Genomic DNA, 104,319 nt, shown 5'->3' with positions numbered 1-104,319 from the left:
GCTCGACGCAGAGACTCGGCACCACCTGCAGCGCGTCCGCGACGCACACACACGGACGCGTAGCCTGAGGAAACTACAGTCGCACTGAGAGAAGGGACGCATCATGCCGGCTCGTTTGGGACGCGGGCGGCTTCGTGCTGACGTACAAGCGACTGGAGAAGGGCCGCTTCAAGGTGCCAACCATCGGCGAGGAGTTGCTCGGCGCCCAGCTCGATGCCACCCAGCTGTCGATGCTGCTGGACGGCCTGGACGTCACGCACGTCCGCAGGCCAGCCAGGTGGGCGCCTCCAGAGAGCGTCGAGAAGGTCTCCACCGGGCAGCTTGTTTCCCCGGAGCGATGGCAGAAGAGCCCCAGGAGGCGCACCGGTGCGACTGGCGAGAGAGCGCCGAGCGGCTCGAGGCTCAGAACGCCCACCTCCGGGAGCGTGTCGCCCGACTCGAAGCCCAGCTTGCTCAGCTCCAGCGTGCCCTTTTCGGCAAGCGGAGCGAGAAGATGGCGAGCATCCAGGACGAGCTCCGGCTCGCGTCAGGTGACTGCGCCGGGGCGCGGGCCGCGACGCTGAAGCTGCGCGAGCAGCGGCGCCAGGCGCGCGCCTCCCTTCCCGAGCGCATCGTCCACCATCGAGTCCCTGCCGCCGAGCGTCGCTGCCCGGCGTGTGGCGGCACGGACTTCAGGCGCCTGGGCCCCGGCAAGCGGACGGGCGTCCTCGAGTACGTCCCGGCGCGCCTCGAGCGACAGGTGCACGTGCAGGAGACGCTCGTATGCCGGTGTGGGCAGGGCATTGTCACGGCCATGGCGCCCAAGGCCCTCGAGCAGGGCCACTACGGCCCCGGGCTGCTGGCCCACCTGGTGACTGCGAAGGTGTGCGACGCGATTCCCCTCTACCGCCAGGCGAAGGCGCTCGCACGCGCGGGTGCCCCTATTGCGCGCACGACGCTGTGTGACCTCTTTCATGCCGTTGCAGCTGCCACCGCGCCGCTGTCGGCGCGACTGCTCGCCCTGGTGCGCCAGGCCCCCTTGGTGCGCGCGGACGAGACGCCGCAGCGCGTGCTCGATGAGGGCAAGACGCGCCGGGCTTACGTCTGGACCTTCCGGACCGAGCGCCTCATCGCCTACGTGCACAGTCCCAGTCGCAGCGGTGCGACGCCCCAGGCCGTCCTGGGCGGCACGCGCGGCTACCTGCTCGTCGACGGCTACACGGGTTACAACCGCGTCACCCTGCCCGAGGGCCGCACGCGCGTGGCGTGCTGGGCGCACGTGCGCCGCAAATTCTTCGACGCGCAAGCCACCGCGCCCGAGGCCAGGCACGCGCTCGACTTCATCCTGGCCCTCTACCGCGTCGAGCACGAGGCCATGCAGCGCGGCGTGCTGGGAGGGCCCGAGCACCTGGCGCTGCGTCGTGAGCGCAGTGCGCTGGTACTCGAAGCCTTCGCCGCGTGGCTCGCGGAGCAACTGCCGCGGCACCCGCCGCGGGGGCCAATGGGGCTCGCACTGCGCTACACCCAAGGCCAGTGGGCGGCCCTCTCACGCTTCCTCGAGGACGCCTCGCTGCCGCTCGACAACAACGCCTCCGCGCGGGCCCTGCGGGCGATGGCCTTGGGCCGCAAGAACTACCTCTTCGTCGGCAGCGACGAGGCTGGCCAGCACCTCGCGGGGCTCGCGTCTCTCGTCGCCACGTGCGAGGCCAACGGCGTCAACCCCGAGGCGTACCTGGCTGATGTGCTGCTGCGGCTCGGCTCGCATCCAGCCTCCCGCCTGGACGAACTGCTTCCGCACCGCTGGTCACCGGCGCCAGCCGACTCATCCTGAATGGCCGCCTGCGTCTGGTGCTCGCAGACATCGCTCAAGTCGGCGCGGCGACCAGGGCCATGGGCCACCGCGAGGGGCGGTGGTGTGCCCCCAGAACGCCCGCCGTCGGTCGGTTAGTGCCGTTCTCAGCACTGCTGGGCAAAATCCCTTGGAGTTCAGGGGCTTAAGCACGAAGGCCCCGCGATGTCATCGCGAGGCCCGTGTTAAACAAAAAAGGCCCTACCGGTTGGTAGGGCCTTTCAAGTAGCTCCCGCGACCGGCTCGCACGCGAGGCCGCAGAACGGGCACGCGGTGGACGCGCATCGGATGTGACGTTGGCAACCAGCACAGGTGCGAAGGCCCATGGACCGAGGCTACCGGTGAACCGTGGTGGTTGTCATCGAGCCGCCGACGTCAGGCGCGAACGACGCGGCCTCGGTACACGCCCAGCATGCTCAAGTCGTCGGGGGCGCGCGGCGGGCGGTCCTCGAGCGCCCATGCGTTGTCGAGCAAGAGGCCGTCCACGCTGGATGCGACGGTGCTCGTGTCTTTCAGCGGGCCGCCGATGGCCCGCGAGGCCACCGCGAGCGCCTCCGGCTCCCAATCTTCTGCTCCTGAGAATCCCCACACCCACCGATTGGCGTCGACCTGAACATAGAGGTTCCAGAATGGGCGCATCGCCGCGCCGAGGGTGCACACGACGATGGCGTCGCCGACCCCCAGCGCCCCCACGTGGACCGCGCACTCTCGGCTCCACCCGCCGATCCGCATCAGCGCCCCCTGCTGTCGAACCGGCTTGCTCTCCCAGGTGCGCAGTGCGCGGGCCACGAGTGCCGCGAGCGAGGGCGCCCAAATGGGGCGCGAGGCGTCGTCGTGTCGGTACTCGACCAGCGGGCCGGCCTCGGTTCCCGACAGCACATACGCGACGTGGTCGCCGTTGCCCTTCGTGAGCACGGGAACCCAATGTTCGGAGAACCGCGCACCGTCACTGTCGGGCCCGAGGAGAAACCGACGGGTCGAGATCGCCTCGACGCAGCCCATCATCGAGTAAACGCTCGAGCCATCGAACGACACCCGCGCGGTCCCATCGTGCCAGCTGAACAGGGCGCGAAGGTCGCCTGGCAGCGCCGTCCCGATCTCGGCCTCGAGCCCGGCCAGCTGCTCGGGCGCAGCCGGCGGTAGGAACGAGGCGTGCCCCCCGGGGTCGGCGCGGCGGATGGCCACATCGAGGCGTTCGAGAGCGCGGGCGAGATCCTCGGGAGGCTGCGGCATCGAACGACGTCACCACCGGAGGGACGCCGCGTCAACGATCTCCGCGAACCAGACGCGAAAGCCCGCGGCGACCTCTCGATCACCGCGGGCCTTCGGGTGTGCAGGCGGCTCAGCGCTCGGGGTCGTCGAGCGCTCTGGCCGCCATCGCGGGGCCGAGCGCCATGAGCGCGGCGGCGATCCGCTTGCCCGTGGGCGTCACCGGGAACGTCCGGTCGTAGCCGACCGAGAGACACGTCGAGCAGAAGACGAGGGCGTCGTCGAGGGTCTCGACCTTCTCGTTGTGGCCCTTCTCCGCCGCGTAGAACAACGCGGCGGAGGCGGCTGGATCAGAAGCCTCCTTAAGACGCCCTCACTTCGAGTATGGGTCTGGAGGGTCCCTGCTGGCCTTGCGTCACCCTCTCGGGGACCAGCAAAACAGGTAAGAGATGAAACCTGAAAGCAGAGAGACGCCTTCCCAGAAACCTGAAAGCGGAAGGAGAGGATCTCCAGGAGAATGTTGTTAACCGCATCCCCAATGGTTAACAGCACCTGTTAACTACTCTCGGCCTCTCTCTCCCCAAAACGGGTGAAAGAGCGCTCCAGAGAGCCCAATCGGCGGCTGAGGAGCGCGGGTATCTCGCTCTGCGGGGTAGAGGGCCGAGAGCGCCCGCTTCAGACCCGCGAGGAAAAATCCCTTGGGATTCAGGGGCTTAAACACGAAGACCCCACGATGTCATCGCGAGGCCCGTGTTAAACAAAAAAGGCACTACCGGTTGGTAGGGCCTTTCAAGTAGCTCCCCAGGAGGGACTCGAACCCTCAACTTCGCGGTTAACAGCCGCGCGCTCTGCCATTGAGCTACCGGGGAATGCGCTGCGTGAAGAGAGAACCGGAGGCAGGAATTGCACCTGCACCTGCGGAGTCAGAGTCCGCCATCCTCGCTCATTAGACGACTCCGGTATGAAAGTGACACATGTGAAGCGGGCGACGGGATTCGAACCCGTGTCGACGGTATGGGAAACCGCCATCCTGCCGCTGGACGACACCCGCGTTGCTACCGCTGCTTCGAGTACCTCCGGAGGGATTCGAACCCTCGCCGTCCGCTTAAGAGGCGGATGCTCTTCCAATGAGCTACGGAGGCATATTGCCGCCACCCCCATGCGAGCAGGCGGCGTGCATTCACCACGACGATTCAGTTGTCAGGGAGCTGGAACTGTCAGGTTGACCGGAGGGATTCGAACCCTCTTCCCCGGGGTCACATCCCGGTGGCTCACCATTCGCCTTCGGCCAACATGGAGTCGGGGTACCCGGAGTCGAACCGGGATCACTCGCTTATCAAGCGAGTGCTCTGCCTTTGAGCTATACCCCTGAAAGATGTCTGGGTTTGGGTGAGGCGGACCCTGCTCGTGTGGAGCATGGGGACGCTGGGAGTTGAACCCAGCAGGCCCTGTCGGGCTCGGGCTCTACAGGCCCGCGCGTCTGCCGTAACGCTCTACGTCCCCTGGAGGAGCGGAGGCCCGAAAGCCGAAAGGCCGGGTCCCCTGGATGGGAGCCCGGCCTCTGCGTGGCTTGGCGCGTCGATGACGAAGCGCGAGCGTCAGCAGGGTACGGGCGGATGGCCGTGAAGGTGGCCGAATCCCACGTTGCGAATCGAGCCGGTGCTCGAGAAGGAGCAGGAGGCGGCGTCGAACTGGGGCCAGAGGTTGTTTCGATAGCTGTGCTTCGCCTTGCTCGACTGCCTCGTCACCGTCTTCATGGTCACCGCTCCTTTCTGGGGGAATCTACGGCGGTTGATTTTCAGCCCTGACAAGCGCCGCGATTGTTTTTTGTCGCGGCGCCGATTCCCACGAGCGTCTGGAAGAAGCGCTCGGAGTCCAGGGCCACCGAGATGAACGTATGGGTACCCTGCGCAAGCTCGGCTCCCCACTCTCCGCGCTGGCGCACCATCTCCACTTCCGCCCAGGTGATGATTTCGGGGTCGATGGCCGCGCATGCGGCGATGGGGTCGTGCAGGAGTTTGCCTTCGGGGCGCTGCGCCAGGTAGCGCTCCATGGCCTCGAAGATGAGCCCGAGCCCCGGTGTCGTCGAGGCATAAGGCCGCATGCGCTCGTGAAAGGGGCCGTCGTAGGCCAGGCCATGGGTGACGTTCTTGGACACGAGTTCGCGTCGGCCCACGCGGTCCGAGGACAGGGCCAGCAGTGCGCCCTTGGGGTCTCCGTTGAAGTTGAAGGTCGGACAGGTTCGCCGGCCCTCGAACTTGGGCAGCCGGTGCTCGGGTGGAACCACGTTGTCGCCAGCGAAGCCGCCCTGCGCCACCCACCGGTGCAGCTTGATGTCCGGGTGAAGCTCCAGCAGCAATCGCAGATTCTGGAGCGGCGCACCCGTGAGCAGTGTTGCCTCGGGGAACCGCCCGAGCACGAGCGCCAGCACCTCGTGCGCCAGGGCATCCGGAGTGGAGGGAGGTAGTTGCCCCAGCCATTGGGTGTGGAAGGCCGAAAGGCTCTCCTTCTCCGCCGCCGGATTGCGCGCGCCCACGGGCACATCACTCCTGCCGGCACGTGCGAGCAGGTGTCGCACCATCCCCACCTGTGCCAGCGTGCCGGGTGTCACGGTCACCGCGCGCAGCGCGACGGCGGGATGTGTGGCCAACAGGCAGAGCGTGAGCGCGTCGTCCGGATCGCTCGTTTCCATGTCGAAGAGAATGTCCTGGGCCATTGGCGTCCCTGAGTAGAGAGAGGCGGGGTGTCCCCGTCAAATCGGGGTCAGTGGTGGGTGGTGGGGACGACGGAGGAGAGATTCACCAACGCGTCCCGCTTCACTCCTTGCTTGATGAAGTCCTGCACGGAGCGGGCGAGCGTGGCGGCCAGCAAGCCCAGGAGGGGCAGGTGCGCGCCCCCCTCGCAGGTGGCCTGGCCCGCGGTGTCCTCCGCGTCCGGGACGAAGCGCTCGTCCCAGCGGACCAGACCGAACGTCCCGTCAGCGCTCACCGCGCCGTGCACCAGGGGCTTGCCTGCTCCTCGGGCGAAGTCGCTGAGGAGCTGGCGGCTGTCCTGGTTGTCGAAGCAGTCCACCAGCAGGTCCGCGCCACCACACAACGCCGCCACGTTGTCGCGGGTGACGCGCACGCCGAAGGACTCCGTCTTCACGCCGTGCAGGTTGAGGAGTTGGAGCTTGAGGGCCTCGGCCTTGTTCTTTCCCACGGAGGGCTTCACGTGGGCCTGGGCGAGCAGGTTCTTGGACTCCACCCGGTCGAAGTCGACGAAGACCAGGGTGGCCTCCAGGTTGCGGCACAGGAGGGCCGCCTGGGAGCCGATGGCGCCCACGCCGCAGAAGAGGATGCGCATGGCGGCTCCTCAGCGGGCCCCGAAGGGCACCTTGGGGCGCAGGTAGATGCGCTCGTCGCCGCTCGCACCCCGGAACCGGTCCACGACGAAGTGCTGGAACGCGTCGTCGCGCAGGTGGGCCAGATGGAGGCCCGGCACTCCGCCCGCGCGAATCAGCTCCGCGGCGATGCGGCGCACGTCGGAGTCCGACACCGGCCGGTCCAGCTCCACCGGCACATCCGCGGACATGCCGTCATAGGTGATGTTCAGGGTCGCCATGGTCGTCTCGCGCCTCCTCGCGCGTGCCAGGGGCCGCGAAAAGGGCGGCCGGCCAGGCACCTCGCGGGACGGAGGCGCGCCAGGCGTCCTGACTCGGGATGGGCGCTGCGTGAAAAGACGAGGGCCGGGCTCCGTCGTGATGACGGAGTCCGGCCCTCGGGGGCCGCGAGGGGGAGGGGTCCTCGCGGCCGGACGCTTACTTCGAGGTTTCGCCGCTCACGGGTGCCGGCGTCGTCGCGGGCTCCGTGCTCACGGTGGGCAGCACCGGCACGGCGCCGATGAAGCCCGAGTAGGCCATGCGGTTGGGCGTGCACTCGCCGGGGCTGCGCACCTTGTCGAGCGTGGCGTTGTCGAACAGCGCGCTGGCGACGGTATCGGGCGTGGCATTGGGGTTCAGCTCCAGCCAGAGCGCGGCCACCCCCGTCACGTGGGGTGCGGACATGGAGGTGCCGCTCATCTCTCGCGACTCCCTGTCGCCGTAGTGCCAGGCGGAGGTGATTTTGTTGCCGGGGGCGAAGACGTCCACGCAGTCGCCGTAGTTGGAGAAGGACGTGCGCTTGTCGCTGGTGTCGGTGGCGGCGACGGTGATGGCCTCCGCCGTCCGCGCCGGGGAGTGCTTGCAGGCATCGCCGGACTCATTGCCCGCGGCGAGCACGTAGGTGACGCCCGAGGCGATGGAGCGGCGGACCGCTTCGTCGATGGCCGGGTCCGAGTCTCCGCCCAGGCTCATGTTCGCCACGGCCGGGGCCTGGTGGTTCTTCGTCACCCAGTCAATGCCCGCGATGACCTGGGCCGTGGAGCCCGAGCCGTTGCACGCGAGCACCCGGACGGAGTGCACGGTGGCGTTCTTGGCGAGCCCATACGTGCTGCCCGCCGCCGTGCCCGCTACGTGGGTTCCGTGGCCATGACAATCATTGCCCTTCATGCTGTCGCCAATGGCATCGAACCCGACAGACGCCCTGCCACCGAACTCGCGGTGCGAGAACCGCACGCCCGTGTCGAGGATGTACACGTGCACCCCCAGCCCCGTGGCGTTGTACATGTAGAGCTTGTCCAGCGGCAGCGTGCGCTGGTCCACGCGGTCGATGCCCCAGGTGGGGCTCGGCTGGCTCTCCCGGATGGACAGCACCCCGTTCTCCTGGACGTAGGCGACCGAGGGGTCCTCGGCGAGGGCGCGCGCCTGGTCCTCGCTCATCCGGCTGGCGAAGCCGCGCAGCGCGTGCTCGTACACCGCGAAAGCGGTGCCGCCGTACTTCTGCGTGAGGTTCAGAGTGGCCTGGGTGACGGCGAGCGCCTGCAGTCCCGGCTCGGGCGCCTTGAGCACCACCACGTACTCACCCGGCACGTTCTTGCGGACCGTGAGGAACTTCTCCGTCGGTGGCGCGAGGAGCGCGGCGGTGGCCGACGGGTCCTTGCATGCCGGCCGGCTGCTCGAGCAGGCGCCCAGCAGCGCCAGTCCACCCATGGCCAGGGTCAGCTTCGTCATCCGTCGATTCATGTCTCATCCCCTGCAATGGGTTACGCGGAATGATACGGATGGACTTTAAATTCGGCTTAATCCTGATTTAGCCCTCTGGGATGAGACAGCGGTTCGTCATTGAACGTCCTGGGTGTTCGCCGACATGCGGGCGCATTGCCTACCAGGGACGAGCGTTGGCTCCCCACCAATACAGCGCCGTCTCCAGCGGGTGTTTGTGTGGCTTTTCGAGCATGGGTCGGATGCCCATTTCTCGCGCGGTATTGAGCAGGTCCTGGTGCCAGGCGCGGTGTTCCGGGGAGAGGCGGGTGGCGGCGATGGCCAGGGCGCTGGCGCCCACGGAGTAGCCGCCGTGCAGGAGCGGTCCGCTCGCGGCGTCCTCGCGGCCCTTCACGCCCCGGGGCCATTCCCGGCAGGCGGCGAAGGGGAGCAGGTCTCCTCCGGGACGGTCGCAGTAGCCCTTCACCAGGGTGGTGGTGAAGGTGGACGCGGCGGGGTGTGAGCCCATGGCAAGGAAGGCGCCCGTCCACGCCAGCGTGGTGCCGCGCGGCGTGGACTCGACGAGCTTCCCCTTGGCGTTCACCCGGGTGGGAAACCCCGAGGGCAGGGCGGCGAGCTCCACCAGTCGGGCCGTGAGCCGCTCGCCCATGGCGAGAGACGCGGCGTTGCCGCGCAGTCGCCCATGCAGCAACAGGCCCGCGGCGGCGGGGGCGCTGTCACAAGGCCAGATGGACTTGCCGAACGAGGGCAGCAGGAGCTGCCGCGAGAGTGCCTCCACGAGCTTTTCGGCCAGGGTGTCGAAGAGTGCCGTCGACGCCGGGTCGGCCAGCCCCGCGCGCTCCATTCCCGCGAGCATCAACAGCACATAACCTCGGTAGAGCACGCTGTGGGGCAGGAGGTGTTCCTCCACGCGTGCACTGCCGTCGGAAAGGAAGGGCCCACGTCCTTTCGTCAGGGCATCGTCGAGCAGGGCCTTCACGCGTCGAGGTGTCTCTGGCAGGGGGGCGCCATCCAGCGACAGCTGGACGAGGATGAAGGACAGGTGCGCGGCACACAGGAGCTGGGCCTCGGAGAAGCGGCGGTTCGCATCGCCCAACAGCTTGGGCTCGCAGCCGAGCCCGAGGATTCGCTGCTCGAGGACTTCGAGTGCCTGGACCGAGGGGACGTCCAGGTCAGTCGAGGAAGGCGTCGTCGTGGCCGGTGGCGCGGCGGCGGAGTTGATGGTGCCGGTGCTCCACATCAGCAGGACCAGCAGTGGAGGCAGGGTACGGAGGAGGGCGCGAGGCATGGGCCGGAAGGACATCACGCCCTCCACGCCCGGGCCCCCGCGTGACGCTCAGTGGTCGCCAGCCAGGCGGGAGTGGTCGCTCCCGCCCAGTGGATGGAGCGTGCTCACGGTGTGTCGCGTTGGACCTTGAGGTCCTTGAAGCGTCCCTCTCGCTCCAGTCGCCAGAGGTCCTCGTCGGTGACGAAGGGCTGGCCGAGCAGCTCCCGTGCCCGCTTCACCTTCGCCAGCAGCAGCGGGTCCGTCACCGGGGTGCTGTTCTCCCGGGTGGGGCGGGGAGGGGGACGCATCACGGAGAAGGTTCCGCGCGCGGGGTGCCCGTCCGCGGTGGTGCCCTCCAGCAGGTAGGTGACTTGCGTCACGCCCGACTCGGACCGCGTGTCCAGGGAGACGGGGATGTCCACGCCCCGCCCTTCAGGGAGGGTGTCCACATCCAGATTCACCTCCTCGGTGTCCTCGGGCAGGGGCGGGGCATCGGGCTCCGGTGTGCGCGCGCGCAGCGCGGTGACGCGCTCCAGTCGCACGGGTCCCTTCCAGCGGTGGGACAGGCGGAAGCTCTGTCGGACCACGCCGTCCGCATCCTCCACGGGGAATCGTGGGGTCCCCACCGCCAGGATTGTGACGACGCCCTTCTTGTCGAAGTTCTCGAAGGTGCTGTCGAGGAGCTGAAGCGACGAGCGGCCCGTCACCTTCTTGCCCGTGGCATCGAACACGTCCACCCGGACGAGGTGCTGGATGTACATGGCGCGGGGACGCGTGACGTCGGGGCTCAACGTCTGGGTCACCATGGGCGTGCTCGTCGTCACCGTGTGTTGGTCGTCGAAGGTCCAGACGAACCGCACGGGCGTGAAAGAAGCCCGTGCGGCCTTGTCCCTTCGCGGTGGTTCGAGGATGCGCGCGAGGAACTCGAAGTCCTCCTCGGTGTTGGGGGCGCGCCGGGAGAAGACCTCGACCAGTCGCTCGGGCTCGCAGTCCTTCACGGTGTATCGGGGCACCTGCACGGTGGTGGCGACGTTGTCCTTGCCGAACACCGTCACGGTGGGCAGCTCGTACGTCCCATCCGGCTCGCGCCAGACACGCAGGGGAACGCGCATGCCAATGCCCGCGCCAATGGTGGTGTGGAGATAGGCGTCATTGCCGTCCGGCGAGTGCGCCCGGACGTTGATGAGGTTGTCCTCGCCGGAGCAGACCTCCTGCTTCTCCACCGTCACGCTGTCGATGATGGGGGCGGGCGCGGGTTTCGGTGCGGGGCGGACCACGGGTTCCACTTTCGTGGGCAGCACCGGAGCGGCGCTGGTGGGCGTGGGTGGAGGACGGTGGTCCGCCGCGGCGACAGGCGTGGCATCTGGCGGAGCGGGTGGCTCCAGGGAGAGCAACCCGCCGGCCACCAGCGCCGCGATTCCGAGACCGAGCATGAAAGTGAGTCTTCGGCGCCACCAGGGCGGTTCCGAGGGATTCATCCGGGGGCTCCTGTCGATTCAGTGGGGAAGAGCGCTTACTGCCAGCAGCCGTAGACGTTGCCGCCGGAGTTCCACTGGAGCTGGTGGGAGTAGTCGGAGGCCCACAGCGTGGTGGAGACGGGGTGCACGCTCCAGCCGCCGATGCGGTCCGGGCTGATGGAGGTGGCGGTGGCGTCGGGGTCGTCGCGCACGCCCTTCCAGATGACGCTGCTGCTCGTGTCGCAGCGATTGGCGGACATGCAGTTGGCCACCTGGTTGCCAGCGTTGGTGCATACGTTCCAGAAGACGGGGCAGATGACGGTCAGCGCGGCGTTCTCGAACCAGCCGAGCGACTCCTTGCACTGGCCATGCACGCCCCAGTGGATGGTATTGGAGGCGTTGGCGATGACCTCGTGCGGATAGGTGTGCGTGGTGACGAGGCCCCTGCCCGCGTAGTTGTGGGCGTAGGCGAGAAAACTCGAGCACATCATTCCGTTGTTGGCCGCGCCGCCGGGAATCTGGTGCGCCGACTCCACGTCCCTGTACTGGAACAACGAATACGGCACGCGCGCCCCGTTCCACAGGGGCCGGTCGATGAGCTGGCTGCCGTCGACGCGGGACACATCGCTGGCATACGGGTGGTTGAACCAGAGACTGTCCGCGATGCGCGCCGCGCCCGTTGCGTCTCCCAGTTGCCACGCGGTCCAGTCGGGGCCATGGCCATTCGCGTCGTACAGGTAATGGTAGATGCCGCCCTGGTTGATCTGCTCCAGCCCGGGGTAGCCGTCCCGGAGCTGGTTGATGTTGAGCGGTGTTCCGCAGACGGTGGGCCATGAGTTCTGGTCGGGGTCCCTCATGGTGGCGTGAGTCACGCCTCCCGTGGCGCCATGCGAGAGCATGGAGTGCGTGCGGAACTCGCCAATGGCATCAATCACATTGCGGATGGGACCTTCATCACTGCGACTGAACACCACCGCTCCGTTGGGGGCATTCCAGCCCGCCGCGGTGTAGCCGCACTCAGACGCGGCGGCGGGGAAGGTGGTTCCCAGCGCGGATACGGCCAGACAGCCTGCGAGGACTCGACGCATCAGATACTCCCGGACATGCGACGCTCCCGTGGGCCGGCCCCTCTGGCGACCCAGGCGTGACTCGGGGAGAGGTCCATGGGAGCGGGCTTCACCGATGCCTGGGAGCGAGCAGGGTACGCACGGTGTCTCGGCATTCCAGGCCGGACCCGGAGGGCAGTGTGACAGGGGACACGTGGTCAGCCCGCCGGGGCCGTGTGGACGTTGGATGGTTCACGCCGGAGGTGCTCGCGAGTGCCGTGGCGGGTTGCCGGAGCGGTGCGGGTTCGCAGACTTGGGGCACACGAGGAGGCGGACCCCGCATGGAGCTTCAGCCGGAGATGCATCGTTGGGATGTCACGCCGACGGAGGCGGTGGCGCTTCAGCGTCAGCTCAAGGAGCGCGTGGTGCTCCATCCGCCCGCGGGACTTCGGGTGGAGCGCATCGCGGGCGCCGATGTGTCCACGGAGAAGGGGAATGACACGGGGTTCGGCGGCATCGTGGTGCTGGACGCGGCCACGCTCTCTCCGGTGGCGCAGGCTGGCTCCGCGGTGACCCTCGGGTTTCCGTACGTGCCGGGCCTGTTGTCCTTCCGCGAGCTGCCCGTGGTGGCGGTCGCCTGGGAGCGGCTTACGGTGAAGCCCGACGTGCTCATCTTCGACGGGCACGGCATCGCTCATCCGCGCAGGCTGGGCATCGCGAGCCATGGCGGGTTGCTGTTCGGGATTCCCTCCATCGGCTGTGGCAAGTCCCTGCTGGTGGGGACGCACGGCAAGCTGGGGGAGGCGCGAGGTGCTACGTCACCCATCACCCACAAGGGCGAGGTCGTGGGGATGGCGGTCCGCACGCGCAAGGCGGTGCAGCCCGTCTATGTGTCACCGGGTCACCTGATGGACCTGCCCACGGCAGTGGAGCTGGTGCTGCGGGCCAGCCCGAAGTACCGCGAGCCGGAGACCACGCGCCAGGCACATCGGCTGGTGAATGCGCTGAGGCGCGCGGACGGTGAGGCCGCGGAGCTGGAGTGAGGCGACTCCCATTGATTTGACCGCCGGCCCATCCCCCTCTATGTCCGGAGTCCTCATGACGGGGTCGTGGTCCTGGCGCTGGGCTGCCCGGGCGGACGTCACCCCGGCCGCCTTCGCGGGAAGGAGTGCCAGGGCATTGGCACCGTACCCCGGAGGTGGTGAAGCGAGGGCGGGGGTCGCCATTGGGAGTGTCGATGCGGAGGCTGTCGTCACGGTGGAGTGAGCTGGAGTCCCATTACTCCGTGGTGGTCGTGGGGTCGGGCTATGGGGGTGCCATCACCGCCAGCCGGCTCGCACGCGCAGGTCGCCAGGTGTGTGTGCTGGAGCGCGGGCGCGAACTGCAGCCGGGCGACTACCCGCGCACGGAGGCGGACTTCGCCAAGGAATTCCAAGTCCACCTCGAGGCGGAGAGCGGCGTCGACCTGGGTCGCTCCACGGCCCTGTTCGAGCTGCACCGGGGTGGGGACGTGGCCGTCGTGACGGGCTGCGGTCTGGGCGGCACGTCGCTCATCAACGCCGGAGTCACGCTGCGGCCAGACCCTCGCGTGTTCCAGGATGCGCGCTGGCCCGAGGCGCTTCGCGCGGATGTGCCCGGCCGCCTCGAGGACGGCTTCACCTGGGCCGAGCGCATGTTGCGTCCCACGCCCTATCCCGAGTCCTCGCCGCCCCTGGCCTCGCTGGAGGCCATGGAGCGGGCCGCGCGCCACCTGGGGGGCACCTTCCGGCGTCCACCGCTGGCGGTCTCCTTCGAGGGCGGAGTGAATGAAGCGGGCGTGCGACAGGGCGCCTGCACGCTGTGCGGGGATTGCCTCACCGGGTGCAACCAGGGCTCGAAGAACTCCGTGCTGATGAACTACCTGCCGGATGCGCACCGCCACGGTGCGAAGCTCTTCACCGAGGTAGGGGTGCGCTACCTGGCGCGCGACGGCGGACGCTGGCGCATCTACTACCGGCCGATGAACAGCGGCCGTGAGCGCTTCGAGGCGCCGGACCCGTGGGTGACAGCGGACATGGTCGTGCTCGCCGCGGGGACCATGGGCACAGCGGAAATCCTGCTGCGCTCCCGAGCACTGGGCCTGCCGTTGTCGGGGATGCTGGGCCAACGCTTCAGCGCCAATGGCGATGTGATGGCCTTTGGCTACAACACGGACGTCCCCATCAATGGCGTGGGCCACGGGACGCATCCGGCGGAAGGTCGCGAGCCCGTGGGGCCGACCATCAGCGGCATCATCGACGCGCGTGCGACCTCCCGACAGGAGGACGGCATGGTCATCGAGAATGGCGCCATGCCGGGGGCGTTCGGAAGGCCGATGCTGGGGCTGCTCGCCGCCGCTGCCGCGGTGGGCGGGGAAGACACGGACGAGGGGCTGAAGGACAAGCTGGAGGAGCTTGCGCGCGTGGCGGAGAGCGCGGTGCGCGGGCCGTACCATGGGGCCATGCGGCACACGCAGACCTTCCTCGTCATGTCTCACGACGCGGGTATCGGTGAGCTGCGGCTGGAGGGCGACCGGGTTCGGGTGAACTGGCCGGACGTGGGCACGCAGCCGGAGCTTGCGCGGGTGGACAGTCGACTGCGCGAAGCCACGGCGGCCCTTGGCGGGACGTTCGTGCGCAACCCGCTGTGGAATCGGCTCACCGGACATGAGGTCCTCTGCACGCATCCGCTCGGTGGCTGTGTCATGGCCGAGGACGCCAGCGCGGGTGTCGTGGATCATGAAGGGCGTGTCTTCTCCCACGAGGAAGGCACCGAGGTTCATGACGGGCTCTATGTCAGTGACGGCTCGGTGATTCCGAGGCCGCTGGGGACCAACCCCCTCTTCACCCTCTCCGCCGTGGCCGAGCGTTGCGCCGCGCTGATGGCGAAGCGGTACGGGTGGACCATCGACTACACGCCCGCGACGGAGGAGCCGGACGTGGGAGCGCGGGTGCCAGTGGGCGTGCGCTTCACCGAGACGATGTACGGCTCCATCTCGGGCGCGGTGGAGGAGAACTCGCTCGTCGCCGGAGACCCGAAGCGCATCGACGCGACCCAGCTGCGCTTCATCGTCACGGTGGAGACGCAGGACCTGGAGCGGACGCTGGAAGACCCGCTGCATCCCCTGGGACTCTCTGGCGTGGTGGAGGCCTTGTCGTTGTCTCCTCGGCCCCTGACGGTGGAGCGAGGCGAGCTGCATCTGATGACGAGGGAGGCGGCGCGACCGGGCGGGCGGAGGATGCACTACCAGCTTCCTCTGGTGGCAGAGTCGGGCGAGCGCTTCTTCCTCGACGGCTATAAGGACGTCCACGACGACGCGGGCTTCGACCTCTGGGTGGACACCACACGGCTGCTCGTGTCGGTACACCGGGGGAATGACGCCTCGGGGCCCTGCATCGCGCGGGGGCTCTTGCGGTTGAACGCAAAGGACTTCGCCGTGCAGCTCTCCACGCTGCGCGTGCCGAGTGCCCGAGACACCTCGCGTCGGCTGTCGACGCTGCTGCGCTTCGGGCGGTTCTTCTTCGGCGCGCTCTACGACACCTACGTGCGTAAAGCCGCGTAGCGGGCAGGGAGGCGGCGGCCCGCCTTCCATGCAGGTCGAGTGATGCTCCTCCGGTGGGCCGTGGGCAACCTGATGCCCACGAAGGCACATCGGGAGGACAGGTCATGGCGGACAAGCGGGAGCAAGAGGGCCGGCGGGCTTCACGAGAAGGCGCGCGCGGCGAGCTGCCCATCGAGGCCCGTCGTGCCCGGCGAAGCGCCGCGCACGCGAGCCAGACCTACCGGGCCTTCATCAAGCACCTGTGCGAGCGCGGTGGCATGTCGCCCGCGGTGGCGGAGCAGGCCGCGGTGTCCGTGCTCTGCGCGGTGGAACAGCGCATCAACAGTGAAGAGACAGAGGACCTGGAGGCGCAACTCCCCAGCAAGCTGGCGGAACTGCTCCACCGGTGCGAGCGCCACGAGGACGAGTTGCCGGGGGGCTTCGGGCGTGAGGCGCTGCTCAAGCGCGTAGGGGAGGACCTGGCGCTCAACCCGGACGCGGTGGTGCCCGTGGTGCGCGCGGTCCTCAACGCCGTGAGAGATCAGATCAGCGAAGGGGAAGCCGAGGACGTCATGGACCAGCTCCCCGAGGACCTCAAGGAGCTGTGGCGCCGCCCGAGCTGAGCGGGCATCACGCGCGTGCCATGGGCGCGTGAGTCATGCCCGAGACTTCCCGCAGGGGCTCGGCCCACCAGGGCTCGTCGGAGACCCAGACATCGCGGCCCTCGACGCGGGCGACCATGCCGCCGGGGGCCACGACGGAGAAGCGCGGTGCGCGCCCGAGCGCCTCCGTCAGCGCGGTCATCGTTGTCTCATCCTCGGAGGAGAAGCCGAGGGGCCCCTCGGGATGACTGTGCGCCACCTCCACCAGTTCGTGACGCCAGTACCAGATGGCCTCCCACCGTGTGCGGGAGTCCGGCAGCAGGACGGGACTGTCGGAGGTCTCGCACCACAGCACCTCCTCGTCCTGGCCGATGAGCAGACAGACCTCTTGCGTCGACATGATTCTCCTCCTCTCCGCACGTCACGCGTGCCGGGTGATGACCAGGACATCCGTGTCGATGGCCTCGCGGATGACCGAGGGCAGGCTCTCCAGCGTCACCTCGCTGTCCGCTCCCGCCAGACACACGCCCGCGTCGACCACCTGGAGCGTGTTCGCGTCGACGACGGAGATGAAGCGCTCCCCCATGAAGGCAAACGTCACTTCCAGTTGATGTCCCCCCATCCGTCGATGGTTCAGCAACCGCGCCCCCGCGCCCTGGAGCGCGACCTCCGCGCGCGAGTGGTCGCCCACCGGCGCGCCTCGCCCGTGTCGAGCCCCCGTGAAATCGACCTGCCGCCGAGCCCGCTCCGCCAGCTCCACGGCCCGAGCCCGCGCAGCCTCCACTGTCTGCGCCGCCTGTGCTTGCACGCTCGCCGTGAGCACCCGTGCCGCGAGCGCGCGCCGATGAGCCTCTCGCTCCGCGACGAGGGCCCGCAGACAGGACTCCGCCTCGACCCGGCCCTGCTCGGCCACCATCAGTACCCGGCCCCGCGTCTCCGCTGGCGCGAAGCGGATGTCGAGCGTCCGCGACGCCGACTCCAGCAGCGCATAGCCATAGGCCGCCCGCAGCGGCGCGCTCACGCCCTTCACGGTGGAGAGCGGCTGGCCTTCCTCCAGGGCTCGACGTGCCTGGTCCTCCGCCTCGCCCTCGAAGTCCACGCCGTCGAACAGCAGCGAACCGTCATGCCAGCGCCGGGCACTCACGGGCGCGAGCACGGCGGGCTCTTCCTCCGGCATCAACTCCAGGGGCTCGGCCACCGCGCCCTCGCGCACCAGCCGAGCGCCCCACATGTGGCCTCGCACGCGCGGCAGCCTGTCCAGACCTTCGGGGCTGGCTGGCTCACGCGCCGTGGCCTCCCGCCCCTTCACCTCGAAGCGCCACCACCCCGGCGCCACGGGGGAGGTGACACGGAGGCGGCGCGAAGAGGTGTCCACGGTGCCGCCGCCCAGATACGGCAGCACCGCCGACTCCACCTTTCCGAGAAACTTCCGGTAGTCCACGCCGCCTCCTTGTCACCACGACTTCGGGTTCACGCCACCTTCAACAGCGGCGTGCGCATCACCCGCTCCACCCAGCCGGACTGGCTGGCACCAGTCTGCGTCGGCGCATCCAGCAGCGCCTTGAGCACCCGGGGGACCTGGTAGGGGTCCGCGAACTGGTCCACGTTCACCTCGCTGAAGGGCACCTTCATGAAGCTCGCGCACGTGCGAACCGTGTTGCCACGGCCCCCCGCCACGCTCACCAGCAACGCCAGCGCCGCCACCGTGTAGCCGCAGTCACGGAACGCCCGGGCGAACTGGTCGCCCGCCTCGCCCGCCTCGTCGCCCACGACGATGACCACCAGCTTCGCCCCCTCCGGCACCTTCACGCCGTCGCGGTGCAGGGCATGCACCCCGGCCGCGTGAGTCGTGCCGCCCGACGCCTTGAGCCGCTCGAGCATGTGCTGCACCGCCGTGCGGTTGGACGCCTTCGGCTTGAGGACGGTGCCCATCGTGTCGAACGCCGCGATGTGCAGCTTCTCCATCGGGAAGCCCGCGAGGATGCGCGCCAGCGCCTCCTTCGAGTTCTCGATGGCGCCCTCCATGGAGCCCGACTTGTCGATGAGGAACATCACCCTCACGTCGGTCTCCGCCGTCGCCTCCGCCACCGCCTGTCGTGCCGCGTTGTCGCTCGCCTCCTCCAGCTTCTGGCGCAGCACCTCGCTGCGCACGTTTTTCGCGATGTTCAGCGCGCGCTGGTCCGTCGCCGTCTGGACGGCCTGCTCCCAGCGCCCGCGCACGGAGGGCTCCGCCAGCAGCCCCAGCTCCTCGAGCGTCGGCGTCATCAGCCGCAAGTCCCTGTCCGACAACGAGGGCAGCAGCGCCGCCATGATGGCCGGAGTCATGCCCAGGTCCTTCGGCAGCCGGCCCACCACCTCCTTGTAGGAGAGGCGCTCCAGCTCGATCCACTCGCAGATCTCCGCCTCCGACAACCCGTCGAAGCGCTGGCTCTTCACGAGCGTCAGCCCGTTCAGGCCCACCGTGCGGTGCCCGCCCTCGGACTGCTTCTGCTTCCAGCCGAGCACCTCGAAGAAGCCCTGCGCGCGCGGCTTGTACCCCGCCTTGCGCGCCAGCTTCTTCAGCGTCTCCTTGTAGCCCGCCTTCACCAGGCCCTGGAGCATGGGCAGGTTGGCCTCACGCGCCGCCAGCCACCGGGACGCCACGCGCTTCCAGCGGCCCATGGGCGCCTTGCGGGACGCAGGGTCTCCGAAGCCCGCCTCGCGGTTGAGGCGCGCGATGTCCGGCAGCTCGAGCAGCTCCGCCACCCGCAGCACCGCCTTGGGCGTGAGCATGCGCGTGGACTTGCGCTCGTAGTGCAGCACCATGGCCTCGCCAATGGCGCGCCAGTCGTCGTCGTGGAACGCCACCTTCCCGTCCTCGCCGACCACGGGCTGACCCGCGTGCTCCTGCACCAGCATGAGCGCGCACGTGGCCACCTTCAGGTCACGCCAGTCCGTCTGCGTCAGCGCGTACGACGCGAAGTGCGCCATCAGCTCCGAGTTGAGTCGGTGGATGTCCAGGAGCTGCCGGTAGAGCCGCACCGCCGCGGGCACGAAGAGGCCCGGCTTCACGGGCTTGCCGAGCGTGCGCTGCGCCGGGGTGGCGTGCGCCGCGGCCACCCACGTGCCGTTCACGTCCAGCCCGGGCCGGTTGTGCCACAGGTGCGCGGAGCCGCTGAGCACCAGGTCCAGCAGGCGCTCGGCGGGGCCACGCTGCGTCTCGGGCAGCAGCGGGGTGTTCTGGTTCGCGGTCGTCATGGGGTGCCACCTTTCGGGACGTGCGGCGGGTCAGGCGCGGGGCGGACCCCAGGCGCAAAAGGGCGTGAGGGGAGTGCACCGCGCGTGGAACGCACGGGGGCCTTTCGTGCACCAGGCACGGCCACCCGCGCGAAGCTGGGATGAGAGGGAGAGAGGGTGCGCCCGAGTGACGAGGCCTGTGTTGCTGGATTGAGTGTCCAGTGTTCTGCCAGTTGAACTACGAGGCCTGACGGCCTCGGCGGGACTCGAACCCGCATCTCTCAGGCGTGTCTGGCCCCGTCGGCCGGGCGCGAAGCTGTATGCGCAACCGCCACCGGGTGGCGGTCAGGCGCGGGTGCTCAGGAGTAGACGCACACGTCGCCGTGGATGGGGAACCGCGCGACGTCCTTGCCACCCTTGTAGCTTCTCCGGGCAGGCACCGAGACGAGCTCCCACGTGGGCAACACCACCGCCGTCAGTGAGCGGCCATACACGCAGCCGGTGTCGATACCCACCGCGTGCTCGGTGACGAGCGGCTGGTCGAACACGGTGTGTCCGAAGATGACCCGCTCTGGCCCCGTCCAGTGATGGGTCCAGAACTTCCATCCCGCCGGTGCCTTGGACGGCCAGCAACTCTTCTTGCCGGGCGGCTGGATGCACTGGGCGTGGAGCAGGTGGTAGGGGTCCTGCTTCTCGACAGGCAGGTGGGGCAGCATGCCGGCGTGCACGACGATGGCGTTGTGCTCGGGCAACCGGAGGTAGTGGGGCAGCCCCGCCATCCAGTCGAAGTGCTCGGTGTCGAGCGCCTGGCGCGTCGCCAGGTGGTCCGGCAGCAGCCGGTCATCCTCGCGGTGGCGCTGCTGGAGGTGCTTCTCCTCGTGGTTGCCGAGGATGGCCTCGTGCCGCATCGCCAGCTCCACGCACTCGCGGGGCTTGGGGCCCCGGTCCACCAGGTCCCCGGCGAAGATGACCCGGTCGCTGGACGTGGCCCCCACCTTGGCGAGCAGCTCCAGGGCCTCGTCGTGGCAGCCGTGGAGATCTCCGATGACGATGGTGCGGGGGGACATGACACGGTTCCTTGAAAGAAGAGTGAGCGCCCGAGTCGAGAGGCCGGTGGGCTGAGTTTGGAGTTCAGTGCCGGACCGCCGGCGTCACCCACCGGGTGGCGGGTGCGTGGAGTCGAACCACTGCGTGTAGGGCCTCTCGGGCCGGGCGCTCGAAAGCGTTGCGGCCAGGGACGCGGCCTTTCCGGGTTCCTGACGAGGAAATTCCCGCTCCCCCACCCGCATTCTCTTGGGGGATATTTGTCAGGAAACCGGCGCCCCGCGGGTCGGGCCTCCCTGGGTGCTCCGTCTGTCCGGTCGTCCGGGTGGCCGGGGTCCTCTGCTCCACTCGGAGGCTGCCTGCGGATGCCAACGTGGTACCTTGCCGCGCCACATCCCTGTAACCCCATCTCCCGGGGCGGTTCTCCGGGCACAGCCCTCAGGTCCTTCCGGTGTTCGAGCAGCTCACGGATGACGAATTGTTCGCGGAGGTGGTCCGCCGCCGCGCCACGGGCGAGCCCATTGGAGGCCCGCTCGGTACGTTGGTTCAGCGATGGAACCGGCCTGCCCGGTACGTCATCAGCAAGATTCAGGCGAGCTACGGCCGTGGGTCCCCAGCGGACTCGGACGAGCTCTTCCAGGACGCGGTCGGTAAGTTCCTCGACCGCGGGTTGGATCAGTTCCGTGGCATCTCCCAGCAGATGCCGGGCCGGAGCGCGTCTCCCAAGACGTTCTTCCTGCGCATCGTCAAGCACGTGGCCATCGACTTCTACCGGAGGCACCGCGAGGAGCTCGCGGCGCCTTCGTCGGACCCCGATGACGCCATGGAAGAGTCGCCGTCCGAGCGGTCTCGCGCCGTGGAGATGGGCAGGAGGACCGAGGAGCGGGCGGACGCCCAGGAGCTGTACTGGGCCGCGTTCGCACGACTCCAGCAGGAGCACCCCAAGGAAGCCTCGGCATGGGAGCTGTATCACCACGAGGACGTGGAGGATCACGAGGAATGCGCGCGTCGCTTGAACATCACCGTGGTCAATTCCTACAAGCGCGTCAGTCGCGCCCAGGCCTACTTGAAGCTCTACCTGCTGGATCTCCAGCGCGAGTCGCCACGAGGGGAGGAAGCGTGAGCCTCCTTCCCGGTCACACCCCGGGGTATTCAGGAGGAATGAAGTCATGAAGACCGATGCCATGTCTCGCTACGCCGCCCGTCGTTCTGTTCTCACCGCCGGGTCCACCTCACCAGGAGTCGTCCTCGAAGCCGCGGGGGACTTGTTGAGGAGGGCGACCCGGCTGGGGACAGAAGGTGTGGAGGCCGCCCTTCGCGGCCTCGGTCGACCGGGGGTGGAGACCTGGCTCCAAGCGCAGAAACCGCAGGCGCTCCAGCCCGTGCTGTTGAGGGCCGCGGAAGAAGCGATGGAAGTGGCGCTGGACGGCGGGGACGAGGCGGAAGTGTGGCGGGCCTCGGCGCTGGAGGGACTTGCCGCTCGGGACAGGGCCGCCTCCGCCGCATTTGCGCTGGCCGCCTGGGAGGCCCTCCACGGTTCCTTGGACGGTGAGGCCGCGCGAAATCGAGACCGCTATCTGGAGTCGCTCGGGAGCCTGGATTCGTCGCTTCGTCCCAGAGCGCGTTGGTTCATTCCCCTCAACCCGCAGCGTCGGCAGGAGTTCGAACTCCTCGACTCGGCGGAGCAGGACAAGGCCTGGTGGTTCGCTTCCCGGGCCGGCTGCGATGACCTGGTGGCCACCTGGACAGGCGCGCCCCAATCGCCCACCCCCCACATCCAGGGCTGTGCCGAGTGCCGCGCGGACATCGCGGATGCGGCGCCCGTGGACGCGCCCCCGCGTCGCCATCTCACGCAAGATGACCTCTGGCGCTTCGACATGGGGATGATGTCCTCGGACGAGCGCGAGCGGATGGATGCGCACACCGCGCGCTGTGGCGAGTGCGCCCAGGCGGTGCTGGCCTTGGGCGAGGGTGACGACGCGATTGAGGAAGCCCTGGAGATGGAGGAGGGGGACGGGACGATGGCCCGCTCCGCGCGCTCCTCTCGCGAGTCGGTGTCGCAGCGCCCCTCCGCGGCGCGCCACCCGGAGCACCGTGAGATTCTGGAGGAGCGGCGGGAGTTCCGCGTGGTGCTGGTTCGCGAGCGTCAGCGCGTCAAGCTGCTCGTGCAGCCCCTGGCGGGCCGGACGGTGACGGCGGCGGTGTTCCTCAGTCCCGGCCGTCCCTCGCTCAAGCCCACGTCCGGGCCGGAGGGTCTGGCCTTCGACCTGTCCACGGCCTCTTCCACCGGCGCGCGCTCCGCCCACCTCACGGTGCAGGCTGGCGGCGAGACGCTGGAGCGCGACTTCGCCTTCTGACTTCGCGGGACGGGGCCCTCGCGGTGAGCGCGGGGCCCCACCGTTCCCGGGTTGCTACTGATTCGGAGTGCCGGTGCGCTGCGTGTCGAGCGCCTCCCGGCTGAGCACGGGCGGCTGCGGGATGGGGAAGTTGCGAGCCGGCGTGGAGCGGCGGAAGCCGTTGGCCAGGAAGGCCGTGACGAGCTGGGCCGGCGGAGGCCGGGTGCCCAGCGCCGCGCCGCACACGTCGATCTGGTCCATGATGCGCGGCCCTTCGTTGACCTGGTAGCGGTTGCAGGTGCTGTCTACCGCGGCGTTCTTGTCCCGCTGCAGCTCGCGCGTCAGCCGGCCCCACTTCATGGTGAGGGTGTCCGGAGAGAGCATGATGCTGACGGGCTCTCCGCCCCACGTGCCGTCGATGAGCGTCTTCGAGGTGCCGGCCCGTACCTTCAGGTCGAGCTGACGCTGGCCGAAGGTGCCCGTCACCTCGATGCCGTGCTCGTAGATCTCCTCGGAGAGGATGCTCACCCAGACGCCATCCGTGCGCCGGGTGTACGGCTTGTCCGCCGCGACGCGGCCATGGTTGAACCAGACGTCGCCCACGCGGCCCAGGGGGACCTGGTCGTTCTTCGCCACGGGCGCGACTTCGTCCAGCCCGGCGGGGCCGGTGGAGGCGACCACCGGGCGCGCGGCGAGCAGGTCCGTCACGGGCACCGTGTTGTCCACGATGTCGAAGCGCACGCCGTCCAGCCACGCTTGCCCCGTGCCGCTCATGATGAGGCCGGCCATGATGGTGGTGGCCTCCTTGGGGACGTCCAGCACCACCTCGTAGCGCTTGCAGCCACGGGTGCCGACCAGCGCGCGCGACTGCATGTTGTCGAAGGCGAGGGGCTGCTTCGGGTCCGGCCCCTCCACGCGCATCCACAAGCCGGCCCAGCCGTCCACGTCCTTCACGCGCGCGGCGGCGGAGAAGCGCAGCCGCTTGCCGCGGAAGTCCTGCGCGCCAAAGGCCTGCATGAAGGTGCCGTAGCCCGCCTCGTCGAGCGACAGCGAGCGCAGGTACGCGCTGCGAGCGCCCTCGCAGGGCGCGCTGTTGTCCACGCCGGCCTCGTAGCGCTTGGGTGCGCTCTCCGTGACGTACCAGCCGACTGGCAGCTTCGGGGCGCCGCCCGACGGCTGCGCCAGGGCCACCGGAGCGGCCAGGGCGAGCAGCAGGGCGACGAGTTTCTTCCGGAAGTCCATGGCGGGCGTCCTCACAGCGACACGGGCTGGCGCGCGCTCAGCGCGCCTTCGGGGAGGCCGGTGCGGGCCTCGTAGCGGGGGACCTCGGCGGTGCCCCCGGGATTCATGACCAGCAGGCCGCGCTCGGCGGCCTTGCGCCTGCAGAAGTCCTGCGTGGCCAGGTCCGGACAGGCGACGACGTTCGTCTTCGTCGGGGAGTCGCCGTCATCCAGGTCCACGGCCACCATGGGCGGCCGTGAATCGAGGCTGTCGGGCAGCGACGGATGGGGCGCCTTGTCGCCGGTCAGCAGCACCAGTGCGAGCGAAGCGGCGGCAGCGAGGGCCGCGATGGCCGCGCCCGTCACCGCGCGTCGCGCGTGCCACGCCGCGGGGCGGATGACGCGCTCTTCCTGGGGGAAGGTGCTGGCCGCCTCGGTGAGCTGTTCGGACAGGAGGGCCTCTTCCTGCAGCAGCACGGCGCAAGGCTCACACTCCAACGTGTGGGCCTCCAACGCCGCCGCCTTCTCCGGGGCCAACGCGCCCAGGATGTATTGCTCCGCGGAGTCGCGGGTCAGGTGGGGCTTAAGCATGGGTCTCCTCCTCGAGCGCGGTCCGCAGCTTCTTGCGGACCTCGCACAGGATCTGCCGCACGCGCTGGACGGAGAGACCGACCTTCGCGGCGACTTCGGCATGGGGAAGCTCCTGGCCGTCACAGGCCAGGAGAAACACGCTCCGCGCGCTCGGCGACACCTGGGCGAGCGCGGCATGGGCGCGGGACAGCTGCTCTTCGGAAAGCAGGCGACGCTCGGCGGACACGGAGGGGTCCACCGGGTGCTGGCGCTCGGGCAATTCCTCCACCGCCCCGGAGATGGACTCTCGCCGGACGCGGCGGGCATCGTCCGCGGCCAGGAAGGCCGCCTGGGTGAGGGCGAGGTTGGGCAGGCGCAGCTCCGTCAGCAGCCCTCGCTGCTGTTGTTGGATGAGCCGGGCCCACGTCTCCTGGGCCAGCTCGTGCGCCCGGTCCACCCGGACGCCTCGGGCCAGGAGCGATACCACGACGCGGCGGTGGTGGCGCGCAACCAGTGCGTCCCACGCGCCCCTGTCCCCGGCGAGGGCCTTGCGCGACAGGGACTCCTCGTCCGTCCCGCGCGACGCCTCCATCGGCTCCTCGGCTTCCCTCGGTAGTCGAACCGTCGTCATCCGCAGGCCCTGCACGGCTGCACTCATGCCGTCTTCCCGTCGCTCTGAAGCGTCTCCGGGACGTGGCCGCTCCCCGGTGCCCGGGTAACGTGTGTCCGAGGCGGACATATCGTCGGATGCCGGGAGGGTGTGCGGAGGGGTAGTCAAGGGTCAGTTGATGGCGGGGCTTTCCCCTGAGGACCAGGGGAGGTTGGAGAGGCGGACGACGCCCTGGCACCGCCCACACATCCGCCCCTGTTCGTCGTACACGCGGGCGGTGGCGAAGAGGAGGGTGAGGCCCTGGCTGTCGATTTCGGCCTCCACGCGAATGTGGTCGCCGGTGACGGGCCGCTCGAAGCTCATGGAGAGCTGCACGGTGGCGCAGCGGCGGCTGGGGTCCACCAGCGCGCCACAGGTACCGATGGCCAGGTCGAAGAGCGCGGCGAGGATGCCGCCGTTGACGGCGGCGGCGCTGCCCACGCCCCCTCGGTGCTCTGGCCGCAGCTCAAGTAGGGAGACGACGACCTTGCGGCCTTCGGGGAAGGACACGATGGCGCCGAAGTGACGCATCGTCAGGCTCTGGTTGAAGAGCTCTGCGTAGCGGTCCAGCGCGGCCTGGGTGGGCCGCGACGGAGGACCTGAGGGGGAGTCGGACATGGTGTTTCGCCCTTTATAGCCGAGGGCGAAAAGCCAGGGGACCGGCCGGGCGTCCGGGTGTGGTGGAAGGCCGCCCACCGGACGGAGAAAGACGTTAGAAGCACAGGCCCCCTCTTGAGTCCCACCGTGAACGCCCACGAATCCGCCCTCCTCGAAGACCTGAACCCTCCCCAGCGCGAGGCCGTGCTCCACCAGACGGGCCCTCTCCTAGTCCTGTCGGGCGCCGGCAGTGGCAAGACGCGCGTCATCACCCGCCGGGTGGCGCACCTGGTGAAGGTTCAAGAGGTCTTCCCGTGGCGCATCCTCGCCGTCACCTTCACCAACAAGGCGGCGCGGGAGATGCGCGAGCGCCTGGTGCAGTTGCTGGGGCGTCAGGCGAACGACCTGGTGGTGAGCACGTTCCACTCGGCCGCGGCGATGATTCTGCGGCGCGAGGCGGAGCACGTGGGGCTCACCCGCTCGTTCGTCATCTACGACGATGGGGATCAGCTCAACGTCGTGAAGCGGGCCATGCGGGAGGCGGGGCTGGAGCAGTCCATGCAACCGCGCGAAATCCTGAGCCGCATCGACCAGGAGAAGAACGCGGCCCGGCTGCCCGAGGACATGGAGGTGGCGCCCGGTGACGAGCGCGGCCAGCTGGTCCACAAGGTGTACCGCGCCTATCAGGACCGCCTGCGCGCGGCCAACGCCGTGGACTTCGGCGACCTGCTGCTCCTGCTGGTGACGCTGTTCCGCAAGCGGCCGGAGGTGCTGGAGAACTACCGGCGCCGCTTCCACCACGTGCTGGTGGACGAGTTCCAGGACACCAACCCCGTGCAGTACGCGCTCCTGCAGCAGTTGGCGCCGCCGCCGTCGGCGAACCTGGTGGTGGTGGGGGACGACGACCAGTCCATCTACCGCTGGCGCGGCGCGGACGTGGACAACATCCTCAACTTCCCCCGCGAGTACCCGGGCGCGAAGGTGGTGAAGCTGGAGCAGAACTACCGCTCGGACCGGAACATCCTGGACGCGGCCTACGAGGTCATCCGGAAGAACACGCGACGGATGGAGAAGAAGCTGTGGTCCGACCGGCCCGCGGGCCAGACGCTCCAGCTCATGCTCAACCGCGACGAGCGGATGGAAGCGCAGGAGGTCGCTCGCCAGATTCTGGCGCTCCAGCGCGAGGGCTTCATCAAGTACTCCAGCATGGCGGTCTTCTACCGCGTCAATGCGCAGAGCCGCGTGCTGGAAGAGGGACTGCGCCTGGCGCGCGTGCCGTACACGCTGGTGAGCGGACGCAGCTTCTATGACCGCGCGGAAGTGCGGGACGCCTCCGCGTATCTGCGGTTGATGGTGAACCCGCGCTCGGACGCGGACCTGCTGCGCATCATCAACACCCCGGCGCGCGGAATCGGTGACACCACGGTCGAACGGGTGACGGACCACGCCAACACCCAGGGGCAGAGCCTCTTCGAGGTCCTCGCCGAGCCGGAGCGCATCCCCGCGCTGAACTCCACGGCGGTGAAGCGGTTGCGCACGTTCCACGCGCTGCTGAAGTCGCTGAACGTCTATGCGCAGGGAACCACGGACGCGGCGAGCGCCGTGGACGAGATGCTGCGCGAGACGAAGCTGGTGGAGACGCTCGTCGCGGAGGGCAGCGACGAGGCGACGACACGCGCGGAGAACCTTCGCGAGTTCCTGGGCGCCGCGCAGGAGTTCGACCTGAACCGCGCGGCTGCCGCCGTGGCCGCCGCGGCCCATCCTCCTCCAGAGGTGCCGCCCGAGGTGGATGCCGCGCCCCTGTCGGCGGACACTCCGCCGCTCCAGGCGTTCCTCGAGCAGATTTCGCTGGTGGGTGACGCGGACGCGGAGGTCGGCGAGGGCCGGGTGGCGCTGATGACGCTGCACGCGGCGAAGGGCCTGGAGTTCGACGCGGTGTTCCTCACGGGTCTGGAAGACGGCGTCTTCCCGCACTCACGCGCGCTGAAGGGTGAGGACCCGGACAACGGGGAGGAGATGGCCGAGGAACGGCGCCTCTGCTACGTGGGTTTCACCCGAGCGCGCAAGCGGCTCTTCGTGAGCCTGGCGCAGTGCCGCTCGCTGTTCGGTGAGCTGCGCTACAACCCGCCCAGCCGCTTCCTGCGAGACGTGCCGCCCAAGTTGTTCGGCATCAGCGAGCAGGATGTGCCAGAGCCGCCTCGGCCCGCTCCCGTGGCCCCGCGCAAGCGGAGCTGGGACGAGGACGACGGGCCGCGCATCGACCGTTCCTATTCGCAGGCGTCGGACATGGACGCGGTGAGCGGAGACGTGCGCGGCATGCGCGTGCGACACGAGCAGTTCGGCGTGGGCCGCATCGTCGCCACGGATGGCTCGGGGCCGAACGCCAAGGTGACGGTGGAGTTCGGTGGCGCCGTGGGGCTCAAGCGCGTCATCGCCCGCTTCCTGATGCCAGGCTAGCGAGGGACGCGCGGGGTTTCTTCCGCGCCCGAGTGAGGAAGCCGTGAGGATGAACCGCCAGATGGAAATCTGGTGCCTTTGACCGCTTGGCTATCCCTCCTGTGACGGAGGGAGCTGGATTCGAACCAGCGAAGTCCGAGAGCGTGTAGGGCCTCTTCTGCCGGGCGCGGGAAGAGGACGCCCGTCCGCGGGGCCTCCTGACAACGTCGCGCCGGGAAACTTCACGGCCGGCGCTCAGGCTCCGGTGGGCGCAGCTTCCACGACAGCACCCGCCCATCCTGGCCGAGTACGAAGACCTGCTCACCCAGGACCACCGGCCGCGAGCGCAGCGCGGTGTCCGTGCGGAGGGAGAACGCGCGCTCCCACGTGGGTTGCTTCAAGGCCAGGAGCCGTCCCTGTCTTCCGTGGGTGGGCACCAGCAGCACGTCGCCGGGGGCCTCCGCTACGTGGGTGGTGAGCACATCCGGCAGTCCCACCCGCGCCACTTCCTTCCCGTCCTCGGGCGACAGCCCCACCAGCACCGGTGCATCCTCTACGCGCGCCCCCACCCACAGCAGGCCCAGGGCCAGGGAGGGAGGGCTGGTGAGGTCCTTCGCGGGGCTCTGCTCCCATAGCGGCGCGCCGTCCTGGGTCCGCAAGGCCCAGACGCGCTTGTCTCGCGTGCTGGCGAAGAGGGCCTCCCCCCTGACTTCCAGTCCCAAAACGCCCCGGACCTCCTGCCGCCAGACCCGGGCTCCATCCGCGGTGGACAGGGCCACCAGCCCCACGTCGCCGAGCGCCACCACGAGCCGCCCGTCCACGAGAACGGGGGAGGGGAGCCCGCGACCGGCGTCCAGGTGGGCCTCGTCGGGCTTGGGGGCGGGGGTCTTCCACCGGACCTTCCCGGTGTCCACCGCGAGGGAACGCACCGCGCCATCCGGGGCCACCACGTAGACCGACGCCCCGTCAGGGGCGGGGACCAGGGGGGTGAGGACCGGGGGCTCGCCGGTGAGGCGCCAGCGCTCCGCCCCGTCCGCGAGCGCCAGACGCACCAGGTCTCCAGCGACCGTTCCGACAATGACGCTGTCTCCGGCCACGACGGGCCGCGTCGCCACTTCCCGTCCGAGCGCCACCCTCCAGACCAGCGCCCCCGTCCTGTCCAACCGCACCACGGCGCCGGCCTCGTTCCCGGTGAGGACCCCGTCCGGAAGGGGCGTCAGCCCGGCGCGGGAGGATGCATCCGTCGAGTACCGGAAGACCGTTTCCGCGGGCTCCCGGCACCCCATGGCCGTCACCAGTGTCAGGGTGAGGGCGAGGGCGAGGTGCCTGCATGGACACGCGCGGGGCGACATGGTTTGGAGGATGGCGTAAGGAAGGAAATTCGACCATGCCTACGATTCGTGACGACGAGATTCCCAGCGCCACCGGCATCCCTTCTGGAGCCCGGCGGACGGACTTCGTCCCGCCCCCCACGCTGGCGGTGACCGAAGAGCTGCTGCACGCTTTGCCGAAGACGGACCTGCACTGCCACCTGGATGGCTCGATGCGGGTGAAGACCATTCTCGAGCTCGCCGAGCAGCAGAAGGTCAAGCTGCCCTCGGACACCGTGGACGGACTGGCCAAGGCCATCCACATGGGTGAGGTCTGCGAGAGCCTGGAGGAGTACCTCGTCGCGTTCGACGTGACGCTCTCCGTGCTCCAAACGGCGGATGCCCTCTACCGCGCGGCCTATGAGCTGGCGGTGGACGCGGCGGCGGAGAACGTGCGGTGGCTGGAGGTGCGCTATTCGCCCGCGCTGCACCTGCAGAAGGGCCTGAAGATGACCACCGTCATCGACTCGGTGCTCGAGGGCCTGAGGGTGGCCAAGCGCGAGACGGGCATCAAGTGCGGCGTCATCGTCTGCGGCATCCGCCACATCAATCCGCAGACGTCCATGCGGCTGGCGGAGCTGTCGGTGGCCTACAAGAACCGGGGCGTCATCGGCTTCGACCTCGCGGGCGCCGAGGCCAGCTTCCCGGCCAAGGACCACAAGGACGCCTTCCAGCTCATCCTGAAGAACAACGTCAACTGCACCGCCCACGCCGGCGAGGCGTACGGCCCCGAGTCCATCTCCCAGGCCATCCACAACCTGGGTTCGCACCGCATTGGCCACGGCACGCGGCTGCGCGAGGACGGGGACCTGCTCAACTACGTCAACGACCACCGGATTCCACTGGAGGTCTGTCCGACGTCGAACGTGCAGACGGGCGCGGTGTCGAGCCTCGCCGCGCACCCGTTGAAGTTCTACTTCGACTACGGCCTGCGGGTGACCATCAACACCGACAACCGCCTCATCACCGACACAACGGTGACGAAGGAGCTGTGGGTGGCGCACAAGGAACTCGGGCTGTCGCTCGATGACCTGGCCACCATCATCGTCTCCGGCTTCAAGAGCGCCTTCCTCCCGTTCCGCGAGAAGCAGGACATGCTGCGGTTGGTGAACGAGGAAATCGCCACCACGCTGGCCGCCTTCGACAAGAAGCGGCATGTGCCCGTGAAGCAGCCCGCGTGATGGCGTAGCCTCCGCTGTGTGCGCGGCGTCATCGGTCGCGCGCCGGTGTCCATGCCGGAGGCTCTCGCGAGCCTCCGGTGCCGTGGACCGCGAAGGAGGCGCACATGGACCTGGAGCTGGGTGGCAAGGTGGTGTTGGTGACGGGCGGCTCGGACGGGCTGGGGGCGGCGGTGGCCCGACGGCTCGTCCGGGAAGGGGCGCGAGTGGCCTTGTGTGCCCGGGGCGCGGAGCGGCTGGAGGCCACGGCCACGGCCCTGCGCGCGGAGGGCGGTGATGTCCTCGCGGTGCAGGCGGACGTGTCCAAGGCGTGGGAGGTCGAGCACTTCGTGGACGCGGCCCATGCGCGGTGGGGGCGGGTGGACGCGCTGGTGAACAACGCCGGCACCGCCTCGGCCCGTCCGTTCTCCTCGGTGACGGACGCGGAGTGGGAAACGGACCTCCAGCTCAAGTTGTTCGCGGCGGTGCGAGCGTCGCGGCACGTGCTGCCTCACCTGAGCGAGTCCGGGGGAGGGTCCATCGTCAACGTGCTTTCGATTGGCGCGAAGTCTCCGGGGGCGCAGTCCACGCCGTCCTCGGTTTCGCGCGCGGCGGGCATGGCGCTGACGAAGGCGCTGTCGAAGGAGCTGGGGGCGAAGAACATCCGTGTGAATGCCGTGCTCGTGGGCATCATCGAGAGTGGCCAGTGGGTGCGCCGGGCGCAGGAGCTGGGCAAGTCGGTGGAGTCGTTCCAGGCGGAGATGGCGCGCAACGCGGGCATCCCCCTGGGGCGGGTGGGCCGCGCGGAGGAGTTCGCGGACGTCGTCGCCTTCCTGCTGTCGCCTCGGGGCGGCTACATCAGTGGCGCGGCCATCAACGTCGACGGTGGCCTGTCCGGGGCGGTGTAGTCCCGACGGGGTGACGGCGACGTGCTGCTCGCGGCCGCACGGCTCTTCGTCGAGCGGGCACGGCCGTCCTGTGAATAGAGCCGAGACCTTGGATGAGTCGTGGCCGCTCCGGTGGACTGTTTCGTCAGTCCCCGGGGCGCCCTGCGTCCCTGCGCGGTGAGGATGGCTTTCGAGCCGTCCGGCGACCGCGGCTGCTGACCCAAGGTCCACCATCTCTCTTCGCCACGTCTCCCCGAGCCGCTCGCACGCGAGCACCGGGGCATTCCCTGAGTTGGGTCATGCAGCCGAAACTGAATCGGCTCCTGCGGGCGCTTGCCCGCGAGGGGCTCGAGGTGACCTATGACGGTCACCTCTACACCGTGCGCCTCCACGGTGACGCGAACGCGCCACCCGCCGAGGTGCTTCTTCCCCCGGACCTGCCCGTCGAGGGCAAGGCCTTCCAACAACTCGCACAGCTCGCGGCCCTGAAGCACCCGGGCGGTGGCGAGGTGCTGCGCGTGCGCGCCACTCCTGATTTTCACCCGGGCGACTCCGGTGTGGCCATCGGCTCGGTGCTGCACACGCGGGGTCTCGTCGTCCCGGGCGCCGTGGGCACCGACATCAACTGCGGCATGCGCTTGCACGTCGCGGACCTCTCCGTGGAGGACTTCCTGGCTCGACGCGACGACTTCGTCGAGCGCATGAAGGGCCACTACTTCTTCGGCACGAGGGACGTGGCGATGTCCTCGCGTGCGTCCACGGCCCTGCTGCGCGACGGCATCCCAGGCTGGCTCCTGGAGACGCTGGACGCACCGCTGGGCTGCGCGCGAACGGCGGACCTGGGGCAGCTCGACGCGGAGGTGGGCCGCATCCACCTGGGCGGCGCGCTGCGAGGAAACCCGAGCTGGGCACCGGACGCACTCACCCGTGAGGGCGTGGTGCGCGACGCGGGCCTGGGCACCATTGGCGGAGGCAACCACTTCGTCGAGGTGCAGCGCGTGGAGGCCGTCGAGGACCGGGCCCGAGCCTGGGAGTGGGGCGTGCGAGAGGGGCAGCTCGCGTTCATGATTCACACTGGCAGCCGCGACGTGGGCAAACACGTCGGGGTCGCCTGGCGTGAGCGCACCCGCAAGGCGTGGCCACAAGGGGCTCCCTTCCCGGAGAGCGGCATCCTCCCCCTGGCCGACGAGGCGCTCGTCTCCGGCTACCTGGAGGCGGAGGCCACGGCCGCCAACTACGCCTTCCTCAACCGCCTGCTGCTCGCGGAGCTTCTGCGACAGACGCTGCGCGAGCTGTTCGGAGATGTGGAGGCACCGCTCGTCTACGACGTACCGCACAACCTCACCCTCCCGTACGAGGGGGGCTGGTTGGCGCGCAAGGGGGCCTGCCCCGCGGGCGCCGAGCAGCCCGTCATCATTCCTGGCTCCATGGGCGCCACGTCCTTCCTCATGGTGGGGTGTGGCGATGCGCGGGCGCTGGAGTCCGCGTCGCATGGGGCCGGGCGGGCGCGCTCGCGCTTCTCCCTGTCTCGCGGTGGGGCGGACCAGAGCGAGGCGGCGCTGGGGCTCAAGGGCGTGGATTGCATCACCCTGCGCTCGGAGCGGCGGGTGGAGGAGGCTCCGGCCGCCTACAAGCCCATCCGTCCGGTGGTGGACTCGCAGGTGAAGGCGGGCATCGTCCGCGAGGTGGCGCGGCTGGCGCCCCTGCTCACCTTCAAGGCATGAGCATGACGACTGGGGGACGGTGCGGCGCCATTTCGCTTGGTGCCCGCACCGCCTCCTGGTTGGAATGCGCGCCGTCCCGGGCCGTGGGCCCGCGCACCCTTCACGTGTCATGGGAGCTGGAAACATGGAGAACGTATACGGAGCCCCCGCGGGAGACGGCTTCCCTGGCACGAACCCGAAAGAGGCCGTGTCCCTGCCGGCCATCCTCCTGATGGTCACCTCCGCGGTGACGTTCCTGTGGGCGCTCACGAACCTCGCGACGCCCGTGGGCCCGGAGCAGCTGGAGCAGCTCTACAACGACCCGAACCTGGCGCCGTACCGGGACATGCTGGAGCAGAACAAGGAAACCATCGACTGGCTTGTCTCCGTGGGAGGGCGGCTGGTGATGTTCGGCCCGGTGCTGCTCCTCAATGCGCTCACCTTCTTCGGCGCGCTGAAGATGCGGCAGCTCCAGAGCCGTGGACTGGCCATGGCGGGGGCCATCGCGTCGCTCGTGCCATGCTGTGGCACCTGTGGCTGTCTGGCCCTGCCCATCAGCATCTGGGCGTTGGTGGTGCTCGCCAAGCCCGAGGTCAAGGCCGCCTTCAGGTAGACGTCATCGCCCCGGCGCTCGGCTCGCGCCGCGAGGAGAGCATGGGCCTGCGCTTCTGCATCCGCACGCAGGCCAGCTGCACCCGTTGCGTCAACGGCCGTTTGGCCGGGTGCAGCGACACGTAGCCGCGGTGCCGGTAGAAGTCCTCCGCGTTGAGGCTGGCATCCAGGCCCAGCAGCGGCGTGCCGCCACCCCAGGCCACCGACTCCAGCGCGGCGAGCAGACGAGAGCCGACGCCGTGGCCCACCTCGTCCGGCACCACGTAGAGGGCCTCCAGCTCTCCGGCGCGGGAATCGAGCTGGCCAAAGCCCACCAGCCGGCGGCCTCGCTCCGCCACCAGCACCGTGCGAGGCCGGTCCGGCCGGAGGTAACCCTCTGGCCGCAGCAGGCTCACCCAGGTGTTCAGCTCATCGGGGGCATAGACACCCTGGCACAGCGTCTCCACCGCCTCGGTGTGGACACGCCACAGCGCGCGACGGTCCGAGTCGCGCGCTGGCCGCAGGTGAAGGCCCCCCGATGAGCCCATGGTCGCCTCACACCACTTTCATGCCCTTGGGAATCACGACGACGCCATCCGGTGTGACGTGGAAGCGCCGCTTGTCCTCCACCGGGTCGTAGCCAATGGTCGTCCCCGGCGGAATCTCCACGTTCTTGTCGATGATGGCCTTCCGGATGCGGCTGCGGCGGCCGATGGTGACGTTCTCGAAGAGGATGGACGCCTCCACTTCCGAGTACGAGTTGACGCGCACCTTCGGGGACAGCACGGAGCGATTCACGTGCCCGCCGGAGATGATGCAGCCCTCGGCCACCAGCGAGTCCGTGGCGTGGCCGACCCGCTGGTTGTCCTTGTCCGCGAAGACGAACTTGGCCGGCGGGTAGTTGTTGGACTGCGTGTGGATGGGCCAGCGGTCGTTGTACAGGTTGAAGACGGGGTCCACCTCCACCAGCTCCATGTTGGACTGGTAGTACACGTCGATGTTCCCCACGTCCCGCCAGTAGCCGCGCTCCTTGCCCTCCTGCCCGGCAATCTCGTTCTGCGCGAAGTCGTACACGTACACCGGCGCCGTCTTGTACATCTGGCTGATGATGGACTTGCCGAAGTCGTGAGCGCTGGTCTCGTTGGCCGCGTCGCGCACCACCTCCTGCACCAGCACCTCGGTGGTGAAGAGGTAGTTGCCCATGGAGGCCAGGCACATCTTCGGGTTGCCCGGCATGGGCGGCGGGTCCTTGGGCTTCTCCAGGAACGCGCGCATGCGCCCGTCGGGGCCCACGTCGATGATGCCGAACTCGCGCCCCTGCTCAATCGGGACGGGGATGGCCGCCACGGTGCACGCGGCCCGCTTGGACACGTGGAAGTCGAGCATCTGCCGCGTGTCCATCCGGTACACGTGGTCCGCGCCGAAGACGAAGATGAAGTCCGGCTCCTCGTCGGTGATGATGTTGAGGTTCTGGTAGATGGCGTCGGCGCTGCCTTTGTACCAGTCCACGCCGGTGCGCATCTGCGCGGGCACCGCCTCCACGTAGTGACCCAGGAAGGCGGACATCCGCCAGGCGCGGGACAGGTGGTTGTTGAGCGAGTCGCTCTTGTATTGGGTGAGCACCTTGACCCGGTAGACACCCGAGTTGGTGAAGTTGGAGAGGGCGAAATCGATGATGCGGTAGCGTCCCCCGAAGGGGACGGCGGGCTTGGCCCGCTCACGGGTGAGGGGCTCCAGGCGCGTACCCGCGCCGCCCGCCAGAATCATCGCCAGGACTTTGGACATAGTTGGGCCGGACGTTAGTCCGCCCCCCTCGGGCGACAAGGCCGCCGAGGCCTGCTCGGTTGCCTTCGTTGAGTGCCCAACCGCCCGCCCACGTCCTCCTCACCGGGCCGGACTCCCCAGATGTGGGACATCGTCGCCGTCGGGGCCTTCCTGGGAGCGCCGGGAAGCACGGTTCCCGCAGGGGTTACTTGGCTTCCGAAAAGGGGGTCGTGCTAGCCTTGGCGGCGATGTCAGGCGACGAAACGCGCGTCACCAAGATTTCCTCCCTGGATCTGCGCTCTGAGCGCAGCACCGAGTGCTGCCTCGTCCAGATTCACGGCCCGGAGCTCGGCAAGAAGTACCTTGTCGACTCCGAGCTGACCATTGGCAGGGACCAGCACAACCACATCGTGGTGGACCTGGACAACGTCTCCCGTCGGCACGCCCGCGTGCTGGGGCGGGGCGGGAAGATGCTGGTGGAGGATTTGGGTTCCACCAACGGCACCTACCTGAACGACCAGGAAGTGCTCCAGGCCCAGCCGCTTCGCAGCGGCGACCTCATCAAGGTGGGGGGCTCCATCTTCAAGTTCCTCGATGGCGACAACATCGAGACCCAGTACCACGAGACCATCTACACGCTGACCATCGCCGACGGCCTCACCGGCGTGAACAACAAGCGCTTCTTCCTGGAGTACCTCGAGCGGGAGATGGGCCGCTCCAGCAGGTACCAGCGCACGTTGTCGCTGATGATGTTCGACATCGACCACTTCAAGCAGATCAACGACGTCCACGGGCACCTGGCCGGGGACTACGTGCTGCGGGAGTTGGCTCAGTCCGTCAAGCGGCTGGTGCGCCGTGAGCAGTGCTTCGCGCGCTACGGCGGCGAGGAGTTCGCCGTGGTCATGCCCGAGGACGGGCCGGACAAGGCGCTCCTGTTCGCGGAGAAGATTCGCAAGCTCATCGCGGAGAAGTCCTTCGTCTACGACGAGAAGGAGATTCCGGTGACCATCTCCATCGGCGTGGCGGAGATGGCGGTGGACATGACGGAGCCCACCCACTTCATCAAGGTGGCGGACGCCAACCTGTACAAGGCCAAGAAGACGGGCCGCAACCGGGTGGTGGGCTAGTCATGGCGCAGGGCGAACAGGGGCCTTCCAAGCTGGCGCGGCTGGTGCTCGTGCTGCTCGGGCTGAGCTTCCTGGGCGCCGCGTGGGTGTGGAGTCACCGCTCGGAGCCCTGGGCGGGGAAGATGGTGGACCGTGCCCGCGCGTCGGTGGGTCGGCGCTAGGTCCACCTCGAGCGGGCGACGCGGCTCCGGTTGCTCCGGATTTCCTGCTGACTGCTCGGAGCCCCGGCCGCTGTGCGAGGCTTGGAGTGTGCCCTGGCTCGCCGTCACGGCGTGCTCGGGCCCGTCCAGGTGTCAGGCGCGCTAGAGAGCGCTGAGGTCGAGACGGCACTCCAGTGGACGTGACGTGCAGTGGCCGGTGCGTCACGCAGGCGTGCGCCTTGTGCGCGGCGACGACGCTCCAGGCAGACAGCCCCCTGTGCCTGGCAGGCCACCCTGGTGTCATGGACGCACGTTCATGGCGTCTGGGCTCCACGCGTTGGAATCGACGATAGGGAAGCGTGAGTCCCCTGGATGGAAGCACTGAAAGTGGGAGAGGGTGACGTGATGATGAAGTCCCAGGATGCGGTGGGCGGAGCGCCTCCCCTGGCGGGACGCAAGGAGTGGATTGGCCTGGTGGTGCTCGCGCTCCCCACGCTGCTCATCTCCGTGGATGTCAGCGTGCTCTATCTGGCGTTGCCGCACCTGAGCGCGGAGCTGGGGGCGAGCAGCGTGCAGCAGCTGTGGATCATGGACATCTACGGCTTCATGCTCTCCGGCCTGCTCGTGACGATGGGCACGCTGGGGGACCGCATCGGCCGGCGCAAGCTGCTGCTGATAGGAGCCTCGGCCTTCTGTCTCGCGTCGGTGGCGGCGGCGTACTCCCGCACTCCGGAGATGCTCATCGCCTCGCGTGCCGCGCTGGGCATGGCTGGCGCGACGCTGATGCCCTCCACGCTGGCGCTCATCAGCAACATGTTCCAGGTGCCACGGCAGCGCTCGCTGGCCATCGCCGTGTGGCTCAACTGCTTCCTCCTGGGCATGGTCGTCGCGCCGCTGCTCGGCGGGCTGCTGTTGCAACACTTCTGGTGGGGCGCCGCGTTCCTGATGGGCGTCCCGGTGATGGGGGTGTTGCTGGTGGCGGCGCCGCTGTTGCTCCCCGAGTACAAGGACCCCGCGGGAGGCCGCGTGGAGCTGACCAGCGTGGTGTTGTCGCTGGCCGCGATTCTCCCCACCGTCTATGGCCTCAAGCAGCTGGCCCGATATGGCTGGCATCCGCTGCCCGCCGCGGTGCTGCTGGGAGGACTCGCCCTGGGCGTGGTGTTCGTCCGGCGTCAGGGGCGGCTGGCCCATCCCCTGTTGGACCCCCGGCTGTTCGCGAACCGTGCGTTCAGCGCGACGCTGGTCATCATGCTGTTCATGGCCATCTGCTCGGGCGGGATGGCCTTGCTCGTCCCCATGTACTTCCAGTTGGTGGCGGGGCTGTCGCCCCTGGACGCCGGGCTGCGGATGGTGCCGCAGATGGTGGGGATGATGGCGAGCTCGCTCTTGGGGCCCTTCATCATCCGGCGGATGCGCCCGGGCTTCATCATGGCCGCGGGGCTGATGTTGTCGAGCCTGGGCTATGCGGTGATGACCCAGGCGGACAGCGTGGGTGGAGGCCTGTTGCTGGTGGTCGGCACCGTCGTGGCGGCCATCGGCTTCGCGCCCATGGCCGTCCTGGGCACGGACCTGGTGGTGGGCTCGGCGCCCCCGGAGAAGGCAGGCTCCGCGGCCTCGGCCTCGGAGACCGCAAATGAGCTGGGCTTCGCCCTGGGCGTCGCGCTGATGGGCAGCCTGGGCACCTTCATCTACCGGAAGCGGATGGACACGGTGGTGATGCCCGACATCCCGATGGAGGTCGCCGACCGAGTCCGAGAGAGCCTCATCGGCACGGCGGCCGTGGTGCCCTCGCTCCCACCGTTGCTCCAGGCTTCCCTGCTGGGGGCCGCGCGGGAGTCCTTCACCGTGGGACTCAACACCGCCGCGGCGATTGGCGCGGGGGTCTTCCTCGCGCTCTCGGTGCTCGCGGCCGTGACGTTGCGGAACGTCCGTCCGGGGCACCACACCGGAGATGGGTGAAGCGCCGCCCTTCGTGTGGGGCGGCGCTCCTCACCGTGCACGAAACGCTCAGGTGCCTTCGCGCAGGTCGCCGAGCCGGCCCTTGGTGCCGGGCAGGCTCCCGGGCGGCAGCTTCCCGTAGATGTGCTTCACGGTGTCGACCAGCGTCTCCTGCACGTCGCGCGCGCGGAAGCCCAGCTCGGCCTCCGCCTTGCCGGCGTCCAGCCAGAAGTAGTGCTCGCCAATCTCCACTTCCTGCGGATCCAACGGCGCGGGCGTGCCGCGCAGCTTCGCCCAGCGCTCCAGCAACTGGCCGCCCAGGATGTTCATCTGCGCGGGCAGCCGCAGCCGGGGCGCGGGCACGCCGGTGAGGCGCTCCAGCCGCTGGAAGAACTCCCGGGTCGTCATGTTCACGCCCATCAGGTGGCGGCTGTACAGCTCGCCCCGGGTGAGCGCCTGGTGGAACGCCTCCGCGGCGTCGCGCACGTCCACGAAGGAGATGCCGCCACCCGGCATCGCCGGAATCTCCCGGTTGAGGAACTTCACCACCGTCCACGTCGACGACAGCCGGTCATCCCCCGGCCCCATCAACAGGCTGGGGTTGAGCACCACGAGCGGAATGGCGTGCTTGCGGCAGTACTCCAGCGCCAGCTTCTCCTCGTAGATTTTGGAGATGTAGTACGGCCACCGCGCTACCACGGTAATCGGATAGTCAGCGGACTCGTCGAAGACCGCCTCTTCCTTCGAGACCGCCGTGGTGCCGGACGTGGACGCGAGGACGACGCGCTTCACGCCCGCCTCGCGCACGTCGCGCAAGAGCTCTCGCGTGCTGTCCACGTGCAGCTCGAACATCTTCCGAGCGTCCTTCGGCTGGAAGGAGACGAGCCCGGCGAGGTGATAGACGCCCTCCACGCCGTCCAGCGCGCGGCGCACCGCGTCCCGGTCCTTCAAGTCACCCGCGACGTACTCCGTGCCCGCATACGCCGGCCCCGTCGGACGCGAGCGCCCGATGAGGCGCACCGTGTGGCCCGCCGCCACCAGCTTGGGCACCAGATGCGTGCCCAGGAATCCCGTGCCTCCAGTGACGAGCAGCTTCACGAGTTCTTTCCTCCCGAGGGGAGCGCGGGCAGGACATCCACGTCCGTCGAGGGCGGTCCGCCCAGGTTGAGGACGCGGCCGTCACGCAGCTCGCGCACCGCGTCCTCGGCGATGCGGGTGGCGTAGCGGTAGCTCTCCGAGCGCGCCATGCCCTGCGTGCGAGCACGCAACGCCTCGTGTCCCAGCGCGGGGCCGATGCTCACCTTGAGGTCCTTGGACTTGGGGAAGACGCTCCCCTTGGGCAGCGCGTCGAAGGCGCCGTGGATGTAGAGCGGCAGCACGTCCACCCGGTACGTCAACGCCAGATAGCCCAGCGTGGACTTGAACTCCTGCAGCTCTCCGGTGGGCGAGCGGGTGCCCTCCGGGAAGATGAGGACGTTGAAGCCCTGACGCAGCGCCTCGCCCGCCTGGCGCAGCGACTGGCGCAGCGAGCCGTGCCGTTCGATGGGGACCAGGTTGGTGAAGTTCTCGAACCACGCGCGCTTGAGCGGCGTGTCGAAGAAGTAGTCGCGCGCGGCCAGCGAGACGAGCCGGTCTCCCTGCTCCGCCAGCACCACGCGCACCAGCCCCGCGTCCAGGTGGCTGGCGTGGTTGGCGATGACCAGGAAGTTGCGGTTCATCGGGATGAAGGGACGGCCCGTCACCTTCACGTCGAAGACGCCGCCGTAGAGGACCTTCTGCCCGAAGGACAGCAGCTGCCGGCCCACGTCCGCGACGACGTCCGGCACCGGAATCTCCACCTCTTCCGCCTTCGCGTTCTCCTTGGAGATCTCCTTCGCCCGGGTCTCCGCGGACGGCCTGCGACCCGACGCCACCACCACCTTGCGCAGGTCCTCCACGGTCTGCACCTGCGTCAAATCCTCAATCGCCGGCAGCGGCACACCCGCGCCTTCCAGCGCGGAGGACAGCTCCGTGAGCATCAGCGAGTCGAAGCCCAAATCCCCCGTGAGGTGCGTCTCCGGACGCACGTCCGCGAGTGGCTTGTGACAGACCTCGGCGATGAGCGGGTAGAGCCACTCGGACGCGCCGCCGGTGCCCGCCACCGTGGCGGCGACCTTCTCACGCGCCTTGGTGGCGCTGGCCGCCACGCGCTCCAGCCGCTGCAGCTCCTCCACCACCTGCTTGCGCTTCACCTTGCGCGTGGAGGTGCGCGGCAGCTCGCCATCCCAGAAGCGCAGCACCTTCATGCGCCGGTAGAAGGGCATGCCCGCGCCCACCTTGCGGAAGTGCTCCTCCAGGTCGCGGCGCACCTCCTCGCGGGGGCGGTCGCCGTAGTCCGGCACGCACAGACACGCCACCTTCTCGCCACCCGCGTCGTCCGGCAGACCGACGATGGACAGCTCCTTGACGTGCGGGTGCTCCTGGTACAGCTCCTCCAGCTCGTCCGGGTAGATGTTCTTCCCGTTGTGGTCGATGATGACGTCCTTGGCTCGACCCACCAGGTACAGCCGACCCTCCGCGTCCACGCGGCCCAGGTCGCCGGTGTGCAGCCAGCCTTCCTTCAGCACCGCCTCCGTCGCCTCGCGGTCTCCGAAGTAGCCCGCCATGACGTTGGGGCCCTTGGCCAGCACCTCGCCAATGCCGTCGTTGTCCGGATGGAGGATGCGCACTTCGATGCCCGTGAGCGGCTTGCCCACCGAGCCGGGCGTGCGCTTGTTGCCGGGCGACGCGACGGCGAGCACCGGCGCGGCCTCCGTCAGGCCGTAGCCCTCCGTGATGTTGAAGCCCAGCTCGTGGAAGGCCTTGTGCACTTCCTCGGGCAGCGCCGAACCACCGGACACCAGCACCTTGATGCGCCCGCCGAACTTGCGGTGCACGGGCCAGAACAGCAGCTTGCCCAGGTTGACGTTGGCGCGGTTCCGCAGCTCGCCGTGCGTGGCCATCATCGCCTTGATGGCCTGCTCTACCAGCGGCGGACGGCTGGCGAACTCCTGCGTCATCTTCCGGTGCAGCAACTGCCACAGCGCCGGCACGCCAATCATCGCGGTGATGCGGCCCGTCTCGAAGACCTCGCCCAGCCGGTCCGACGTCAGCTCGTCGATGTACGTGATTTCAGCGCCCCGTGAGAACGGGGTGAGGAAACCCGCGGAGAACTCGAACGTGTGGTGCAGGGGCAGCACGGACAACACGCCGTCACCCACGCCCACGTTGAACACGCCGGCCAGCTTCGCCACCAGCGAGGAGAAGTTGCGGTGGGTGAGCATCACGCCCTTGGGCGTGCCCGTCGTGCCCGACGTGAAGATGAGGCTCGCCAGGTCATCCGCCGACGCGGACTTGCGCACCGGCCCGATGCGGTCCTCCGGGTACGCCGGGTCGCCCGTCATCGCCTCCGCGAGGCTGGCGATGATGACGTTGTCACCCAGCGCGCCGAGCAGGCCGGAGAAGTCCCGCGTCGCGTCCTCGGACATCAGGCAGACCTTCGCCTCCGCCCGCTTCGCGATGTTGATGACCTCCGCCTCGCTCAACCCCGGGTCCACCGGCACCATCGTCGCGCCCGCGCGCAGGATGCCGAAGAAACACGTGCCCCACTCGGGCCGGTTCTCCGACACCAGCAGCACCCGGTCTCCAGGCTTCACGCCCGAGCGCACCAGGAAGCTGCCCACGCGCGCCGCGTAGCGGTGCACCTCGCCGAAGGTGAAGCGCTCCTCCTTCTCGCCCGCCACCATCCGGAAGGCCACCCGGTGCCGGTACGCATGCACCGTCGCCTCGAACAGCTCCAGCAAGTCCCTGTGCGCGGGGATGACGGTGCGCTTCTCGCGCTCCTCCTCCAGGCCGGGGAACACCCACTTCTCCAGGCCCGGCAGGTGCGTCTCCATGAAGTACGCGCGCCAGTCGATGTGCTCCGGGTCCCACGGAATCTTCAGCCGGTCCGAGTGCACCATGCGCGTGTAGACCGAGCGCGTGTTGTCACAGCGGAAGACGTACCGGTTCTCGTAGAGGAAGGGGAGGAACAGGTCCGTCATCGCGATGAGGCCCGCGTTGCTCGTCTCCACTTCCTCGAGCGAGACCTTGGCCTTGTCCAGCATCGCCTGCACGGCGGGCGCGCCCCACGCGGGCCGCACCTCGTCGATGGCCTTCCTCAGGAATTTGGCGCCCCGGACGAGCATGGGCGCGCTCATCCACTCGAACTCGAGCTTGCTGACCGGCTGCGGCTCCAGCCGCGAGCGCAGCGAGTTGAGCACCTTGTTGCCCGACTCCTTGTTCCGGTAGTAGCGCCGCCGGTACAGGCCCACCAGCTCCACGGAGCGGCTGGCGTAGAACGGATTCACGTCGCCCGAGGCGAGCTGGTAGACGCGCCGCTCCTCCACGTCGATGGACTGCGCGGTGATGCCAATCGTCGCGCCCGCCACCTGGTCCACCGGGATGATGTCCAGGATGGTGTTCTCGCCCGCGGGGATGCCACCCGGGCCCTTGATGCCGGCGAAGGCCAGCGGGGCGGACGTGGTGAAGCCCTCATTCCAACCCGGGAACGGGAAGTGCCGCGCGCTCTCCACAATCGAGGGCCGCACAATCGCGTAGCGCAGCCCCGGCGTACCGGCGATGACCTGCTCGCCCAGGGACTTCGTGTACGTGTACGTGTTGGGCCAGCCCCAGTGCGCCGCGCGCTCCATGCCCGCGCGCACCAATTCGCCGCTCAGCCACAGCTTGCGCTCACGGCCGACCGCGAGCCGCAGCGTCTTCTCGTCGTTGACGTCGCGGCCTTCCTCGGCCAGCCGGTCCAACGCCTTCTTGCGGAAGGTGGACGTCAGCGCCCGGTCATCGGCCTGCTCGCGCAGCCGCGCCACGATGCGCTCCGCGTCCTTCAGCTCCTGCTCCAGGCTGAAGTCGCGCCCGTCCAGCTCCTCCTTCTTCGGGAAGTAGCCTCGGACCTCCTCGTCCTCGAACACGAGCCCGCTGCGGTTGCCCGCGACGAAGGACGTGGACATGTGGATGAGGGGCACCGCCCAGCGCAGCGCCAGCTCCACCGCGTACTTCACGCCGTGGGTGTTGACGTTGAGGCCCACTTCCAGCGACGGGTTGAAGGACACCAGGCCCGCGCAGTTGACGAAGGCGTGCACCTTGCCCGTCAGCTCCGCCACCTGGGCTTCTTCCAGGCCCACCCACGGGTCGGTGATGTCGCCGTCGAGGACGTGGCACTTCTTGCGCAGGAACTCGAGCGCGCCTTCTTCCCCATACGTGTCGCGCAGGGGCTGGAAGGGCTCGCTGGTGGCGACCTTGTCGAAGAAGCGACGCTCGGCGGAGGCCGCGCTGCCCTTGCGGACGAGCACGTACACCCGCTCCAGCTCCTGCCCGTAGCGGTGCAGCAGCATGGACAGCGTCACCTTGCCCACGAAGCCCGTGGCGCCCGCGAACAAGAGGCGCTTGCCGGTGAAGACCTGGGAGACGTTCAGCTCGGGTTGCGGTGACATGTCCGGCCTCACTTCACGTCCACCATCACCGTGGGGGCAATGCGCAACAGGCTGATGGTGGCCGAGCGGCCCATGAAGCCGCGCGCTTCCTCGATGGCCTCGGTGAGCGTGTCGGTGCGGTCCCACCCGAGCAGCGCGGGGACGTGGTTGTTCTCCGCGCCCGCGACGATGACCTTGCCCACGTGCTGACGACCGTTCTCGCCCCAGTACCACATGTAGAAGGGGTGAACGCCGTGGTACGCGTTGTTCTTGCGGTACAGGTGCACGTAGCTGGGGTTCTCCGCGAACTCCTTCTCGTACTTGTGCTCCAGCTTCATGGAGTCACGCGTCTCGGGAAGCAGCCGGTGGAAGAACTCGATGTAGCTGGGGTGGTGCTCCGGGTCGAACTCGTCGTAGGCCGGGTGCAGCAGGATGAGCACGCCGCCCTTCTTCACCAGCGGCACGCCGCGGTTCAGGTTGAAGAAGTAGCCCAGCCCCATCACCTGCACGAGCAGCGGGTTGAGGATGGAGTTGACGCTGTACGGAGACACGAAGGGGATGGGGAAGATGACGATGTCGCTCTGCCCCTCCACCGGCACCACGTACTGCTTCCAACTGGTCTCCAGCGTCTTGGCGTGCGCGGGCTCGGTGGCCCCGGCGAACACGCCCGTGACGTCGTAGGGCGCGGGGACGGCGTTGAGAATCTTGCGCGCCGCCGCGCGCGGCAGCTTGGACAACGCGTAGCGCATGGCCTGGAACTTCAGCCGGTCGCCCTCGGTGTAGTCCTCCTCGCGCTTGGCGAGGAAGTCCGTGGGCGCGCCGAACATGCGGTTGTTCAGCGTGGTCTCGATGTGGAAGACCTTCAGGTGCTTGTCGATGTTGCGGCCGATGCGCTCGTTGCTGCGGTACAGCGCGCTCGCCTTCGGCTCCATGTAGCTGTCCGACTCGCGGATGGTCTTCGGATTGTGGTGGTGGCGCAGCGACGCGTAGTTGGACACGCCGGTGCCCATGGACTTGTGCCCGCCATTCATGGGCACGAAGTTCACATTCACATAGACGATGAGGTCGCTCTCCGCGACGCGGCGGTTGACGGAGACTTCCTCGCCGTGGGACGTGCGCTCCAGCGCGACGATGCCATCCGGGTCTTCCGCGTCGTGGTTGTAGTAGCGGTCCGGGTAGTAGGCGTCGTAGATCTTCTCGCCCACCATCCGCTTCATCTCCGCTTCCGTCATGCGACGGTGCAGCGCGTTGGCGATGACCAGGTGCACGTCATCCACGCCGCTGTCGGCGGCCAGCTCCAGCACCACCTCCAGGATGGACTGGCGCACGTCCGGCGTCACCATGGGCGGCAGGGGCACGCTGATGTCGTCGATGACGCACGTCAGTCGCATGCCCGGCTTGAGCAGCGCGTGCAGCGGGTCCATCCCGTCCGGGTGGTTGATGGCCCAGCGGATGGCGGCCTTGACGTTGGGCACGCCGGCCATGGGGGGGCGGGGGAAGATGACCCGGGTACCCACGGGCAGGTCTTCCTGGAGGAAGCCCTCACCGTAGAAGAGGGCGCGCGGAGGGCTGCCCTTCTCGGTGATGACGACCTGGCTTTCCTCGTCGTACAGCTTCTGGAGCGTCTTGAACGGGCGCATGGCGGGCAAGGGGACTACTTGAGGTCGAGGATGGGCCAGTTGTAGGCGCGCGCGATGGAGCGCAGCCGCAGGTCCGGGTTCACCGCAGTGGGACGACCCACCACCGCGAGCATGGCGTAGTCGGAGGCGCTGTCGGAGTAGCCGTGGCACTTGTCCAGCGTCAGGCCCTCCTTGGCGCAATAGGCACGGATGGAGTTGGCCTTGTTCGCGCCTTCGATGATGGGCGGAATCACCTTGCCGGTGGCCTTGCCGCCCACGAACTGCATCTTGTTGGCGATCAGGTCATCGGCGCCCAGGTGCCGGGCGAGCGGACGCATGGTGAAGTCCAGCGCCCCCGTCACCAGCACGACCTTGCACCCGCTGCGGCGGGCCTGGTCGATGAGGTCCTGGGACTGCTCGAAGAGCGCGGGCTGCAGCACGTCCTCGAACATGTCCTCGGCGATGGTGACGAGGCGGTCCTCGGTCAACCCCGCGTAATAACGGTAGAAGAACTCGTTGAACGTCTTGCGGTCCAGCGTGTCCATGGCACCGAAGAGGGGCACGCTGAGGGCGGTGCTCAAGGTCCGTCCCGCGATGCCCAGCACGGAGCCCCGGTTCATCGCGTAGTACGCGTAGACGTGGACGACGTTCGTCTTCACGAGCGTCCCGTCGACATCGAAAAAGGCGGCTTTCGAGGGCATGTGGCAGCGGGCTTCCTGACACTCCAAGGGGGGTGAGGTCAACGACGCTGGGACGGGGGAAGGCTCCCCCACCCCTGCTAGCATGGCTAGAGCCAGCCTTGCTCGCGGTACCACTCGGCGCTGCGGCGGATGGAGTCCTCCAAATCCCTCCGAGGGTGAAACCCCAGGAGGCGCTCGGCCTTCGCACTGGAGCAGGTCCAGGCGGGCGCGAGCAGCTGTCGGGCCAGCTTCCGATTCAGGGGGAGCATCTTGCCCGTCACCCGCGACACGCCGTCCGCCGCCGAGGCGAGGGCGCTCAGCGCCCAGGGACTCACGCGCACCGTGCGGGGTTGAAGCCCCAGCGCCTTCGCTCCCAGGTCCTGCACGGCTTCCAGGGAAAGAGGAGCGCCCGGGCCCGCGCAGAAGAAGGCCTGGCCCACGGCGTTGGGGTGCTCGGCCTGGAGAATCAGCGCGTCCACCACGTCCTCCACGTCCACCATGGTGAGGGGACGGGGGCCGCCCACCAGCTCCAGACGGATGCCCTTCTTCACCAGCTTGAAGAAGGTGAGGTTCTCGTGGTCACCGGGGCCGAGGATGCGCGGCGGGCGGGACACCGTCACCGGCAGCCGGTCTCCATAGGAGAAGGCGATGCGCTCCGCCTCCGCCTTGCTCTCGCCGTACCACTCGTGCGGCTGGAAGGCGTCCTCCTCGACGTGCGGGCGGGTGGGGGAGGAGGGCCCCATGGCCGCCAGCGAGCCGACCAGGACCATTCGCGGACGGTGACCCGCGGCCACCATGGCGTCGCACAACAGGCGCGTGCCCTCCGCGTTGACGCGCATGAAGTCCTCGCGTGTCGCGCCGCGGCGAACTCCGGCGAGGTGGAAGACGACGTCCTGTCCCTCCACGGCGGGGCGCAGCGAGGCCGCGTCCGTCACGTCTCCCTCCACGCGCTTATAGGAGATGCCGGCCAGTCCCGAGGCGTCTCCCCGAGGGCGCAAGAGGCACGTCACGGTGTCGCCGCGTGCCGCCAGGGCACGGGCCAACCAGATTCCAAGGAAGCCACCGGCTCCGGTGATGAGGGCTCGCATGGGTCGTTTCATCCGAAAAAGTACACCTCGTCCGCAAGAGGAATCCCACGTCCCCTGGTGCGAACCCGCGAGGGAGGACCCCGCGCGAGGCCGGATGGTCGGCCTCCGGAGTCGTCCCGCGAGGCTCTTCCCGAGGGAAAAGTGGCGCTGGGGCCGGATTCTCGAGGCGGGATGCGCCGCGAGAGGGGGCCGTCCGAGCGAGAACCGTGTTGCGGAGCCGGTTTCTCGGGCATGAAACGCGTTGCGTAGGGCGTTTCTAGAGGGAAAAACGCAGGAGAGGGCTGTTTTTCGGGCTTGGGCGTGCTACCTACGCCCCACCGGCACTGGCTTAAAATCAAGCGAGGCCGCACAACGTCCCCTTCGGAGGGGAGGAGACTCAAGACGAATGGCCGCCAAGAAAGCTGCTGCGAAGAAGGCTCCCGCCGCCAAGAAGGCCCCTGCTGCCAAGAAGCGTGCGCCCAATGCGTCGTTCATGAAGGAGATGACTCCTTCCGCCGCCCTGGCTGAGATTGTCGGCGCCAAGCCGCTGCCGCGCACCGAGGTCGTCAAGAAGCTCTGGGCCTACATCAAGAAGAACAACCTCCAGGATGCGAAGAACAAGCGGCAGATCAACGCCGACGACAAGCTCAAGCCGATCTTCGGCGGCAAGAAGAACGTCACCATGTTCGAGATGACCTCGCTGGTGAACAAGCAGCTGAGCTGACACCGTCGCCGGGGCCACCCGGCAGTTGCATCCCCGAGGGCTCTCCGGAAGTTTCGGCGAGCCCTCTGCTTTTTGGTGCGCGCGCGTGTGCCGTGCGCACGTCAATCCAGGCTCTTGGAGCGTTGGATAGAGGGCGGAAGTCACACCCCACGCTGGCGTCAGGCGCGCGGGAGCCCTACCTCTGGTCCCCATGTTGCTCGACGGACTGGAAGAAGAGGGAACCGCTCCCACGGGGGCGTCGGGTGCCACCCTGAGCGCGGAGTCCCTGGCGGAGGGACTGTTCGCTCGCGTGAAGCAGGAGCTGGGGCCGCGTCCCCGCACGCCGCTGTCCACCTATCGGGTCCAACTGCACCGAGGGTTCACCTTCCAGCAGGCGCGCGAGGTGGTGCCGTTCCTCGCCCGTCTGGGCGTGAGCGACTTCTACGCCTCGCCCTACCTCAAGGCGACGCCGGGCAGCACCCACGGCTACGACTGCGTGGACCATACGCGGCTCAATCCGGAGGTCGGCTCGCCGGAGGACCACGCGGCCCTGTGCGCCACCTTGCGTGAGCACGGTCTGGGGCAGGTGCTGGACGTGGTGCCCAACCACATGGGCATCGAGCGCGACAACCGCCTGTGGTTCGACGTGCTGGAAAACGGCCCCTCGTCCGTCTACGCCAAGTACTTCGACATCGACTGGTCGCCGGTGAAGGACGAGCTGCACGACAAGGTGCTGCTGCCGATTCTGGGAGACCAGTACGGCATCGTCCTGGAGCGCGGCGAGCTGAAGCTGTCGTTCCGCGAGGGCGCCTTCTTCATCCACTACTACGACCACCTGCTGCCGGTGGCGCCCCGTCAGTACGGCCGCATCCTCCGCCACGGCCTGGAGCGGCTGGAGGCCCGGTTGGGCACCGAGGCCGCGCCCATGGTGGAGCTGCTCTCCATCCTCACCGCGATAGACCACCTGCCGCTGCGCACGGAGGTCGAACGCGCCCGCGTCGTGGAACGGCACCGCGAGAAGGAGGTCATCAAGCGGCGCCTGGCCGCGGTGGCGGCGTCCAGCGAAGAGGCGCTCGCGTACATCGAGGACAACGTCCGCGTGTTCAACGGGGAGCCGGGCAACCCGCGCTCGTTCGACCTGCTGGACGCGGTGCTGGCCTCGTGCAGCTTCCGGCTGGCGCACTGGCGGGTGGCGGGCGAGGAGATCAACTACCGGCGCTTCTTCGACATCAACGGGCTGGCCGCCATCCGCGTGGAGGACCCGGAGGTCTTCCAGGAGGCGCACGCGCTCATCTTCCGCTGGCTGCGCGAGGGCTGCGTCACGGGGTTGCGCATCGACCATCCGGACGGCCTGTTCGACCCCACTGCGTACTTCCTGGACCTGCAGGAGCGCTACTTCGTGGAGCGCGCGCACGCGCTGTTCCTCCAGGAGCAGGCGGGGGACGATACGCGCTGGCCCGGTGTGGAGGCCGCGCTGCGCGAGCGCTGGCGGGCAGAGGTGACGGAGAGCCCGTCCAGTCCCCTGCGCAAGGCGCTGTACGTGGTGGTGGAGAAGATACAAGGCGGTCGCGAGCGGATTCCCGAGGCGTGGGCGGTGCACGGCACCACCGGCTACCGCTTCGCCAACGCGGTGAGCGGCCTCTTCGTGCACCCGGCGGCGGAGACACACCTGACGGAGACGTACGAGCGGCTCACCGGGGAGAAGGGCGACTTCGCGGAACTCGTCTACCAGAAGAAGCTCCTCATCATGCGCGTGTCCATGGCCAGTGAAATCAACGTGCTGGCCCACGAGCTCAACCGCATCTCCGAGATGAGCCGGCGCACGCGCGACTTCACGCTCAACTCGCTGCGGCGCGCGCTGGTGGAGTTCGTCGCGCTGTTTCCCGTGTACCGGACCTACGTGGATGGCTGGCGGCCGGGGCTGGACGCGCGCGACGTGCAGTACGTGGAGTGGACGATTCAGCGCGCCAAGGAGCGCAACGCCACCACCAACGCCTCCATCTTCGACTTCCTGCGCGACATCATCCTGGGTCGCTACCCGGAGCAGTCCGACGAGCGCGAGCGCGCCGTCATGCTCCGCTTCGCGATGAAGCTCCAGCAGGTGACGGGGCCCGTCATGGCCAAGGGCCTGGAGGACACCGTCTTCTACATCTACAACCGGCTGGTCAGCCTCAACGAGGTGGGCGGCGAGCCGGAGCGCTTCGGGGTGCGCGCCAACACCTTCCACCTGCGCAACCAGGAGCGCGCGGAGCACTGGCCCGCGAGCCAGCTGACGTCGAGCACCCACGACACCAAGCGCAGCGAGGACGTGCGCGCCCGCATCAACGTCGTGACGGAGGTGCCCGAGGACTGGCGCAAGCTGGCGCGGCGGTGGATGCGCCTCACCGAGAAGTTCGTGACGCCGCTGCCCTCCGGACCCGCGCCCAGCCCCAATGACGTCTACCTCTTCCTCCAGACGGTGGTGGGCGCATGGCCCATGGGCGAGTCCCAGTCATCGGAGGCGATGGAGGACTTCCACCGCCGGGTGCGCGAGTACATGGCCAAGGCCATCAAGGAGGCCAAGGTCCGCACCTCGTGGACCAACCCGGACGGCGCCTATGACGACGCGGTGGCCGGCTTCGTGGACGCCTGCTTCGACGGGGACAAGGGCGCCACCTTCCTGGAGGAGGTGCGCCGCTTCAAGCGCCGCATCGAGCGCGCGGGACAGCACAACGCCCTGGGCCAGCTGCTCTTGAAGCTGGCCTCGCCCGGCGTGGTGGACACCTACCAGGGTTGCGAGCTGTGGGACTTGTCGCTGGTGGACCCGGACAACCGCCGGCCGGTGGACTTCGCCGTGCGCGCTCAGTTGCTGGACGCGTTGGACGCGCGGGCGAAGGAGGACCGGGTGGGGCTGTGCGCGCGACTGGTGGAGACCCTGGACGACGGCCAGGCGAAGCTCTTCTTGTTGTCGCGCGTGTTGCGGCTGCGACAGCGTCACGCGGAGTTGTTCCGCGGCGGGGGCTACAAGGCCCTGGAGCTGTCCGGGCCCCGGGCCCAGGCGGCGGTGGCCTTCGTGCGTGAGCTGGAGGACTCCGTCATCCTGGTGTGCTCGCCGCGCTACACCCTGTCCGCGCTGGAGTCTTCCGAGGGGCTGGCCGGTGCGTATGAGAACACGTTCCTCGACCTTCCGGAGGCATATGCGGGCATGATGTTCCGCGATGTCTTCACCGGGCGACAGGTACGGCCCGAGCGTGGGTCGGGTGGCGTGGTGCTGCCTCTCGCGCCGCTCCTGTCGGGGTTCCCGGTGGTGCTGCTGGAGAGGAGCACTGGATGAGGAGGGCCGAGGTGCTTCCAGGGAAGCCGTTCCCCCTGGGCGCCACGTACGACGGGCATGGGGTCAACTTCGCGGTCTTCAGTGAGCATGCGAAGAAGGTGGAGATCTGCCTCTACGACGCGGACGAGCCGTCGAAGGAGACGCGCCGCTTCCCGCTCCTGGAGAACACGCACCAGGTGTGGCACGGCTATGTGCCGGACCTGACGCCGGGGACGCTCTACGGCCTCAGGGTCCACGGGCCCTTCGAGCCCAAGAAGGGCCTGCGCTTCAACCCGCACAAGCTGCTGGTGGACCCGTACGCCCGCGCCATCCACGGCGGCGTCGACTACCGCGGCGCCATCTACGGGTACGTGGCCGGCGGCAAGGAAGAGGACCTGGTCCAGGACAAGCAGGACGACGCCGCGGCCGTGCCCAAGGGCGTGGTGCTGGCGGACTCGTTCGACTGGGGGGGCGACACCCATCCCCGCGTGCCCTGGCACCAGACGGTCATCTACGAGCTGCACGTCAAGGGCTTCACCAAGCTGCACCCGCGCGTGCCGGAGGACCTTCGGGGCACCTACGCGGGGCTGGGCCACCCGGCCGTCATCGAACACCTGAAGAAGGTGGGCGTCACCGCGGTGGAGCTCCTGCCCATCCACCACATCGTCGACGAGCCCTTCCTCGCCGAGCGGAAGCTGACGAACTACTGGGGCTACAGCACGCTGGGCTACTTCGCGCCGGACTCGCGCTACAGCGCCGCGGGCTCCCGGGGCGGCCAGGTGGACGAGTTCAAGGCCATGGTGAAGGCGCTTCACCGCGCCGGCATCGAGGTCATCCTCGACGTCGTCTACAACCACACCTGCGAGGGCAACCACCTGGGCCCCACGCTGTCCTTCAAGGGCGTGGACAACGGCGCGTACTACCGCCTCACGGAGAAGGACCCGCGCTACTACCTGGACGTCACGGGCACGGGCAACTCGTGGAACGCCACGCACCCGTACGCGCTGAAGCTCGTCGCCGACTCGCTCCGCTATTGGGTGGAGGAGATGCACGTGGACGGCTTCCGCTTCGACCTGGCCACCACGCTGGGCCGCGACAGGCATGGCTACGACACGCGCGCGGCCTTCTTCCAGATTCTCCACCAGGACCCGGTGCTCAGTCAGGTGAAGCTCATCTCCGAGCCCTGGGACGTGGGCGACTTCGGCTACCAGGTGGGCAACTTCCCGGTGCTGTGGAGCGAGTGGAACGGCAAGTACCGCGACACCATCCGCCGCTACTGGAAGGGTGACGACCGGCAGGCGGCGGAGATTGGCTACCGGCTCACCGGCAGCTCGGACCTGTATGCGCTGTCCGGCCGCAAGCCCACCGCGAGCGTCAACTTCGTCACCGCGCACGACGGCTTCACGCTGCACGACCTCGTCACGTACAACGACAAGCACAACGAGGCCAACGGCGAGGAGAATCGCGACGGCGCCAACGACAACCACTCCTGGAACTGCGGGGTGGAGGGCGAGACGACCGACGCGAAGATCAACGCCCTGCGCGAGCAGCAGAAGCGCAACTTCCTGGCCACGCTCTTCGTGTCCCAGGGCGTGCCCATGCTGGTGGCCGGCGATGAGATGGGCCGCACCCAGAAGGGCAACAACAACGCCTACTGCCAGGACAACGCCCTGTCGTGGGTGGACTGGGAGCTGAACGACACGCAGCGCTCCCTGCTGGAGTTCACCAGCCGCCTTACCCGCCTGCGCCGCGAGCAGCCCGTGTTGCGCAAGCGCCGCTTCTTCCGCGGCGCGCACATGTGGGACAGCGAGCTGAAGGACCTGGCGTGGTTCCGCCCCGACGGCAAGGAGATGAAGAAGGACGACTGGGAGAAGCCCTACGTCCGCTCCCTCGCCTTCCTTCTGGGCGGCGATGCCATCGCCACGCCGGATGACGAGGGCAACCGGATTGTCGGCGACACCGTGCTCGTCCTGATGAACGCGCACCACGAGCCCATCTCCTTCCTCCTGCCCGCCCTGGAGTGGGGCGCCGACTGGGAGCAGGTGGTGGACACCTCGACGGCGGCGGAGTCCCAGCACACACATACACCCGCTGGCGGCAAGGTGCAGGTGGCGGGGCGCTCGCTGATGGTGCTGCGCCGACCCGCGACGGAGTGATGGGGTGGCCGGGCCCCTGAAGGTGGGAGGGGCCCTGGTTGTACGGAAGTGTCGACGCCCGGACGCGCCACCGCTAGGGTGCGCCGGCTGTTTCTGAAACAGGATTCATACGTGAATACGCAAGTCGCGCTTTGGGTGGGCTTCAACCTCTTCGTCCTGGCGATGCTCGCCGTGGACCTTGGTCTGTTCCACCGCAAGGACCACGCGGTGACGCCCAAGGAAGCGGGCATCTGGACGCTGGTGTGGATTTCCATCAGCCTCGCGTTCTGCGGGGGCATCTGGCACTTCTCGGGGAGCACCCCGGCGCTCCAGTGGCTGACGGCGTATGTCGTGGAGTACTCGCTCTCCGTCGACAACCTGTTCGTCTTCCTGATGGTGTTCAGCTACTTCCGGGTGGCGGCGGAGCACCAGCACCGGGTGCTGTTCTGGGGCATCATCGGCGCGTTCATCATGCGCGCGGTGCTCATCATCGCCGGCGCCGCGCTGGTGCAGCGCTTCCACTGGCTCATCTACCTGTTCGGCGCCTTCCTCGTCTTCACCGCGGTGAAGATGCTCGTCTCCAAGGACGAGGAGATGGACCCGGAGCAGAAGGGCATCGTCAAGCTGGCGCGCCGGGTGCTGCCGGTGGCCCGGCTGGGCGAGGGCAGCCGCTTCTTCCTCACCGAGGATGGCCGCCGCAAGGTGACGCCGCTGTTCATCGTCCTCCTGGTGGTGGAGGCGACGGACCTGCTGTTCGCCCTGGACTCCATCCCCGCGGTGCTGGGCATCAGCCAGGACGCGTTCATCATCTACACGTCCAACGTGTGCGCGATTCTGGGCCTGCGCTCGCTGTTCTTCGTGGTGGCCAGCCTGATGGACAAGTTCCACTTCCTGAAGCTGGGGCTGAGCGGCATCCTGGCCTTCGTGGGCGTGAAGATGTTGATTACGTACTTTGACATCCACCTCCCCATCGCCCTGTCGCTGGGTGTGATTGGCGGCATCCTCCTGGCCGCCATCGTCGCGTCGCTCATCTGGCCCAAGAGCCCGGAGCCCGGTCATGACCGGGAGAGCGCGAAAACCTGAACCCAGACGGACGGCCTCCGGGGTTTTCCTTGCAACCCGGGGGCCTTGCCTTCAAATGTGGAGGCATGTCTTCCAGCGCCACCACTGATGGCCTCCGCATCACCGTGAAGCCGGCCTACTGGCCGGAGCGAAGCTCGCCCGAGTCGGGGCAGTACGCCTTCATGTACACGGTGGAAATCGTCAACGAGAGCGAGGCGCCCGCGCAGCTGAAGTCGCGGCACTGGGTCATCACCGATGCCACCGGGAAGGTGGAAGAGGTGAAGGGGGAGGGCGTGGTCGGCCGTCAGCCCCGCGTGGCCCCGGGCGAGCGCTTCGAGTACACGAGCTGGGCCATGCTGCGCACGCCGTTCGGCACCATGCGCGGCAGCTATGAGATGGAGCGGCCGGACGGCACGCACTTCGAGGCGCGCATCGCGGAGTTCGCCCTCACCCTGCCCAACGCCCTGCACTGATGATGACTCCGGACCCGAAGCGGGGGCTGCTCCTCATCAACCTGGGCACGCCGGACGCGCCCGAGTCCGGGCCGGTGCGGCGCTACCTGCGCGAGTTCCTGAGTGACGCGCGCGTGGTGGACATCCACCCGGTGGGGCGCTGGCTGCTGCTCAACCTCTTCATCCTCCCGACGCGGCCCGCGAAGAGCGCGGAGGCGTACCGCAAGGTGTGGATGAAGGAAGGCTCGCCCCTGCTGGTGTACAGCCGGGAGCTGGAGGCGGCGGTGCGCGAGAAGCTGGCGGGGGAGTACGACGTGGAACTCGCCATGCGCTACGGCAGCCCGTCCATCCCCGACACGGTGGCTCGGATGCGCGCGCGCGGCGTGACGGACTTCACCGTGCTGCCGCTGTACCCGCAGGAGGCCACGTCGTCCTCGGCCTCGTCGCTGGCCCGGGTGTACGAGGTGATGACGGAGGGCTGGGACGTGCCCAACGTGCGCGCGGTGCCCGCGTTTCATGGGCACCCGTCCTTCCTGGACGCGTTCTCCGTGGTGGCCCGGCCGGTGATTGCCGAGGCGCGCGCGGACCATGTCCTGTTCAGCTTCCACGGCGTGCCGGAGCGGCACGTGCGCAAGACGGACACGTCGGGCCAGCACTGCTTTGCTTCCGCGGGCTGCTGTGACGCGCTCACGGACGCCAACCGGCACTGCTACCGGGCCCAGTGCTTCGCCACCGCGCGAGGGCTGGCCGAGCGCCTGGGGTTGCCCGCGAGCGGGTGGACGGTGTCCTTCCAGTCGCGGCTGGGGCGCACGCCGTGGGTGAAGCCCTACACGGACCTGGTGCTGCCAGAGCTGGCGAAGCAGGGCGTGAAGCGGCTGGCGGTGATGTGCCCGTCGTTCGTCGCGGACTGCCTGGAGACGCTGGAGGAGGTGGGCCTGCGGGCCCGCGAGCAGTTCGTCGAGGCGGGGGGCGAGTCGTTGACGCTCGTCCCCTCGCTCAACGCCCACCCGGCCTGGGTGGACGCCGTGGTGCGGCTGGTGCGCGAGTCCGACGGAGCGCCTACTGCTGCGGCTTCGCCGTCGGCTGGGGCGCGGCCGGAGCGGGAGCCGACTCCAGCGCGGTGAGCTTCAGCTTCACCGTGCCGGGCGGCACCTGGAGCGCGGTGGGGGAGACGGTGCCTCGCGTCGACGAGGTGATGCTGCCCTCCCACGAGCGCCACTTGCCAGCCTTCACCAGGAACTCGCCACGGCCGACGATGCGCACCTCCGCGCTGGCGTCCGTCGCGGTGGGCGGGGCGCCCTCCGGCTCGTCTCCGCCTTCTTCCGGGATGGCGGCGCGCGCGGGCACGGCGGGCATCGCGCGACGGGTGGCGACCTTGCCCGCGAGCTGGTCCAGCAAGTCATACTCCAGCGTGGCCACCTGCTCGCCGCCGTCCGCGGGGGTGAGCGCGGTGAGCTTCACGCGGTTGCGGCGCTCCGTCTTGACGATGGTGAACGTGGGGCCCAGGGCGTCGTGCGTCAGCAGCTCCGTGCCCAGCGCCCAGGTGTCGTTGGGGCCCACCGCCGACAGGGGCAGCTCCAGCACCAGCGAGGCCGTGTTGCGGGTGATGCCCTGGAGGCCGTCGAGCACGAAGCCGCGCTCGCTGACGGTGCCGGTGTCCTCGGCGGCGTTGGTGCCCTCCGGGATGACGCGCAGCCGGAAGTCACCCGAGTCGCCGTGCTCCAGCACATAGGTGAAGGCGCTGGGGAACGCGGGGGAGGGGGCGGCGGCGCGCTCGGGCTTCGGCGCTTCCTTGTCGCGGCCCTTCTTGCCCTTGGCGGGCTTGGCCTCCTCCACCTCCTCGACGGCGGCGGGCGCGGAGCCCGCTCGGTCCAGGGTGAGGCGGTAGGCCACGGGCGCACCGGCGGCGGGCTTCCAGCGCAACACCACCTTGGACGGGTCCGCCGCGGGCGCGGCCGAGGGCTGGGCGGCGCCCGCCTCCTTGGGAGTGTCCTTCAGGCCCGGAGGCCGGGGAATGGGCTCGAGCTGCCCTCGGGGCTCTTCCTTGCAGGCGAACAAAGACAGGGCAACGACCAGGCCGAACAGGCTTCGCATCACGCGGGGACGCTCCTCTGCGAGGACATGCGGGATACCGGAGCCCAGGAGGGCATTTCAAGTCCGTCACCCGGCCGCGTCTGTCGAATGCTTGCGTGAGTTTCCTCCACGGGCTCGCTTGACGCGCCCGATGAAGTCGGGGTTGCGGTGCCCGGCCTCATCCCTTGCAGCCCCAACTCCTTGCATCGCGTGCTGTGGCCGGGTGCGTCATGCGAGGTGGCTGGCGCCCCGGGGCTCCTTGGGGTCGCGGAGTCGAGGGGCGCGCCGGCGCACTCAGGTCCGTCGCGCCCGGGTGCTCACTGGGGCGCGTGCGCCACGTAGAAGTCGACCTGCTCCTTCACGCGTCCGGCGAACTCCGGGTTGAGGCGCTCGAGGATGTTCCACTCCAGCTCCAGGAGCCTGCGGATGTTGGGGCGGGCGGAGCGCGTCTGCATCTCCGGCTCCGTCCCCACCAGGGCGGCGGGAGTGGCGTTGGGGGTGTTGTGCACGGTGTCGTAGCCCGTGTGGACGAGGCCGGGGAGGGCCTGGGTCCGGCCGAAGGTCGTGGCGGCCATCTCATAGGCGCGCACGGAGAAGCGGCCATCGGCGCGGATGTGCCCCTCGACGTACAGGCGGGACCAGCGCGTGCCGATGTCGAAGCTGCCCGTCACCTTCCAGGGAGTCTGCAGGAAGTAGGGGTCGGTGCTGGGCAGCAGGTCATAGCCACGGTCCGCGATGACCTTCTCCGCGGCCTTCATGACCTCCATGGCCGGCAGGTCATACACGACGAGGCTGCTGGTCCGCTCCAACAGCACCTTCTGGGGGGCGGCGCATCCCGCGAAGCACAACGCCGCCACGATGCTCGTCATTGCCGCGAGCCATTGCTTCCGCACCATCATCGTCGCCTCGTCCGCTGGAGTGGGCCGCGCGACGCAAGGGGAGTCGTGCGCGCGGTGCAGCGAAAACAACGAGGGATGTTTCGGGGCATATCGCCTTGGGCGAGCACTCGTTGCCGCGTGGTGCCTGGAGTCGCGAGGTAACTCCACTTCGGTGCATGCCAGCCGGCGACTGGCGTCGCGACACCTCCACCGCGCATGTCGCTCAAGCGTTGGGCGCGCGAGAAGGACCCAACTCGAGCCGATTGCTCGGCGGCCGTTGCTGCTCGGTGATGGGGGCGCGCGAGACTCCGTGTTCGCGTGGAGGCTCGGGAGGCGGGCCCCTCGACGCGATACCTCGCCTTCCGTTGCTGTTCAGGGCTGAGGGTCGCGAGGCGCGGCGGCGCGGGAGAGTCTGTCTCGCACCGCGATGCCCAGCCCGCTGGCGGCGGGGAGACAGACGACGAGCACGTCATGTCCCCGCTCGTCCGCTTCACGCAGCCTCGCGTAGAGCACACGCGCGGCTCCGGCCGGGTCCTCGGGCACGTCGAAGCGAGGCACGTCCGGCGGCAGCTCCAGGCTCTCCGGTCCCAGCACGCCCACGCGCAAGCCCTGCTCCCTCAATGCCCGCACGCGTGCTCCGGCCTCTCCCGGCTCGGCGAGCACCACGCCCGCGCGCGGCGCGTAGTGCGACGCGAGCGAGCCCGACACGCGGACCTTGGACGCGGCACGCACGGGCACCGGATGTCCCAGCACGCGCTCGACGTCCTCGGCGGACAGGCCTCCGGGACGCAGGATGGCGGGGGCGCCGGAGCTCAAATCGACGATGGTGGACTCCACGCCCACGGTGCTCGGTCCACCGTCCAGCACCAGGTCCACGTCCGCGCCCAGGTCCGCGCGCACGTGCTCCGCCGTGGTGGGGCTCACCCGGCCGAAGCGATTGGCGCTCGGCGCGGCCACGCCTCCGCCCAGGGCCTTCAGCACCGCGAGCGCCACCGGATGTCCCGGCACGCGCAGCGCCACCGTGTCCTGGCCGCCCGTCACGGCGTCCGTGGCCCGGGGCGTGCGAGGCAACACGAGCGTGAGCGGTCCAGGCCAGAAGGCCTCGGCGAGACGGTGCGCGGCGTCGGGGATGTCCCGGGCCCAGGAAGACAGGTGCTCGGTGCCAGACAGATGGACGATGAGCGGGTGGGTGGCGGGGCGGCCCTTGATGGCGAAGACACGGCGCACCGCCAGCTCGTCCTCGGCGTTGGCCGCGAGGCCGTACACCGTTTCCGTCGGCAGGGCGATGACACCGCCGTGCCGCAGCAATTCCACCGCGCGCTCGACGAGCTCCGGATTTAGCATGCGTGGCCGCACTGTCGCGCCGGGAGGAAGCATGGGCAAGTCGCACGTCTTCGATGCGCGCAGTCGGATGCCGGTGTCGGCCTCCGAGCTGTTCGCCTGGCATGCCCGGGAAGGGGCGCTCGCACGGCTGACGCCCCCCTGGGAGCGGATGGAGCTGCTGGAGCGCTCGGGCGACGGCATCCACCCCGGCGCCCGCGTCACCATGCGGATGCGCCTGGGCCCCTTCCCCCGCCGCTGGGTGGCCGAGCACACGGCGTACGTGCAGGACTCGCTCTTCCAGGACACGCAGGTGTCCGGCCCGTTCTCGAAGTGGGTCCACACCCACCGGATGTGGCCCGAGCCCGCGACGAACTCCTCCGTCCTGGAGGACGAGGTGGAGTACGTCCTGCCCATGGGCCCGCTGGGCACCCTCTTCGGTGGAGGCACCGCGCGTCGCACGCTGGAGCGGATGTTCGCCTATCGCCACCGGGTGACACTGGAAGACCTGCGGCGCCACGCCGCCTTCGCGCAAGCCGGCCCCCTCACCGTGGCCATCACCGGAGCGTCCGGCTCGATTGGCTCGTCGCTCGTGCCGTTCCTCTCCACCGGCGGCCATCGCGTGAAGCGCCTGGTGCGAGGCCGCGCGGACGCGTCTGGGAACGAAGTGTCCTGGGCACCCGACAAGGGAGAGGTGGACACCGCCGCGCTGGAAGGCGTGGACGCGGTGGTGCATCTGGCGGGCGCCAACGTCGCGGGCAAGCGCTGGTCCCCCGAATACAAGGACGCCATCCTCAAGAGCCGCACCGAGGGCACGCTCACGTTGTCGGAGGCGCTGGCGCGCATGAAGCGCAAGCCTCGGGTGCTGGTGTGCGCGGCGGGCAGTGGCATCTACGGCGACCGGGGCGACGAGCCCCTCACCGAGGAGAGCGCGCCGGGCACCGGCTTCCTCGCGGACGTGTGCCGTGCCTGGGAGGCCGCCACCGCGCCCGCGGAGGCCGCCGGCATTCGCGTGGTGCACCTGCGCATCGGCCCCGTGCTGGACGCTCGCGATGGCGCGCTGGCGAAGATGCTGCCCGCCTTCCTCGCGGGCGGCGGTGGACCCATCGGCTCCGGTCGCCAGTGGATGAGCTGGGTGTCGATGGAGGACATCCTCGGGCTCTTCCACTTCAGCCTCTTCACGGAGGCGGCGCGTGGCCCCATCAACTCCGTGGCGCCGGGAGCGGTGCGACAGGCGGACTTCGCGAAGACGCTGGGTCGGGTGCTGAGACGGCCTGCCTTCCTGCCGATGCCCGCCGCGGTCATCCGCACCCTCTTCGGGCAGATGGGGCAGGAGGCCCTGCTGGCGGGTGCCCGGGTGCTTCCCTCCACCGCCGAGCGGCTTGGCTACTCCTTCCTCCTGCCGGACCTGGAAGGGGCGCTGCGCTTCACGCTCGGCCGCACCACGGCGGGGCCGGAGTTCCGCCACGACTGAGCGGTTCGGCGCTTGACAATGCCCCCTGGGGGGACTGATGGAATGGCCCCCTATGATTCAGGTCGAAGGGCTGACCAAGTACTACGGTGAGCATGCGGCCATCCGGGACCTGGCTTTCACCATCGGCCAGGGTGAAGTCATCGGCTTCCTCGGCCTCAATGGCGCGGGCAAGTCGACGACGTTGAAGGTCCTCGGCTGCGTGCTCTTGCCAACCGCCGGCCGTGTCGTCATCGACGGCCATGACGTGGTGAGCAATGCCCACGAGGTGCGGCAGCGCATTGGCTACCTCCCGGACGTGCCGCCGCTCTACGAGGAGATGACGGTGGGCGAGTACCTGGCCTACGTCGCGCGCTTGCGCGGCGTGACGGCCCGGGACACCACCGCGCGCGTGGGCGAGGCGGAGGAGAAGACGGGTCTTCGCGAGGTGGATGGCGAGCTCATCTCCACGCTCAGCCATGGCTACCGCCAGCGCGTGGGCGTGGCGCAGGCGCTGGTGCACAAGCCCGCGCTGCTCATCCTCGACGAGCCCACCAGTGGCCTGGACCCTCGGCAGATTGTCGAGATGCGCGACGTCATCCGCGGGCTCAAGGGCACGCACACGGTGCTCGTCTCCAGCCACATCCTTCCGGAAATCTCCCAGACGTGTGACCGGCTCCTCATCATCCACAAGGGGACGCTGGTGGCGCAGGGGACGGAGGAGGAGCTGGGACGGAAGATGGGCGGCGGCGGCTCCATCGAGGTGGAGGTGCGGGGAGACCGGGCGCGTGCGCTCGAGGTGCTCAAGCCGTTTGGCGCGGTGGACGTGGACCGGGCGGCGGACGGCGTGGTGTCGCTGACGCTGCGGGCCTCTCCGGACGAGCGTCCGCGCGTGGCACAGGCGGTGGTGGGCGCGGGGCTGGAGTTGTTGCGGTTGGACCAGGGCGCGGGCCAGTTGGAGTCCATCTTCCTGCGGCTGACGCACGGTCAGGAGGTGCGCGCGTGAAGGCCCTTCTCATCGCCCGTCGCGAGCTGTCCGGCTACCTGCGCACGCTCAGCGGCTACGTCGTCATCGCGGTCATCCTCGCGTTGAACGGCCTGTTCTTCAACGCATACGCCCTGGGCGGCGCGAGCAAGCGCTCCGCCGAGGTGCTGTCGCAGTTCTTCTATTACTCGAGCGGCTTCACCATCGTCGCCTCGGTGTTCATCTCCATGCGGCTGTTGGCGGAGGAGCGGCAGACGGGCACGCTGCCCCTCTTGTACTCGTCGCCACTGCGAGACCGCGACATCGTGCTGGGCAAGTTCCTGGCGGGGCTCGCCTTCCTGTCGCTGTACGTGTTGTGCACGCTGTACATGCCGGTGCTGGTGCTGGTGAACGGCAAGGTGTCCTTCGGCCACGTGGCGGCGGGCTACCTGGGACTGCTGCTGCTGGGCAGTGCTTCTCTCGCCGTCGGCACGTTCGGCTCGGCGCTGGCGCGCAACCAGTTGCTCGCGGCGATTACCTCCGCGGTGATGCTGGTGGCGCTCATCCTCTGCTGGCTGCTGGCGCGAATCACCGAGCAGCCGCTGTCGGATGTCTTCAGCGCGATGTCCCTGTGGAACCAGCACTTCCCGCCGTTCCAATCGGGGCTCATCCACGTGCGTGACGTCGTCTATTACCTGGTCGTCACCTACGTGGCGCTGTTCGCGGCCACCCGGGTGCTCGAAGCGCGGAGGTGGCGATGAGCACCCGTCCGGTGGGCAATGGGCTGGCGGCGACGCTGGTCTTCGTGGCGGGGCTGGTGGCGGTCTTCATCGGCGAGCGCATCCTGGGCGTGGGGACGGGCCGCGCGGCCTTCTCCGGGCTGGGCGCGGTGGCGGCGGTGGGCGCGGTCATCTGGCGCTTCGCGCGCTCCCGTGGCACGGGCGCGGACCGGCGCACGGTGGATGTTTGGGTGCTGGGCCTCTATGGCCTGGGCTTGCTCGCGCTGGCGCTCTACTTCCTCCAGTCCGATGTGGGCACGGCCCTCTTCGGCGGGCCGTTGTCGCAGAAGGCGCCCAAGCTGGCGGTGATGCTGGCGGCGCTGTTCCCCGCGCTCTTGACGTGCTGCCTGGTGCCGCTGGCGCTGGTGGAGACGGCGGCGCAGGCGATGACGCGGGCGCCGGTGCTGGAGACGGGCCGCGCTCGCAGCGCGCTGTTCTCCGGCCTGGGCCTGTCCTTCGTGCTCATCTTCGCCTTCGCGACCATGTACGTCGTCACGCAGGCGAACACGACGTGGGACCTGTCGTACTTCCGCACCGCGAAGCCCGGCGACTCCACGCGCAAGGTGGTGCGAGGACTCAACGAGCCGCTGCAGGTGACGCTCTTCTTCCCGCCCGCGAACGAGGTGGGAGAGGCGGTGCGCCAGTACTTCCAGGACCTGTCCTTGGAGAGCCCGGAGCTGCTCAACGTGGAGCGGCTGGACCAGGCGGTGGAGCCCGCTCGCGCGAGGACGCTGGGCGTGCACAACAACGGCACCGTCGTGGTGGCCCGGGGTGAGCGCAAGGAGCCCTTCACGGTGGGGTTGGAGCTGGACCGCGCGCGAGGGCAGCTCCAGCGGCTGGACCAGGAGGTCCAACGGCGGCTCTTGACAGTGGCGAAGCCCCGACGCGTCGTCTACTTCACCGCGGGCCATGGCGAGCGCGCGGAGACGCGTCCGGTGCCCGGTGAGATGCCGCAGCCGTCCGTGGCCCAGTTCAAGGAGCTGCTGCGCGCGCAGAACGTGGACGTGCGGTCGCTGGGGGTCGCGGAGGGATTGGGCCGTGAGGTGCCTCGCGACGCGGGGGCGCTGGTGGTGGTGGGTGCCACGCGCGACTTCCTCCCCGAGGAACTCGCGGCGGTGCGCGAATACCTGGAGCGTGGCGGCCGGTTGTGGGTGGCGCTGGAGCCGGAGGGCCCACGCTTCGAGAAGCTGCTGGAGCCCCTGGGCTTGAAGTACGCGGGCACGCCGCTGGCGAATGACCAGGTGTACTTCCGCACCACGCGTCAGCAGAGCGACCGGGGCAACCTGGGCACGGCGACGTTCAGCTCCCATCCGTCCGTCACGTCGCTGTCGGCGATGGGCGGCCAGTCGCCGGTGGCCTTCCTGGGCGCGGGCGCGTTGGACCAGGTGCAGCCGCTGCCCAACGGCGTCATGCACGACATCTCCGTGCGCGCGCATGGCGCGACGTTCGCCGACGCCAACGGGAACTTCACCCCGGACGCCGGAGAGACGCGGCGCACGTGGCCGCTGGTGGTGGCGGTGGAGCAGCCCGCGGCGGCCGGCAAGGAGCCGATGCGCGCCGTCGTCATGGCGGACGCGGACGTGGTGAGCGACGTGGTGTTGTCCAACATGGGCAATGCCTACCTCGCGGTGGACACGCTGCGGTGGTTGACGGGCGAGGAGTCCGTGTCCGGCGCGGTGTCCTCGGAGGAAGACGTGCCCATCCAGCACACGCGGGAGCAGGACGTGGCGTGGTTCTACGCCACCGTGTTCGTGGCCCCGGCGCTGGTGCTGGCGCTGGGCTTCGTGACGACGCGGCGGCGAGGCCGTCGTGCTCCGCGCGCCCCGGTGGCGGCGGGAGGTGAGCAATGAAGGCGCGGGACCTGGCGCTCCAGGGCGCCCTCGCGGTGGTGGCGCTGGTGTCCGCCTATCTCGTGTGGCAGCGGGCGCCCTCGGGTGCTCCCGGTGACGTGACGGTGGTGGAGCTGCCGGCACGCGCCCTGGACAAGGTGCGCTACGAGGACGAGGCGCGCTACGTGGAGCTGTATCGCGACGCGCAGTCGCGGGACACGCTGTGGGTCCGTCTGGGCTACAAGCCCTCGAAGGGCCTCCCCGCGGCGGAGGGCACGGATGCGGGCTCCGCGCCGGGCACGGATGGCGGGGCTTCCGGCACCGTGGCTCAAGGTGGACAGGACGCGGGTACGCCGCCCCTGGCCGCCACGCCGCCACAGCCGCCTCCGCGCGAGCTCCGGGCCAACGAGGTGGCGGCGAAGCTCTTCCCGCGCTTCGCCCCGCTGCGGGCCACGCGGGCGCTCGGCGTGCTCGAGGCGAAGAAGCTGGAAGAGGTGGGGCTGACCACGTCGCAGCGCAAGCTGACGCTGACGCTGGGGGGCAAGGTGGAGACCTTCACGCTCGCCTCGACGACGGGGGGTTGGGGCACGCCCTACCTGCGTCGCGAGTCGGACGGCCAGGTGTTCCTGCTGGGCCCCGCGCTGCTGCCGGATTTGGAGCACGCGACCAGCCGGCTGGTGGACCGGCGGCTGCACACGTTTGATTTGGGTGACTTCGACGCGGTGGTCATCTCCTCCGGGGGCGCGTCGCGGACCTTCACGGCGACCGGCAAGGCGCCCAACCCCGTCGCGTTGGCGCCAGAAGAGGCGCCGGACAAGCCGGACGAGTTCACCCGGAACTGGCATGACCGCGTGTGGCGCCTGATGCCGTTGGACCTGCTGGGCCGCGACGAGCAGCCGACGGGAGGCGAGCCCAAGGAGGCCTTCCGCGTGGAGTACCGGCGCGGCGGCAAGTCCGTGGGCGAGCTGACGGTGGCGCGGGGCACGGACGGCTTCTTCGCGCGCACCGAGCACACCCCCGGCTGGGTCCGCCTCCACGCGGGCGTGGACCCGTTGGCCGCGGAGGCCGCGCGCGTGACGACGCCGGTGTCGTCAGCGGGCGCGCCGTGAATCGGGCGTCTCGGGGCTGTCGTCCAGCCCCAGTCGCACGTCGACGAAGCTGTACGGCGCCCAGGGGCCGGTGAAGCGGAAGGCGTAGAGGTCCGAGCGCGCGGCGAGCATCCGGACCCTCGCCTCGAAGTCGGGCACCGCGTCCCTGGTGACGAGGAAGGCCGCGTTGAGCAGCATCCGCTCGCCCACGGGCGCGTCCGTGCGCGTCGCGTTGGCCAGCGGGTGCAGGCCCTCCAGCATCGCGGCCATGTCCAGCGACGCGCGCAGCTCCACGGCTTGCCCCAGCCGTCGCTCGTGCTCGGTCTCCAGCTCGTTCTCCCGGCGACGCAGGCCCGCGTCCTCGAACTCCATGCGTCGGGCCAGGTGCTCGCGGTGGTAGAGCACCTTGAGCCCCAGCTCCACCTTGCCCTCCAGCGCCACCAGGGTCCGGGTGAGCGCGTCCTGGGCGGAGCGCAGCAACCGCCGCACCTCGGCCTCCGAACCCAGCACCGTCCCGAAGGCCACGGGCAGCAGCGTGTGCTCACGCAGCACCACCTCGGCGGCGCGCTGGTGGGCCAACAGGTTGGCTCGCGTCGGGTCCACCACGCGCGCGGGGGCTGACGACACCAGCGCGACGAGCGCTCCTTCGCGCACCGCGTGGACGTGGGCCGGCGGCATTCCCAGGCCGATGGGGCCGAAGTCCAGCGGGCCCTCGGTGCGCACCACGCCATAGAGGTAGTGCGGACCCGCGAGCTCCTCCTGCGTCCGCGTGACGCGCGCCCGGGGCTTGCCCTTCGGAGTGTTCTTCACCGTGTTGCGCTTGCCGCGTCCCTCCCGGGGCGGGGGCGGGGCGGGGGGACGGGTTTCCTCGGCGGAGGTCGTGCGTCGGGGCGCCTTGCGCGCGGGAGTACTCTTGCGTGCCGGGGCGCCGCGCCGACCGGAGGCCTTGGACTTGTTGGGAGGGCGAGAGGTCCGTGGCATGGGCACGTCTCAGTGGGACACGGCGGCTCCGCGCTGAGCGAGGATGTGCCGGACCTCCGCCACCAGCTCGTCGGGGAGGCACGGCTTGGTGACGAAGGAGTCGCACCCCGCGCCCTTCGCCTCGTCCGACTGGCCCGTCATCGCATGGCCGGTGAGCGCGACGACGGGGATGGTGCGCGTACGGTCATCGTTCTTCAGCCGCCGCGTCGCCTCCCACCCGTCGATGATGGGCAACGACAGGTCCATCAGGATGATGTCCGGTGTGAGCGCGAAGGCCTGGTCCAGTGCCTCCTGGCCGTTCCTCGCCTGCGCCACGCGGAACCCGGAGAACTCCAGGTACTCGGCGTACATCTCCCGCGCGTCGTCGTAGTCGTCCACGACGAGTACGAGCGGCTTGAGGTTCGGGGAGGGATTCGTCATGTCCGCCTCGGGCGTCGTGGAAAGTGCAACGTGAAGGTCGACCCCTGCCCAGGGGTACTCTGGAGGGAGACGCGTCCCCCCAGCATGTCGGCCAGACGGCGACAGATGGACAATCCCAGCCCGGTGCCGCCATAGGCCCGGGTGGGCGAGCTATCCACCTGCTGGAAGTCCTCGAAAATCTTCTCCTGGTAGGCCGGGTCGATGCCAATCCCGGAGTCCTCCACGGAGATGGTGAGCATGGAGGTCGACGGAACGTACTCCGCCAGGACCTTCACACAGCCCTCGTGCGTGAACTTCAGGGCATTGGACAGCAGGTTGAGGACGACCTGCTTCACCTTCTGTCGGTCGCTGTGCACCGGCGGCAGCTTCGCGCCCAGGTGCGTCGTCACCGTCAGCTTGCTGCGCGCGATGATGGGGTCCATCTCCGCCATGACTTCCTGGAGCAGCTCGGCGATTCCGAAGTCCGACAGATGCAACGGCATCCGCCCCGCCTCGATGCGGGTGATGTCCAGGATTTCGTTGATGACCTCCAGCAGGTGCCGCCCATTGGAGTCGATGCGCGCCAGGTTGCGCTTCTGCGGCGGCGTCAGCTCACCGGACACGCCCTGCAGCAGCATGTTGGTGTAGCCGAGGATGGCGTTGAGCGGCGTGCGGAACTCGTGGGACATGTTGGCCAGGAACTGCGACTTGGCCGCGCTCGCCTGTTCCAACTGGATGGCCTGCCGGCGCAGCTTCTCGTTCTGCTCCGCCAGCTCCGCGGTGGCCACCTGCACGCGCGCCTCCAGCAGCGTGGAGACCTCCTTGAGCCGCTCCAACAGCCGCGCCTTCGCCAGGGCCTCGCCCCTGTCGCGGAAGAGGGTGACGATGCCCGTCAATTCGCCGCTCTCACCCAACACCTTGCTGGCCACCGCCTCCACCGGGAGGGTGTCGCCGCTGGCCGGGTCCATCAGGCTGAGCTGCCCGCGCCAGCGCAGGCTGCCCCCGGCGTCCAGCAGGTGCGCGAGGAACGAGGCGAACGTCGCGTGGTTGGAGCGCACGCGGCGCTGCGCGGCGCGGCCTCCATCCAAAGGCGGCGTGAAGAGCTTCTCCGCGGGCTCGTTCATCATCACCGTGCCGCCGGAAGGGTCCGACAGGATGATGGGGTCCGCCACGGAGTCCAGCACCCGGTCCAACCGGTGCCGCTCGCTGCGCGCCTCGCGCTCGGTGGCGCGCAGGCGGCGGTAGCTCTCTCCCAGCGCCTGGGTCGCCCGTCCCAGGTCCGTCACGTTGCGCAGCACGCTCACCATGGCCTCGCGGCCGTCGGGCTCGTACACGCGGGTGCTGACGAGCTCGAAGAGCAGGTCCATCCCCTCCATGGGGTCCACCAGCGGTATCTCGCGCCAGCTGACACCCGGCGCGCCACCGCTGGCGGTGCTGGCCACCGCGGTGGCGAACACGCGCTGGTTGAGGTGGACGGCGCGCCGGTGGCCGTGGCTCGTGTCGGGATGGGCGACCAATAGGGCCTCCGCGCGCGCGTTGGCCAGTCGCGGACGTCCCCTCAGGTCCGTCAGCAGCACCGGGTCCGTCACCGCGTCGATGATGCGGCGAAGCAGCGCGCTGCCCGTCGTGCCCAGCGGCCCCGACGTGGCCTGCCGCGCGAGGAAGGGCCCCGCGTGTCCCGCGACCCACGTCACCTCCGGGGGAAGGGTGGGTCCGCTCGCCCAGACGAGCAACAGCCCCACCGGAGGCGCGTCGGCGCGTCCGAGCGGCACCGCGAACAGGCCTCCCGTGCCTTGCGCGGGCAGGGGCGCGCGCGCACTCGGAAAGAAGCGCGGCGCGGCCTGGGCCAGCGCGTCCGTCAGCGGGTGGGCCTTGTCGTCATCGGACCACGCCTGCAGCGCGGCTTGCTGCGCCTCGGACAGCCCCTTCGCGGCGAGGCAGCTCATCCTCCCACCGGGCTCCTCGCGCGCCAGACAGGCCGCGGCGGCGGCCTGGGCATGCCGGGGCAGCCACTCCACCATGGCCTCGGCGCAGGCGCGTGCCGTGTCGCAGGCGAGCAGCTGCTCGGCCAGGGCCAGGCGTGCATCGGCGGAGGAGGTGGGGTCCAGGGCGAGAGGGACGGGAGAGGCCAATGCGTCAGGCTCCAGGAGTGGGACGAGGTGTTTCGCCAGGGCGCGGGGTGTCGTCGGTCCGAACCTCCAGGTAGGTCACCACGACACGGGCGGCATGCTCGGGAGAGAGGCGGTCCGCGTGGACGACATCGTCCCAGCGAAGGCCGCGGTCCAGGACCCGGTCCATGACATCGACGAGGCTGGTGCTCCCAGCCATTCTTTCCACGGGCATCCTTTGTGGCTCCCTGGTCTTTCGGCAGGGTTCGGGGGGGCCGACCCAGCCCTTTTCTAGCGCGGCGGGTCTGCCCACCCCAGAACCGCTTCCTCGTCGACGTGACTTGCCAACACCCGGCCCCCGGCTCTGTCCGCTCGTGCACATCCCGAGTGACTCCCAAGCCGGGCAGCCGGGCAGGCCCGTGCTTCGACTCGGCGGGTTATCGCACCTCCGGCGCATTCCTAGGTTGAGGACATGGATGAGACGCGGACGAACCGGTCGCTCTGGACCTTGACTGCCCCGCCGCGTGACTTCCCGGCGCTTGCGGGCGACCTGGTGGTGGATGTCGTCGTCATCGGTGCGGGCATCACCGGACTCACCACGGCATGGCTGCTGAAGCGCGCGGGAAAGCGGGTGGCGGTGCTGGAGATGAACCGCATCCTGTCGGGCCAGACGGGGCAGACCACCGCCCACCTCACGGAGTTGCTCGACACGCCCTACGCCACGCTGCGGCGAGACTTCGGGGAGAAGGGTGCCCGACTGGCGGCGTCCTCCAGCCGCGCGGCGATGGAGCAGGTGGCCTCGCTCGTCCAGGAACTCTCCCTGGACTGTGACTTCCAGCGCGTCCCCTCGTTCCGCTACGCGGAGACCGCGCGTCAGTGGGCGGCGCTGGAGAAGGAACTCCCCGCCGCGCGTGACGCGGGCCTTCATGCCTCCCTCACCCACGCGGTGCCGCTGCCCTTCCCGGTGAAGGGCGCGCTGCGCGTGGAGGACCAGGCGCTGTTCCATCCGCGCAAGTATCTGCTCGGGCTGGTGGACTCGCTGATAGGCGAGGGCTGCTTCCTGTTCGAGAACACGCGGGTGACGGAGGTCCACGACGGCGCGCCCTGTCGCGTCGTCACGGACCGGGGCACCGTCACCGCCGCGGCCGTGGTGGAGGCCACCCACTCGCCGCTCAACCGGGTGCTGCTGCAGACGAAGCTGTCCGCGTATCGCAGCTACACGGTGGCGGGTCCGCTCGAAGGTCCGCTGGAGCCCGGGCAGTACTACGACTCGCAGGAGCCCTATCACTACATCCGCACGCAGTCCGTCGAGGGCCGCGCGTACGTCATCGTCGGTGGCGAGGACCACAAGGTCGGCGCGGAGGAGGACACCGGGCGGCGCTACGCGGCGCTGGAGGACTACGCGCGCAAGCACTTCCCGGTGAAGCAGCTCACGTATCGCTGGTCCGGTCAGGTCATCGAGTCCACGGACGGGCTGCCGTACATCGGCCGCAACAGCGCCAGCCGCCATGTCTACGTGGCGACGGGTTTCTCCGGGACGGGCATGACGTTCGGCACGCTGGCGGGGATGCTCATCAGCGACCTCATCCTGGGTCGGCAGAGTCCCTACGCCGCGCTGTATGACGCCACGCGCGTCAAACCGCTGGCGGGCGCGAAGGACTTCATCCAGGAGAACGCGGAGACGGCCTTCCGCTTCGTCGCGGACCGGCTGGCGAAGCCCGAGGGCAAGCACCTGTCCGAGGTGGCGCCCGGCGAGGCGAAGATTCTGGAAGTCGAAGGGCAGAAGGTGGCCGTCTACCGCGAGGCGGACGGAACCTCTCACGCGGTGTCTCCGGTGTGCACGCATCTGGGCTGCCACGTGCACTGGAACGGCGCGGAGCGCTCGTGGGACTGCCCCTGTCACGGCGCGCGCTACAGCCCCACCGGCAAGGTGCTCAATGGGCCCGCGGTGAAGGACCTGCCCTCCCGCAAGCTGCCCCGCTGAGCCCCGGCTTCTTCGTTTGATGACAAGAACCCCGTCGGACACGGAGATACACCCATGAACGCGTTGGACCTCCTGAAGCAGCAACACGCCGAGGTGAAGAAGCTCTTCACACAGTACGGCAAGCTCCCGGACCACGCCGATGCGAAGCGCCGGGAGTTGTTCGAGATGATCGCCGACCGGCTCAGTGCGCACACCACCATCGAGGAGCAGTACTTCTATCCGGCGTCCAAGGCCAACGACACCGAGGACCTGCTGCGCGAGGCCGTGGAGGAGCACCTGTCCGCCAAGCGCATCATCGCCGACCTGATGGAGATGGAGCCGCACGACGAGGATTTCGACGCGAAGATGAAGGTGCTCCAGGAGCAGATAGAGCACCACGTGGAAGAGGAAGAGGGTGACCTCTTCAAGAAGGTCCGCAAGCTCGTCTCCAAGGAGCAGCTCGAGGACCTGGGCCTCCAGATGGAGGAGGAGTTCGACGAGCTGATGGAGGGCGAGCCCCGGCGCCAGGTGCCCTCCGAGACGGACAAGGCCGCGCTACTCTGAGTCTCGGCTCTTCGTGACAAGAATCGGGTTGCGCGGGGCGCTGGGAGCGGCAGCATGTCACCCCTCCCATGCCGCGTTCTGCTCCCACCGCCCCGCGCCTGCCCGAAGCCTTCACTCCCGAGGTCCGCCGTGCCCTGGCGCGCGAGGACCCGAAGCTGGGCGCGCTGATGAAGCGCGTGGGCTCCTTCCGCCTCCAGTTGAGTCCCCTGCACAGTCCCTTCGCCGCGCTGGCGGAGTCCATCGTCTATCAGCAGCTCCACGGCCGTGCCGCCGCCGCCATCTTCGAGCGCGTCAGCGAGCGCGTGGGCAAGGGCCGCCGCTTCACGCCCCAGGCCCTGCTGTCCGTGTCGGAGCCGGTGCTGCGCGAGGCGGGCCTGTCCGCCAACAAGCTGGCCGCGCTGCAGGACCTGGCGCGCAAGTCCCTGGACGGCACCGTTCCTCCCCTGTCCCGCGTGCGGCGCATGGACGACGCCTCGCTCATCGAGCACTTCACGCAGGTGAGAGGCATCGGTCAGTGGACGGTGGAGATGCTGCTCATCTCCCGGCTCGGTCGGCCGGACGTGCTGCCGGTGGACGACTTCGGCGTGCGCAAGGGCTTCATGCTCGCGTATGGGCTTCCGGAGATGCCGCGCCCCAAGGCGCTGCTGGAATACGGCGAGCGCTGGCGGCCCTGGCGCACCGTGGTGAGCTGGTATCTCTGGCGCGCGACGGAGCTTCCCGTGGAGCCCGTGGTCGGCTGAGCGGCGGTTCGTGCGCCACAAGGCGGCAGGGCAAGCAGGGGCTCGCTGTCGAGCGTCTTGCCGCGAGGCGTCGGAGTCCTCACCCGTATGTGCAACGGGAGAGGACTCACATGCGTGCACTGACGTACCAGGGGCCGTTCAAGGTCCGGGTGGAGAACAAGCCAGACCCTCGGTTGGAGCACCCGCAGGACGTCATCCTCAAGGTGACCCGCACGGCCATCTGTGGCTCGGACCTGCACCTGTTGCACGGCCTGGTGCCGGATACCCGCGTGGGCCACACGTTCGGTCATGAGTTCACCGGTGTGGTGGAGGAGCTGGGCTCCGAGGTGAGCCAGTTGCACAAGGGCGACCGGGTGGTGGTGCCCTTCAATATCTCCTGTGGCACCTGCTTCTACTGTCAGCGAGGGCTGACGGCCTCGTGTGAGAACAGCAACCCGTCGAGCGACGTGGCGTGTGGCGTGTATGGCTATTCGCACACGACGGGCGGCTACGACGGCGGGCAGGCCGAGTACGTGCGCGTGCCCTTCGCGGACGTGGGGCCGCTGAAGATTCCCGACGGCATGGAGGACGAGGAGGCGCTCTTCCTCGGAGACATCCTGCCCACCGGCTACATGGGCGCGGAGATGGGTGAAATCAAGGGCGGCGAGACGGTGGTGGTGTTCGGCGCGGGCCCGGTGGGCCTGTTCGCCATGCGGTCCGCGTGGCTGATGGGCGCGGGCCGGGTCATCGCGGTGGACTGCGTGCAGTACCGGCTCGACTTCGCGGAGCGGTACGCGAAGGTGGAGACGGTGAACTTCCGGGAGGTGGACGACATCGTCCTCTACCTGAAGGAGCTGTTCGAGGGGCGCGGGCCGGACGTGTGCATCGACGCGGTGGGCATGGAGGCCGAGGGCTCGCTGGGGCAGCGCGTGCTGGGGCTGGGATTGAAGCTGGAGGCGGGCGCGCCCACGGTGCTCACCTGGTGCATCGACGTCGTGCGCAAGGGTGGCAACGTCTCCATCGTCGGGGTGTACGGCCCGCCGTGGAACCTGATGCCCATTGGCACCGCGATGAACAAGGGACTCACGCTGCGGATGAACCAGTGCAACGTGCGTCGCTACATGCCGCATCTGCTCCAGCACATCCGTGAGGGCCGCATCGACGCGAAGGGCATCATCACCCACCGCTTCCCGCTGGAGGAGGCACCCAAGGCGTACCACCTGTTCGCCCAGAAGCAGGACGGCTGCGTCAAGTGCGTCCTCACCCCTGGGCACGCGTGACGAGCAAGGAGCCGAACCATGCCGGATAGACCCATTCCTGACGCCGCGGTGGACCTGGAACCCTCCAGTCGCCCGGGTGTGCCGATGGAGAGAACGCCTCAACCCATGCCCGGGGCGCGCGTGCCCATCCGTGTGCAGCACTCGGATGTGCGCGTGTTCAAGCACAAGGGCCGTGCCGGGTTCCCCCCGGTGTTCGGCACCGCGCAGCCGCCTCACGGGGTAAGCGGACTGTTGCGCAAGGTGGCCTATGGCTACCCGGACCACCTGGCGCGCCACTGGATGATCTTGCTCCTGGCGGACCGGGTGGATGTCTGGGAGCACCGGCTCGCGAGGGTGGGGCCGTGGGCCGTGCCCACCGTCGGGGTTCTCGCCTTGACGGGCCTTGCCTGGAGGAAGTGGTCGCGGGCGTGAGAGGATCTCTCCATGCCGCCCCCGAAGCCGCCGCCCAGACGCTCGTCCTCGAAACCCGCCCCTCCGACGACCCGTGGGGCGTCCGCCGGAGGAAAGCCCTCGGCGGCGCAAGGGGCGGAGTCCGCGAAGAAGCCCGCACGCAAGCCGGAGCCCGCCGTGGCTCCGAAGGCGCAGGGGAAGTCGCCTGGAGCCGCTCAGGCCCCGAGGGCACAGGCGAAGCAGGCGGGAGGGGCACAAGCCACGAGGGCGCAGGGGAAGCCGGCTGGGGACGCTCTGGCCCCGAAGGCGCAGGCCAAGGCCGCTGGAGATGCTCAGGCCTCGAAGGCGCAGGGGAAGTCAGCGGGAGATACGCAGGCCTCGAAGGCACAGGCCAAGGCCGCTGGAGATGTTCAGGCCCCAAGGGCACAGGCGAAGTCGGCTGGAGATGCGCAGGCGACGAAGTCACAGGGGAACTCGGCGGCGGGAGATACGCAGGCCTCGAAGGCACAGGTGAAGCCGGCGGGAGATGCGCAGGCCCTGAAGGGACAGTCGAAGGCCACCGGGACTTCTGAATCCGCGAAGCCTCAGGCGAAGCCAGTGGGCAAAGGACAGGCGAAGTCCGCCGACGTCACGCCGCAAGAGATTTCCCTCAAGAGTGTCGAGGGTGTGAAGTCGCAAGCAACGCCCATTGAGACAGCGCACGAGGCGAAGCCGCGAGCAACGCCCATCGAGACAGCGCACGAGGCGAAGCCACGAGCAACGCCCATCGAGACAGCGCAAGAGACGAAGGCGCAAGCAACGCCCATCGAGACAGCTCACGAGGCGAAGCCGCAAGCAACGCCCATCGAGACAGCCCACGAGGCGAAGCCGCACGTGAAGGTCGTCGAGGCGCCTCACGCGTCGAAGCCACGGGCGAACTCCGTCGCGAGTCCCCCGTCCGAAGCTCCCGCGAAGCCTCCTTCGCGGCGTGGGCTCACGCTGGTTTCATCTCGGGGGGCCAGCGTGGAGTCGGAGGAGTCCTCCTCGGACGATGTGATCATCGCGGAGGTGCCCCCCATCGAGGACGAAGCCCCGCTTCCTCGCTACGAAGCGCGCCCGCACACGCGACCGCCGCTGTCCGTGGGTGACCTCGACTCGGAGGTGCTCCCCGTCTCCGCCCTCGCTCCCATCGAGGGCGCCTTCACGGGCGCGCCTCTCCTCGTCCACTCGAGCCCGGAGACGATTCGGACCTGGGGTGTCCTCGGCTCCACGATGAGTCGGCTCGTGCCGGGAAAGAGCGAGGGCGGCTACACCTTCTCCGGTCAGGCCCGGCTGTTCGTGCGCGCCATCAACCGCGTGGAAGCAGCCTCCGAGGGAACCGGGCGTTGCTCCGTCGTGCTGCGAAACACGTCGGGCCGTCCCATCCAGCTCCAGGTCAAGGGTGGCCTCTTCTCCAAGTACCTCACGCCCCAGTTCCCACCGAGCACCACGGGCGCGCCCTTCAACCCACTGAGCCAGGAGCGCATCGACGAGGACCTCACGGGACTGGTCGACGCGCAGGCAGAGCAAGGCAAGGAACCAGACCCAGAGGGCCTGTTCTTCCGAGGACCGCATGCGGTCCTCGCCTCGGGCCTCCTCGACGCCGTCCTCGATGCCCGTGACGAATCAGAGCGCCAGTCCCGTCCGCTCGTCCGTGACGACCTCGACCTGTCCCACCTGGACGACGTGCGCCTTGGAACCCGGGGCGCCTTCGAGGGCTCTCTCACCGTGCCGCCTGGCGCGACGGTGGTCGTCCTGGATGCGCGTCACGAAAAGTCGGGCACGCTCTGCGCCCTCCTGGACTTCACGGCCTTGGACTCGAAGGGGCAGGTAGACCCCGGCGCGCGGTTCCGTCTGGCCACCGTGTCCAGCCCCCTGCCACTCACTCCCGACGAGCTCGCCGCCATCTCCCGGAGCGAGCATCCGCTGGCCACCGCCGGGGATGCGGGCACGACGGCCTTCCCTTCACTTCAGGGGGTGAGCGAAGCAGGCAGCCTCTTCGTGGGTGAGCGCACGCTGCGCCTGTCTCCAGGAACGCTCGCGGGCGACCTCGTCATGTCCATGCCCCGCAGGCGCGCGGGCACGGGGCCTGACGCTCCGACGTTGACGCCGACCTCGGGGACCTCCGCCTCGCGCGCCGCATCCGCTCGGGACGACAGGACGCACGACGGTGCCCGGGGCGTCTCGTACCAGCTGACGTACACGCTGGAGAACGAGGACAGCGAGCCGCGCGAGGTGGAATTGCTGCTCACCTCGCCGCGACTCCATCCCTCAGAACACTTCTTCCCACAGGCCGGAGTGCTGAACCTGGCGATGAAGGTCGACGGCCAGCGCGTGGACGTCCGCGTCAACCAGCGCGGAGAGGGCAGGGTGCTGGCGGTCCTCGAGCTTCCGCCCGAGGGCCGCCGTCAGGTCCGGCTCGAGTGGACCCACGTGGGAGGAACCTTCCCTCCCGCGGGGCTCGAGCTGCGCGCACGGCGCTGAGGAACGATTAGTCCGACCAGGTCGTCACGCGCACCATGCGCACGAACTGGCGGTCCGTGCTCACCGCGGCGATGAAGTAGCCACCCATGTCCCCAGGGCCGCCACCGCCGCAGTACGTCTGGCACGACCAGCCCGTGGTGTAGAGCCGGTTGCTGTTGCGCGAAACCTGCGTGATGAGCGCCAGCGCGCCATCCACCTCATCCGAGTTCGGGGTGCCGCTGATGACCTGCGCGGAGAGCTTCGCGAGCAGCTCCTGGACGGTGATGGGGGTGAACGCCCCCACGCCCCGCAGCCCGAAGGCCGCGGCGGCCTTGTAGGACAGCGTCTCCTGGTTCGCCACGCCCTGCCCGTTGGGGATGTAGCCCTCCTTGATGGAGGAGGACGTGGTGAGCGGCCCGGTCGCGCCGAACAGCTGCTCGGGCGTCTGCGCCATGTCGTCAAGCCACAGCGGCGCATAGGTGGTGGCGCCGTCGTTCAGCTCGTGGACATCAATCATGTACTTCTTGGCGGTGGCGGTGACGCCGATGTTGAAGACCAGGTCGTTGATGCGCGCGCCCAGGAAGGTGCGCTCGGCGGCGTCCACGCGGCCGTCGTCGTAGAGGAACAGGTTGACCGCGTTCTTCATCTCCGCGCGGCGCACGGTGGTGCCACCGGGGCTGTTCGACGTCCGGGCCGTGGCAATCGCCGCGTTGAAGGCGGGAATCGTGGTGGTGCTGTCCGCGAGGGCCTGGGGCGCGGCCAACAGCGCGACGCCGCCCAGGAACGACTTCAGGGATGTAGAGAACAAAGGGTGGACCTCTCGCGGGCAACTTCTCCCGCGCGTGAGAAGGGGGGAACTGCGGCTCCGCACTTAACACGCGCGTCTGACACATCTGTCTTGATAACAAATGAGTACAGCCAATCGAGGAAATGCGGCTGTCACGGAATCGTGACGTGCGCCCGCGCGCGTCAGCCGGTGGAGGCGACGGAGGTGGGACTCGTGCGTTGGTGGCGGATGGGAATCAGCAGCGCGAGGAATGCCACGGACAGTGCGGCACCGAGCAGGAAGACCGGCGCATAGCCCAGTCCCAGTCCGTGCGCCGGGTCCGCGAGCCACCCCGCGAGTGGCGCGGCGGGGGCCTTGCCCCAGACCTCGAGGCTGGCCAGCAGCGTGTAGTGCGTGGCGCCGATACGCCGGTCCACGCGAGACATCATGAACGCGAACATCACCGTGGTGAGCGCGCCGCCCACCAGCTCCTCCGCGAGCGTGACGCCGATGACGCCCGCGTCGCTGACGCCGTGGGTCGCCAGCCACCAGCGGCCCATGAGCGGCAGCACGCGAAGCGAGGCGGTGAGCGTCAGCGCTCCGATGATGGGCAGGCGCGTGGCGAGCAGTCCTCCCGCGAGGGAGCCGAGGATGGAGGCCACGTTCCCCCACGTCCCCACCCACTGGCCTATCTGCCAGGCGGGTATGCCCGCGTCGAGGAGGAAGGGCTTGTAGAGCACGTCCGCCATCGTCTCGCCGAACTTGTACGTGCCAATGAAGAGCAGCAGCCAGAGCGTGCCCGGCTTCATCATCACCGAGGCGAAGCGCTCGCGCAGTTGCCGCCAGCTCAGGCGTGTCTCCGGGGGCGACGCGGTGTCGCGTCCGCTCGCATCCTCACGCGGAGGTGGCTCGCGGGTGAGCAGCGTCACCACGAGCGCGCCCGTGCACAGCGCGGCCATGGACAGGAACAGGCCGGACCAGCCAATGGACTTGCTGGCCCAGACCAGGAGCCCGCCGCCCGTGAGCATCCCCAGCTTGTAGCCCACCACCTGCACGGAGTTGCCCAGGCCCAGCTCCTCCGGCCTCAGCGTGTCCACCGCGAGCCCATCCACCGCGATGTCCTGCGTGGCGGCGAAGAGGTTCATCACCAGGATGAGCCCCAGGAGGACCTTCAGCGACCCTCCTTCGGAGACCATGAACCCCGCCGCCGCGCAGGTGAGCGTCAGGCCTGCTTGCATCGGCAGAATCCAGGACCTGCGACGCCCGAGCCGCGCGGAGTGATATCGGTCCACCAGCGGCGCCCAGAGCGCCTTGAGCCCCCAGGGCAGCGCGAGCACCCCAGCGAAGCCCAGCGCGGTGAGCGACACCCCTTGCTCCCGCAGATACACGGGCAGCGCGGTGGCCTGGAAACCGAAGGGCAGGCCCTGCACGAAGTAGAGGACGCCGAGCAGCGCGAGCCGGGAGGAGGGGAGTTTCATGGGCGCCGGGAAGCATACGGCCTCCAGGCGCGCGTCACGCGGGGCCCCGGGTCGTTCCGGAACCTGTCGTCCCGCCCGAAGTGGCAGCGGAAGTTCAACGAACTGGTCGGCGCGCCCGTCGAGTTCGAGGTGGAGTGGAACACCCTGGGCGCGGAGGGGCTGGCGGAGATTTTCGAGAAGGGCCTCGACGCCATCTACTTCGAGCCGGTCGTGCAGGCCCTCCAGCAGATCGCCGTGGATGACTTCTCCAAGCAGGCGGTGAAGGACGGCTTCAAGAAGTACTTCATCAGCGGCACCGAGCCCGAGGACCGCGTCTTCTACCGCTTCCAGGACAAGACGCTGTTCTACCGGCACAACTTCAGCAACATCGAGAACTACACGAGCGAGCGCGTTCAGCGCCTGGTGCAGTTGCTGGAGAAGAATCTCTAGCGGATGGGTGTCATTGCCTTCCGGAGCCGCCAGGGACGCGTCGGCTCCGGAAGGGGGTTGCGCGCGGTCAGGTGCGGCTGTGCTGCAGCACCATGGCTTCCAGTCGCGTCAGCGCCTTCTCCAGCACTTCCATGGACGGCCCGAAAGACAGCCGCACATAGCCGCGGAAGCGGGATGGACGCGCGCGGCGCTTGCCTGGATTCACGTCGAAGAACTCACCCGGCACGGTGATGATCTTCTGCTCCAGCGCGGCGCGGAAGAAGCCCATGCCGTCGTTGAGCGGCGCGGGCAGTCCGGACACGTTGCCCCAGACATAGAACGTCCCATCCGGCGCGCGGTCCGTGCGGATGCCCAGCCGCTCCAGGCGCGAGTGGAACTTGTCCCGCTTCTCGCGGAAGGCCGTGTGGATGGCCAGCGTCTCCGCGATGACGGGCTCCTCCTGGAGCAGGGGAATGGCGGCGCGCTGCAAGGGCCGGCTGCCTCCTCCGTCCAGGAAGCTGCCCGCGCTGGAGACGGCTTCAATCACCTGCTTGGGCCCCACCGTCCACGTCATGCGCCAGCCCGGATAACGCCAGTTCTTGGTGAAGCCGTCGAAGAGGACGACGGGGTCGCGGTTCACGTCCTCCACGTAGCGCGCGGCGCTCTCCACCGGCAGGTGCCCGGGGCGGCCCGTCCAGATGTAGTGCGAATAGAACTCGTCGATGAGCAGCACGCACTCCTGCTCACGCGCCACGCCCACCCACCGCGCCAGCTCGTCCCCCTGCACCAGCTTGCCGGTGGGGTTGCACGGGTTGGAGAAGAGCAGCGCGGACAGCCCGCGGCCCTGCACCTCGCGGCGCAGGTCCTCGTGGGTGAAGGCGTAGCCGCGCTCACCCTCCAGGAGGATGGGGATGGCGGTGAACGCCTTGAAGACGTCCAGCAGCTCCTCGTAGGCCGTGTAGTCCGGCAGGAAGTGGCCCAGGTTGATGGAGCCCAGGCTCGCCGCGGCGCGGGTGAGGGCCGCTCGCCCGCCACCGGAGAGACACACGTTCTCCGCGCTGTACTGGCTGGGCAGCCCCTTGCGGTAGAGGCGGTTGTAGAGACTGGCGATGGCTTCTCGCACGTCCCACAGCCCCGCCACCGGCGCGTACTCCATGTCCGCCACGTCGATGTTCACCGTGTTCAGGCGGGCCGGTGCGCCGGGCAAATCTCCCGTCTCCGGCTGCCCCTGGCCCAGGTTGCACCAGTCGGGGTCGCTGGAACGGTAGCCTCGGCGCGTGGCCTCGGCGGTGACGTAGATGACGCCCGTGCGGGGCACGGAGCGGAATGCGGGAATCGTGACGTCGTCGCTCACGGCCGGGAACCCTAGCGGAAAGCGACGACGCGCGCGCAATCCCTTGCTACCGGATGATGGGCACCGTCACGGAGGCGTGGTCATCCACAGTCACCTCCACCTTGCCCAGCCGCCACAGGCCCGGCTGGAAGTTCGCCTCCACGCGGTGTCCGTCCGACGTTTCCAAGACGGCCGTGCCCTCCTTGGGCAGGTACTCGCCCACCTCGTACTGGAGGGTGTCGAGCGTCATCGTGTCCACGCCGTCGGGGCCGGTGAGCTCCCCTTCACCGTCGAGCACCAGCGAGGAGCCGCCCAACAGCGGCAGGCCCGCGCGCTTGCCCACCCGTGCATCCACGCGCAGCGTGTGGCCCGGGCGTCCCGGGACGTCGCCGGCCGCCTTCGCCCAGACGCTCGTCTGGTCTCCGCAGGTGCCATAGCCGACCTCCGCGGGCAGCACCGCGCCGTCCACGCGCAGCTGGCGCAGGTCCACCGAGACGTCCATCCGGTCCACACCGCCGCTGTACTTGAAGAAGGCACGGCCTTCGAGCCGCAGGCCGTGGACCTCGCAGTCCGGCCCGTTGAAGCTCAGCACCACGCCGTCCGTCACCGCGTCGAGCTGCTCCACCGTGGCCGTGGCGCAGGACAGGCGCGCGCTCACGTCGGGCGCCGCGATATCCAGGAACGCCCGGCGCGGCTCGCCACAGGTGTACACGGGCATGAACCCGAGCACCTCCAGCGCGCCCCGCGTCAGGTGCCCCGCCGCGACGACGCGCTCCACGCGCGCCTTGGCGGCTTCAATCACTTCATCCGGGGGCACGTCGCGGCCACACGCGACGAGGAGGGCGGAGAGAGACAGGCCAATGAGGGTTCGCACGGGGACTTCTCCAGGGATGCCCGGTCCGCATCGTCGCGGGCGGGGTGCTCCCTGGTAGAGCAACCCTCGTGCCCTTCGCAACGTGGCGAAAACAGGCACAAGGGCTCCGTCAAACGTGCTGGGAGCGTATAGCGCCATGCACACTCACGGCGCCTTCGCCCCGGGTGCCGCCGGCCTCAGGTCTCCAGTGAGGCGCGCAGGAACCAGACGTGCTTCTCGAACTCCACGATGATGCCGGTGGCCAGGTCCTCGGAATCCGCGTCATCCACTTCGACGAAGAGCTTGCGGCTGTCTCGCAGGCCTTCCAGGTAGACCTCGATGCGTTCGGCGAGCAGCTTCACGTGCTCCAAGTCACGCGTCGTCTCCTGCGGATACTCAGGCAGGCGACTGGACTTGCTGACATGGCGGGTGGTGCCAAACGCCTTGCCCCCCAGTGTCACCGCGCGCTCGGCGATGGAGTCGTTGTGGTTGGCGAGGCTGACGGCGAAGGTCTCGAACAGCGGGTGCAGCGCCGCGAACTGCGGGCCCTTGATGTTCCAGTGGGCCACCTTGATTTGCGAGTGCAGGTCCAGGCCGTCCGCCAGGCGGGCGTTGAGCGATTCGACGAGGGAGGCGCGGGTCTTCTCGGGGAGGGGGCTGGGGCTCTTGTACATGAGGGACTTCCTTTCGTTCTTAAGGGGTGCGGACGCTCGTTCAGATGCGCGTCGCCCACAAATGGAGCGCCCCCCGGTGTTTCCACCGGAGGGCGCGGGTGAAGCACAGCGAATGACTCGCGGGTGCGAGGCTTAAGACTCCAGGCCCACCGCCGCGGCGTGGATGACCGCCGCGACTCGCACCGCGTCGTGCACCTGGTCCTCGGAGAGGCCGCCCTCGAGGACGACCTTCTCGTGGGACTGCATGCACATCTCGCAGCCGTTGATGGCGCTGACCGCGAGGCAGACCAGCTCGAAGTCCACCTTGTTGGTCAGCACCTGCGCGAGCCTGTTCATCCGCAGTCCGGCGCGCTTGGTCGAGTACGACTCTTTCCCGATCATGTGCCGGAAGCGGTAGTACACGTTGTTCATCGCCATCAGCGACGCCGCAGCACGCGCGTCCTCGATGATGGGCTCGGGGTTCGCGAGTGCCTTCCGCGCCTCGTTGAGCATCGCTTCCTTCAGCCGGTCATTCCGAACGGCGTAGGCCGACGCGACAGCCACGCCCCAGCGCTGCTCGGGGGTGAGGCTGCCACCTTCCAGGACTGCCTGGAGGTTGAGGCGGGTGTCCTTGTGGGCGTCCGCGAGTTCAGAGCGGACGACTTCGAGCGAGGCCATGACGCGTTACCCCGCCTTCGCCAGCTTCTGGGTCAGGGTCTCCTCACCCTTGCTCCAGTTGCACGGGCACAGCTCGTCCGTCTGGAGCGCGTCCAGGGTGCGGACCGTCTCGGAGACGTTGCGGCCCACGGACAGGTCGTTGACCGTCACGTGGCGGATGATGCCCTCGGGGTCCGCGATGAACGTCGCGCGCAGCGCCACGCCCTCCTCCTTGTGGAGGATGCCCAGCGCGTTGCAGAGCTCGTGCTTCAGGTCCGCCAGCATCGGGAACGGCAGGCCCTTGAGGTCCGGGTGGTGCGTGCGCCACGCGTGGTGCACGAACTCGCTGTCCGTGCTCAGGCCCAGCACCTGCGCGTCACGGTCATTGAAGTCCTTGTTCTTCTTGCCGAACTCCGCGATCTCCGTGGGGCAGATGAACGTGAAGTCCTTGGGCCACGCAAACAGCACCAGCCACTTGCCCTTGTAGGTCTCGTTCGTGATCTCCTGGAACTCCTTGCCCTTCTCCAGGCTCACGGTGGCCTTGACCTTGAAGCTCGGAATCTTGTCGCCAACGGTCAGCATGTACTGCTCCTTGGGTTGAGGGACCCGCGGGGGGCCCCTGGGAAGGTGTCTTCTGCTAACGGCTACAGCAGACCTCGTGCCAGTCAATCGACTTCAATGATTCCAGGGACTTGACTTCAGCCCCCCACTGGCCGGTGTTGCTGGGACGGTGAATAACGAAATATCGGTGATGACCGCCACTGCAATTTCGGTGGAGCGCTATTATTCATGCCTCATGTCGGATGAACTGTCAGCGCCAACCGAGGGCGCGAAGGATGCTCGGGACCTGGTCGAGCTGGCAACCACCGAAGATTCGGTGGATGAGCTGCTTCGTCGAGGACTGGACTGGTTGACGCGCGTGGTGCGCTTCGACCTGGCGACGCTGTTCCTGTTGAGGGACGGCAAGCTGGTGTCGGTGGCGGCGCGTGGTCCGCTGGCGAACGCGAAGGTGCGCCACCACGCGTTGACCTTGTCGGAGTTCCCCTCGCTGCGGCATGCGCTGGAGACACGGCGCGCGCGGGCCTTCACGGAAGAGGACCACTCGCACGGCGACGGAGACCCGTTCGACGGCGTGCTGGATTTGCCGCCGGGGCACGCGTGCATGGTGGTGCCGCTGTGCGCGGGCGAGCGCACCTATGGCGTGCTCACGTTGGACCGCGCCGAGTGCGAGACGTACCCGCAGCCGGTGGTGGACCTGGTGGAGGTGTACGGCCAGATGTTGGCGACGGCGCTCCAGGCGGCCGAGCAGCGAGCGACGTTCGAGCGGCTGCACCGGCAGGACCACGAGCACGCGAAGCTCCTGGAGGCGCAGCTCAGCGGAGAGTCGGAGGGAATCCTCGAGGCGTCGCTGAGCCCCGTCATGAGGGACCTCGCGCGGCGGGCGCGGCAGGTGGCGGAGACGGACACGCCGGTGCTGATTACCGGTGAGACGGGCACGGGCAAGGAGCGGCTGGCGCGGGCCATCCACAAGTGGAGCTCTCGCGCGGACCAGCCCTTCGTCACGCTCAACTGCGCGGCGATTCCGGCGGGCCTGCTGGAGAGCGAGCTGTTCGGCCACGTGAAGGGCGCCTTCACGGGCGCGACGAAGGACCGCGCGGGCCGCTTCCAGATGGCGAGCGGAGGCACGCTGCTCTTGGACGAGGTGGGCGAGCTGCCCGTCGAACTTCAGGCGAAGCTCTTGCGCGCGCTCCAGGAGAAGGCCTTCGAACCGGTGGGCAGCGACAAGACGGTGCGCTCGGACGTGCGCATCCTCGCGGCCACGCACGTGGACCTGCACCGCGCCATCGCCGAGAAGCGCTTCCGCGAGGACCTCTACTACCGGCTGAGTGTCTTCCCGTTGCGGCTGCCGCCCCTGCGCGAACGGCGCGAGGACCTGGCGCAGTTGTGTACGTTCTTGCTGGAGGAGCAGGCGCGGCGCACCGGGCGGCGTGGCATGCGCGTGTCACCGGCGGGGCTGGCCAGGCTGGAGTCGTATGACTGGCCGGGCAACCTGCGCGAGCTGGGCAACGCGCTGGAGCGCGCCACCATCCTGACGAAGGGCACGGAGCTGGGCCCCTCCTCGTTCGACGTGGTGGCGCACGGTGGAAGCGCTCACCCGGCGGCGCAGGTGGAGCCGGCGGTGCCGAGCGTGCTGGACGCGACGATGAAGCCCGGCTCGGTGCTGACGCTGGCTGCGGTGCAGCGGGAGCACATCCTGCGGGTGCTGACGCTCACACGGGGGCGCGTCTACGGGCCGGGTGGCGCGGCGGCGCTCCTGGGCCTCAAGCCCTCCACGCTCCAGAGCCGGATGAAGAAGCTGGGCATCGCCCGGCAGGAGCAGTTCGTGGTGGACGAGGTGTGACGGCGACGGGGCGCCGAGGTGACGGCGCCCCGAGGGACTTCAGCCCGCGCGCTGCTGGGTGGCCGGCAGCGGGTAGGTGGTGCCCGTCTTGCCGAACGGCGCGTCGAACAGGTGCGGGTCCGACTGGCGCGTGCGGAACAGGTCGATGATGTAGTTCATCCGCTGGTCCAGCTTGCTCCAGTCCTTGGCCGCGGTGCCCTTGAGGCTGTCGGAGCTGGAGTCCAGCTTGCCCAGCAGGGCGCGCAGCTCCGGGTTCTCGATGGCGCGCAGGTGCGGCGGGAAGAGCGTGCTCTCCATCCCCGGAGGCGGGGGCAGGTCGTTGCCCAGCTTCAGCGCGCCGCCCGGCACCGCGAGCTTCATCATGTGCTCGGTGGCGAGCCGGCGGAACACGGAGGCCGTCGCGTCGACCAGGGGGTTGAGCGCCGCGTCCACGAGGCCCGTCTTCAGGGCGGCCTTGCCCGCGAGGTTGGCGGGGAAGGGCAGCGCGTTGATGCCGGACTCGATGCTCTGCTTGAGGATGCTCCGGAAGGTGTCCTTCACCGGCGCGTTGAGCGCCTTCTCCACGTGCTGCTGGAGCTGCGTCTGCTCGTGCAGGCCAATCTGGTCATTGGCCAGCAGCATCAGCTCCGCCTTCTTGTTCGGGTCCTTCTCGAACATGGCCTTGGTGTAGTGGCCGAAGGCCTCCTTCAGGAGCGGCTTGTCCTTGCCGAAGCCGTCCAGGTACTTCTGTGTCTTGGCGGCGTCGTAGGACGTGTCGCCCTGGAAGGTCTCGATGAAGCGGGCGAACTCCTGGCCCACCTCGTTGAAGACGAACTGGTTGCCGTCGGCAATCGACTTGCTGACGTTGTTGAGCGCCTCGCTGCCCGCCGCGGCGATGTCCGCCAGCGGCAGCGCGGGCAGGCCCACCTTGCGCAGCACGTCGTCCACCTTCTTCAGCGGACCGGCCATGTCACCGGCGCCCTTGAGCGCGTCGGTGAAGAACTTGGGCATGTCCTCGTTGCGGATGCTCACGCCCGCCTGCTTGGACGCCCACGTCGCGAAGGTGGACCAGTTGGCGTTCTCCTTGCCGAGCATCTGACCCAGGCCGTTGGACAGGTCCGCGTAGCCCTGCGTAATCGCGTAGTTGCGCGCCACCGGGTCCTGGATGGAGGCAATGGCCTTCACGTCCGCGACGCTGGGGTAGGTGCCCGGGGCGACGTTCGTGCCCTGGGGGGCGACGGGCGTGGTCAGCGCCACCGTCGGCTTGCGAGCGGCTCCCGTGTCGAACAGGGACACGTCGCGAGCGTCACCGCGCACCACGGGCGCCTGGGGCTTCACCTCGTTGCGGACGGGCGCCGGGGTGGCGGGGGTCTCGAGCGGACGGGGCTGGACGCGGGGGCCGGAGATGGGGGTCTTCATGGTGTGGAAGAGTATCGGCCCGGAGAGGGCGGAAGTTGCGTGGCTGTCACGGGTTGTCCGGTCCCGGTGGAAACCCTTGATGCCTCAGGGATAGTTGGGCATGGGAGCTGTTCGTTCCATGTCGCGCCGCCGCCTTTCGTGTCGCCAGGCCCACACTCCCGGGCTGGCCTTGCTGTGCCTCGTGTGGGGGGTGCTGGTGCTGCTCGGCTGTGGCCGGGGTGAGGCGCCGGGCTCCCGGGGGGACTGGAAGGGGCGGACGCTGCGCATCGGGACGGATGCCACCTACCCGCCGTTCGAGTCCGTGAAGGACGGCGAGCTGGTGGGGTTCGACATCGAGCTGGGAGCGCTCATCGCGGAAGAGCTGGGCGCGAAGGTGGCGTGGACGAACACGTCCTTCGACGGGGTGTTTCCCGCGCTGATGGCGGGGAAGTTCGACCTGGTGATTTCGGCCGTGACGATAACCCCCGAGCGCCAGCAGCGGCTGGGCTTCTCCGCGCCGTACTACACGGCGGGACAGCTCGTGGTGGCGCGGGAGGCGGACACGGCCGTCACCGGAATCGAGAGCCTGCGCGGGAAGACGGCGGGCATTCAAATCAACACCAGTGCCGCGCTGGTGCTGGAGAAGTTCCCGGACATCGAGGTGCGGCAGTACCCGAGCATCGACCTGGCGCTCCAGGACCTGCGCAACGGCAACCTGGCGGGCGTGGTGGGGGATGGGCCGACGCTGCGCTACTTCCTGGCCCACGGCTTCCAGGGTCTGCGCGCCGCGGGCGGGCTGCTGACGGAGGAGCACTACGGCATCGCGATGCGGCCGGATGACCCCGCGCTGCGCGAGGCCGTCAACGCCGCGCTCCAGCGCCTTCGCGACAGCGGGAAGTTCGCCGCGCTGGAGGAGCGCTACTTCGGCGAGGCGGCCCAGAAGGCCCAGGCGACGCCGCAGGCCGTGCCCTGGGGCAAGGTGACCTGGCGGCTCGTTCAGGGCCTGGGCCTGACGCTGGGGCTCACCGTGCTGGCGTTGATCTCCGGGCTGCCCCTGGGACTGGCCGTGGCGCTGGGGCGGCGGGTGCGCTTCCGACCGCTGGCGTGGCTGTGCGCCGCGTACGTCGAGGGGCTTCGTGGAACGCCGCTGCTGGTGCAAATCATCTTCATCTACTACGCGCTGCCGCAGCTCTTGGGCGTGGACCTGGCGCCGATGCTGGCGGCGGTGCTGGCGCTGACGCTCAACAGTGCCGCGTACGTGGCGGAAATCTTCCGGGCGGGCATCGCCTCCGTGGACGCGGGGCAGGAGGAGGCCGCGCGAGCGCTGGGGATGGGCCGCGCGCAGGTCATGCGCTACGTCATCCTCCCGCAGGCGGTGCGCAACGTGCTGCCGCCCTTGACGAACGAGGGCATCGCGCTGCTGAAGGACTCCTCGCTGGTGTCCATCATCGGCATGGCGGAGCTGACGCGGGCGGGGCAGGAGCTGGCGAGCCAGCTCGCCGCGCCGCTGGCTGTCTGGCCGCTCGTCGCGTTGTTCTATTTGTTGGCCACGCTGCCGCTGACACGGCTGGCCTCGGCGCTGGAGAAGCGCCTCCACCGTCAGGGGTGAGGAAAGCCATGGCGCTCGTCGAGGTTCGCAATCTGCACAAGCGTTTCGGGGCGCTGGAGGTCCTCAAGGGCGTGGACCTCACGGTGCAGCCCGGAGAGGTGGTGGTCTTCGTGGGCCCGTCCGGCTGTGGCAAGTCCACGCTCTTGCGGTGCCTGTGCGGCCTGGAAGTCCCCTCCGAGGGCCAGGTCGTCGTCGGGGGCACACAGGTGAGCGATGAGCCCAAGGCGCTCCAGGTGCTGCACCGCCGCGTGGGCATGGTGTTCCAGCGCTTCCACCTGTTCCCCCACCTGAGCGCGCTGGCCAACGTGACGCTGGCGCCGCGCAAGGTGTTGGGGCTGTCGGACGCGGAGGCGGAGGCCCTGGGGCGGCGCATGCTGGCCATGGTCCATCTGGACTCGCGCGCGGACGCGTACCCGGGACAGCTCTCCGGTGGTCAGCAGCAGCGGGTGGCGATTGCGCGGGCGCTGGCGATGAAGCCGGAGTTGATGCTCTTCGACGAGCCGACCAGCGCGTTGGACCCGGAGCTGGTGGGCGAGGTGCTGGAGGTCATGCGCGAGCTGGCGCGCGAGGGCATGACGATGTGCGTGGTGACGCACGAGATGGGCTTCGCGGCGGACGTGGCGCACCGGGTGGTGTTCATGGACGCGGGAAAGGTGGTGGAGGAGGGCACGCCTCAACAGGTGTTGCGCGAGCCCCAGCACCCACGCACCCGTGAGTTCCTCGCGCGGCTGCTCAATCGGTGAGGGGATTCCCCCGCGGGGGACGTTGGGTGGAGGCACTGGCGCGATTGGCTGGCTCGCCATGATGGCGACCGGGCGCCCGTGGTGGAGCCTCGATGTCCCCTCGCTTCGTGTCGCGTCGCCCCCTGTCCTGGGGCGTGCGTCTGTCTCCCCTGTGTCTGCTGTGGTCTCTTTCCGTCGGCTGTGATTCCCCGAACTCGGGCGTGGAGGAGTCACCGCCCGCGCTGGACAGTGCCAGTGCGTCGTCCGTCACGAACCCGCCCGAGCCGGAATACCCGGATGATGGTCTGCCGCCGCTGACGCTCGCCGTCGTGCAGAGCCCCGCGGGCGATGCCGTCACCGCGCCGGTGCTGACCACGCTTCGAGCCCCCGATGACGTCACCGTCGAGTTCATCCAGGTGGACGAAGAGTCCATCGCCGTCGCCGTGGGTGGGCCCGAGACGTCCACCACGTCCATCAACCGGGTGATGACGCAGATGTCCGCCGCCGCGAGCCCCGCGGCCCTCTACCTCGCGCTGTCTCCCACGGGCACGATGGTGCCTCGCACGCTCCAGGCCCACAGCGACGTGGTCGTCGCCGCTGGCAACTGGAAGCAGGGCAGCACGTCGCCGTCCGTCTCCGAGCCGGCCCTCGGCTCGGGTGCACCGCGCTCCCTGGGCACGTGCGGCGGCTTGAAGGCCGGTGGGCAGGGCACCATGCACGACAACGCGGGCCGCTGCGAGGACTGGCACCGGGACATCGACGAGGTCACCGAGTGGATTTCGACGGACATGATTGGGTATGGCGCCTACGTGCGCGCCATCAACGGCGGCGTCTTCTGGGACATCCAGAAGCGCAACTGCCTGAAGAGCTGGTGCGACTGGGGCGTTCTCTTCAAGAAGACCATTCCCCAGGGGCACGTCTGGTATTTCCCCTACGTGAACGTGAACAACGACTTCAAGGCCCACAGCCGCGCCACCACGCTCAACAACAACGGTGTCCACCAGCACTACGTGTCCACGTGCAGCGACTGGAAGACGCGCACCAACTGGCTGTCGAGCCTGGCTGGCGGCTGCTTCATCAACTTCCAGCAGACGAACCTGTACTGCAACTCGCAGTCGTATGAGGGGCTGGACCCGAACTACATCTGGACGCCCTTCAGCGCGGGCGGCAACGGGACGCCGTTCGGCTGCTGAGCCTGTCAGGGACGGGGCCCGCCGCGAGTTCGATGGCGGGCCCCGAGCGCGAGGCCGATGAGGAGCGCCGTCGCGATGACGAGCACCGCCTTGCTTCCCACTCCGACTGGGAAGCGGGCCGGGTCCTCGCGCGGCGAGGTGACCACGAGCGACGCATCTCCCAGCACCACCAGTCCTGCCCACGCGGCCGGGGGCAGCCCGTCATCGATGGCCTCCAACTGCGCGGCCCTCAGCGCCGCCGACGTGCTCGCCCCCATGGCCAGGTGCCGGTAGAAGCGCTCCACCAGGTCCGCGGCTTCCGCGTCCTGCAGGGGCCACAAGCTGGCCACCACCGCGCGCGAGCCCGCCTCGAAGAAGGCGCGCGCCAGGCTCAGCACCCCTTCTCCGGCCAGCACCGCTCCAGAGGCGCTTCGACAGGCGGAGAGCACCACCAGCGCGCCCTTCAGGGGCAGGTCGACGATGTCACGAGGCTGGAGGATGCCGTCCTCCTCGTCGGAGCCCGGCGCGAGCACCAGCGCGGAGCGCTCGGGAGCCTCCGCGTCGACGACGGCATGGGCCGCCAGATGCAACACCTTCACGCGTGCGAGGTCGGTGTTCTTGAGGGCGCGCTCGGAGGCCTCGGTGCCCACCAGGAGGTGGGGTGTCACCTGGGTGGTGCGCAGCGCCTCCATCACCGCATGCCCCTCGCGCCGGGCCTCGGGAAGTGCTCCGAGCCGCGCCGCCTCCGCGAAGACGCCGCCGCGCTCTGTCGCCGCGGCGATGGCTCCATCCAGGGGAGACTTGGTGCGGTCGGGGTCCGCCAGCACCAGGGCTTCTCCCCCGGGGTCGTGCGGGGACTCCAGACGCCAGTGCCGCCACAGGCTGGCGGAGGGCACCAGGGCCAGCTCGTAACGCGCCACCAGGGGCTCGTCGCCCGGACGCTCCCGCAACGCGGCGAAGGGCAGGTCATGCAGCGGTCCATCCGGGACCAGCAACAGCTTGCGCACGCCCGGAGGCAGCGCCGCGAGCGCCGGGCCGAGCAGTTGCGCATGGAGGGCCGCCGCCGCGCCGACCTCTGAGCCGTCGCGCCGCTCGAGCAGGCCGGAGAACAGCGTGACGGCCTGCGCGAGCCGCGCGCGCTCGGGGATGCGGTGCGCGCGCGCCCCGCCCCGTGTCACCACCAGCACCCATGCGCCGCCCCCCGAGACGTCGGACAGGTTCTTGTCGTCGCCCACGAGGAAGGCCAGCAGGGCCTCGTCCTCGGCCAGTTCCTGCTCGACGGCCTCCAGTGATGCGAACTCCGTCGAGCCGTGTCGCGGCGCGGGCCGCAAGTCGCGCTCGCTGTGCTCCAGCGCCTGCAGCTCACGCAGGGTCTTCTCGCGCTCCGGGGCAGGGAGGTTCGGCTCCAGGAGTCGTCGCTGCACGGCCGTCAGTCGTCGTTGCACCTCCTGGCGCTCGGGTGTGGGCTTGGACGGGAACAACGCGCGGGAGGCCATGAGGGCGTCGAGCAGCGTCCGCGCCCGGAGGCGCTCGCTCACCCCGAAGGCCCTGCGCAGCGCCTCCCGCTCGGGCAGCACGGCGGTATTCCCCGTCGCGCCGCCCGCCTCCAGCGTCCAGCCCGCCAGGCGGTGGTAGTCGCGTGCCCAGTTCGAGAACAGCTCCGCCTGACTGGAGGCATCGGTCTGTGATTGGCGGAGGGCCTCCACCGCGTCCAGGGCCCGCTCGACATGCACCAGTGCCTCCAGCAGGGGCTGTGTCCGGTAGGCCACCGTGCCTCGGCCGCGCAGGGCCAGGGCCAGGTACTGCGGCTCGCCATGCGCGTAGGCCAGTCGCAGCGAAGTGTCGGAGTCCCGGAGCGCGGCGGCGGGGTCCTGGCCGGCCCGCCGCTCCGCGCGCGTCCAGAGACAGGCGATTCGCCGCTGGTTGGAGTCCAGCTCCTCCGCCAGCTCCATGCAACGCTCCAGCAGCGCCTCGGCCTCGAGCTGCTCCTCCGGGGATGGGCCGAGCACGTCCACGACCAGGCGCAGCGCGCGACTCACCAGCTCCTTGCTCCCCGTGTTCTCCGCGGCGACCAGCGCCTCGCGGGCGAGGGCCAGCACCCGCGCCCCGCCGCCCGGCTCGCGGTCCCTATCCAGCCGCCGCAGCGCGAGGTTGGCGAGCGTGAACCGCGCCTGCCCCTCCAGGGCGAGGCCTCGCGTGTCGTGGGCGTGCTCCGCCAGGCGGCGGTTGGCCTCCGTGGCTTCCTCCAGCCTGCCCAGCCGCTCGCTGACGCCGGTCATGACGGTCAGGTACTGGGCCTTCAGCCCTGGGCTGCCGTCCGGAAAGGTGAGCGGCTCGGCGCGCTTGAGGACGCGAAAGGCCCGGCCCAGGTCCTGATCCACCTCGTAGAGTTGACTGGCCTCGACGAGGAGCGCGCGCGCGTGGAGATCCGCGCGCCCGGAGGACTGGGCCACCTCGACCACGCGTTGTGTCCACTCCCGGGCCTCGCTGCCGCGCCCCATCGTCAGGAGGATGGAGCGCAGGTTGATGCCGGCCAGCACCTCTCCCTCCGCGTTCTTGAGTCGACGGAAGGTCAAGGCGGCACGGTGGTAGGGCGCCTCCGCGGCCTTCCTGTCGGCCAGGTACTCCACGTGTCCGGACACCAGGGCCAGCCAGCCGTTGTCGGGATGACGCTCCATCAGGGCCTTCAGCTCGCGCCTGACGGTGTCGCGCGCGGGCGCGGCCTGCGCGCACTGGTAGAAGCACATCGCGGAGGACTGCTCCTCCGGATGGGCCTCGAATCGCTCCCGGCACTCCACGAGCGTGGGGGGCGGGGGACGGTCCGCGCCCTTCGCGAAAGCAGCGCCCGGACACACGACGAGGAGCATCCCCGCCGCGAGGGCGAGGATGCTCCAGTGACAGCCCTCGGGTCGTCGCTTCCGGAACGTCACAACAGGGGATGTCAGTGTGCTGAGTGGACTACGGGGATGCATTTGAGCACCTGCATCGTTGTCGGAACCGTTGGCCGCTCCGGCTCGGGCATCTCATCCTTCTCCATCTGCTCCAGCTCCCAGTAGCAGACGGACGGCTCGGACCACGGGGATGGCGCCACCGGAGACCAGCGCTCCACGGTGAGGATGGCCACCAGGCGCGGCGTGCTGCTCTGATAGGCGATGGCCCGCGCGTACAATGTGTCGGCGACCAGCGCGCGGTAGCTCAGTCTCAGGGGCGTGGTCTCGGTCAGCACGCCATGGGTCTGCGCCACCACGACGCCGGTGACACTGTTGACGAGCTGGAGGGTCACCAGTTGATTGACGCTGGTGCGCACGCCGTTCTCCACCACCGAGGCCACCACCTGGTCGCGCGCCTCGCCCGCGATGGGCGTGGACCGCACCACCGATGTGGTCACCGGAGGAACCTGCGCCCCGGCTTGTCCAGACAGTCCACCCACCAGTACCGCGAGCGCCAGCAGCCCCCCCTGCATCCATCGTTGCGTCTTCATTTGAATGCCTGCCTTCATGACGTTCCTCCCCTGACTTCGCTCCCCATGCATCACTCCAACCGATTGACGAAGGTGATGCCGCGAAGCACCTGTCCATCCGGCAACCGCGCTTCCACCTGCCACAGCAGCTTCGTTCCCGACTCCAACGGCGCGAGGACGGAGGCGGGCACCCGGTACTCGCTCTGCTCCAGCGAGTCCGCGCGGTGCACCCAGCTCAGGTCCTCCGTGGACAACCGCACCGACCAGCGCGTGCCGGCGGGGCCTCCGCTCCAGCGCAAGACACAATCCTCCCGCTTCAGCGGCGCGTCCTCTGGCACCTGGGACACCAGCCCCGACGGGTCCGCTCCGCGCAGCCTGGGAGACAAGGTGTCCTCCCTCATCGCGACCCCCACCACGACCAGCGCCAGCGCCGCCGTCGCCGCCGCGCCCAGCAGGGGACGGCTCCAGGCGAAGCGGAACCGCCGCCGTTCCCGCGCCTCATCAGCCTGCCTCCGCGCGTGAGGGCCCGCCGCCTCGGGACGCTCGGGTGCCTCGGCCTCCCTGGCCGCGCGCGTCAGCTCCAGGGCCAGTCGCCACGCGGCGGCCCATGCGGGGTCGTCCGCCACGCGAGCGACGACGGCCTTCCGCTCCTCCATGGGCAGCTCCCCGCTCACCGCTCGCCACACGAGATCGGCGTCCACCGGCTCGTCTCCCGCAACCAGCTCCTCGTCGCGCACCGCGGCGCGCAGGCGCTCGACGGTGGCCTCATCGGGCTTCGTTTCGTCGTCGCGTCGATGCTCGCTCACGGCTCGAATCCCTTCGTGGAGAGGCAGACGCGCAGCGCGCTCAGCCCGCGGTAGACGAGGTTCTCGGTCCGCTTGCCGTCCCAGCCCATCAGCTCTCCTGCTTCCGGCACGGTGTGTCCCTGGAGGTACAGCGTCACCGCGAGCCTGCGGTCCTGTGCGAGCTGGCGCAGGCAGTCGCGCACCGCCCGGGCAATCTGCGACGCGCTCGCGGACTTCTCCGGGTCTCCCGACGCCACCGGCTGCTGAGGCAGCGACTCCACCTCCTCGATGGGGACCTCGCGGCGGCGATCCACGTTGCGCAGCTCGTCCACCAGCGCCGTGTACGCGACGCGGTACAGGTAGGAGGGGGAGAGCCGGGAGCGGTCGGGCTCGCGGCGCTGGAGCTCCATGACGCGCATCATCGCCGTCTGCACCAGGTCATCACGGCGGTTGGCCAGGCGCGGGGGACACACGCGGGCGACGGCCTGGGTCAGCTCCCTGCGAAGCTTCTCCAACTCGTGACCTGACAGAGGACTCGCGGCCAGGGTCGGCCTTGGTTGCGACTCCACGCGGAAGGTCCTCCAGGAAGCGCTCATGGTCATCGAAAGGTCCCTCCCCCGGCAAGTGTGACGCTCTGTTCGATGGGTATCTCGCTGGCAACGAAGGCTCGGTGCCTTCCTGGGATGGCGGACGACTCCGGCAAGGACACGCCTCGTGAGCTGTCGTGCGCCACGGGAAGCGACTTCTTCCCGTGCGGGTTGACCGGGCGGCCTCGCCACGAACTCAGCCCCGTGTTGTCCTCGGTCTTTCGCAAGGCGTCTCTCGGAGGTGGCGCGAGTCCGTCGACATGACGGTTCCTGGTGCGCGCCTGTCTTCCGGGACGGCCCCCGCGCTTTTTTCCCCTCACCCCCGTGCGCTGATTTTTCGGGAGGGGCGCGCACCCACACCGGCGCCTCCCACCTGAAGGGGCGAGCGGGTGCTATTTTCCATTCAGGTGGAAACCCCGGGTGGTGGGCGGATGTCGACGCGTGGGCAAAGCCCGTGACGTCGGGTGCTCCCTGGGCGCGCGGCGTGGCCGGGCGGGTCGCGGGTTCCTATATCTAGAAGATGTCGACAGGAGGCAGGTCGCCAGGATGCTCTCCGGGCGGACACGACGAGCGAATGAACGTCCTGTTTCCCAGGTGTGTTGGCTGAGTCCTTCTCACAAGGAGGCCGTCCCTTGCGAAGGTTTCAGGAGCGCCTGCCACTGGAGGCGCTGACATTCGACGACGCGCTGGTCTTGCTGGACGTGGTGCAGGAGCTGGCGCATCTGAGGACGCTGGAAGACGTCATGGCGCTGGTGCGCCGGGCGGCACGACAGCTCAGTGGCGCGGATGGGGTCACGTTCGTCCTGCGCGAAGGCAACCTCGTGCACTACGCGGATGAGGAGGCCATTGCCCCCTTATGGAAGGGGCATCGGTTCCCCATCGAGTCGTGCATCTCCGGGTGGGCCATCTTGAACCGGGAGCCCGTGGTCATCGAGGACATCTACGCGGATGACCGCATCCCTCACGACGTCTACCGCGCGACGTTCGTGAAGAGCCTCGTCATGGTGCCGGTGCGTCGCGCGGACCCCGTGGGGGCCATTGGCGCGTACTGGGCGGAGCGCCGGGTGCCGGGGATTCGGGAGGTGTCCCTCCTCCAGTCGCTCGCGGACTCCGCGGCCGTCGCGGTGGAGAACGGGCGGCTGTACGAGGCGGAGCGCGCGGCGCGGCGGGCCGCCGAGTCGGAGACGCGCCTGCGCCGGGAGCTGCTGGCGATGGTGTCCCATGACTTGCGCAATCCGCTGGGCGTCATCGCCATGACGTCATCGCTGCTGGCGCCGCTGCTGTCTCCGCTCAACGGGCGCGCGCGGCATCATCTGGACACGCTCAACCGCTCGGCGCTCCGGATGGAGCGGCTCATCCATGACCTGCTCGACTTCGCGGCCATCGAGGGCGGGGGCTTCCGGGTGAGCCGCGTGCCGTTGGCGCTCTCGCGGCTGTTGGAGCAGGCGTCGGAGCTGGGGCCGCTGGCGCAGGAGCGGGGCATCGGGCTGGAGCTGCGCGTGCCCGAGCGGGATGTCGACGTGCGATGTGACCCGGACCGCATCCATCAGGTGTTCTCCAACCTGGTGGGCAATGCCGTCCGCTTCACGCCCGCGGGTGGGCGCATCACCGTCATGGCGGAGGTCCATGCGGATTGGGTCGAGCTGAGCGTGGAGGACACGGGAGCGGGGATTGCGCCGGAGGTCTTGCCCGTCTTGTTCGACAGGCTCCAGCGGCCGACGCGAGTGCCGGGGAGTGGCGTGGGGCTGGGGCTCTCCATCACCCGAGGCATCGTCGAGGCGCACGGTGGCGCGGTGCGCGTGCGCAGCGAGCTCGGGCAGGGGACGACCTTCACCTTCACGCTGCCGATGGAGGGCTGAGCGTCAGGGGTGGAGGCGCTCGTAGCGGCCTTCGGTGACGCGGTGGAAGCCGAGTGACTCCGCGAGCCGGATGGCGCCGAGGTTGCCGGGCTGGGTGAGGGCGAACAGCCTCTTCAGGCCGAGCGATTGGAAGCCGAACTCGAGCAGGGCCCGCGACGCCTCGCGCGCGTAGCCGTGACCCCAGAAAGCCGGGTCGAGCTCGCAGCCGTATTCCGCGGAGGTGTCCTCGGGCGCTTGCTTGCGCACGCCGCAGGTGCCGATGACGCGGCCGTCCAGGGTGATGGCGAGCTGGTACTTCGCCCGGGGGACCTCTTGCGCCCAGCCACACAGCATGGCGACGAAGGCGCGTACGTCCTCCTGGGTCGGTGGCGGCTGGCCGTAGTGCTCCAGGTACGCGGGCTTGGAGTGGTAGGCGAAGACGCTCGGGGTGTCCTCGCGCTGGAAGTCCCGAAGGACGAGCCGTTCGGTGCGCAGCTCCATGCGATTCACCCTGCTCAGGCCCCGCCACGAAAGCGCCGCAGGTGCTGTCGCCAGGCCTCGCGTGCTTCGTCTGGATTGACGGCGTGGAACTCGACGGTGGCTCCGGGGCGCCGTGCTCCGAGCCGGCCCCAGTCCGCGCGGATGACGGTGGCGATGAGCGGATAGCCGCCCGTGGTGGGGTGGTCCGGCCCGAGGATGATGGGCTCACCCGACAGCGTCACCTGGATGGCGCCGCGCACCATGGGCCGCGACGTGCTCGCGCCCTCATCGCCATGCGCCAGCGCGGGACCCTGCAGGCGCATCCCCACGCGGTCGCTCGCGCTCGACACGGTGAAGCTGCTTCCCAGGAGCGAGGCCGCCATCAGCGCGTCGAAGCTCTCCGTGTCCGGTCCGAGCATCAGCCGGATGGGTGCCGTGTCATCCCAGAGGCCTTCCGCGTCCACCTGCTCCGAGGGCCCTCGCGGCGCTCCCACGGGAAGCGAATCCCCGGGGCGCAGCACGCGCCCTTCGTGTCCACCCAGTCGCGCCACCAGCAGCGTGCCGCGCCCACCCAGCACCTCCGGCACGTCCAGTCCACCGTCCACCGCGACGTAGCGGATGCTGGCGTGCTCCGGGGCGGGCACGCGGAGGCTCTCCCCGTCGGACACCACCTGTTCGCTTCTCCCATCCACCGAGACGCGCAAGGGCCTGCCTCGCGCGCGCAGCTCCAGGGACCCCAGGCACTCCAGCGCCGCCGCGTCCCAGGTGTTGCCCACGGCGCGGTTGGCCAGCGCCAGCAGCTCCGGCACCAGCGCGCCACCGGGTGGGACGCCATGGTGCATCTGCCCCGGCCGCCCGCCGTCCTGCACCGTGGCGGGCCCTCCCATCCCCACGAGTTCCAGCCAGCCCGCCATCATCCCACCCGCTCGAAGCGCACCCGGTCACCGAGTTGCAACACCGCGCCCCGGTCCGGGTGGAAGGCCGTGAAGTCCAGCGCCGTGCCAATCAGGTTCCAGCCCCCCGGTGACGCGAAGGGATACACGCCCGTGCGTCCTCCCGCGATGCCCACCGCGAGCGCCGGCACGCGCATACGCGGCGTGGGAAGGCGCGGCACGACGATGCGGGGGTCCAACTCGCCCAGATACGCGAAGCCCGGGAGGAAGCCCACGCAGCGCACCGAGTACTCGCGCGCCGCATGGAGCCGGGCCACCTCGTCCACGGACAGGCCCGCGCGCGTGGCGACCTTCTCCAAATCGGGCCCGTCGTAACGCACGCGCAACGTGATGAGCGTCTGCTCCGGCGGGGCCACCGTCTCGCGCAGCAGTCGCGCCAGCGCCAGGCGGGGTTCATCGGGAGGCGCGGAGGGGTCGAAGTACACGCAGGCGTGTTCCTCGGTGACGACGGCGTCCACCACGCCGGGCAGGGCCCGAAGCACCTCGCGCGCCGCCCGCCGCTCCAAGCTGTCGGGTAGCGTCAGCCGCAGCGCGCCGTCTCCCAGCGGCTCCACGTGGAGCGACAGCGCGTCCAGCGTGGCGCGCACCTCGCGGGCCAGCTCCACCGCCCCGGGCGTGTCGCCATGCACGCACACCGTGTCGACGGTGCCCAGGGTCGCCAGCCGCACGGTGTTCTCCCGCACCTTCGCCGCCTCCGTGAGCACCGCGCCCGGTTGCCCCCGGGGAATCAGCGAGCCATCCGGAAGCGTGCCCCGGTCCGCGAAGCCCTCGCGTGCATGGGCCAGCCCCGCATTCCTCGCCGCGTCTCGCAGCGAGCCCTCGGCGGGCGCGATGAGGGTGACGCCGGTGCCCAGCGCCTCGACGATTCCCTCCACCACCGCGCGCGCCAGCACGGGCGAGGTGTTGGCCGCGTGGTACAGCGCGCCGTGGAGCTTGGCGTAGACGACCGGCACCCGCTGCTCCTGCGCCAGCCTGGAGAGGCGCGCGCACTGGCTCGCCACCTGTCCGCGCAGGACGTCCGGTGTCACGTCGAGCGCTCTTCGTCCGAAGCCCTCGCGGTCCTCATAGGACGGATGCGCGCACACCCGGGTGCCATGGCGCGCGCACAGCTCCAGCGCTCGGCGCATGGAGGCGTCGTCTCCGGCGTGTCCGCCACAGGCGATGTTGGCCACCTGGGCGAGCGCATAGAGCCGCGCATCCTCGTCGGGCAGCTCACCCAGGTCGATGTTGAGGAGGCACTCCGTCATGCGTCCACGCTATGCGAGCCGCGTCCCGGACGCAGCCTTCTCCCCACGGGGCGGAAGGCTTGGAAGATTACACGCACCACCCCGGGGCAGGGGCCGGTTGGCACCGGGGTGGCACGTGCCCCGGCGTGTCGAAGGACACCCCGAGGAACTTCCACCCCAGATACGTGGGGGCTCCCTTTCTCCGGTCATTTCCCGCGAATTTCAGCGGGTCAGTGGGAGACGGGAGGCAGGGTCGCGGGGCCTCCGGATTTCACCCAGCGGACGAGGGCCAGCGCGGTGGGTACGTCGAGCAACTCCGCGTAGGTGGGCATCGTCGTCCCCGGCTGGAACTGCTCCGGGTTGCGCACCCAGCGCACCAGCTCCGCGTCGCCCCGGCGGGAGGCGCGAGCGAGCCGGTCATGGTAGCGGGCCCCGGGCGCATGACAGCCCGCGCAACCCAGTTGCGTGAAGAGCTTGGGCGCATCCACCCGGGCTGGCACGACTCGAGGCTTGCGCGGCGCGGGCGGTGCGACCTTCGGTGGCGCCGATGCGGAGGCACTGCTGCTCGGCGCCGCCGTGGCTCCAGTGGTCGCGACGCTCGCTGGCGCCGAAGTGGCCTCGGCCGGAGTCGCGACGCTTTGACCGCTCGTTGGAGCGGGCGCGTGGGCGACCTCGCCAGTTGGTGTGGCCTCCTCGGGCGCTTCCACTTCCCGCACGTCCCCGGTCAACGAGACTGGCGCTACCCAGTCCGGGCGGGGCGTCGTGGCGGTGAGTCGGGGCCGTGCTCCGTCCACGGCGTTCTTCCGAGGCGGCATCGAGCGCAGATAGTCATAGAGGGCCTGGGCCTCCTCCTCATCCATGCCGCGAAAGCGGGGCATGGGCGAGCGCAGCGCGGAGCCATCCGGCGCAATCCCATCCCGCACCGCGCGCATGAAGTCCGCCCGCGTCCAGTGGGCGAGCCCCGTCTCATGGAAGGTGATGTTGCTGGAGTGGACCTCCTGGCCCTCCGGGTCCTTGAAGGACATTCCTCCCGAGAAGACGTCATCGCCCTGCGTCTTGTCCGGACTGAAGCCCGGCGTGTGACAGGAGGCGCAGTCGTAGACGTCCTGGGCCATGTACCGGCCGTACTCCAGCGTGGGGCCCTTGGGCGGCACGGGGATGCCGACGACGGGCCGCTGCACCGGCTCGTTGCCGGTGATGACTCGGAAGCCCAGTCCGCCAATGAAGCTGAAGTCGGAGCGCGGCGCGGGAGTCGCGTCCGGCGTGAAGAGCGGATGCCCCGAGCGCATGAAGCCCAGCACCGCCGCCAGGTCCTTGTCCCCCATGCCATAGCTGGGCATCACCATCAGCCGTCCGTCTCGACTCACCGCGTAGCGGATGACGCGCGCCAGCTCCTCGTCCGTCGCCGCGCCGATGCCCGCCGTGGGGTGCGCGGTGAGGTTGGACGAGTGGAAGTCGCCCATGTACGACGGCAGCTCGTGCAGCGGCGCGCCGGAGGCCGTCTCCGCGTCACCGCTCCGGTGACACGCCTCGCAGCTCGCATGGAAGATGACCGCCCCGCGCGCGAGCGCCGCTGGAGAGGTGTCCGCGCGAATGGGCGGATAGGGGGCCTTGACGGTGCCGGCACAGCCCGCCAACAGGAGGCCCAGCAGCAACGTGCTCCTCACGGAACCGCGAACCTCGCGACGCATGCACTGCGCTCCCCGCTGATGAGGGCCGGAGGTATAGCCCATCCGCTCACCGTCAGGGGAGGGGGCCCCTGATGGCGGGTGAACGCGGGCACGCCTCCCCGCTCACGTCGTCCGCCTGACTGGGAGGCGGGTGGCTAGACTCGGACGCATGACGCGCTCCCTCGAGTCCTACCGCGCCCTCTTCCCGGTGCTGCAAGAGCAGCTCTACTTCAACCATGCCGGAGTCGCGCCCACCAGCCTGCGCGCCGCCGAAGCCGTGCGCGAGTGGATGGACGACCTCGTCTACCATGGCATCCGCCACGAGCGAGGCTGGGAGGCCCACTGCGAGCGCATCCGCGCGTTGGCGGCGCGCCTGCTCCATGCCGAGCCCGGCGAGGTGGCCTTCGTGCGCAACACCAGCCACGGCCTGGGTCTGGTGGCGGAGGGCCTGGACTGGAAGCCGGGGGACGAGGTGGCCGTGGCCACGTCGCTGGAGTACCCCTCCAACGTCTACCCGTGGCTGCACCTGAAGGACCGCGGCGTCGCGGTGCGCGAAATCCAGGTGCCGTCCGGAGGTGTCACCCCCGAAGCGGTGGAGCAGGCCCTGACGCCGCGCACGCGGCTGGTGGCGGTGTCCTCCGTGCAGTTCGCCACGGGGCACCGAACGGACCTGGAGGCGGTGGGCCGGGTGTGCGAGCGCGCGGGCGTCCTCTTCTGTGTGGACGGCATCCAGAGCGTCGGCTGTGTGCCGGTGGACGTGAAGAAGTGTCGCATCCACTTCCTGAGCGCGGACAGTCACAAGTGGATGCTCGGTATCTCCGGCATTGGCCTGTTGTACGTGGCGAAGGAGGTGCTGCCCCGGCTGCGTCCGGTGCTGGTGGGCTGGCGCAGCACCACCGACGCGTGGAACTTCAACCGCACCCACTTCGAGCTGCGCGCCGACGCGGGCAAGTTCGAGGAGGGCAGCGCCGCGTACCCGGGCCTCTATGCGCTGGGCGCCGCGCTGGAGTTGTTGCAGGAGGTGGGCGTGGAGAACATCGAGGTGCGCATCCGGGAGCTGCTCGCATCCCTGGAGAAGGGCCTGCTCGCGCTGGGCTGCGAGGTGGGGCCCGCGCCGGAGCATCGCGCGGGCATCCTCACCTTCCTGCCGCCCGGGGCGCAGGCGCGGGCGCTCGGGGCATATCTGTCCGAGCACCACGTCGCCCACTCCGTGCGCCGGGGGCGCATTCGCCTGTCCCCGCACTTCTACAACCTGCCGGAGGAGATGGACCGGCTGGTGGAATTGGTGCGGGGATACGGCGGCTGACGGCGCTCAGCCCTGGGGCGAGAAGAGCGTGTCGATGGACAGGTAGCGCTCGCCGGTGTCGTAGCAGAAGCACAGCACGCGGCTGCCGTCCGACATCTCACCCAGCTTCTGGTTCACCGCGGACAGCGCGGCGCCGGAGGAGACGCCCACGAAGATGCCCTCCTCGCGCGCGGAGCGGCGGGTGAACTCGAAGGCGTCTTCCTCGGTGACCTGCACGGTGCCGTCCAGCACCTCGGTGTGGAGGTTCTTCGGGATGAAGCCCGCTCCGATGCCCTGGATGGGGTGGGGGCCGGGCTGGCCGCCGCTGATGACGGGCGACTTGGTGGGCTCCACCGCGAGGACCTTCAGCTTGGGCCAGTGCTGCTTGAGCACCTCGGCGCAGCCAGTGATGTGGCCGCCGGTGCCCACGCCGGTAATCAGGTAGTCCAACCCGTCCGGGAAGTCCTTGAGGATTTCCTGGGCGGTGGTGCGCTTGTGCACCTCGATGTTGGCCTCGTTCTCGAACTGCTGGGGCATCCACGAGTCGGGCACCTGGGAGAGCAGCTCGTTGGCGCGGGCGATGGCGCCCTTCATTCCCTGGGCGCGCGGGGTGAGCTCGAACGTCGCGCCATAGGCGGCCATCAGGCGGCGGCGCTCGACGCTCATCGACTCCGGCATGACGAGCACCAGCTTGTAGCCCTTCACCGCGGCGACCATGGCCAGACCGATGCCGGTGTTGCCGCTGGTGGGCTCGATGATGACGCTGTTCTTCTTGAGGATGCCGCGCTTCTCCGCGTCCTCAATCATGGAGAGGGCGATGCGGTCCTTGATGCTGCCGCCCGGATTGGCGCGCTCCAGCTTCATGTGGACCGTGACGCGCGACGGGAACAGCCGGTTGATGCGTACGTGCGGCGTGTTGCCGATGGTCTCGAGGATGTTGTTGACCTTCATGTCGGGCCTCGTCGGGGGCTGCGCGGGGTAGGTGCTTCGCAAAGGCGTCATCAAATGTGGAACTCGATGGCGTCCAGGACGCCGTCGGCTCCACGGGGACGAATCTCGCTGCGTCGGGTGACGACGGAACCCGGAGGGATGCTCTGCGTGAGCCACGCGTTGCCGGCGATGATGCTGCCGTGGCCCACCACCGTCTCCCCTCCGAGGATGGTGGCGTTGGCGTACACCACCACGTCGTCCTCAATCGTGGGGTGGCGCTTCTTGTCGGCCAGGGCCTTCTCCACCATGAGCGCGCCCAGCGTGACGCCCTGGTAGAGCTTCACGTTGTCGCCGATGAGCGTCGTCTCACCGATGACGACGCCGGTGCCGTGGTCGATGACGAACCGCCGGCCAATGGTGGCGCCGGGGTGGATGTCCACGCCGGTGCGCTGGTGGGCGAACTCGGTGAGCAGCCGTGGCAGGAGCGGGAAGCCGAGCATGTGCAGCGCATTGGCCACGCGGAAGATGGCGATGGCCTGGAAGCCCGGGTACGTGAGGATGACCTCGTCCACGGAGCGGGCGGCGGGGTCCGCGTCGAAGATGGCCTGCGAGTCCTGACGGAGCCAGTCGTAGAGCTCCGGCAGCCGCTCCATGAAGCGCGCGGGGATGCTGGCGTTGATGTCCGGGTAGAGGGGCGCGAGCGTTTCGCGCAGGCGGTGGAGGCTGGCCTCCACGGTGGTGACGTCCCGGCGGACAGCGGCGGCGGTACACTCCAGGCGCTCCGCGAAGTGAGGGAACAGCAGCCCGAGGACCTGTGCGACGAACTCGGGGGCCGCCCGGCGCACGTCCGGGGGGAAGCAGTGGCGCTGTCGGGCTTCCAGCAGTGCCGCGACCAGCCTGGCGTTGGAATCATCCATGAACCCCTCCATTTAATGCGGTGCGTGGTGGGGCCGCACCACCTGAATCCCTGGATGGCTCGGAAGTTCGGGTGAGTGTGGGACAAGTGGACAGCGGGGGATGCCGGGGGGCTGCCCTGGCGGGCGTCCGACCGGGGGGGGAGGGGGCCCGAGGGCGCGGGGAGTGGCCTCCGGTGACCCCAGGGGGTGCCTGAAGGGAACAGC

Annotated in this window: 88 protein-coding genes, 7 tRNA genes and 1 pseudogene; 39 read left to right on the top strand and 57 right to left on the bottom strand. The window is 69.2% G+C overall.

The window, feature by feature from the left end; translation table 11 throughout:
- Positions 1-101: 101 nt before the first annotated feature.
- A pseudogene (gene tnpB / locus HUA76_RS46555) lies at positions 102-254 on the top strand (IS66 family insertion sequence element accessory protein TnpB); the annotation flags it as partial.
- An 83-nt stretch (positions 255-337) separates the two neighbouring features.
- A complete protein-coding gene (locus HUA76_RS30925; protein ID WP_174462850.1) occupies positions 338-1,810 on the top strand; it encodes an IS66 family transposase in 1,473 nt (490 codons plus the stop codon).
- A 393-nt stretch (positions 1,811-2,203) separates the two neighbouring features.
- Here the strand turns inward: HUA76_RS30925 and HUA76_RS30920 are convergent, their stop codons facing one another.
- The 17 genes from HUA76_RS30920 to HUA76_RS30840 form a co-directional block, all read right to left on the bottom strand.
- Entirely contained in the window at positions 2,204-3,061 is an 858-nt protein-coding gene (locus tag HUA76_RS30920; protein ID WP_174462849.1) for an SMI1/KNR4 family protein, read from the bottom strand.
- A 109-nt stretch (positions 3,062-3,170) separates the two neighbouring features.
- On the bottom strand, positions 3,171-3,368 hold the full coding sequence (locus HUA76_RS30915) for a two pore domain potassium channel family protein (RefSeq protein ID WP_174462848.1): 198 nt from the start codon (positions 3,366-3,368) through the stop codon (positions 3,171-3,173).
- Between the two features lie 466 nt (positions 3,369-3,834).
- Positions 3,835-3,906: transfer RNA gene (locus HUA76_RS30910), tRNA-Asn, on the bottom strand.
- Between the two features lie 19 nt (positions 3,907-3,925).
- Positions 3,926-3,998: transfer RNA gene (locus HUA76_RS30905), tRNA-Gln, on the bottom strand.
- Between the two features lie 19 nt (positions 3,999-4,017).
- Positions 4,018-4,088: transfer RNA gene (locus HUA76_RS30900), tRNA-Gly, on the bottom strand.
- A 20-nt stretch (positions 4,089-4,108) separates the two neighbouring features.
- Positions 4,109-4,179, bottom strand: a tRNA-Lys gene (locus HUA76_RS30895).
- Between the two features lie 79 nt (positions 4,180-4,258).
- Positions 4,259-4,329 (bottom strand) — tRNA-His (locus tag HUA76_RS30890).
- Between the two features lie 7 nt (positions 4,330-4,336).
- Positions 4,337-4,407 (bottom strand) — tRNA-Ile (locus tag HUA76_RS30885).
- A 47-nt stretch (positions 4,408-4,454) separates the two neighbouring features.
- Positions 4,455-4,540: transfer RNA gene (locus HUA76_RS30880), tRNA-Tyr, on the bottom strand.
- A gap of 95 nt (positions 4,541-4,635) precedes the next feature.
- Positions 4,636-4,794, bottom strand: a complete 159-nt coding sequence (locus HUA76_RS30875) for a hypothetical protein (RefSeq protein WP_174462847.1) — start codon at positions 4,792-4,794, stop codon at positions 4,636-4,638.
- A gap of 41 nt (positions 4,795-4,835) precedes the next feature.
- Positions 4,836-5,729 carry a nucleoside hydrolase gene (locus HUA76_RS30870; protein ID WP_254614578.1) on the bottom strand — a complete coding sequence of 298 codons (894 nt, stop codon included), beginning with the start codon at positions 5,727-5,729 and terminating at the stop codon, positions 4,836-4,838.
- A gap of 71 nt (positions 5,730-5,800) precedes the next feature.
- Positions 5,801-6,382 carry a ThiF family adenylyltransferase gene (locus tag HUA76_RS30865; RefSeq protein ID WP_174462845.1) on the bottom strand — a complete coding sequence of 194 codons (582 nt, stop codon included), beginning with the start codon at positions 6,380-6,382 and terminating at the stop codon, positions 5,801-5,803.
- A gap of 9 nt (positions 6,383-6,391) precedes the next feature.
- A complete protein-coding gene (locus HUA76_RS30860) occupies positions 6,392-6,640 on the bottom strand; it encodes a hypothetical protein (RefSeq protein WP_174462844.1) in 249 nt (82 codons plus the stop codon).
- A gap of 196 nt (positions 6,641-6,836) precedes the next feature.
- On the bottom strand, positions 6,837-8,138 hold the full coding sequence (locus HUA76_RS30855; RefSeq protein WP_141642249.1) for a S8 family peptidase: 1,302 nt from the start codon (positions 8,136-8,138) through the stop codon (positions 6,837-6,839).
- 139 nt (positions 8,139-8,277) lie between these two features.
- A complete protein-coding gene (locus HUA76_RS30850; RefSeq protein ID WP_174462867.1) occupies positions 8,278-9,405 on the bottom strand; it encodes a hypothetical protein in 1,128 nt (375 codons plus the stop codon).
- Positions 9,406-9,509: 104 nt separating this feature from the next.
- Entirely contained in the window at positions 9,510-10,817 is a 1,308-nt protein-coding gene (locus HUA76_RS30845; protein ID WP_254614577.1) for a hypothetical protein, read from the bottom strand.
- Between the two features lie 80 nt (positions 10,818-10,897).
- Positions 10,898-11,929 carry a hypothetical protein gene (locus HUA76_RS30840; protein WP_174462843.1) on the bottom strand — a complete coding sequence of 344 codons (1,032 nt, stop codon included), beginning with the start codon at positions 11,927-11,929 and terminating at the stop codon, positions 10,898-10,900.
- A gap of 299 nt (positions 11,930-12,228) precedes the next feature.
- Between HUA76_RS30840 and nfi the strand changes: the two genes are divergently transcribed.
- The 3 genes from nfi to HUA76_RS30825 all read left to right on the top strand — a co-directional run bounded on the left by nfi (position 12,229) and on the right by HUA76_RS30825 (position 16,069).
- Positions 12,229-12,930: a deoxyribonuclease V gene (gene nfi / locus HUA76_RS30835; protein ID WP_174462842.1), complete on the top strand. Its 702-nt coding sequence runs from the start codon at positions 12,229-12,231 to the stop codon at positions 12,928-12,930.
- Between the two features lie 194 nt (positions 12,931-13,124).
- Positions 13,125-15,467 carry a GMC family oxidoreductase N-terminal domain-containing protein gene (locus HUA76_RS30830; protein ID WP_174462841.1) on the top strand — a complete coding sequence of 781 codons (2,343 nt, stop codon included), beginning with the start codon at positions 13,125-13,127 and terminating at the stop codon, positions 15,465-15,467.
- Between the two features lie 104 nt (positions 15,468-15,571).
- Positions 15,572-16,069, top strand: a complete 498-nt coding sequence (locus HUA76_RS30825; RefSeq protein ID WP_174456550.1) for a DUF2267 domain-containing protein — start codon at positions 15,572-15,574, stop codon at positions 16,067-16,069.
- Between the two features lie 7 nt (positions 16,070-16,076).
- Here HUA76_RS30825 and HUA76_RS30820 read toward each other — a convergent pair whose 3' ends face one another.
- From HUA76_RS30820 to HUA76_RS30805, 4 genes are all read right to left on the bottom strand, one after another.
- Positions 16,077-16,448 (bottom strand): hypothetical protein, encoded by a 372-nt coding sequence (locus tag HUA76_RS30820; RefSeq protein ID WP_141642255.1) that lies wholly within the window; start codon positions 16,446-16,448, stop codon positions 16,077-16,079.
- 21 nt (positions 16,449-16,469) lie between these two features.
- Positions 16,470-17,489 carry a hypothetical protein gene (locus HUA76_RS30815; RefSeq protein ID WP_174462840.1) on the bottom strand — a complete coding sequence of 340 codons (1,020 nt, stop codon included), beginning with the start codon at positions 17,487-17,489 and terminating at the stop codon, positions 16,470-16,472.
- A 29-nt stretch (positions 17,490-17,518) separates the two neighbouring features.
- Entirely contained in the window at positions 17,519-19,285 is a 1,767-nt protein-coding gene (locus HUA76_RS30810; RefSeq protein ID WP_174462839.1) for a VWA domain-containing protein, read from the bottom strand.
- Between the two features lie 338 nt (positions 19,286-19,623).
- On the bottom strand, positions 19,624-20,331 hold the full coding sequence (locus HUA76_RS30805) for a metallophosphoesterase (protein ID WP_174456546.1): 708 nt from the start codon (positions 20,329-20,331) through the stop codon (positions 19,624-19,626).
- A 428-nt stretch (positions 20,332-20,759) separates the two neighbouring features.
- Between HUA76_RS30805 and HUA76_RS30800 the strand changes: the two genes are divergently transcribed.
- The gene (locus tag HUA76_RS30800) at positions 20,760-21,431 is read left to right on the top strand and encodes an RNA polymerase sigma factor (RefSeq protein WP_141642259.1); all 672 of its coding nucleotides are present in this window, start codon (positions 20,760-20,762) and stop codon (positions 21,429-21,431) included.
- Between the two features lie 46 nt (positions 21,432-21,477).
- Complete coding sequence (locus HUA76_RS30795) at positions 21,478-22,665, top strand: hypothetical protein (RefSeq protein WP_174462838.1); 1,188 nt, start codon at positions 21,478-21,480, stop codon at positions 22,663-22,665.
- A 54-nt stretch (positions 22,666-22,719) separates the two neighbouring features.
- Here the strand turns inward: HUA76_RS30795 and HUA76_RS30790 are convergent, their stop codons facing one another.
- From HUA76_RS30790 to HUA76_RS30775, 4 genes are all read right to left on the bottom strand, one after another.
- Positions 22,720-23,886: an AraC family transcriptional regulator gene (locus HUA76_RS30790; RefSeq protein ID WP_174456544.1), complete on the bottom strand. Its 1,167-nt coding sequence runs from the start codon at positions 23,884-23,886 to the stop codon at positions 22,720-22,722.
- Between the two features lie 11 nt (positions 23,887-23,897).
- Complete coding sequence (locus HUA76_RS30785) at positions 23,898-24,455, bottom strand: zf-HC2 domain-containing protein (protein ID WP_174462837.1); 558 nt, start codon at positions 24,453-24,455, stop codon at positions 23,898-23,900.
- Positions 24,448-25,092 carry an RNA polymerase sigma factor gene (locus tag HUA76_RS30780; protein WP_246137134.1) on the bottom strand — a complete coding sequence of 215 codons (645 nt, stop codon included), beginning with the start codon at positions 25,090-25,092 and terminating at the stop codon, positions 24,448-24,450. Before HUA76_RS30780 ends, HUA76_RS30785 begins: the two co-directional genes overlap by 8 nt.
- 123 nt (positions 25,093-25,215) lie before the next feature.
- Positions 25,216-25,701 carry a PaaI family thioesterase gene (locus tag HUA76_RS30775; protein ID WP_174456542.1) on the bottom strand — a complete coding sequence of 162 codons (486 nt, stop codon included), beginning with the start codon at positions 25,699-25,701 and terminating at the stop codon, positions 25,216-25,218.
- A 114-nt stretch (positions 25,702-25,815) separates the two neighbouring features.
- Here HUA76_RS30775 and HUA76_RS30770 point away from each other — a divergent pair, with 114 nt between their 5' ends.
- Entirely contained in the window at positions 25,816-28,137 is a 2,322-nt protein-coding gene (locus HUA76_RS30770; RefSeq protein ID WP_141642265.1) for an ATP-dependent helicase, read from the top strand.
- Between the two features lie 221 nt (positions 28,138-28,358).
- Here the strand turns inward: HUA76_RS30770 and HUA76_RS30765 are convergent, their stop codons facing one another.
- Positions 28,359-29,468 (bottom strand): PQQ-binding-like beta-propeller repeat protein, encoded by a 1,110-nt coding sequence (locus tag HUA76_RS30765; protein WP_174456541.1) that lies wholly within the window; start codon positions 29,466-29,468, stop codon positions 28,359-28,361.
- A 35-nt stretch (positions 29,469-29,503) separates the two neighbouring features.
- Between HUA76_RS30765 and add the strand changes: the two genes are divergently transcribed.
- The 4 genes from add (at position 29,504) to HUA76_RS30745 (ending at position 33,846) form a co-directional block, all read left to right on the top strand.
- Positions 29,504-30,667 carry an adenosine deaminase gene (gene add, locus HUA76_RS30760; protein WP_141642267.1) on the top strand — a complete coding sequence of 388 codons (1,164 nt, stop codon included), beginning with the start codon at positions 29,504-29,506 and terminating at the stop codon, positions 30,665-30,667.
- A gap of 104 nt (positions 30,668-30,771) precedes the next feature.
- Positions 30,772-31,551, top strand: coding sequence for an SDR family NAD(P)-dependent oxidoreductase (locus HUA76_RS30755; RefSeq protein ID WP_141642268.1), 780 nt, complete (start codon positions 30,772-30,774; stop codon positions 31,549-31,551).
- A gap of 278 nt (positions 31,552-31,829) precedes the next feature.
- Positions 31,830-33,254: an RtcB family protein gene (locus HUA76_RS30750; RefSeq protein ID WP_174456540.1), complete on the top strand. Its 1,425-nt coding sequence runs from the start codon at positions 31,830-31,832 to the stop codon at positions 33,252-33,254.
- A 124-nt stretch (positions 33,255-33,378) separates the two neighbouring features.
- The gene (locus HUA76_RS30745) at positions 33,379-33,846 is read left to right on the top strand and encodes a hypothetical protein (protein ID WP_174462836.1); all 468 of its coding nucleotides are present in this window, start codon (positions 33,379-33,381) and stop codon (positions 33,844-33,846) included.
- Here the strand turns inward: HUA76_RS30745 and HUA76_RS30740 are convergent.
- Both HUA76_RS30740 and glgC read right to left on the bottom strand, forming a co-directional pair.
- Complete coding sequence (locus HUA76_RS30740) at positions 33,839-34,372, bottom strand: GNAT family N-acetyltransferase (protein WP_141642271.1); 534 nt, start codon at positions 34,370-34,372, stop codon at positions 33,839-33,841. The two genes, HUA76_RS30745 and HUA76_RS30740, sit on opposite strands and share 8 nt — an antisense overlap.
- A gap of 7 nt (positions 34,373-34,379) precedes the next feature.
- On the bottom strand, positions 34,380-35,609 hold the full coding sequence (gene glgC, locus HUA76_RS30735) for a glucose-1-phosphate adenylyltransferase (protein ID WP_174462835.1): 1,230 nt from the start codon (positions 35,607-35,609) through the stop codon (positions 34,380-34,382).
- 227 nt (positions 35,610-35,836) lie between these two features.
- Here glgC and HUA76_RS30730 point away from each other — a divergent pair, with 227 nt between their 5' ends.
- From HUA76_RS30730 to HUA76_RS30720, 3 genes are all read left to right on the top strand, one after another.
- Positions 35,837-36,715, top strand: a complete 879-nt coding sequence (locus HUA76_RS30730) for a GGDEF domain-containing protein (RefSeq protein ID WP_141642273.1) — start codon at positions 35,837-35,839, stop codon at positions 36,713-36,715.
- A 2-nt stretch (positions 36,716-36,717) separates the two neighbouring features.
- Positions 36,718-36,876, top strand: a complete 159-nt coding sequence (locus HUA76_RS30725; RefSeq protein ID WP_174462834.1) for a hypothetical protein — start codon at positions 36,718-36,720, stop codon at positions 36,874-36,876.
- 351 nt (positions 36,877-37,227) lie between these two features.
- Positions 37,228-38,814: an MFS transporter gene (locus HUA76_RS30720; protein ID WP_217440421.1), complete on the top strand. Its 1,587-nt coding sequence runs from the start codon at positions 37,228-37,230 to the stop codon at positions 38,812-38,814.
- A 48-nt stretch (positions 38,815-38,862) separates the two neighbouring features.
- Here HUA76_RS30720 and HUA76_RS30715 read toward each other — a convergent pair whose 3' ends face one another.
- The 5 genes from HUA76_RS30715 to HUA76_RS30695 all read right to left on the bottom strand — a co-directional run bounded on the left by HUA76_RS30715 (position 38,863) and on the right by HUA76_RS30695 (position 47,666).
- Positions 38,863-39,891, bottom strand: a complete 1,029-nt coding sequence (locus HUA76_RS30715) for an NAD-dependent epimerase/dehydratase family protein (protein WP_174456537.1) — start codon at positions 39,889-39,891, stop codon at positions 38,863-38,865.
- Positions 39,888-44,300 (bottom strand): AMP-binding protein, encoded by a 4,413-nt coding sequence (locus tag HUA76_RS30710; protein ID WP_141642275.1) that lies wholly within the window; start codon positions 44,298-44,300, stop codon positions 39,888-39,890. The genes HUA76_RS30715 and HUA76_RS30710 overlap by 4 nt, the downstream gene beginning before the upstream one ends.
- Positions 44,301-44,308: 8 nt before the next feature.
- Positions 44,309-45,919 (bottom strand): lactate racemase domain-containing protein, encoded by a 1,611-nt coding sequence (locus tag HUA76_RS30705; protein WP_141642276.1) that lies wholly within the window; start codon positions 45,917-45,919, stop codon positions 44,309-44,311.
- 14 nt (positions 45,920-45,933) lie between these two features.
- Positions 45,934-46,599, bottom strand: a complete 666-nt coding sequence (locus tag HUA76_RS30700; protein WP_141642277.1) for an HAD family phosphatase — start codon at positions 46,597-46,599, stop codon at positions 45,934-45,936.
- Between the two features lie 86 nt (positions 46,600-46,685).
- Positions 46,686-47,666 carry an NAD(P)-dependent oxidoreductase gene (locus tag HUA76_RS30695; RefSeq protein WP_174462866.1) on the bottom strand — a complete coding sequence of 327 codons (981 nt, stop codon included), beginning with the start codon at positions 47,664-47,666 and terminating at the stop codon, positions 46,686-46,688.
- 385 nt (positions 47,667-48,051) lie between these two features.
- Here HUA76_RS30695 and HUA76_RS30690 point away from each other — a divergent pair, with 385 nt between their 5' ends.
- The 6 genes from HUA76_RS30690 (at position 48,052) to hemH (ending at position 56,413) form a co-directional block, all read left to right on the top strand.
- Positions 48,052-48,369 carry an SWIB/MDM2 domain-containing protein gene (locus tag HUA76_RS30690; protein WP_141642278.1) on the top strand — a complete coding sequence of 106 codons (318 nt, stop codon included), beginning with the start codon at positions 48,052-48,054 and terminating at the stop codon, positions 48,367-48,369.
- Between the two features lie 190 nt (positions 48,370-48,559).
- A complete protein-coding gene (treY, locus tag HUA76_RS30685; RefSeq protein ID WP_174462833.1) occupies positions 48,560-51,661 on the top strand; it encodes a malto-oligosyltrehalose synthase in 3,102 nt (1,033 codons plus the stop codon).
- Positions 51,658-53,796 carry a glycogen debranching protein GlgX gene (glgX, locus tag HUA76_RS30680; RefSeq protein WP_141642280.1) on the top strand — a complete coding sequence of 713 codons (2,139 nt, stop codon included), beginning with the start codon at positions 51,658-51,660 and terminating at the stop codon, positions 53,794-53,796. The genes treY and glgX overlap by 4 nt, the downstream gene beginning before the upstream one ends.
- A gap of 111 nt (positions 53,797-53,907) precedes the next feature.
- Entirely contained in the window at positions 53,908-54,858 is a 951-nt protein-coding gene (locus tag HUA76_RS30675; protein ID WP_141642281.1) for a TerC family protein, read from the top strand.
- A gap of 65 nt (positions 54,859-54,923) precedes the next feature.
- Entirely contained in the window at positions 54,924-55,310 is a 387-nt protein-coding gene (gene apaG, locus HUA76_RS30670) for a Co2+/Mg2+ efflux protein ApaG (RefSeq protein ID WP_141642282.1), read from the top strand.
- Positions 55,310-56,413: a ferrochelatase gene (hemH, locus tag HUA76_RS30665; RefSeq protein ID WP_141642283.1), complete on the top strand. Its 1,104-nt coding sequence runs from the start codon at positions 55,310-55,312 to the stop codon at positions 56,411-56,413. The genes apaG and hemH overlap by 1 nt, the downstream gene beginning before the upstream one ends.
- Here hemH and HUA76_RS30660 read toward each other — a convergent pair.
- The 3 genes from HUA76_RS30660 to HUA76_RS30650 form a co-directional block, all read right to left on the bottom strand.
- Complete coding sequence (locus tag HUA76_RS30660) at positions 56,349-57,383, bottom strand: hypothetical protein (RefSeq protein WP_217440447.1); 1,035 nt, start codon at positions 57,381-57,383, stop codon at positions 56,349-56,351. The genes hemH and HUA76_RS30660 overlap by 65 nt on opposite strands.
- Before the next feature lie 296 nt (positions 57,384-57,679).
- Positions 57,680-58,261: a hypothetical protein gene (locus HUA76_RS30655; RefSeq protein ID WP_246137136.1), complete on the bottom strand. Its 582-nt coding sequence runs from the start codon at positions 58,259-58,261 to the stop codon at positions 57,680-57,682.
- A 351-nt stretch (positions 58,262-58,612) separates the two neighbouring features.
- The gene (locus HUA76_RS30650; RefSeq protein ID WP_174462831.1) at positions 58,613-59,584 is read right to left on the bottom strand and encodes an L-threonylcarbamoyladenylate synthase; all 972 of its coding nucleotides are present in this window, start codon (positions 59,582-59,584) and stop codon (positions 58,613-58,615) included.
- A gap of 31 nt (positions 59,585-59,615) precedes the next feature.
- On the opposite strand from HUA76_RS30650, the gene HUA76_RS30645 reads away from it, so the two are divergent.
- From HUA76_RS30645 to HUA76_RS30625, 5 genes are read left to right on the top strand one after another with little or no spacing between them, the layout of a single operon-like run.
- On the top strand, positions 59,616-61,034 hold the full coding sequence (locus tag HUA76_RS30645) for a TIGR01777 family oxidoreductase (protein WP_174462830.1): 1,419 nt from the start codon (positions 59,616-59,618) through the stop codon (positions 61,032-61,034).
- 52 nt (positions 61,035-61,086) lie between these two features.
- Positions 61,087-62,016: an ABC transporter ATP-binding protein gene (locus HUA76_RS30640; protein WP_141642287.1), complete on the top strand. Its 930-nt coding sequence runs from the start codon at positions 61,087-61,089 to the stop codon at positions 62,014-62,016.
- Positions 62,013-62,735 (top strand): ABC transporter permease, encoded by a 723-nt coding sequence (locus tag HUA76_RS30635; RefSeq protein WP_141642288.1) that lies wholly within the window; start codon positions 62,013-62,015, stop codon positions 62,733-62,735. Before HUA76_RS30640 ends, HUA76_RS30635 begins: the two co-directional genes overlap by 4 nt.
- A complete protein-coding gene (locus HUA76_RS30630) occupies positions 62,732-64,603 on the top strand; it encodes a Gldg family protein (RefSeq protein ID WP_174462829.1) in 1,872 nt (623 codons plus the stop codon). The genes HUA76_RS30635 and HUA76_RS30630 overlap by 4 nt, the downstream gene beginning before the upstream one ends.
- Positions 64,600-65,691: a hypothetical protein gene (locus tag HUA76_RS30625; RefSeq protein WP_174462828.1), complete on the top strand. Its 1,092-nt coding sequence runs from the start codon at positions 64,600-64,602 to the stop codon at positions 65,689-65,691. The genes HUA76_RS30630 and HUA76_RS30625 overlap by 4 nt, the downstream gene beginning before the upstream one ends.
- On the opposite strand, the gene HUA76_RS30620 is transcribed toward HUA76_RS30625, so the two are convergent.
- The 3 genes from HUA76_RS30620 to HUA76_RS30610 are packed head-to-tail and all read right to left on the bottom strand — an operon-like array spanning position 65,674 to position 69,182.
- Entirely contained in the window at positions 65,674-66,651 is a 978-nt protein-coding gene (locus tag HUA76_RS30620) for a GvpL/GvpF family gas vesicle protein (protein ID WP_174462827.1), read from the bottom strand. The genes HUA76_RS30625 and HUA76_RS30620 overlap by 18 nt on opposite strands.
- A 9-nt stretch (positions 66,652-66,660) precedes the next feature.
- On the bottom strand, positions 66,661-67,071 hold the full coding sequence (locus HUA76_RS30615; protein WP_141641633.1) for a response regulator: 411 nt from the start codon (positions 67,069-67,071) through the stop codon (positions 66,661-66,663).
- Positions 67,068-69,182 carry a PAS domain-containing hybrid sensor histidine kinase/response regulator gene (locus HUA76_RS30610; protein ID WP_174462826.1) on the bottom strand — a complete coding sequence of 705 codons (2,115 nt, stop codon included), beginning with the start codon at positions 69,180-69,182 and terminating at the stop codon, positions 67,068-67,070. The genes HUA76_RS30615 and HUA76_RS30610 overlap by 4 nt, the downstream gene beginning before the upstream one ends.
- Before the next feature lie 448 nt (positions 69,183-69,630).
- On the opposite strand from HUA76_RS30610, the gene HUA76_RS30605 reads away from it, so the two are divergent.
- The 6 genes from HUA76_RS30605 (at position 69,631) to HUA76_RS30580 (ending at position 76,576) form a co-directional block, all read left to right on the top strand.
- Positions 69,631-71,142, top strand: coding sequence for an FAD-dependent oxidoreductase (locus HUA76_RS30605; RefSeq protein ID WP_174462825.1), 1,512 nt, complete (start codon positions 69,631-69,633; stop codon positions 71,140-71,142).
- Between the two features lie 54 nt (positions 71,143-71,196).
- Positions 71,197-71,685 (top strand): hemerythrin domain-containing protein, encoded by a 489-nt coding sequence (locus HUA76_RS30600; RefSeq protein WP_174456522.1) that lies wholly within the window; start codon positions 71,197-71,199, stop codon positions 71,683-71,685.
- Positions 71,686-71,753: 68 nt separating this feature from the next.
- Entirely contained in the window at positions 71,754-72,425 is a 672-nt protein-coding gene (locus tag HUA76_RS30595; RefSeq protein ID WP_174456521.1) for a DNA-3-methyladenine glycosylase, read from the top strand.
- Positions 72,426-72,535: 110 nt separating this feature from the next.
- Entirely contained in the window at positions 72,536-73,684 is a 1,149-nt protein-coding gene (locus tag HUA76_RS30590) for a zinc-dependent alcohol dehydrogenase (protein WP_141641627.1), read from the top strand.
- 18 nt (positions 73,685-73,702) lie between these two features.
- On the top strand, positions 73,703-74,095 hold the full coding sequence (locus tag HUA76_RS30585; RefSeq protein WP_174456520.1) for a hypothetical protein: 393 nt from the start codon (positions 73,703-73,705) through the stop codon (positions 74,093-74,095).
- A gap of 12 nt (positions 74,096-74,107) precedes the next feature.
- Positions 74,108-76,576 (top strand): hypothetical protein, encoded by a 2,469-nt coding sequence (locus HUA76_RS30580; RefSeq protein ID WP_174462824.1) that lies wholly within the window; start codon positions 74,108-74,110, stop codon positions 76,574-76,576.
- A gap of 7 nt (positions 76,577-76,583) precedes the next feature.
- Here the strand turns inward: HUA76_RS30580 and HUA76_RS30575 are convergent, their stop codons facing one another.
- Together HUA76_RS30575 and HUA76_RS30570 are read right to left on the bottom strand one after the other, a co-directional pair.
- On the bottom strand, positions 76,584-77,363 hold the full coding sequence (locus HUA76_RS30575) for a hypothetical protein (protein ID WP_141641625.1): 780 nt from the start codon (positions 77,361-77,363) through the stop codon (positions 76,584-76,586).
- Between the two features lie 161 nt (positions 77,364-77,524).
- Positions 77,525-78,799, bottom strand: coding sequence for an MFS transporter (locus HUA76_RS30570; protein WP_174462823.1), 1,275 nt, complete (start codon positions 78,797-78,799; stop codon positions 77,525-77,527).
- Between the two features lie 129 nt (positions 78,800-78,928).
- On the opposite strand from HUA76_RS30570, the gene HUA76_RS30565 reads away from it, so the two are divergent.
- Positions 78,929-79,228 (top strand): hypothetical protein, encoded by a 300-nt coding sequence (locus tag HUA76_RS30565; protein ID WP_174462822.1) that lies wholly within the window; start codon positions 78,929-78,931, stop codon positions 79,226-79,228.
- A 67-nt stretch (positions 79,229-79,295) separates the two neighbouring features.
- Here HUA76_RS30565 and HUA76_RS30560 read toward each other — a convergent pair whose 3' ends face one another.
- The 5 genes from HUA76_RS30560 to HUA76_RS30540 form a co-directional block, all read right to left on the bottom strand.
- On the bottom strand, positions 79,296-80,561 hold the full coding sequence (locus HUA76_RS30560) for a pyridoxal phosphate-dependent aminotransferase (protein WP_141641623.1): 1,266 nt from the start codon (positions 80,559-80,561) through the stop codon (positions 79,296-79,298).
- A 46-nt stretch (positions 80,562-80,607) separates the two neighbouring features.
- Positions 80,608-81,414 (bottom strand): hypothetical protein, encoded by an 807-nt coding sequence (locus HUA76_RS30555; protein ID WP_174462821.1) that lies wholly within the window; start codon positions 81,412-81,414, stop codon positions 80,608-80,610.
- Positions 81,415-81,590: 176 nt separating this feature from the next.
- A complete protein-coding gene (gene dps / locus HUA76_RS30550; RefSeq protein WP_174462865.1) occupies positions 81,591-82,130 on the bottom strand; it encodes a DNA starvation/stationary phase protection protein Dps in 540 nt (179 codons plus the stop codon).
- 69 nt (positions 82,131-82,199) lie between these two features.
- Complete coding sequence (locus tag HUA76_RS30545; RefSeq protein ID WP_141641620.1) at positions 82,200-82,724, bottom strand: carboxymuconolactone decarboxylase family protein; 525 nt, start codon at positions 82,722-82,724, stop codon at positions 82,200-82,202.
- Between the two features lie 6 nt (positions 82,725-82,730).
- Positions 82,731-83,285, bottom strand: a complete 555-nt coding sequence (locus HUA76_RS30540; protein ID WP_141641619.1) for a peroxiredoxin — start codon at positions 83,283-83,285, stop codon at positions 82,731-82,733.
- Between the two features lie 214 nt (positions 83,286-83,499).
- Between HUA76_RS30540 and HUA76_RS30535 the strand changes: the two genes are divergently transcribed.
- The gene (locus HUA76_RS30535; RefSeq protein ID WP_141641618.1) at positions 83,500-85,104 is read left to right on the top strand and encodes a sigma 54-interacting transcriptional regulator; all 1,605 of its coding nucleotides are present in this window, start codon (positions 83,500-83,502) and stop codon (positions 85,102-85,104) included.
- Positions 85,105-85,143: 39 nt separating this feature from the next.
- Here the strand turns inward: HUA76_RS30535 and HUA76_RS30530 are convergent, their stop codons facing one another.
- Positions 85,144-86,502, bottom strand: coding sequence for a hypothetical protein (locus HUA76_RS30530; protein ID WP_174456514.1), 1,359 nt, complete (start codon positions 86,500-86,502; stop codon positions 85,144-85,146).
- Between the two features lie 118 nt (positions 86,503-86,620).
- Here HUA76_RS30530 and HUA76_RS30525 point away from each other — a divergent pair, with 118 nt between their 5' ends.
- The 3 genes from HUA76_RS30525 (at position 86,621) to HUA76_RS30515 (ending at position 90,005) form a co-directional block, all read left to right on the top strand.
- Positions 86,621-88,090, top strand: coding sequence for an ABC transporter permease subunit (locus tag HUA76_RS30525; RefSeq protein WP_174456513.1), 1,470 nt, complete (start codon positions 86,621-86,623; stop codon positions 88,088-88,090).
- Between the two features lie 8 nt (positions 88,091-88,098).
- The gene (locus tag HUA76_RS30520) at positions 88,099-88,833 is read left to right on the top strand and encodes an amino acid ABC transporter ATP-binding protein (protein ID WP_174456512.1); all 735 of its coding nucleotides are present in this window, start codon (positions 88,099-88,101) and stop codon (positions 88,831-88,833) included.
- Positions 88,834-88,925: 92 nt separating this feature from the next.
- Positions 88,926-90,005, top strand: a complete 1,080-nt coding sequence (locus tag HUA76_RS30515) for a hypothetical protein (RefSeq protein WP_174462820.1) — start codon at positions 88,926-88,928, stop codon at positions 90,003-90,005.
- Positions 90,006-90,010: 5 nt separating this feature from the next.
- Here HUA76_RS30515 and HUA76_RS30510 read toward each other — a convergent pair whose 3' ends face one another.
- Genes HUA76_RS30510 through HUA76_RS30495 form a run of 4 tightly spaced genes read right to left on the bottom strand, consistent with a single transcriptional unit; the run spans position 90,011 to position 94,825 of the window.
- Positions 90,011-92,914, bottom strand: a complete 2,904-nt coding sequence (locus HUA76_RS30510; RefSeq protein WP_371823538.1) for a CHAT domain-containing protein — start codon at positions 92,912-92,914, stop codon at positions 90,011-90,013.
- Between the two features lie 11 nt (positions 92,915-92,925).
- The gene (locus HUA76_RS30505) at positions 92,926-93,465 is read right to left on the bottom strand and encodes a hypothetical protein (RefSeq protein WP_174462819.1); all 540 of its coding nucleotides are present in this window, start codon (positions 93,463-93,465) and stop codon (positions 92,926-92,928) included.
- A 50-nt stretch (positions 93,466-93,515) separates the two neighbouring features.
- Positions 93,516-94,250, bottom strand: a complete 735-nt coding sequence (locus HUA76_RS30500; RefSeq protein ID WP_371823537.1) for a hypothetical protein — start codon at positions 94,248-94,250, stop codon at positions 93,516-93,518.
- The gene (locus HUA76_RS30495; protein WP_141641610.1) at positions 94,247-94,825 is read right to left on the bottom strand and encodes an RNA polymerase sigma factor; all 579 of its coding nucleotides are present in this window, start codon (positions 94,823-94,825) and stop codon (positions 94,247-94,249) included. The genes HUA76_RS30500 and HUA76_RS30495 overlap by 4 nt, the downstream gene beginning before the upstream one ends.
- 623 nt (positions 94,826-95,448) lie before the next feature.
- On the opposite strand from HUA76_RS30495, the gene HUA76_RS30490 reads away from it, so the two are divergent.
- Positions 95,449-96,675: a GAF domain-containing sensor histidine kinase gene (locus HUA76_RS30490; RefSeq protein WP_141641609.1), complete on the top strand. Its 1,227-nt coding sequence runs from the start codon at positions 95,449-95,451 to the stop codon at positions 96,673-96,675.
- Positions 96,676-96,678: 3 nt separating this feature from the next.
- Here HUA76_RS30490 and HUA76_RS30485 read toward each other — a convergent pair whose 3' ends face one another.
- From HUA76_RS30485 to HUA76_RS30470, 4 genes are all read right to left on the bottom strand, one after another.
- Positions 96,679-97,155 (bottom strand): GNAT family N-acetyltransferase, encoded by a 477-nt coding sequence (locus HUA76_RS30485; protein ID WP_174456507.1) that lies wholly within the window; start codon positions 97,153-97,155, stop codon positions 96,679-96,681.
- 14 nt (positions 97,156-97,169) lie between these two features.
- Positions 97,170-98,051: a biotin-dependent carboxyltransferase family protein gene (locus HUA76_RS30480; RefSeq protein ID WP_254614576.1), complete on the bottom strand. Its 882-nt coding sequence runs from the start codon at positions 98,049-98,051 to the stop codon at positions 97,170-97,172.
- A complete protein-coding gene (locus HUA76_RS30475; RefSeq protein WP_174462818.1) occupies positions 98,048-99,334 on the bottom strand; it encodes a LamB/YcsF family protein in 1,287 nt (428 codons plus the stop codon). The genes HUA76_RS30480 and HUA76_RS30475 overlap by 4 nt, the downstream gene beginning before the upstream one ends.
- 209 nt (positions 99,335-99,543) lie before the next feature.
- Positions 99,544-101,004, bottom strand: a complete 1,461-nt coding sequence (locus HUA76_RS30470; RefSeq protein WP_174462817.1) for a c-type cytochrome — start codon at positions 101,002-101,004, stop codon at positions 99,544-99,546.
- A gap of 148 nt (positions 101,005-101,152) precedes the next feature.
- On the opposite strand from HUA76_RS30470, the gene HUA76_RS30465 reads away from it, so the two are divergent.
- On the top strand, positions 101,153-102,289 hold the full coding sequence (locus HUA76_RS30465; protein ID WP_141641605.1) for an aminotransferase class V-fold PLP-dependent enzyme: 1,137 nt from the start codon (positions 101,153-101,155) through the stop codon (positions 102,287-102,289).
- Between the two features lie 6 nt (positions 102,290-102,295).
- Here HUA76_RS30465 and cysK read toward each other — a convergent pair whose 3' ends face one another.
- The gene (cysK, locus tag HUA76_RS30460; protein WP_141641604.1) at positions 102,296-103,219 is read right to left on the bottom strand and encodes a cysteine synthase A; all 924 of its coding nucleotides are present in this window, start codon (positions 103,217-103,219) and stop codon (positions 102,296-102,298) included.
- Between the two features lie 50 nt (positions 103,220-103,269).
- Positions 103,270-104,115, bottom strand: coding sequence for a serine O-acetyltransferase EpsC (gene epsC / locus HUA76_RS30455; protein ID WP_174456504.1), 846 nt, complete (start codon positions 104,113-104,115; stop codon positions 103,270-103,272).
- Positions 104,116-104,319: the final 204 nt, after the last annotated feature.

Source organism: Myxococcus sp. CA056, from assembly GCF_013336715.1.
GTDB lineage: Bacteria > Myxococcota > Myxococcia > Myxococcales > Myxococcaceae > Myxococcus > Myxococcus llanfairpwllgwyngyllgogerychwyrndrobwllllantysiliogogogochensis.
This window is presented reverse-complemented; position numbering and strand designations above follow the sequence as displayed.

Excerpts from the sequence above, each read along its gene's own strand:
- HUA76_RS30625 (WP_174462828.1), top strand. The coding sequence starts at position 64,600 with ATGAAGGCGCGGGACCTGGCGCTCCAGGGCGCCCTCGCGGTGGTGGCG.
- nfi (WP_174462842.1), top strand. The coding sequence starts at position 12,229 with ATGGAGCTTCAGCCGGAGATGCATCGTTGGGATGTCACGCCGACGGAG.
- epsC (WP_174456504.1), bottom strand. The coding sequence starts at position 104,115 with ATGGATGATTCCAACGCCAGGCTGGTCGCGGCACTGCTGGAAGCCCGA.
- HUA76_RS30710 (WP_141642275.1), bottom strand. The coding sequence starts at position 44,300 with ATGTCACCGCAACCCGAGCTGAACGTCTCCCAGGTCTTCACCGGCAAG.
- glgX (WP_141642280.1), top strand. The coding sequence starts at position 51,658 with ATGAGGAGGGCCGAGGTGCTTCCAGGGAAGCCGTTCCCCCTGGGCGCC.
- HUA76_RS30615 (WP_141641633.1), bottom strand. The coding sequence starts at position 67,071 with ATGACGAATCCCTCCCCGAACCTCAAGCCGCTCGTACTCGTCGTGGAC.
- HUA76_RS30750 (WP_174456540.1), top strand. The coding sequence starts at position 31,830 with ATGCAGCCGAAACTGAATCGGCTCCTGCGGGCGCTTGCCCGCGAGGGG.
- HUA76_RS30855 (WP_141642249.1), bottom strand. The coding sequence starts at position 8,138 with ATGAATCGACGGATGACGAAGCTGACCCTGGCCATGGGTGGACTGGCG.
- HUA76_RS30720 (WP_217440421.1), top strand. The coding sequence starts at position 37,228 with ATGGAAGCACTGAAAGTGGGAGAGGGTGACGTGATGATGAAGTCCCAG.
- HUA76_RS30765 (WP_174456541.1), bottom strand. The coding sequence starts at position 29,468 with ATGTCGCCCCGCGCGTGTCCATGCAGGCACCTCGCCCTCGCCCTCACC.
- hemH (WP_141642283.1), top strand. The coding sequence starts at position 55,310 with ATGATGACTCCGGACCCGAAGCGGGGGCTGCTCCTCATCAACCTGGGC.
- HUA76_RS30875 (WP_174462847.1), bottom strand. The coding sequence starts at position 4,794 with ATGAAGACGGTGACGAGGCAGTCGAGCAAGGCGAAGCACAGCTATCGA.
- HUA76_RS30865 (WP_174462845.1), bottom strand. The coding sequence starts at position 6,382 with ATGCGCATCCTCTTCTGCGGCGTGGGCGCCATCGGCTCCCAGGCGGCC.
- HUA76_RS30640 (WP_141642287.1), top strand. The coding sequence starts at position 61,087 with ATGATTCAGGTCGAAGGGCTGACCAAGTACTACGGTGAGCATGCGGCC.
- HUA76_RS30480 (WP_254614576.1), bottom strand. The coding sequence starts at position 98,051 with ATGATGGCGGGCTGGCTGGAACTCGTGGGGATGGGAGGGCCCGCCACG.
- HUA76_RS30515 (WP_174462820.1), top strand. The coding sequence starts at position 88,926 with ATGTCCCCTCGCTTCGTGTCGCGTCGCCCCCTGTCCTGGGGCGTGCGT.
- HUA76_RS30830 (WP_174462841.1), top strand. The coding sequence starts at position 13,125 with ATGCGGAGGCTGTCGTCACGGTGGAGTGAGCTGGAGTCCCATTACTCC.
- HUA76_RS30600 (WP_174456522.1), top strand. The coding sequence starts at position 71,197 with ATGAACGCGTTGGACCTCCTGAAGCAGCAACACGCCGAGGTGAAGAAG.
- HUA76_RS30485 (WP_174456507.1), bottom strand. The coding sequence starts at position 97,155 with ATGGAGCTGCGCACCGAACGGCTCGTCCTTCGGGACTTCCAGCGCGAG.
- add (WP_141642267.1), top strand. The coding sequence starts at position 29,504 with ATGCCTACGATTCGTGACGACGAGATTCCCAGCGCCACCGGCATCCCT.
- HUA76_RS30755 (WP_141642268.1), top strand. The coding sequence starts at position 30,772 with ATGGACCTGGAGCTGGGTGGCAAGGTGGTGTTGGTGACGGGCGGCTCG.
- HUA76_RS30695 (WP_174462866.1), bottom strand. The coding sequence starts at position 47,666 with ATGCGAGCCCTCATCACCGGAGCCGGTGGCTTCCTTGGAATCTGGTTG.
- HUA76_RS30590 (WP_141641627.1), top strand. The coding sequence starts at position 72,536 with ATGCGTGCACTGACGTACCAGGGGCCGTTCAAGGTCCGGGTGGAGAAC.
- HUA76_RS30920 (WP_174462849.1), bottom strand. The coding sequence starts at position 3,061 with ATGCCGCAGCCTCCCGAGGATCTCGCCCGCGCTCTCGAACGCCTCGAT.
- HUA76_RS30775 (WP_174456542.1), bottom strand. The coding sequence starts at position 25,701 with ATGTCCGACTCCCCCTCAGGTCCTCCGTCGCGGCCCACCCAGGCCGCG.
- HUA76_RS30465 (WP_141641605.1), top strand. The coding sequence starts at position 101,153 with ATGACGCGCTCCCTCGAGTCCTACCGCGCCCTCTTCCCGGTGCTGCAA.
- HUA76_RS30810 (WP_174462839.1), bottom strand. The coding sequence starts at position 19,285 with ATGACGACCGCGAACCAGAACACCCCGCTGCTGCCCGAGACGCAGCGT.
- HUA76_RS30650 (WP_174462831.1), bottom strand. The coding sequence starts at position 59,584 with ATGCTAAATCCGGAGCTCGTCGAGCGCGCGGTGGAATTGCTGCGGCAC.
- HUA76_RS30700 (WP_141642277.1), bottom strand. The coding sequence starts at position 46,599 with ATGCCCTCGAAAGCCGCCTTTTTCGATGTCGACGGGACGCTCGTGAAG.
- HUA76_RS30730 (WP_141642273.1), top strand. The coding sequence starts at position 35,837 with ATGTCAGGCGACGAAACGCGCGTCACCAAGATTTCCTCCCTGGATCTG.
- HUA76_RS30495 (WP_141641610.1), bottom strand. The coding sequence starts at position 94,825 with ATGAGCGCTTCCTGGAGGACCTTCCGCGTGGAGTCGCAACCAAGGCCG.
- HUA76_RS30925 (WP_174462850.1), top strand. The coding sequence starts at position 338 with ATGGCAGAAGAGCCCCAGGAGGCGCACCGGTGCGACTGGCGAGAGAGC.
- treY (WP_174462833.1), top strand. The coding sequence starts at position 48,560 with ATGTTGCTCGACGGACTGGAAGAAGAGGGAACCGCTCCCACGGGGGCG.
- HUA76_RS30470 (WP_174462817.1), bottom strand. The coding sequence starts at position 101,004 with ATGCGTCGCGAGGTTCGCGGTTCCGTGAGGAGCACGTTGCTGCTGGGC.
- HUA76_RS30645 (WP_174462830.1), top strand. The coding sequence starts at position 59,616 with ATGGGCAAGTCGCACGTCTTCGATGCGCGCAGTCGGATGCCGGTGTCG.
- HUA76_RS30840 (WP_174462843.1), bottom strand. The coding sequence starts at position 11,929 with ATGCGTCGAGTCCTCGCAGGCTGTCTGGCCGTATCCGCGCTGGGAACC.
- HUA76_RS30570 (WP_174462823.1), bottom strand. The coding sequence starts at position 78,799 with ATGAAACTCCCCTCCTCCCGGCTCGCGCTGCTCGGCGTCCTCTACTTC.
- HUA76_RS30820 (WP_141642255.1), bottom strand. The coding sequence starts at position 16,448 with ATGTCGACGCAAGAGGTCTGTCTGCTCATCGGCCAGGACGAGGAGGTG.
- HUA76_RS30620 (WP_174462827.1), bottom strand. The coding sequence starts at position 66,651 with ATGCCACGGACCTCTCGCCCTCCCAACAAGTCCAAGGCCTCCGGTCGG.
- HUA76_RS30505 (WP_174462819.1), bottom strand. The coding sequence starts at position 93,465 with ATGAAGACGCAACGATGGATGCAGGGGGGGCTGCTGGCGCTCGCGGTA.
- HUA76_RS30825 (WP_174456550.1), top strand. The coding sequence starts at position 15,572 with ATGGCGGACAAGCGGGAGCAAGAGGGCCGGCGGGCTTCACGAGAAGGC.
- HUA76_RS30585 (WP_174456520.1), top strand. The coding sequence starts at position 73,703 with ATGCCGGATAGACCCATTCCTGACGCCGCGGTGGACCTGGAACCCTCC.
- HUA76_RS30790 (WP_174456544.1), bottom strand. The coding sequence starts at position 23,886 with ATGGACTTCCGGAAGAAACTCGTCGCCCTGCTGCTCGCCCTGGCCGCT.
- HUA76_RS30525 (WP_174456513.1), top strand. The coding sequence starts at position 86,621 with ATGTCGCGCCGCCGCCTTTCGTGTCGCCAGGCCCACACTCCCGGGCTG.
- HUA76_RS30870 (WP_254614578.1), bottom strand. The coding sequence starts at position 5,729 with ATGGAAACGAGCGATCCGGACGACGCGCTCACGCTCTGCCTGTTGGCC.
- apaG (WP_141642282.1), top strand. The coding sequence starts at position 54,924 with ATGTCTTCCAGCGCCACCACTGATGGCCTCCGCATCACCGTGAAGCCG.
- HUA76_RS30535 (WP_141641618.1), top strand. The coding sequence starts at position 83,500 with ATGTCGGATGAACTGTCAGCGCCAACCGAGGGCGCGAAGGATGCTCGG.
- HUA76_RS30630 (WP_174462829.1), top strand. The coding sequence starts at position 62,732 with ATGAGCACCCGTCCGGTGGGCAATGGGCTGGCGGCGACGCTGGTCTTC.
- HUA76_RS30475 (WP_174462818.1), bottom strand. The coding sequence starts at position 99,334 with ATGACGGAGTGCCTCCTCAACATCGACCTGGGTGAGCTGCCCGACGAG.
- HUA76_RS30860 (WP_174462844.1), bottom strand. The coding sequence starts at position 6,640 with ATGGCGACCCTGAACATCACCTATGACGGCATGTCCGCGGATGTGCCG.
- HUA76_RS30740 (WP_141642271.1), bottom strand. The coding sequence starts at position 34,372 with ATGGGCTCATCGGGGGGCCTTCACCTGCGGCCAGCGCGCGACTCGGAC.
- cysK (WP_141641604.1), bottom strand. The coding sequence starts at position 103,219 with ATGAAGGTCAACAACATCCTCGAGACCATCGGCAACACGCCGCACGTA.
- HUA76_RS30845 (WP_254614577.1), bottom strand. The coding sequence starts at position 10,817 with ATGCTCGGTCTCGGAATCGCGGCGCTGGTGGCCGGCGGGTTGCTCTCC.
- HUA76_RS30580 (WP_174462824.1), top strand. The coding sequence starts at position 74,108 with ATGCCGCCCCCGAAGCCGCCGCCCAGACGCTCGTCCTCGAAACCCGCC.
- HUA76_RS30850 (WP_174462867.1), bottom strand. The coding sequence starts at position 9,405 with ATGCCTCGCGCCCTCCTCCGTACCCTGCCTCCACTGCTGGTCCTGCTG.
- HUA76_RS30725 (WP_174462834.1), top strand. The coding sequence starts at position 36,718 with ATGGCGCAGGGCGAACAGGGGCCTTCCAAGCTGGCGCGGCTGGTGCTC.
- HUA76_RS30545 (WP_141641620.1), bottom strand. The coding sequence starts at position 82,724 with ATGGCCTCGCTCGAAGTCGTCCGCTCTGAACTCGCGGACGCCCACAAG.
- HUA76_RS30520 (WP_174456512.1), top strand. The coding sequence starts at position 88,099 with ATGGCGCTCGTCGAGGTTCGCAATCTGCACAAGCGTTTCGGGGCGCTG.
- glgC (WP_174462835.1), bottom strand. The coding sequence starts at position 35,609 with ATGTCCAAAGTCCTGGCGATGATTCTGGCGGGCGGCGCGGGTACGCGC.
- HUA76_RS30705 (WP_141642276.1), bottom strand. The coding sequence starts at position 45,919 with ATGCGCCCGTTCAAGACGCTCCAGAAGCTGTACGACGAGGAAAGCCAG.
- HUA76_RS30595 (WP_174456521.1), top strand. The coding sequence starts at position 71,754 with ATGCCGCGTTCTGCTCCCACCGCCCCGCGCCTGCCCGAAGCCTTCACT.
- HUA76_RS30780 (WP_246137134.1), bottom strand. The coding sequence starts at position 25,092 with ATGAGTGCAGCCGTGCAGGGCCTGCGGATGACGACGGTTCGACTACCG.
- HUA76_RS30690 (WP_141642278.1), top strand. The coding sequence starts at position 48,052 with ATGGCCGCCAAGAAAGCTGCTGCGAAGAAGGCTCCCGCCGCCAAGAAG.
- HUA76_RS30540 (WP_141641619.1), bottom strand. The coding sequence starts at position 83,285 with ATGCTGACCGTTGGCGACAAGATTCCGAGCTTCAAGGTCAAGGCCACC.
- HUA76_RS30795 (WP_174462838.1), top strand. The coding sequence starts at position 21,478 with ATGAAGACCGATGCCATGTCTCGCTACGCCGCCCGTCGTTCTGTTCTC.
- HUA76_RS30660 (WP_217440447.1), bottom strand. The coding sequence starts at position 57,383 with ATGCGAAGCCTGTTCGGCCTGGTCGTTGCCCTGTCTTTGTTCGCCTGC.
- HUA76_RS30605 (WP_174462825.1), top strand. The coding sequence starts at position 69,631 with ATGGATGAGACGCGGACGAACCGGTCGCTCTGGACCTTGACTGCCCCG.
- HUA76_RS30745 (WP_174462836.1), top strand. The coding sequence starts at position 33,379 with ATGGAGAACGTATACGGAGCCCCCGCGGGAGACGGCTTCCCTGGCACG.
- HUA76_RS30655 (WP_246137136.1), bottom strand. The coding sequence starts at position 58,261 with ATGATGGTGCGGAAGCAATGGCTCGCGGCAATGACGAGCATCGTGGCG.
- HUA76_RS30530 (WP_174456514.1), bottom strand. The coding sequence starts at position 86,502 with ATGAAGACCCCCATCTCCGGCCCCCGCGTCCAGCCCCGTCCGCTCGAG.
- HUA76_RS30785 (WP_174462837.1), bottom strand. The coding sequence starts at position 24,455 with ATGCTTAAGCCCCACCTGACCCGCGACTCCGCGGAGCAATACATCCTG.
- HUA76_RS30805 (WP_174456546.1), bottom strand. The coding sequence starts at position 20,331 with ATGTCCCCCCGCACCATCGTCATCGGAGATCTCCACGGCTGCCACGAC.